102 protein-coding genes, 3 tRNA genes, 3 rRNA genes and 2 pseudogenes (2 of these 110 only partly in view) are annotated in these 114770 nt (G+C 57.1%); 82 read left to right on the forward strand and 28 right to left on the reverse strand.

Annotation, left to right across the window (positions count from 1 at the left end; genetic code table 11):
• Window positions 1–6 (reverse strand): IS3 family transposase gene (locus ARCT_RS0104335; protein WP_154665302.1) (it extends 1166 nt beyond the left edge of the window). Within the gene, window positions 1–6 belong to an annotated coding region that runs on past the window's edge; the region does not span the whole gene.
• Between the two features lie 251 nt (window positions 7–257).
• Between ARCT_RS0104335 and ARCT_RS0104345 the strand changes: the two genes are divergently transcribed.
• The 10 genes and pseudogenes from ARCT_RS0104345 (at window position 258) to ARCT_RS0104380 (ending at window position 5555) form a co-directional block, all read left to right on the forward strand.
• Window positions 258–545, forward strand: a complete 288-nt coding sequence (locus ARCT_RS0104345) for a co-chaperone GroES (RefSeq protein WP_027238970.1) — start codon at window positions 258–260, stop codon at window positions 543–545.
• Window positions 546–589: 44 nt separating this feature from the next.
• Complete coding sequence (gene groL / locus ARCT_RS0104350) at window positions 590–2227, forward strand: chaperonin GroEL (protein WP_027238971.1); 1638 nt, start codon at window positions 590–592, stop codon at window positions 2225–2227.
• Window positions 2228–2335: 108 nt separating this feature from the next.
• Window positions 2336–2470 (forward strand): hypothetical protein, encoded by a 135-nt coding sequence (locus tag ARCT_RS28780; RefSeq protein WP_276202237.1) that lies wholly within the window; start codon window positions 2336–2338, stop codon window positions 2468–2470.
• A gap of 55 nt (window positions 2471–2525) precedes the next feature.
• Window positions 2526–2696, forward strand: a pseudogene (locus tag ARCT_RS0104360) (integrase); the annotation flags it as partial.
• A 13-nt stretch (window positions 2697–2709) separates the two neighbouring features.
• A complete protein-coding gene (locus ARCT_RS27845; protein WP_161631290.1) occupies window positions 2710–2952 on the forward strand; it encodes a hypothetical protein in 243 nt (80 codons plus the stop codon).
• 18 nt (window positions 2953–2970) lie between these two features.
• On the forward strand, window positions 2971–3141 hold the full coding sequence (locus ARCT_RS27850; RefSeq protein WP_154665304.1) for a hypothetical protein: 171 nt from the start codon (window positions 2971–2973) through the stop codon (window positions 3139–3141).
• A gap of 49 nt (window positions 3142–3190) precedes the next feature.
• The gene (locus ARCT_RS27855) at window positions 3191–3424 is read left to right on the forward strand and encodes a hypothetical protein (RefSeq protein ID WP_154665305.1); all 234 of its coding nucleotides are present in this window, start codon (window positions 3191–3193) and stop codon (window positions 3422–3424) included.
• Between the two features lie 130 nt (window positions 3425–3554).
• Window positions 3555–3836, forward strand: a complete 282-nt coding sequence (locus tag ARCT_RS0104370; protein WP_027238973.1) for a hypothetical protein — start codon at window positions 3555–3557, stop codon at window positions 3834–3836.
• A gap of 205 nt (window positions 3837–4041) precedes the next feature.
• Window positions 4042–4749: a hemerythrin domain-containing protein gene (locus tag ARCT_RS0104375; RefSeq protein ID WP_027238974.1), complete on the forward strand. Its 708-nt coding sequence runs from the start codon at window positions 4042–4044 to the stop codon at window positions 4747–4749.
• 566 nt (window positions 4750–5315) lie between these two features.
• The gene (locus tag ARCT_RS0104380) at window positions 5316–5555 is read left to right on the forward strand and encodes an EF-hand domain-containing protein (RefSeq protein ID WP_027238975.1); all 240 of its coding nucleotides are present in this window, start codon (window positions 5316–5318) and stop codon (window positions 5553–5555) included.
• A 154-nt stretch (window positions 5556–5709) separates the two neighbouring features.
• Here ARCT_RS0104380 and ARCT_RS0104385 read toward each other — a convergent pair whose 3' ends face one another.
• Entirely contained in the window at window positions 5710–7785 is a 2076-nt protein-coding gene (locus ARCT_RS0104385) for a tetratricopeptide repeat protein (RefSeq protein WP_240476244.1), read from the reverse strand.
• A 385-nt stretch (window positions 7786–8170) separates the two neighbouring features.
• Here ARCT_RS0104385 and ARCT_RS0104390 point away from each other — a divergent pair, with 385 nt between their 5' ends.
• The 4 genes from ARCT_RS0104390 to nusG all read left to right on the forward strand — a co-directional run bounded on the left by ARCT_RS0104390 (window position 8171) and on the right by nusG (window position 11136).
• On the forward strand, window positions 8171–9253 hold the full coding sequence (locus ARCT_RS0104390) for a GSCFA domain-containing protein (RefSeq protein WP_027238977.1): 1083 nt from the start codon (window positions 8171–8173) through the stop codon (window positions 9251–9253).
• Window positions 9240–10040 (forward strand): hypothetical protein, encoded by an 801-nt coding sequence (locus tag ARCT_RS0104395; RefSeq protein ID WP_027238978.1) that lies wholly within the window; start codon window positions 9240–9242, stop codon window positions 10038–10040. The genes ARCT_RS0104390 and ARCT_RS0104395 overlap by 14 nt, the downstream gene beginning before the upstream one ends.
• A gap of 72 nt (window positions 10041–10112) precedes the next feature.
• On the forward strand, window positions 10113–10310 hold the full coding sequence (gene secE, locus ARCT_RS0104400; RefSeq protein WP_027238979.1) for a preprotein translocase subunit SecE: 198 nt from the start codon (window positions 10113–10115) through the stop codon (window positions 10308–10310).
• A 292-nt stretch (window positions 10311–10602) separates the two neighbouring features.
• Entirely contained in the window at window positions 10603–11136 is a 534-nt protein-coding gene (gene nusG, locus ARCT_RS0104405) for a transcription termination/antitermination protein NusG (RefSeq protein WP_027238980.1), read from the forward strand.
• A 100-nt stretch (window positions 11137–11236) separates the two neighbouring features.
• On the opposite strand, the gene ARCT_RS0104410 is transcribed toward nusG, so the two are convergent.
• Window positions 11237–11668 (reverse strand): hypothetical protein, encoded by a 432-nt coding sequence (locus tag ARCT_RS0104410; RefSeq protein WP_027238981.1) that lies wholly within the window; start codon window positions 11666–11668, stop codon window positions 11237–11239.
• 261 nt (window positions 11669–11929) lie between these two features.
• On the opposite strand from ARCT_RS0104410, the gene rplK reads away from it, so the two are divergent.
• The 8 genes from rplK to ARCT_RS0104450 all read left to right on the forward strand — a co-directional run bounded on the left by rplK (window position 11930) and on the right by ARCT_RS0104450 (window position 24985).
• Window positions 11930–12355, forward strand: coding sequence for a 50S ribosomal protein L11 (rplK, locus tag ARCT_RS0104415; protein WP_027238982.1), 426 nt, complete (start codon window positions 11930–11932; stop codon window positions 12353–12355).
• 1 nt (window position 12356) lies between these two features.
• On the forward strand, window positions 12357–13055 hold the full coding sequence (gene rplA / locus ARCT_RS0104420; RefSeq protein WP_027238983.1) for a 50S ribosomal protein L1: 699 nt from the start codon (window positions 12357–12359) through the stop codon (window positions 13053–13055).
• A 437-nt stretch (window positions 13056–13492) separates the two neighbouring features.
• Window positions 13493–14011, forward strand: coding sequence for a 50S ribosomal protein L10 (rplJ, locus tag ARCT_RS0104425; RefSeq protein ID WP_027238984.1), 519 nt, complete (start codon window positions 13493–13495; stop codon window positions 14009–14011).
• Window positions 14012–14092: 81 nt separating this feature from the next.
• The gene (gene rplL, locus ARCT_RS0104430; protein ID WP_027238985.1) at window positions 14093–14464 is read left to right on the forward strand and encodes a 50S ribosomal protein L7/L12; all 372 of its coding nucleotides are present in this window, start codon (window positions 14093–14095) and stop codon (window positions 14462–14464) included.
• Window positions 14465–14729: 265 nt separating this feature from the next.
• Window positions 14730–18866, forward strand: coding sequence for a DNA-directed RNA polymerase subunit beta (gene rpoB / locus ARCT_RS0104435; RefSeq protein ID WP_027238986.1), 4137 nt, complete (start codon window positions 14730–14732; stop codon window positions 18864–18866).
• Window positions 18867–18921: 55 nt separating this feature from the next.
• Window positions 18922–23163: a DNA-directed RNA polymerase subunit beta' gene (gene rpoC, locus ARCT_RS0104440; RefSeq protein ID WP_027238987.1), complete on the forward strand. Its 4242-nt coding sequence runs from the start codon at window positions 18922–18924 to the stop codon at window positions 23161–23163.
• Window positions 23164–23308: 145 nt separating this feature from the next.
• Window positions 23309–24115 carry a glycosyltransferase gene (locus ARCT_RS0104445; RefSeq protein ID WP_027238988.1) on the forward strand — a complete coding sequence of 269 codons (807 nt, stop codon included), beginning with the start codon at window positions 23309–23311 and terminating at the stop codon, window positions 24113–24115.
• A 3-nt stretch (window positions 24116–24118) separates the two neighbouring features.
• A complete protein-coding gene (locus tag ARCT_RS0104450; protein ID WP_027238989.1) occupies window positions 24119–24985 on the forward strand; it encodes a DMT family transporter in 867 nt (288 codons plus the stop codon).
• On the opposite strand, the gene ARCT_RS25415 is transcribed toward ARCT_RS0104450, so the two are convergent.
• Window positions 24948–25817, reverse strand: a complete 870-nt coding sequence (locus ARCT_RS25415) for a putative rhamnosyl transferase (RefSeq protein WP_240476245.1) — start codon at window positions 25815–25817, stop codon at window positions 24948–24950. The two genes, ARCT_RS0104450 and ARCT_RS25415, sit on opposite strands and share 38 nt — an antisense overlap.
• 365 nt (window positions 25818–26182) lie before the next feature.
• Here ARCT_RS25415 and rpsL point away from each other — a divergent pair, with 365 nt between their 5' ends.
• From rpsL to tuf, 4 genes are all read left to right on the forward strand, one after another.
• A complete protein-coding gene (rpsL, locus tag ARCT_RS0104460; RefSeq protein WP_005621086.1) occupies window positions 26183–26554 on the forward strand; it encodes a 30S ribosomal protein S12 in 372 nt (123 codons plus the stop codon).
• Between the two features lie 15 nt (window positions 26555–26569).
• The gene (gene rpsG / locus ARCT_RS0104465; protein ID WP_009810699.1) at window positions 26570–27040 is read left to right on the forward strand and encodes a 30S ribosomal protein S7; all 471 of its coding nucleotides are present in this window, start codon (window positions 26570–26572) and stop codon (window positions 27038–27040) included.
• A 21-nt stretch (window positions 27041–27061) separates the two neighbouring features.
• The gene (gene fusA / locus ARCT_RS0104470) at window positions 27062–29182 is read left to right on the forward strand and encodes an elongation factor G (protein WP_027238990.1); all 2121 of its coding nucleotides are present in this window, start codon (window positions 27062–27064) and stop codon (window positions 29180–29182) included.
• Window positions 29183–29245: 63 nt separating this feature from the next.
• On the forward strand, window positions 29246–30421 hold the full coding sequence (gene tuf / locus ARCT_RS0104475; RefSeq protein ID WP_027238991.1) for an elongation factor Tu: 1176 nt from the start codon (window positions 29246–29248) through the stop codon (window positions 30419–30421).
• Between the two features lie 176 nt (window positions 30422–30597).
• Here tuf and ARCT_RS0104480 read toward each other — a convergent pair whose 3' ends face one another.
• Entirely contained in the window at window positions 30598–31416 is an 819-nt protein-coding gene (locus tag ARCT_RS0104480) for a hypothetical protein (protein ID WP_027238992.1), read from the reverse strand.
• 271 nt (window positions 31417–31687) lie between these two features.
• Here ARCT_RS0104480 and rpsJ point away from each other — a divergent pair, with 271 nt between their 5' ends.
• The 16 genes from rpsJ to ARCT_RS0104560 all read left to right on the forward strand — a co-directional run bounded on the left by rpsJ (window position 31688) and on the right by ARCT_RS0104560 (window position 43682).
• Window positions 31688–32002, forward strand: a complete 315-nt coding sequence (rpsJ, locus tag ARCT_RS0104485) for a 30S ribosomal protein S10 (RefSeq protein ID WP_008207555.1) — start codon at window positions 31688–31690, stop codon at window positions 32000–32002.
• An 18-nt stretch (window positions 32003–32020) separates the two neighbouring features.
• Window positions 32021–32731, forward strand: coding sequence for a 50S ribosomal protein L3 (gene rplC, locus ARCT_RS0104490; protein WP_027238993.1), 711 nt, complete (start codon window positions 32021–32023; stop codon window positions 32729–32731).
• Window positions 32728–33345, forward strand: a complete 618-nt coding sequence (gene rplD, locus ARCT_RS0104495) for a 50S ribosomal protein L4 (RefSeq protein ID WP_027238994.1) — start codon at window positions 32728–32730, stop codon at window positions 33343–33345. Before rplC ends, rplD begins: the two co-directional genes overlap by 4 nt.
• Window positions 33342–33638, forward strand: coding sequence for a 50S ribosomal protein L23 (locus tag ARCT_RS0104500; protein WP_027238995.1), 297 nt, complete (start codon window positions 33342–33344; stop codon window positions 33636–33638). The genes rplD and ARCT_RS0104500 overlap by 4 nt, the downstream gene beginning before the upstream one ends.
• Window positions 33639–33906: 268 nt before the next feature.
• On the forward strand, window positions 33907–34467 hold the full coding sequence (locus ARCT_RS0104505) for a hypothetical protein (protein WP_027238996.1): 561 nt from the start codon (window positions 33907–33909) through the stop codon (window positions 34465–34467).
• A 324-nt stretch (window positions 34468–34791) separates the two neighbouring features.
• Window positions 34792–35634: a 50S ribosomal protein L2 gene (gene rplB / locus ARCT_RS0104510; RefSeq protein ID WP_027238997.1), complete on the forward strand. Its 843-nt coding sequence runs from the start codon at window positions 34792–34794 to the stop codon at window positions 35632–35634.
• 3 nt (window positions 35635–35637) lie between these two features.
• Window positions 35638–35916: a 30S ribosomal protein S19 gene (gene rpsS / locus ARCT_RS0104515; RefSeq protein WP_009810819.1), complete on the forward strand. Its 279-nt coding sequence runs from the start codon at window positions 35638–35640 to the stop codon at window positions 35914–35916.
• A 3-nt stretch (window positions 35917–35919) separates the two neighbouring features.
• Complete coding sequence (gene rplV, locus ARCT_RS0104520; RefSeq protein WP_009810820.1) at window positions 35920–36300, forward strand: 50S ribosomal protein L22; 381 nt, start codon at window positions 35920–35922, stop codon at window positions 36298–36300.
• The gene (gene rpsC / locus ARCT_RS0104525) at window positions 36300–37010 is read left to right on the forward strand and encodes a 30S ribosomal protein S3 (RefSeq protein ID WP_027238999.1); all 711 of its coding nucleotides are present in this window, start codon (window positions 36300–36302) and stop codon (window positions 37008–37010) included. Before rplV ends, rpsC begins: the two co-directional genes overlap by 1 nt.
• Before the next feature lie 11 nt (window positions 37011–37021).
• Window positions 37022–37435 (forward strand): 50S ribosomal protein L16, encoded by a 414-nt coding sequence (gene rplP / locus ARCT_RS0104530; protein WP_027239000.1) that lies wholly within the window; start codon window positions 37022–37024, stop codon window positions 37433–37435.
• Window positions 37436–37732: 297 nt separating this feature from the next.
• On the forward strand, window positions 37733–38644 hold the full coding sequence (locus tag ARCT_RS25420) for an MBL fold metallo-hydrolase (protein WP_051360542.1): 912 nt from the start codon (window positions 37733–37735) through the stop codon (window positions 38642–38644).
• 198 nt (window positions 38645–38842) lie between these two features.
• Window positions 38843–39214: a glutaredoxin gene (locus ARCT_RS0104540; RefSeq protein WP_027239001.1), complete on the forward strand. Its 372-nt coding sequence runs from the start codon at window positions 38843–38845 to the stop codon at window positions 39212–39214.
• Between the two features lie 191 nt (window positions 39215–39405).
• Window positions 39406–40866: a methyl-accepting chemotaxis protein gene (locus tag ARCT_RS0104545; protein WP_027239002.1), complete on the forward strand. Its 1461-nt coding sequence runs from the start codon at window positions 39406–39408 to the stop codon at window positions 40864–40866.
• Between the two features lie 238 nt (window positions 40867–41104).
• Complete coding sequence (locus ARCT_RS0104550) at window positions 41105–41854, forward strand: 5-oxoprolinase subunit B family protein (RefSeq protein WP_027239003.1); 750 nt, start codon at window positions 41105–41107, stop codon at window positions 41852–41854.
• Complete coding sequence (locus ARCT_RS0104555) at window positions 41851–42882, forward strand: 5-oxoprolinase subunit C family protein (protein ID WP_027239004.1); 1032 nt, start codon at window positions 41851–41853, stop codon at window positions 42880–42882. The genes ARCT_RS0104550 and ARCT_RS0104555 overlap by 4 nt, the downstream gene beginning before the upstream one ends.
• Window positions 42879–43682 carry a LamB/YcsF family protein gene (locus ARCT_RS0104560; RefSeq protein ID WP_036784397.1) on the forward strand — a complete coding sequence of 268 codons (804 nt, stop codon included), beginning with the start codon at window positions 42879–42881 and terminating at the stop codon, window positions 43680–43682. The genes ARCT_RS0104555 and ARCT_RS0104560 overlap by 4 nt, the downstream gene beginning before the upstream one ends.
• Before the next feature lie 60 nt (window positions 43683–43742).
• On the opposite strand, the gene ARCT_RS0104565 is transcribed toward ARCT_RS0104560, so the two are convergent.
• Window positions 43743–44531, reverse strand: coding sequence for a LuxR family transcriptional regulator (locus tag ARCT_RS0104565; RefSeq protein ID WP_027239006.1), 789 nt, complete (start codon window positions 44529–44531; stop codon window positions 43743–43745).
• A gap of 77 nt (window positions 44532–44608) precedes the next feature.
• Between ARCT_RS0104565 and ARCT_RS0104570 the strand changes: the two genes are divergently transcribed.
• Complete coding sequence (locus ARCT_RS0104570) at window positions 44609–47818, forward strand: 2Fe-2S iron-sulfur cluster-binding protein (protein WP_027239007.1); 3210 nt, start codon at window positions 44609–44611, stop codon at window positions 47816–47818.
• Between the two features lie 15 nt (window positions 47819–47833).
• Here the strand turns inward: ARCT_RS0104570 and ARCT_RS0104575 are convergent, their stop codons facing one another.
• The gene (locus ARCT_RS0104575) at window positions 47834–48703 is read right to left on the reverse strand and encodes a glycosyltransferase family 2 protein (RefSeq protein WP_027239008.1); all 870 of its coding nucleotides are present in this window, start codon (window positions 48701–48703) and stop codon (window positions 47834–47836) included.
• A gap of 877 nt (window positions 48704–49580) precedes the next feature.
• On the opposite strand from ARCT_RS0104575, the gene ARCT_RS0104580 reads away from it, so the two are divergent.
• The 6 genes from ARCT_RS0104580 (at window position 49581) to ARCT_RS0104610 (ending at window position 55632) form a co-directional block, all read left to right on the forward strand.
• Window positions 49581–51044, forward strand: a 16S ribosomal RNA gene (locus ARCT_RS0104580).
• 313 nt (window positions 51045–51357) lie between these two features.
• A tRNA-Ile gene (locus ARCT_RS0104585) sits at window positions 51358–51434 on the forward strand.
• A gap of 21 nt (window positions 51435–51455) precedes the next feature.
• A tRNA-Ala gene (locus tag ARCT_RS0104590) sits at window positions 51456–51531 on the forward strand.
• Window positions 51532–52090: 559 nt separating this feature from the next.
• Window positions 52091–54955, forward strand: a 23S ribosomal RNA gene (locus tag ARCT_RS0104600).
• A gap of 275 nt (window positions 54956–55230) precedes the next feature.
• A 5S ribosomal RNA gene (rrf, locus tag ARCT_RS0104605) occupies window positions 55231–55345 on the forward strand.
• The 16S, 23S and 5S rRNA genes sit together here with 3 tRNA genes alongside, the layout of an rRNA operon.
• 210 nt (window positions 55346–55555) lie before the next feature.
• A tRNA-Met gene (locus ARCT_RS0104610) sits at window positions 55556–55632 on the forward strand.
• 85 nt (window positions 55633–55717) lie between these two features.
• On the opposite strand, the gene ARCT_RS0104615 is transcribed toward ARCT_RS0104610, so the two are convergent.
• The 4 genes from ARCT_RS0104615 to ARCT_RS0104630 form a co-directional block, all read right to left on the reverse strand.
• On the reverse strand, window positions 55718–56590 hold the full coding sequence (locus ARCT_RS0104615; protein ID WP_027239009.1) for a hypothetical protein: 873 nt from the start codon (window positions 56588–56590) through the stop codon (window positions 55718–55720).
• The gene (locus ARCT_RS0104620) at window positions 56587–56895 is read right to left on the reverse strand and encodes a hypothetical protein (protein ID WP_027239010.1); all 309 of its coding nucleotides are present in this window, start codon (window positions 56893–56895) and stop codon (window positions 56587–56589) included. Before ARCT_RS0104620 ends, ARCT_RS0104615 begins: the two co-directional genes overlap by 4 nt.
• Entirely contained in the window at window positions 56885–57094 is a 210-nt protein-coding gene (locus ARCT_RS0104625; RefSeq protein WP_027239011.1) for a helix-turn-helix transcriptional regulator, read from the reverse strand. Before ARCT_RS0104625 ends, ARCT_RS0104620 begins: the two co-directional genes overlap by 11 nt.
• 120 nt (window positions 57095–57214) lie before the next feature.
• Window positions 57215–58009: a hypothetical protein gene (locus ARCT_RS0104630; protein WP_161631291.1), complete on the reverse strand. Its 795-nt coding sequence runs from the start codon at window positions 58007–58009 to the stop codon at window positions 57215–57217.
• Between the two features lie 401 nt (window positions 58010–58410).
• Between ARCT_RS0104630 and ARCT_RS0104635 the strand changes: the two genes are divergently transcribed.
• Complete coding sequence (locus ARCT_RS0104635) at window positions 58411–59532, forward strand: hypothetical protein (RefSeq protein WP_027239013.1); 1122 nt, start codon at window positions 58411–58413, stop codon at window positions 59530–59532.
• Here ARCT_RS0104635 and ARCT_RS25425 read toward each other — a convergent pair.
• The 5 genes from ARCT_RS25425 to ARCT_RS0104660 all read right to left on the reverse strand — a co-directional run bounded on the left by ARCT_RS25425 (window position 59529) and on the right by ARCT_RS0104660 (window position 64676).
• On the reverse strand, window positions 59529–59927 hold the full coding sequence (locus ARCT_RS25425) for a hypothetical protein (RefSeq protein WP_154665308.1): 399 nt from the start codon (window positions 59925–59927) through the stop codon (window positions 59529–59531). The two genes, ARCT_RS0104635 and ARCT_RS25425, sit on opposite strands and share 4 nt — an antisense overlap.
• A gap of 113 nt (window positions 59928–60040) precedes the next feature.
• Entirely contained in the window at window positions 60041–61225 is a 1185-nt protein-coding gene (locus tag ARCT_RS27860; RefSeq protein ID WP_154665309.1) for a hypothetical protein, read from the reverse strand.
• Between the two features lie 374 nt (window positions 61226–61599).
• Window positions 61600–61959: a hypothetical protein gene (locus ARCT_RS0104650; RefSeq protein ID WP_036784403.1), complete on the reverse strand. Its 360-nt coding sequence runs from the start codon at window positions 61957–61959 to the stop codon at window positions 61600–61602.
• 371 nt (window positions 61960–62330) lie between these two features.
• A complete protein-coding gene (locus ARCT_RS0104655) occupies window positions 62331–63350 on the reverse strand; it encodes an IS110 family RNA-guided transposase (RefSeq protein ID WP_027239017.1) in 1020 nt (339 codons plus the stop codon).
• A 174-nt stretch (window positions 63351–63524) separates the two neighbouring features.
• Complete coding sequence (locus ARCT_RS0104660) at window positions 63525–64676, reverse strand: tyrosine-type recombinase/integrase (protein ID WP_027239018.1); 1152 nt, start codon at window positions 64674–64676, stop codon at window positions 63525–63527.
• Window positions 64677–65158: 482 nt separating this feature from the next.
• Here ARCT_RS0104660 and ARCT_RS28600 point away from each other — a divergent pair, with 482 nt between their 5' ends.
• From ARCT_RS28600 to ARCT_RS0104675, 3 genes are all read left to right on the forward strand, one after another.
• The gene (locus tag ARCT_RS28600) at window positions 65159–65785 is read left to right on the forward strand and encodes a thermonuclease family protein (RefSeq protein ID WP_240476247.1); all 627 of its coding nucleotides are present in this window, start codon (window positions 65159–65161) and stop codon (window positions 65783–65785) included.
• Window positions 65786–65885: 100 nt separating this feature from the next.
• On the forward strand, window positions 65886–66905 hold the full coding sequence (locus tag ARCT_RS0104670) for an IS110 family RNA-guided transposase (RefSeq protein WP_027239017.1): 1020 nt from the start codon (window positions 65886–65888) through the stop codon (window positions 66903–66905).
• Between the two features lie 561 nt (window positions 66906–67466).
• Window positions 67467–68237: a cephalosporin hydroxylase family protein gene (locus tag ARCT_RS0104675; protein WP_027239020.1), complete on the forward strand. Its 771-nt coding sequence runs from the start codon at window positions 67467–67469 to the stop codon at window positions 68235–68237.
• Between the two features lies 1 nt (window position 68238).
• On the opposite strand, the gene ARCT_RS0104680 is transcribed toward ARCT_RS0104675, so the two are convergent.
• Entirely contained in the window at window positions 68239–69477 is a 1239-nt protein-coding gene (locus tag ARCT_RS0104680; protein ID WP_161631292.1) for a glycosyltransferase family 2 protein, read from the reverse strand.
• Window positions 69478–69992: 515 nt separating this feature from the next.
• Between ARCT_RS0104680 and ARCT_RS27450 the strand changes: the two genes are divergently transcribed.
• A protein-coding gene (locus ARCT_RS27450; protein WP_154665431.1) for an IS5 family transposase occupies window positions 69993–70780 on the forward strand; the annotation gives its coding sequence in 2 pieces (ribosomal slippage) (window positions 69993–70332 and window positions 70332–70780; 789 coding nt in all).
• A gap of 1368 nt (window positions 70781–72148) precedes the next feature.
• Here ARCT_RS27450 and ARCT_RS28925 read toward each other — a convergent pair.
• Both ARCT_RS28925 and ARCT_RS27870 read right to left on the reverse strand, forming a co-directional pair.
• Entirely contained in the window at window positions 72149–72340 is a 192-nt protein-coding gene (locus ARCT_RS28925; protein ID WP_154665310.1) for a transposase, read from the reverse strand.
• A complete protein-coding gene (locus tag ARCT_RS27870) occupies window positions 72258–72479 on the reverse strand; it encodes a transposase (RefSeq protein ID WP_154665432.1) in 222 nt (73 codons plus the stop codon). Before ARCT_RS27870 ends, ARCT_RS28925 begins: the two co-directional genes overlap by 83 nt.
• Window positions 72480–72905: 426 nt before the next feature.
• Here ARCT_RS27870 and ARCT_RS25435 point away from each other — a divergent pair, with 426 nt between their 5' ends.
• The 5 genes from ARCT_RS25435 to ARCT_RS27875 all read left to right on the forward strand — a co-directional run bounded on the left by ARCT_RS25435 (window position 72906) and on the right by ARCT_RS27875 (window position 78043).
• Window positions 72906–73913: a UDP-glucuronic acid decarboxylase family protein gene (locus ARCT_RS25435; RefSeq protein ID WP_205855517.1), complete on the forward strand. Its 1008-nt coding sequence runs from the start codon at window positions 72906–72908 to the stop codon at window positions 73911–73913.
• The gene (gene galE / locus ARCT_RS0104715) at window positions 73910–74905 is read left to right on the forward strand and encodes a UDP-glucose 4-epimerase GalE (RefSeq protein ID WP_027239026.1); all 996 of its coding nucleotides are present in this window, start codon (window positions 73910–73912) and stop codon (window positions 74903–74905) included. Before ARCT_RS25435 ends, galE begins: the two co-directional genes overlap by 4 nt.
• Complete coding sequence (locus ARCT_RS25440; RefSeq protein ID WP_051360545.1) at window positions 74892–76712, forward strand: glycosyltransferase; 1821 nt, start codon at window positions 74892–74894, stop codon at window positions 76710–76712. Before galE ends, ARCT_RS25440 begins: the two co-directional genes overlap by 14 nt.
• Window positions 76713–76735: 23 nt before the next feature.
• Window positions 76736–77641, forward strand: coding sequence for a glycoside hydrolase family 26 protein (locus ARCT_RS0104725; RefSeq protein ID WP_027239027.1), 906 nt, complete (start codon window positions 76736–76738; stop codon window positions 77639–77641).
• A gap of 117 nt (window positions 77642–77758) precedes the next feature.
• The gene (locus tag ARCT_RS27875; RefSeq protein ID WP_154665312.1) at window positions 77759–78043 is read left to right on the forward strand and encodes a hypothetical protein; all 285 of its coding nucleotides are present in this window, start codon (window positions 77759–77761) and stop codon (window positions 78041–78043) included.
• Window positions 78044–78313: 270 nt separating this feature from the next.
• Here the strand turns inward: ARCT_RS27875 and ARCT_RS0104730 are convergent, their stop codons facing one another.
• The 3 genes and pseudogenes from ARCT_RS0104730 to ARCT_RS27880 form a co-directional block, all read right to left on the reverse strand.
• Complete coding sequence (locus tag ARCT_RS0104730; RefSeq protein ID WP_154665313.1) at window positions 78314–79759, reverse strand: tetratricopeptide repeat protein; 1446 nt, start codon at window positions 79757–79759, stop codon at window positions 78314–78316.
• A gap of 302 nt (window positions 79760–80061) precedes the next feature.
• Window positions 80062–80892, reverse strand: a complete 831-nt coding sequence (locus tag ARCT_RS0104735) for a glycosyl hydrolase (RefSeq protein WP_036784411.1) — start codon at window positions 80890–80892, stop codon at window positions 80062–80064.
• Between the two features lie 323 nt (window positions 80893–81215).
• A pseudogene (locus ARCT_RS27880) lies at window positions 81216–81323 on the reverse strand (IS5/IS1182 family transposase); the annotation flags it as partial.
• Here ARCT_RS27880 and ARCT_RS28330 point away from each other — a divergent pair.
• The gene (locus ARCT_RS28330; RefSeq protein WP_027239030.1) at window positions 81300–81512 is read left to right on the forward strand and encodes a hypothetical protein; all 213 of its coding nucleotides are present in this window, start codon (window positions 81300–81302) and stop codon (window positions 81510–81512) included. The pseudogene ARCT_RS27880 and the gene ARCT_RS28330 sit on opposite strands and share 24 nt — an antisense overlap.
• 175 nt (window positions 81513–81687) lie before the next feature.
• Here the strand turns inward: ARCT_RS28330 and ARCT_RS0104745 are convergent, their stop codons facing one another.
• Window positions 81688–82599 carry a LysR family transcriptional regulator gene (locus ARCT_RS0104745; protein ID WP_036784416.1) on the reverse strand — a complete coding sequence of 304 codons (912 nt, stop codon included), beginning with the start codon at window positions 82597–82599 and terminating at the stop codon, window positions 81688–81690.
• 127 nt (window positions 82600–82726) lie between these two features.
• Between ARCT_RS0104745 and ARCT_RS0104750 the strand changes: the two genes are divergently transcribed.
• From ARCT_RS0104750 to argE, 4 genes are all read left to right on the forward strand, one after another.
• A complete protein-coding gene (locus ARCT_RS0104750; RefSeq protein ID WP_027239032.1) occupies window positions 82727–83701 on the forward strand; it encodes a Bug family tripartite tricarboxylate transporter substrate binding protein in 975 nt (324 codons plus the stop codon).
• An 89-nt stretch (window positions 83702–83790) separates the two neighbouring features.
• Window positions 83791–84288: a tripartite tricarboxylate transporter TctB family protein gene (locus ARCT_RS0104755; protein WP_027239033.1), complete on the forward strand. Its 498-nt coding sequence runs from the start codon at window positions 83791–83793 to the stop codon at window positions 84286–84288.
• A 13-nt stretch (window positions 84289–84301) separates the two neighbouring features.
• A complete protein-coding gene (locus ARCT_RS0104760; protein ID WP_027239034.1) occupies window positions 84302–85792 on the forward strand; it encodes a tripartite tricarboxylate transporter permease in 1491 nt (496 codons plus the stop codon).
• Complete coding sequence (gene argE, locus ARCT_RS0104765) at window positions 85789–86982, forward strand: acetylornithine deacetylase (RefSeq protein WP_051360546.1); 1194 nt, start codon at window positions 85789–85791, stop codon at window positions 86980–86982. The genes ARCT_RS0104760 and argE overlap by 4 nt, the downstream gene beginning before the upstream one ends.
• 294 nt (window positions 86983–87276) lie before the next feature.
• Here the strand turns inward: argE and ARCT_RS0104770 are convergent, their stop codons facing one another.
• Entirely contained in the window at window positions 87277–88203 is a 927-nt protein-coding gene (locus ARCT_RS0104770; RefSeq protein WP_240476249.1) for a LysR family transcriptional regulator, read from the reverse strand.
• 136 nt (window positions 88204–88339) lie between these two features.
• On the opposite strand from ARCT_RS0104770, the gene ARCT_RS25445 reads away from it, so the two are divergent.
• The 6 genes from ARCT_RS25445 to ARCT_RS25450 all read left to right on the forward strand — a co-directional run bounded on the left by ARCT_RS25445 (window position 88340) and on the right by ARCT_RS25450 (window position 95389).
• On the forward strand, window positions 88340–89110 hold the full coding sequence (locus ARCT_RS25445; RefSeq protein WP_051360547.1) for an HAD family hydrolase: 771 nt from the start codon (window positions 88340–88342) through the stop codon (window positions 89108–89110).
• Window positions 89104–90033 carry an ABC transporter permease gene (locus ARCT_RS0104780; RefSeq protein WP_027239037.1) on the forward strand — a complete coding sequence of 310 codons (930 nt, stop codon included), beginning with the start codon at window positions 89104–89106 and terminating at the stop codon, window positions 90031–90033. Before ARCT_RS25445 ends, ARCT_RS0104780 begins: the two co-directional genes overlap by 7 nt.
• A gap of 4 nt (window positions 90034–90037) precedes the next feature.
• A complete protein-coding gene (locus ARCT_RS0104785) occupies window positions 90038–90925 on the forward strand; it encodes an ABC transporter permease (RefSeq protein WP_027239038.1) in 888 nt (295 codons plus the stop codon).
• Window positions 90926–91002: 77 nt separating this feature from the next.
• Window positions 91003–92556, forward strand: a complete 1554-nt coding sequence (locus tag ARCT_RS0104790; RefSeq protein ID WP_027239039.1) for an ABC transporter substrate-binding protein — start codon at window positions 91003–91005, stop codon at window positions 92554–92556.
• Window positions 92557–92662: 106 nt separating this feature from the next.
• Window positions 92663–93535 carry a metallophosphoesterase family protein gene (locus ARCT_RS0104795; protein WP_027239040.1) on the forward strand — a complete coding sequence of 291 codons (873 nt, stop codon included), beginning with the start codon at window positions 92663–92665 and terminating at the stop codon, window positions 93533–93535.
• Window positions 93536–93538: 3 nt separating this feature from the next.
• Entirely contained in the window at window positions 93539–95389 is a 1851-nt protein-coding gene (locus ARCT_RS25450; RefSeq protein ID WP_084300735.1) for an ABC transporter ATP-binding protein, read from the forward strand.
• Window positions 95390–95559: 170 nt separating this feature from the next.
• Here the strand turns inward: ARCT_RS25450 and ARCT_RS0104805 are convergent, their stop codons facing one another.
• The 3 genes from ARCT_RS0104805 to ARCT_RS0104815 are packed head-to-tail and all read right to left on the reverse strand — an operon-like array spanning window position 95560 to window position 97150.
• Entirely contained in the window at window positions 95560–95796 is a 237-nt protein-coding gene (locus ARCT_RS0104805) for a thioredoxin family protein (RefSeq protein WP_027239041.1), read from the reverse strand.
• Window positions 95797–95807: 11 nt separating this feature from the next.
• Complete coding sequence (locus ARCT_RS0104810) at window positions 95808–96866, reverse strand: permease (RefSeq protein ID WP_036784422.1); 1059 nt, start codon at window positions 96864–96866, stop codon at window positions 95808–95810.
• Entirely contained in the window at window positions 96863–97150 is a 288-nt protein-coding gene (locus ARCT_RS0104815) for an ArsR/SmtB family transcription factor (RefSeq protein ID WP_027239043.1), read from the reverse strand. Before ARCT_RS0104815 ends, ARCT_RS0104810 begins: the two co-directional genes overlap by 4 nt.
• A 680-nt stretch (window positions 97151–97830) precedes the next feature.
• Between ARCT_RS0104815 and ARCT_RS0104825 the strand changes: the two genes are divergently transcribed.
• From ARCT_RS0104825 to ARCT_RS0104845, 5 genes are all read left to right on the forward strand, one after another.
• Window positions 97831–99072: an extracellular solute-binding protein gene (locus tag ARCT_RS0104825; RefSeq protein ID WP_084300944.1), complete on the forward strand. Its 1242-nt coding sequence runs from the start codon at window positions 97831–97833 to the stop codon at window positions 99070–99072.
• Window positions 99073–99213: 141 nt separating this feature from the next.
• Window positions 99214–101226 (forward strand): ATP-binding protein, encoded by a 2013-nt coding sequence (locus ARCT_RS26970; RefSeq protein WP_154665314.1) that lies wholly within the window; start codon window positions 99214–99216, stop codon window positions 101224–101226.
• A 245-nt stretch (window positions 101227–101471) separates the two neighbouring features.
• Entirely contained in the window at window positions 101472–102269 is a 798-nt protein-coding gene (locus ARCT_RS0104835) for a UDP-2,3-diacylglucosamine diphosphatase (RefSeq protein WP_027239045.1), read from the forward strand.
• 12 nt (window positions 102270–102281) lie between these two features.
• Window positions 102282–103499 (forward strand): DUF3419 family protein, encoded by a 1218-nt coding sequence (locus tag ARCT_RS0104840; protein ID WP_027239046.1) that lies wholly within the window; start codon window positions 102282–102284, stop codon window positions 103497–103499.
• A 4-nt stretch (window positions 103500–103503) separates the two neighbouring features.
• A complete protein-coding gene (locus ARCT_RS0104845) occupies window positions 103504–104151 on the forward strand; it encodes a class I SAM-dependent methyltransferase (protein WP_027239047.1) in 648 nt (215 codons plus the stop codon).
• 91 nt (window positions 104152–104242) lie between these two features.
• On the opposite strand, the gene ARCT_RS27885 is transcribed toward ARCT_RS0104845, so the two are convergent.
• Window positions 104243–104419 carry a hypothetical protein gene (locus tag ARCT_RS27885; protein WP_154665315.1) on the reverse strand — a complete coding sequence of 59 codons (177 nt, stop codon included), beginning with the start codon at window positions 104417–104419 and terminating at the stop codon, window positions 104243–104245.
• A gap of 251 nt (window positions 104420–104670) precedes the next feature.
• Here ARCT_RS27885 and ARCT_RS25460 point away from each other — a divergent pair, with 251 nt between their 5' ends.
• From ARCT_RS25460 to ARCT_RS0104890, 7 genes are all read left to right on the forward strand, one after another.
• Complete coding sequence (locus ARCT_RS25460; protein WP_051360550.1) at window positions 104671–105708, forward strand: AraC family transcriptional regulator; 1038 nt, start codon at window positions 104671–104673, stop codon at window positions 105706–105708.
• A 104-nt stretch (window positions 105709–105812) separates the two neighbouring features.
• Window positions 105813–106322, forward strand: coding sequence for a MarR family winged helix-turn-helix transcriptional regulator (locus tag ARCT_RS26975; protein ID WP_161631294.1), 510 nt, complete (start codon window positions 105813–105815; stop codon window positions 106320–106322).
• The gene (locus ARCT_RS0104870; protein ID WP_027239048.1) at window positions 106319–107971 is read left to right on the forward strand and encodes a sulfatase-like hydrolase/transferase; all 1653 of its coding nucleotides are present in this window, start codon (window positions 106319–106321) and stop codon (window positions 107969–107971) included. Before ARCT_RS26975 ends, ARCT_RS0104870 begins: the two co-directional genes overlap by 4 nt.
• 406 nt (window positions 107972–108377) lie before the next feature.
• On the forward strand, window positions 108378–110003 hold the full coding sequence (gene pgi / locus ARCT_RS0104875) for a glucose-6-phosphate isomerase (RefSeq protein ID WP_027239049.1): 1626 nt from the start codon (window positions 108378–108380) through the stop codon (window positions 110001–110003).
• A 45-nt stretch (window positions 110004–110048) separates the two neighbouring features.
• Window positions 110049–111509 (forward strand): glucose-6-phosphate dehydrogenase, encoded by a 1461-nt coding sequence (gene zwf, locus ARCT_RS0104880; RefSeq protein ID WP_027239050.1) that lies wholly within the window; start codon window positions 110049–110051, stop codon window positions 111507–111509.
• Between the two features lie 82 nt (window positions 111510–111591).
• On the forward strand, window positions 111592–113427 hold the full coding sequence (gene edd, locus ARCT_RS0104885) for a phosphogluconate dehydratase (RefSeq protein ID WP_027239051.1): 1836 nt from the start codon (window positions 111592–111594) through the stop codon (window positions 113425–113427).
• A gap of 229 nt (window positions 113428–113656) precedes the next feature.
• A protein-coding gene (locus ARCT_RS0104890; protein ID WP_027239052.1) for a gamma-glutamyltransferase family protein crosses the window boundary here: on the forward strand, window positions 113657–114770 show its 5' portion. 677 nt of this gene lie beyond the right edge of the window; 1114 of the gene's 1791 nt are visible here — the first part of the coding sequence; the start codon lies at window positions 113657–113659; its stop codon lies off the right edge, out of view.

The raw sequence follows: 114770 nt of genomic DNA on the forward strand, positions 1-114770 counted from the left end.
TCCCATAGTTCATCTCCTTTGTTGCAGTAAATGCTATCAAAGGAGCGGCATCAAACCGCGACAGGTCCACTTCGACGACCTGCGGGAGGATTTATGGATATCTGTTGATTGGAAGCCGGAAGATATTCTTTGAGACGCTATTGTAGAACCCCTGCTGAGCCATCACATAGATGACATTGGCACTCCGGTATGGCGAGTGCCAGTGCACCTTCGAACATCGCCATGCTCCCTTGGACATCCGAAGAAGGAGCACTTAATTGACGTTCACTCCACTCCACGACCGGGTTCTCGTCCGCCGCATTGAAGGCGACGCGAAGACCTCAGGCGGGCTTATCATCCCCGACACCGCAAAAGAGAAGCCGCAGGAAGGCGAGATCGTCGCGACCGGCGCCGGCGCCATGGACGAGGATGGCGAACGCATCGCCATGGACGTCAAGGCGGGCGACCAGATCCTGTTCGGAAAATGGTCGGGAACCGAAATCAAGCTCGACGGCGAAACCCTCATGATCATGAAGGAGAGCGACATTCTCGGCGTCATGACCTGACCCCGACAGCGACGCCGTAATTTCATTCTCAGGAGCACCCAATCATGTCCGCCAAAGACGTCAGATTCAGTACCGATGCCCGCGACCGTATGCTGAAAGGCATCAACACGCTGGCCAATGCCGTGCGGGTCACCCTCGGCCCCAAGGGCCGAAACGTCATCATTGACAAATCCTGGGGTGCGCCGCGCATCACCAAGGACGGTGTGACCGTCGCCAAGGAAATCGAGCTGTCGGACCATTTCGAAAACATGGGCGCGCAGATGGTCAAGGAGGTCGCGCAGCGCACCAATGACGAAGCTGGCGACGGAACCACGACCGCCACCGTACTCGCCCACGCGATTGTCCGGGAGGGCATGAAGTCGGTCGCGGCCGGCATGAACCCGATGGATCTCAAGCGCGGGATCGACAAGGCCGTCGTTGCGGTTGTGACCGAGATCAAGACCATGTCCCGACCCGTCGGCGACAGCGACGAGATCGCGAAGGTCGGCGCCATTTCGGCGAACGGAGAAGTCTCGATCGGTCGTCAGATCGCAGATGCGATGGCCAAGGTCGGCAATGAAGGCGTGATCACCGTCGAGGAAAACAAGGGGTTGGAGACCGAAACCGAAGTGGTCGAGGGCATGCAGTTCGACCGCGGCTATCTGAGCCCCTATTTCATCACGAACGCTCAGAAGATGGTCGTCGAACTGGAAGACTGCGTTATCCTGCTACACGAGAAAAAACTGACCTCGCTGGCCCCGATGGTGCCCTTGCTCGAAGCTGTCATGCAAGCGGACAAGCAGCTCTTGGTTGTCGCCGAAGAAATCAATGGCGAAGCGCTCGCCATGCTCGTGGTGAACAAACTTCGCGGCGGCTTGAAGGTCGCGGCCGTCAAGGCACCTGGCTTTGGTGATCGTCGCAAGGCGATGCTGGAAGACCTTGCAATTCTTACGGGCGGCCAGGTCATTTCAGACGAACTCGGAATTAAGCTCGAGAACGTCACGTTGGACATGCTGGGTGTCGCCAAGAAGATCACCATCACAAAGGACGCAACGATAGTGATCGACGGAGCGGGCGACAAGGCGGCCATCGCTGCGCGCGTGTCTCAGATCCGCACGCAGATCGAAGACACCACGTCGGATTACGACAAGGAGAAGCTGCAGGAACGTCTTGCGAAACTCGCTGGCGGCGTCGCCGTCATCAAAGTGGGCGGGGCGACCGAAATCGAAGTCAAGGAGCGCAAGGACCGCGTGGATGACGCCTTGAACGCAACCCGCGCCGCCGTTCAGGAAGGTGTCGTGCCCGGTGGCGGCGTGGCCCTGATTCATGCCGGCAAGGTGCTGGCGACGCTGAAGGGTGAGAACACTGATCAGGACGCTGGCATCAAGATCGTCCGCCGCGCGATCCAGGCGCCGCTACGCCAGATCGCCGGCAACGCGGGTGTCGACGGATCGGTCGTCGTCGGAAAGGTAGTCGAGAACGAGAGCCCAAGCTTCGGTTTCGACGCGCAGGCCGAAGAGTACGGCGACATGTTGCAGGCCGGTGTCATCGATCCGACGAAAGTCGTCCGGATCGCACTCGAAAACGCCGCATCCATTGCCGGGCTATTGATCACGACCGAAGCGATGGTCGCGCAAAAGCCCGACAAGGCCGGTACCGGAACCGAAATGTCCGACATGGGAGGTATGGGCGGGATGATGTGAGCGCCCACGTCTATTGGGCAGGGCCCTTGGGGCGCCAAATCGCAATCTGACAAAGACCAAAGACGAGAACAGCATCAGAAACAGCAATCTGGATCAGGAGGATCTGACGTGTCAAAAGGTGACAAGAAGCGCGGGAATAAAGAAGCGAAGAAACCCAAAAAGGTGAAGGAAAAGGTCGTTGTGACAGCTGATTTTACCAAGGGTAAAACCTTGACCAATCTGGGCGAGCACAAGAAGAAATAGGTGTGGCCGAAGCCTATTTTGAGACTTGGTAGAAATGACGCCGTGTTCTCGTGCGTACGGGACACACTTGATGCGCCGCACCAAAGCTGCGGAGATTTCCCGCAAGACGGGCAACCTTCGCGCTGTGCAACTTCTGCTTGGCCATGCGAAGGTCGATAGCACCGTGCGTTATTTAGGTGTCGAGCTGGAAGATGCGTTAAGCATTGCTGAAAGAATCGACATTTGAACAAAGTTGGCGGATGCCAACTTTGTTCGCCAATCCAGAACGTGCCTTTGTGCCTGCCAACCTTGATCTCTTTTGGGGCATGGGTGGTCTCAGAAATGAAGCCAGAGTCATCAACGTTGTATTTTCGACGCTAAGTGACTATGTAAAGTATACGAAAGTTGCGGTTCTCTGCGGCATAGGCGTATCAGCCTGCCAGAGCGGACCACAACCCTTCATCATGAAAATTCAGCTGTCACGTCCTGTAGCAGGGATCTGATGTTTGGGAAGCTTGCCGATGTTATCGCGCACGACCACGTCAGTTGTGACATTTCTTCATCCGTTTGTGGTCGCGGGATACACCGATGAACTGGCCGCGCCGGACATCGAAGTGACACTGTTGGGCGATCAATCCATGCGCCCATCAGGGCGCGCCCAAGACAAGGTCACCCACTTGGTCTTGGTGTGAAAGACCTCGCTTGGTCCGGCCGACCTTAAACCACAAAGGAAACTGAAAATTGACGAAACTCACAAAAAACAATCTGTTCAAAGTGTATGACTCCAAACCGGAAACCGCGATGGAAAAGACGACGCGTGTCGTCAGACAAATGGTCGACGAAGAAACGGAACAACGACAAGCTAAAGTTACTCGGCTTCGCAATACCCGCCTTGAAAGAGAAGCGAACACGCCATCCGAAACCACAGCGAAAACAGCGCGCAAAACGCGACCTTCTAGAACCGTTTCAAAGTGATTATAGAGCTTCGACGGCATTGCTTTACGTTGAGCGCTCCGCTGGGCAACAGTCACTTCAATCAGGCTGAAATCGGCCAGAGCTTTTCCCGGATTTTCCAATCGCTCCCGCCGATAACAAGGATCCATCCATGACAAGCGATGAGCGACCCTCAGAAAAAATCCACTATATCTGCCAGACTTATGTTGAAACGAAGGCTGGGCGCAACGGGCAGACCGGGCTGAAGATTGCAAAGCAATTTGAATATTCCACAGCGTCGGAAGCACAGAACAGAGCCGAACGAGAGGCTCTATCCGAAAATTGTTCTGGTGCCGACGCCTACATGGTCACTGAAGATCCAGCCAGTGGAGAAGTTGGCGTCCCAAGCTTCCTTGTAAGGCTAGGCAATGTCCCCGAATTTGACGATTTCTAGAAGCCCGAAAATGACCGCGGCCTGCGCGGAGTCCATGTCCCTCAAACGCGACACTTCACCCGCGTCTGAGTCGTTGTAGCCGCCGGCAGCAAAAGCAGGGTTTGAATTTCGTGTCTCAGCAGGGGCTTTGAACGTTCTGTGTGGATGGCTCCTGCTTAGCAAGACATTTTTTGAGCTGATATGAGCGCCTGTCAGATGCAGCCGTGTGTCCGGCCTGTTTGCGCAGCGCATAGGGCTGCTGGCCCTGATGGTTTCCGCTGACCAGGGCGATTGCCCAATTCGCAAGGTCGACGCTCTTGACTTGGCACAAGCAGAGGCTTTTATGCCAAGCATGAATGACCTCTCAACACAGTCGCTGGATGACCTAACAATTGACGAGTCCTCGCGGCCCAAAGCGCCAAAGGTTCCGGCAGCAACAGACATGCACCGCCGCCAAGGTCGACAGCTGGCGGCCATCCACCGTCACTATCTGATGGAGATGGCCCAAATTGGAGCGGTGTTGGCGCGGATTGAAGCGGGAGAGGCTCCGCCCGAGAACCTGAGGCAGATCGTACTCTCACTCGATATGGCGGAGAATTTCCGGGCGTTCGGAAACCTTTGCGGGCGCGAATGCCAGGTGCTCAAATTCCACCACGACATTGAAGGTTCCGATATGTTCCCCCGGATCGAGGCGGCGGGTGGAGGGATGTTTCGAGAGGTCGTCGCCAAGCTGCTGTCAGAGCACGAGGTGATCCACGAGTTGATCATCCGCCTCGGTCGCGCTGCGGACGCGCTGATGGAAGATCCGGAAGAGGCGAACTTCGTTCATGCCGCCACCACGTACCGAAAACTTGAAGAGGTCGTACGCTCCCATTTTGGCTATGAGGAGACGGAACTGGCGGAGGTGATCGGCTATTACCTCGGATCGATCTGAAGCCGCATCCGGAACAGCTATGCATCGTCTGAAGAAAATGTAGTTGCGGGGCGCGTTCGTCCGCGCTGCCGCCGCTCAACGGTAAAATGCTGCATGCGGTATGAATGGCAGCAATGACGGGCCGCACCGCAGCGCCGGGTGCCAGCGGTGAAAGGCGGCAACGGGCCGATCATGCCCTTTACCTGGGCCGAACCACCCAGACTTTGTAGAGGTCGCTGCCTGCGCGTAGCCGTCGTTGCAGGAGCGGGGCGACTCGCAGTCCATTTGCGAGCGCGCCAATTTGGGTTGCCGCGCCTCTGGTCCGGAGCTGGAGCGAACCTGGAACGGCGCTGGGTCGGCAGGAAGGCGCAGGATTGGGCAGGCGGTGTCGGCGGAAAAATACTCAATCAAAAAGGGTGGCAGTAAAGCGCACACAAGGGATGACTGTTTTGGCGGCACGGCGCCGGAAATGCCGCCTTTGCCATCTTGGGCTGGAGGCGGGCGCATGCCGGGCCTAGCTCTTGTGTACGGCCCGCAGAAATGAAGGCGGGCCGCAAAAACACAGTAGAATGAATGGAGTGTTCAACATGACTAAGATTTCCCTGACAGCCGTTGCTTTCGCAGCTCTGATCGCAGCACCACTTGCAGCCCAGGTCGCTGTGGATGCTGACGGAAATGGCAGCTTCTCCCTTGAAGAACTTCAGGCCGCCTTTCCTGATCTTTCCGCCGAAGCCTTTGCGCAGATCGACACCAATGAAGATGGCTCCGCTGATCTCGTAGAGGTGCAGGCGGCCAAGGAAGCAGGTATTCTGCCGGCCGCAGGTTAACCCGCTGCGGGACTTTCACGTCCCTAACGGTTCACCACCCATGCGACCACCGCACTGGTAGATCCGAACCATCCAGGTGATCGCCCGTTGTGGTCCAGGAACAGTTCTGTCAGGCGCAAAGCAAAGCTCTGTGCCTGACAGGTTTAAGCAGCCTTCAGGGAGCCAAAACCGTCGGCTCGACGGATGGTGTCACAAGGGCGGTGTGAGGCATTTTGGGACCTGTGACAGGGTGGGCTGCGACCTCGAGATGGGTAGGCGGCAACCCTTGCAGATAGCGCCCGTAAGCCATGTCAAAACCCTGCTCCAGCCTCCGCGTGAAGCCCCTGGTGTCAAACAGGGGCGCAGAGCGACGATTGCGCTGCAGTTTGCTGCGCAGAGCGGCAAGCGCGTCCGGGTCATTGGCCAGCTCCAGAGCGCGGGCTTCGTATTCGGCGGCGGATTTGGCGATCATTTCCGGCAGCCCCACGGCGCTGACCAGGCTGGCGCCAACCCGCGAGGCAAACTGACGCCCCGGCAGCGTCAGGACCGGCAGCCCGGCCCAGAGTGCATCGCTGGCTGTTGTATGTGCGTTGACCACAAAAGTGTCGAGAAACAGATCCGCAGCCCGGTGCCGGGCCAGATGCTTTTCCTGGCTGACGCGGGGGGCAAAGATCAGACGGTCAGGATCCTGGCCGCGCTCTGCGGCTTCCCGGCGCAAATTCTCCTTGGAGCTGTCGCTGCACTCCAGCAGCCAAAGAACACTGCCCTCAACCTGGTCAAGCAGACGCATCCAGATGTCAAATTCCGTCGGCGTGATCTTGTAGCTGCTGTTGAAGGAGCAAAAAACAAACCCGGTGCTTGGCAAGCCACAGTCCTTGCGGGTGTACTGCTGGCCTGACAGCGGGCGTTTGTCGTCATTGACCTGATAGCTGTGCGGCAGGCGCATGAGATGTTCTTCGAAATAGCGCTCGCTGCCGGCAGGGCAGGTGACGTGATCCCCAATAAAGTAATCTATGGCGGTACTGCCCAGGGTTCCTGGAAAGCCAAGGTAGGACATGTGCAGTGGGGCCAGGCGATTGGCAAACAGGGTTGTCCGGTTGTTTCCGGTAAAGCCCTTCAGGTCGATGGCGATGTGCAGCCCATCTGCGACCACCTGCTTTGTGGCTTCGGCATCAGAAAGCTGGCTGATGTCCTTAAAGCTGGTGACGGCCTGGCTGACGCGGCGGCGCATGGCATCCTCGGGCGCCGGATCGTAGGAATAGGCTATGATGTTAAAACGATTTTGATCATGGGCTTCAAACAGTCCGGCCATCAGATGCATGGTGGCGTGATCATGATAATCGGACGAGAAATAGCCGATGCGCAGCCGGTCCGGGCGGTCTGTTCCCAACAGGTCATCAGGCAAAGGCTTTGCAGGCGTTACCTTGGGAAGAAGCGTGTTTGCATAGGCCTGGGTCCGCAAACGCAAAAGGTCTGGGTTGTCCTCAAACGTGAGACAGGCAAAGGCGGAGCAGGCCTTGCTTGTCAGCCCAAGCTGCCGGCGAACCTGTTGGTATTCCTCCACCCAAGTCCAGTCATTCAGATGTGCCTGGACGTGCAATTTATCGGCACGGACCCGATCGTCGCCAGGGCTGGCTTCAAGTATTTTCTCGAATCGCTTGATCGCCGCCTGTTTGTTCCCATCCAGAGATTGCAGCTGCGCCAGGTTATATTGGGCGCTGCTCAGCTCTGGGGCAAGTTCGGTGGCCTGCTCCAGCAGGGCCTTTGCCTGCTCCATGCGGCCATCCCTTAGCAATACTGTGCTGTAGTTGAACAGAATTACCGGGCTTTGGGGCGCCAGTTTGGCGGCTTTTTCCAACAGCGGCTCGGCCTCGGTCAGACGGCCCAGATCCGTCAGCGTGTTTGCCATATTGTTCAGGGCGCTCAGATCATTGTCATCCAGCGAAAGGGCCTTGCGGTAGAGCGCCAGGGCATTGTCTGTTTGCCCCTGTGCGCGGTGAACATCCCCCAGCGAGGAAAAGACAGACGGATCCTTCGGGTTCAGCTCGCAGGCCTTGTTCAGACAGGTTGCCGCTTCATCCAGATTTTTTGCCTTGAGATGACATTTGCCAAGGGTGCTCCAAAGAAAACCGGATCTCTTGTGGCTGCTGAGAAGAGCAGCGCAGGCGCTTGCCACCTTGGCGTAATCGCCGCGGTCAAAAGCAGTAGCCAGCTGTTGTTGCTGTTCCAGAGGAGGGTTGAGATCTTGCATTATCTTTTTTTGCAAGCTGGTAAACGCCGCTTGAGCGCGCGCATTTTTTGGAAACTTGGCGAGAATGTCACCATAGATCCTGGCGGCGTCCGCGTGTTTCTTTTTCCGTTCCAGTCGGTTTGCTTTGGTCATGGATACAGCGATATTCATGGAATCCTATCTCATAGTCACGCACAGAGCAGCCGGTCATCGTTCTGAGGACTTTTGGGCCGCGTTCTCTAACGCTATGCCAAGGGAATTAAGATTGAGTTTCGATAAACTGATCCGGCATCTGCGTCCGGTGCGGGATCATTTCTGGGCCGCGGAAAATGGTTTACTGGCGCAAGGGAATTGTTTTCCCGTCCCAGCCCGCCTAGGCTGGCCAAAACGATAGCAGGCAGACACGATGAGCGAGCAATCTCCAAACCCCTATGTGGGCTTGCCGGAAACGGCCTTCTGGAAGCGGGCGGTGGCGGCGCGAAATCCGCTTGAGATTTCGCAGCTGTGGCGTCCCAAATTCCCGGTGGCGCGCAAGCATAAGGTGATCACGGCGGGATCCTGTTTTGCGCAGCACTTCAGTCGTGCGCTGGTTGCGCGCGGCTATGGCTGGCAGGATGCAGAACCGGCGCCAAACCTGCTGAGCGAAGATCAGGCCCGTGCCTATAACTACGGGATCTTTTCGTTTCGCACCGGCAATATCTACACCGCGCGCATGTTGCGGCAATGGCTGGGCTATGCCTTTGAAGGCGAAGAGCCCCCGGTGGAGTGCTGGCAGACGGAAGGGCGGTTTTATGATCCGCTGCGCCCGGGGATTGAGCCAGATGGCTTTGTTGATATGGCCGAGCTGCAGGCCTCCCGCAGTGCAACGCTGGCAGCGATTCGCACGGCGGTCACCGAGGCGGATGTTTTTGTCTTTACCATGGGGCTGACGGAATGCTGGCGCGACCGGGAAAGCGGTCTGGAATATGCCATGTGTCCCGGCACCCTGGCCGGCCGCTTTGATCCTGACCAGCATGAATTTGTGAACCAGAGCTTCATCGGTATTCGGCGCGATATGCGGGCGGCTTTGAAAATCCTGCGCCAGGCCAATCCCAAACTGAAGGTGCTGCTGACCGTCTCGCCGGTGCCGCTGACCGCAACCGCCTCGGGGGAGCATGTGCTGACGGCGACATCACATTCCAAATCGGTTCTGCGGGCCGTAGCGGGTGAGCTGGCGGCAGAGTTCAGCCATGTCGATTATTTCCCGTCCTATGAGATCATAGCCCACCCTGCCTATCGGGGCATGTTTTACGCGCCCAATCAGCGCAGCGTGGTGGCGCAGGGGGTCAACCATGTGATGGAGAGCTTCTTTGCCTGCCAGAGTGAGGCCTTCCCCTGGCTGGCGCGCAAATCCAAACGTGGCGGGCAGCAGCCGGGCGACAGCAAGACCGCAGCTGCCAATGCCCGGGCGGTCAAATGTGACGAGGAGTTCCTGGATGCCTTTGGATAAGCCAAGCGCGGGCAAGACACCCAGCAAAAGCAGCAAGACCACCAAAGCCACACCCGCGCGGGGCCTGCGGTTCTGTGTCTTTGGCGACAGCCATATTGCCTGTGTCAAACATGCTTTGGATGAGGGGCTGCTGGATCTGAAGGGGATCGAGCTGGAGTTCTGGGGTGCACCGGGGCCGCAGTTTCGCGATCTGCACCTGGAAGAGGGGCGCCTGGTCGGGACCAGCGCGGCAGCCCGCGACAGTCTGGCAAGGATCAACCCGGCACGCAGCGCGGCGCTGGACCCGCAGGACTTTGACGGCTTTTTGTTTATTGGCTGCCGACTGCGCAGCTCTGAATTTCTGGTGCCATTGCTGGCCAGCCAGCCTGGATCTTTGGGCTATCTGAGCCAAGCAGTGCGTGATCTGATGCTGCCACGTTGGCTGGAAGGCTGCCGCTGGTACCGCGCGGCGCGCGAATTTGCCAAGCAGCGCCCGGTGTTCTTTTCCCCGGCAGGGTTTCTCAACGATGGGATTGTCAGCGAAGATGAGGTGGCCCGGACAGTCAACATCGAGGCGACACAGGCCGAGCGGGATGTGATCTGGGACCAGATTGCCAAAGCGATGGAAGAGGACAAGATCCAGCTGATCCGCCAACCCGAAGACACGGTGACCCGTGGTGGGTTGACCCGGGCCGCGTTTGCAACCAGCCTTGGTGATCAGGGGGATGACAGCGTACATAAGAACGGTGCCTATGGGGCATTGATCCTGAATCAGGCGCTGGGCGCGTTGCGCGCGATGCAGAAATAACCCTAGGGCTTGAATTCGGGCTCTGTTGGCGTTAAATGCCGCAGACCCTGCTAGCAGAGAGACACAAGGCACATGGCCACACTCAATCCCGTTCAGTTCATCCAGCAAGTCCGTGCCGAGGTGAGCAAGGTCGTTTGGCCTACCCGTCGCGAAGTTCTGCTGACCACAGTCATGGTCTTTATCATGGCGGCTTTGACGGCCGTGTTTTTTGCCCTGGTTGATGTTGTGATCCGCTTTGGCCTGCAAAACCTGCTTGGCATGTTTGGCTAAGCGTTCAAAACTGTGCCAGTTGGGGCGGCCTGAAATGGCGGTCTGTGACCTGTCCCAAATCTCTGGCCAGACCTGCGGGCACCGCGTCCGCACAAAACCGGACCCGGCTCTTGATCTTGCCCCCGTTGGCGGGTAGTTGAGCCAGAACCTCTGACGTGGGCGTGCGGCGAATCGTGTTGCGCGCCGATTTTTGTTAAAACGCTTGATGTGTTTGACGGGATCACGGCAGAAATCATTTTTACTGACGGCGTTGATTTTCTTTCGCGCGGCAAAACTAAGGACGGTCAAGTTCATGGCGAAACGGTGGTATTCGGTCAGCGTTCTTTCGAACTTCGAAAAGAAAATCGCAGAGCAGATTCGCACCTCGGTTGCCGAACAGGGGCTTGAGGATGATATCGACGAGGTCCTGGTTCCCACCGAAGAGGTGATCGAGATCCGTCGCGGCAAAAAAGTCTCGACCGAGCGTCGCTTTATGCCCGGCTATGTGCTGGTGCATATGGAAATGTCCGACCGGGGCTATCACCTGATTTCCTCGATCAACCGGGTTACCGGCTTCCTCGGCCCGCAGGGGCGTCCGATGCCAATGCGCGACGCCGAAGTCCAGGGCATCCTGGGTCGCGTCGAAGAAGGTGTTGAGGCACCCCGCACCCTGATCTCCTTTGAGATCGGTGACCGGGTCAAGGTCAACGACGGTCCGTTTGAAGACTTCGACGGCATGGTCGAAGGCGTTGATGACGAGGCGCAAAAACTCAAGGTTTCGGTCTCCATCTTTGGCCGCGAAACCCCGGTCGAGCTGGACTACACCCAGGTCACCAAACAGAGCTGATCGCTCTCATTTTTCGAATTCAAGAAAGCGCCGCGAAGCCCCAAGCCTCGCGGCGTTTTTTTGTTTGTGGGAACGGCAGCTGAGCGGGACATTGCGGACCTCAGATAATCCCGTGCTGCTTCAGCAGTTCCTGTTCATCGCCAGACACCCAGCCAAAGACTTTCGCGGTGCCGTTCAAGACTTGAACGAGATAGTGGACATCGAAGTCGATGTCCGTCTCGGGCAAATCGTCTCGGGAATAGGTTGCGGTCCAGGAGACGTGGGCCACGCAATGAAGATCGTCTATTGGAGACAGCCGAATATCGCGTTTTCGCATCTGCCGAGTGCCGATTTCTCTATAGTTCTGATAACCTTGAACCATCGCCTGAATGAGTGTTTCGTCATTTTTCCCTGCCATAACACCGGCAGGAGTAGCCGCGATAAATTCAGAAGCGTAGAGTTCTGAGACCTCTTCCTTGTCGAAGTCGTCAGCCAGAGAACGCTTGAAGAATTCCTCGTATCGTTCGAACAGCTTATGCACTTCTTGTTCCACAGACTTGGTCCTCAACGGCAGAATGGTCCGGTGAACATCGCACCGATCGCGCCATCGAACAACGACTTCAAAGGGCTCAGAGCGGGCATTGGCTTTCGTCAGTCGCCCCACTTGCCAGCGGACCCATTCCCCTGTAAGTGCCCCCAATCGTCTTTGGGCGAGATTCTCTCGTGGGAGATTCGGAGATCGCGATCTTCGGTCGGACCACGCAACACCAAACCGGATGGGACGCGTCTCATTCTCCGTTGAAAGGACAACCACATGGCTAAGAAGCTTGTTGGTTCGATGAAACTGCAGGTTGCTGCAGGTCAGGCAAACCCATCTCCACCCGTTGGCCCCGCATTGGGTCAGCGCGGCATCAACATCATGGAATTCTGCAAGGCGTTCAACGCCAAGACCGCAGACATGGAGCCAGGTGCGCCTTGCCCAACCGTGATCACCTATTATCAGGACAAGTCCTTCACCATGGAAATCAAGACGCCACCTGCGTCTTATTACCTGAAGAAGGCTGCCAAAGTTAAATCCGGCGCCAAGACACCTTCGCGTGAAACCGTTGGGACCGTAACCGCTGCTCAGGTGAAAGAAATCGCCGAAGCAAAGATGAAAGATCTGAACGCCAACGATATCGAAGCGGCGATGAAGATCATTCTGGGTTCTGCCCGCTCTATGGGCATCGAGGTGAAGTAAGATGGCAAAGTTCGGAAAACGTACACGCGCCGCGCGCGAAGCAGTCGCTGGCAAAGCCAACCTCACCGTTGCTGAAGCCGTTGCTCTGGTCAAAGCCAATGCAACCTCGAAGTTCGACGAAACCGTTGAGATTGCTCTGAACCTCGGCGTTGACACCCGTCACGCCGACCAGATGGTTCGTGGCGTTGTTGGTCTGCCAAACGGCACCGGCAAAACCATGCGCGTTGCGGTCTTTGCACGTGGCCCCAAGGCAGACGAAGCCAAGGCCGCCGGTGCAGATGTGATCGGCGCAGAAGACCTGATGGAAAGCATCCAGGCCGGTAACCTCGATTTTGATCGTTGCATTGCCACTCCTGACATGATGCCTATCGTTGGTCGTCTGGGTAAGATCCTTGGCCCACGTAACCTGATGCCAAACCCCAAGGTTGGCACCGTGACCATGGACGTCAAGGCAGCTGTTGAAGCGGCCAAAGGCGGCGAAGTTCAGTTCAAAGCTGAAAAAGGTGGCGTTGTACACGCAGGTGTTGGCAAAGCCTCCTTTGACGCGGACAAGCTGGTTGAAAACGTCTCTGCCTTTATCGATGCGGTTGCCAAGGCGCGCCCATCGGGTGCCAAGGGTACCTACATGAAGAAGATCGTTCTGGCCTCGACAATGGGCCCAGGCGTGAGCCTGGACGTGGATGCTGCTGTCTCTGAGTGAGACTGCACATCGGTTGATGTGATTTGAGAATGGGCGGCGTCGCAAGACCCGCCCATTTTTTATCGGGCGCCTCCAAATCCCTGTGGTCTTCCCTGTCATCGGTGGCGGCATGAGGGGGCACTGGCTTTGCGGCTGTCAGGCGCTTGTTGCGGTTTGGGCGATTTACCACTTGGAAATCCCTGGAATTGGCAGTAATACGACCAAGAGGTAAAGCGTGCGATTCGTCGTGCGCTTTATTTCATTTCGTCCAAGATGGTGGGTGACCTGTCGATCGGGTCTTAATTTCCCTCCTGAGACGGGAAAGACAAAAAAGATCGAGGGTTCTTTATACCTTCGGGCGACGTTGGCTATCCCTGTAAAACGGACTTGAACGTCAGGCATTTATGCCTGGCACATCAATGAGCCGGGGTGTTTACACCCCAAATTTGGAGAGAACTGTGGATAGAGCCCAGAAAGAGAAATTGGTCGAGGAACTCGGCCAGATCTTCGAAAGCTCTGGCGTCGTGGTGGTTTCCCACTACGTCGGTCTTACAGTTGCTGAGATGCAGGACCTACGAGCGCGCGCAAGCGAAGCTGGTAGTGCCGTGCGTGTTGCCAAAAACAGGCTCGCCAAAATCGCCCTCGAGGGAAAGTCGTGTGAAAGCATTTCTAACCTGCTGACGGGGATGACCGTTCTAACCTACTCTGAGGACCCTGTGGCAGCTGCCAGAGTGGCCGAAGATTTTGCCAAAGAGAACAAGAAGTTCGAAATTCTTGGCGGCGCAATGGGTGAGAACGTTTTGGACCGGGCTGGTGTTACAGCTGTGTCGAAAATGCCTTCGCGCGACGAGCTTATTGCTCAGATCGCAAGCTGCATCGGCGCACCTGCAAGCAACATCGCTGGGGCCATTGGCGCACCTGCAAGCAATATCGCAAGCATTCTTTCGACCATCGAAGAGAAGGCGGAAGCTGCGTAAGCGGTTAGCACTGAATGACTGGCGTGGGGAAATATCCCATGCGTTGGAACACATACACTGAACACGGAAAGAGCTGATACAATGGCTGATCTGAAAGCACTCGCAGAAAGCATCGTGGGTCTGACCCTGCTGGAAGCACAAGAACTGAAAACCATCCTCAAAGACGAGTATGGCATCGAGCCCGCCGCTGGCGGCGCAGTAGTAATGGCAGCCGGCGACGCCGGTGGCGCTGCTGAAGAAGAAAAAACCGAATTTGACGTCGTTCTGAAAAACGCCGGCGCGTCAAAGATCAACGTGATCAAAGAAGTTCGCGGCATCACCGGTCTTGGCCTGAAAGAAGCCAAAGAGCTGGTCGAAGCTGGCGGCAAGATCAAAGAAGGCGTGTCGAAAGACGAAGCCGAAGAAGTCAAAGGCAAGCTGGAAGCAGCTGGCGCCGAAGTCGAAGTGGCCTAAGCCATTTTGTCAGGGGATTTGGTCAGGTTTTCCTGACCCTTCCTTGTAAATTTAAGGCTGGATCCGAAGAAATTCGGGTCCAGCCGAATCTGTCTTAGCAAGGACCATTGTTTACGGTCTTTTCTCAGGCGCGGTTCAACGGATCGGGAGGCCGCCATTCGGGACGGTGGCCATGAATAGATCCAACCACGCTGTCTCGTATGGGCAAGATGCTGTGGCCCGGCAGCAGTCTTGACCGGTGAGAACTCGAAAGGTGACATCTGACATGGCTCAAACGTTCCTTGGCCAGAAACGTCTACGTAAATATTATGGCAAAATCCGCGAAGTGCTGGATATGCCGAACCTCATTGAGGTTCAAAAATCGTCTTACGACCTGTTTCTCCGTTCCGGAGATTCCCCAGAGCCGCTCGACGGCGAGGGCATCAAGGGCGTATTCCAGTCGGTTTTCCCGATCAAGGATTTCAACGAAACCTCCGTTCTGGAGTTCGTGAAATACGCGTTTGAGAAACCCAAATACGACGTCGAAGAATGTATGCAGCGCGACATGACCTATTCAGCACCGCTGAAGGTTACTCTGCGTCTGATCGTGTTTGATATCGACGAAGATACTGGCGCCAAGTCGGTCAAGGACATCAAAGAGCAGGACGTCTTCATGGGCGACATGCCTCTGATGACCCCCAATGGCACCTTTGTTGTCAATGGCACCGAACGCGTTATCGTCTCCCAGATGCACCGGTCGCCTGGCGTGTTCTTTGACCACGACAAGGGCAAGACGCATTCCTCTGGTAAGCTGCTGTTTGCCTGCCGCATCATCCCGTATCGCGGCTCCTGGCTGGACTTTGAATTCGACGCCAAAGACATCGTCTTTGCCCGGATCGACCGCCGCCGCAAGCTGCCTGTGACCACCCTGCTTTATGCGCTGGGACTGGACCAGGAAGCCATCATGGATGCCTATTACAACACGGTGAACTACTCGCTCGATCCGAGCCGTGGTTGGGTGACCCCCTTCTTCCCCGATCGTGTCCGTGGCACCCGTCCGACCTATGATCTGGTCGATGCAGCCTCGGGTGAGATTTTTGCCGAAGCCGGTAAAAAGGTCACGCCGCGCGCTGTGAAGAAAATGATCGACGAGGGCGCGATCAAAAATCTTCTGGTTCCGTTTGAGAACATCGTCGGCAAGTTTGTCTCCAAGGATATCATCAACGAAGAAAACGGTGCGATCTACGTTGAGGCCGGTGATGAGCTGACGCTGGAATACGATAAAGGCGGCGATATCATTGGCGGTACCGTCAAGGAGCTGATGGATGCCGGTATCACCGACATTCCTGTTCTGGACATCGACAATGTCAATGTTGGCCCCTACATGCGCAATACCATGGCGGCGGATAAAAACATGGGTCGCGACACCGCGCTCATGGATATCTACCGTGTGATGCGCCCAGGCGAGCCCCCCACCGTCGAAGCGGCCTCTTCGCTGTTTGACACATTGTTCTTTGACAGCGAGCGCTATGACCTCTCGGCTGTTGGCCGTGTCAAAATGAACATGCGTCTGGCGCTGGACGCAGAAGACACCCAGCGGACCCTGCGCAAGGAAGACATCGTTTCCTGCATCAAGGCCCTGGTTGATCTGCGTGACGGCCGTGGCGGCATTGATGACATTGACCACCTTGGCAACCGTCGTGTGCGCTCTGTTGGCGAGCTGATGGAAAACCAGTACCGCGTTGGTCTGTTGCGCATGGAGCGCGCGATCAAGGAGCGGATGTCTTCTGTCGAGATCGACACTGTGATGCCGCAGGATCTGATCAACGCCAAACCCGCCGCGGCTGCGGTACGTGAATTCTTTGGCTCCTCGCAGCTGTCGCAGTTCATGGACCAAACCAACCCGCTGTCGGAAGTCACCCACAAACGCCGTCTCTCGGCGCTTGGGCCTGGCGGTCTGACCCGTGAGCGTGCCGGTTTTGAAGTGCGAGATGTTCACCCGACCCACTATGGCCGGATGTGTCCCATTGAAACGCCGGAAGGCCCGAACATTGGTCTGATCAACTCGCTGGCGACCTTTGCCCGTGTCAACAAATATGGCTTCATCGAGACGCCCTATCGTGTTGTGACCGATGGCAAGGTGACCGACGAAGTTCACTACATGTCGGCAACCGAAGAAATGCGCCACACTGTGGCGCAGGCCAACGCCTCGCTGGATGAAAACGGCAAGTTCACCAATGATCTGGTGTCGACCCGTCAGTCCGGTGACTACACGCTGGCGCCAAGCGAAAGCGTTGATCTGATCGACGTGTCGCCCAAGCAGCTGGTCTCGGTTGCGGCCTCGCTTATTCCGTTCCTGGAAAATGACGATGCGAACAGGGCTCTGATGGGCTCGAACATGCAACGTCAGGCGGTTCCGCTGCTGCGTGCCGAGGCGCCCCTGGTTGGCACCGGTATCGAAGAAGTTGTGGCGCGGGATTCCGGCGCGGCGATCATGGCAAAACGCGGTGGTGTCATCGACCAGGTCGATGCCCAGCGTATCGTTATCCGTGCCACCTCTGATCTCGAATTGGGCGACGCAGGCGTAGACATCTACCGCATGCGCAAGTTCCAGCGTTCGAACCAGAACACCTGCATCAACCAGCGTCCGCTGGTGCGTGTGGGTCAGGAAGTCCGCAAGGGCGAAGTGATTGCCGATGGCCCAAGCACCGATATCGGTGAATTGGCGCTGGGTAAAAACGTCGTCGTGGCCTTCATGCCCTGGAACGGCTACAACTACGAAGACTCCATTCTGATCTCCGAGCGTATTGCCCGCGATGACGTCTTTACCTCGATCCACATCGAGGAATTCGAAGTCGCCGCCCGTGATACCAAGCTGGGCCCAGAAGAGATCACCCGTGACATCCCCAACGTTGGTGAAGAAGCGCTGCGCAACCTCGACGAGGCTGGCATCGTTTACATCGGCGCTGATGTTGAACCCGGTGATATCCTGGTCGGCAAGATCACACCAAAGGGTGAAAGCCCGATGACGCCAGAAGAAAAACTGCTGCGCGCCATCTTTGGTGAAAAGGCCTCGGATGTTCGTGACACCTCGCTGCGGGTGAAGCCCGGTGACTACGGCACAATTGTCGAAGTCCGTGTCTTCAACCGTCACGGCGTCGAAAAAGACGAACGTGCGCTGCAGATCGAACGGGAAGAAGTTGAACGTCTGGCCCGTGACCGCGACGATGAGCTCGCGATCCTGGACCGCAACATCTACGCCCGTCTGCGCAGCATGCTGCTGGGTAAGACCGCCGTCAAAGGCCCCAAAGGTGTTCGCACCGGTGCCGCCGTCGACGAAGATACCCTGTCGCAGCTGAGCCGTGGCCAGTGGTGGATGATTGCCCTCGAAGAGGAAAATGACGCCAAGGTTGTTGAGGCCCTGAACGAGCAGTACGAGGCACAGAAACGTGCCCTGGACGCCCGTTTTGAAGACAAGGTCGAAAAAGTCCGCCGTGGTGACGATCTGCCACCCGGTGTGATGAAGATGGTCAAAGTCTTTATCGCCGTGAAGCGTAAGCTTCAGCCAGGGGATAAAATGGCTGGTCGTCACGGCAACAAAGGTGTGATCTCGAAAGTGGTTCCCATGGAGGACATGCCGTTCCTTCAGGATGGTACCCCGGTCGATTTCTGTCTGAACCCGCTGGGTGTTCCGTCGCGGATGAACGTTGGTCAGATTCTTGAAACGCATATGGGCTGGGCCGCGCGTGGCCTGGGCATCCAGGTGGATGATGCGCTGCAGGAATACCGTCGCTCCGGCGATATGACCCCCGTGCATGATGCGATGAAACATGCCTATGGCGAAGACGTCTATGAAGAAGGTCTGGCGGACATGTCCGAAGACGATCTTCTTGAGGCGGCAGGCAATGTGACCCGCGGTGTGCCAATTGCGACACCTGTCTTTGATGGTGCCAAAGAGGCTGACGTGAACGACGCGCTGACGCGTGCCGGGTTCGACACCTCTGGTCAGTCGATCCTGTATGATGGTCGTACCGGTGAGCAGTTTGCCCGCCCCGTGACCGTCGGCATGAAGTATCTGCTGAAACTGCATCACCTGGTTGACGACAAAATCCACGCCCGTTCCACTGGCCCATACTCGCTGGTTACCCAGCAGCCATTGGGTGGTAAGGCGCAGTTTGGTGGTCAGCGTTTTGGGGAAATGGAAGTCTGGGCTCTGGAAGCCTATGGCGCCGCCTATACCCTGCAGGAAATGCTCACCGTTAAGTCGGATGACGTTGCCGGTCGGACCAAGGTCTATGAATCGATCGTCAAGGGCGAGGACAACTTTGAAGCGGGCGTACCCGAAAGCTTCAACGTTCTGGTCAAAGAAGTCCGTGGCCTCGGCCTGAACATGGAACTCCTGGATGCGGAGGAAGAGGAGTAAGGGCGCTCGCCCTTACTTCCACTCCCCCCTTCCGCACAAATTTGAGGAAACACAAATGAACCAGGAAATCACCAACAACCCGTTCAACCCGCTGACGCCCACCAAGGTCTTTGATGAAATCAAAGTCTCCCTGGCGTCGCCGGAACGGATCCTGTCGTGGTCTTATGGCGAAATCAAAAAGCCAGAGACCATCAACTACCGGACCTTCAAGCCCGAGCGCGACGGCCTGTTCTGTGCCCGTATCTTTGGCCCGATCAAAGATTACGAATGCCTGTGTGGTAAATATAAGCGCATGAAGTATCGCGGCGTTGTCTGCGAGAAATGTGGTGTTGAAGTTACCCTGCAAAAAGTGCGCCGCGAGCGCATGGGCCATATCGAACTGGCCGCCCCAGTTGCGCATATCTGGTTCCTGAAATCGCTGCCATCGCGCATTGGTCTCATGCTGGACATGACCCTGCGCGATCTGGAGCGGGTTCTGTACTTTGAAAACTACGTTGTTATCGAGCCAGGTCTGACCGATCTGACCTATGGCCAGATGATGACCGAAGAAGAGTATATGGACGCTCAGGATGCCTATGGCATGGATGCTTTCACCGCCAATATCGGTGCCGAAGCAATCCGAGAAATGCTGGCGGCCATTGATCTGGATTCCGAGGCCGAGCAGCTGCGCGCCGAACTGGCCGAGGCCACCGGTGAGCTGAAGCCCAAAAAGATCATCAAACGTCTGAAAGTTGTGGAATCCTTCCTGGAATCCGGCAACCGTCCAGAATGGATGATCATGACCGTGATCCCGGTTATCCCGCCAGAGCTGCGCCCACTGGTGCCGCTGGACGGGGGGCGTTTTGCGACCTCTGACCTCAACGATCTGTATCGTCGGGTGATCAACCGGAACAACCGTCTGAAGCGTCTGATCGAACTGCGCGCCCCTGATATCATCGTCCGCAACGAAAAGCGGATGTTGCAGGAATCTGTGGATGCGCTGTTTGACAACGGTCGTCGTGGCCGGGTCATCACCGGTGCCAACAAGCGTCCGCTGAAATCGCTCAGTGACATGCTGAAGGGTAAGCAGGGTCGTTTCCGTCAGAACCTTTTGGGCAAACGCGTCGACTTTTCCGGTCGTTCGGTCATTGTGACCGGCCCCGAGCTGAAGCTGCATCAATGTGGCTTGCCGAAAAAGATGGCGCTCGAACTGTTCAAGCCCTTCATCTATTCGCGTCTCGAGGCCAAAGGTCTGTCCTCGACCGTGAAGCAGGCGAAGAAGCTGGTGGAAAAAGAACGTCCCGAAGTCTGGGATATCTTGGACGAAGTCATTCGCGAACACCCTGTCATGCTGAACCGTGCGCCGACGCTGCACCGTCTTGGTATCCAGGCGTTTGAACCCACGCTGATCGAAGGCAAGGCTATCCAGCTGCACCCGCTGGTCTGCTCGGCCTTCAACGCCGACTTTGACGGTGACCAGATGGCTGTTCACGTGCCGCTGAGCCTTGAGGCCCAGCTGGAAGCACGTGTTCTGATGATGTCGACCAACAACGTTCTGTCGCCTGCAAACGGCGCGCCAATCATCGTTCCGTCGCAGGATATGATCCTGGGTCTCTACTATGTGACCCTGGACCGCGAAGGCATGATTGGTGAAGGCAAGATCTTTGGCAGCATCGAAGAAGTGCAGCATGCGCTGGACGCCGGTGAAGTTCACCTGCACTCCCGCGTAACTGCGCGGGTCACCCAGATTGACGACGAAGGCAACGAAGTGTTTGCGCGCTTTGAAACCACGCCGGGTCGCGTCTTGCTGGGCGCATTGCTGCCCAAGAACGCCAAGGCGCCGTTTGCACTGGTGAACCGTCTTCTGCGGAAGAAGGAAGTTCAGCAGGTCATCGATACGGTCTACCGCTATTGTGGTCAGAAAGAGTCGGTTATCTTCTGTGACCAGATCATGACTATGGGGTTCCGCGAGGCCTTCAAGGCAGGCATTTCGTTCGGCAAGGACGACATGGTTGTTCCTGAAACCAAATGGCCCATCGTCAACGAAACCCGCGGTCTGGTGAAGGATTTTGAACAACAGTACATGGACGGCCTGATCACTCAGGGTGAAAAGTACAACAAAGTTGTTGATGCCTGGTCCAAGTGTAACGACCGCGTCACCGAAGCCATGATGACCACGATTTCGACCTCTAAGCGCCACGAAGACGGCTCGGAAGCGGAACCAAACTCGGTCTATATGATGGCGCACTCCGGTGCCCGTGGTTCGGTGACCCAGATGAAACAGCTGGGTGGGATGCGGGGCCTGATGGCCAAGCCAAACGGCGACATCATCGAGACACCTATCATCTCGAACTTTAAAGAAGGCCTGTCGGTTCTGGAGTACTTCAACTCCACCCACGGTGCCCGTAAAGGTCTGTCGGATACGGCTCTGAAAACAGCGAACTCGGGTTATCTGACCCGTCGTCTGGTTGACGTGGCGCAGGATTGCATTGTGCGCGATCGTGACTGTGGCACCGAAAACTCGATCACGGCTTCTGCTGCGGTCAATGACGGTGAAGTGGTTGCCAGCCTTGGTGAGCGCATCCTGGGTCGTGTCACTGCCGAAGACGTCAAACGTCCCGGCACCGAAGAGATCCTTGCGGCTTCGGGTCAACTGATCGACGAACGTCTGGCCGACACCATCGAAGACGCTGGTGTGCAGACCATGCGCATTCGCTCGCCGCTGACCTGTGAGGCCGAAGAAGGCGTCTGCGCCATGTGCTATGGTCGTGACCTTGCACGCGGTACCATGGTCAACACCGGTGAAGCTGTCGGCATTATCGCCGCGCAGTCGATTGGTGAACCCGGCACCCAGCTGACGATGCGGACATTCCACATCGGCGGCGTTGCCCAGGGTGGTCAGCAGTCCTTCCAGGAAGCCAGCCATGACGGTAAAATCGTCTACGAAAACGAAAACACTCTGAAAAACTCCGACGGAGATACTCTGATTGTTGGTCGTAACATGAAGATGATCATCCAGGACGAACACGGTGAAGAACGTGCCAGCCACAAGCTGAGCTACGGTTCCAAACTCTTCGTCAAGGCTGGTCAGCAGATTGCGCGTGGCGACAAACTGTTCGAATGGGATCCCTATACTCTGCCAATCATCGCCGAAAAATCCGGTACGACAAAATATGTCGACTTGGTTTCGGGTATCGCGGTACGCGATGAAACCGATGAAGCAACAGGTATGACCCAGAAGATCGTGATCGACTGGCGCGCCGCCCCCAAAGGCAGCGAGCTCAAGCCTGAGATCATTCTGGTGGACGCCAACGGCGAGCCTATGCGTCTCGACAATGGCAACCCTGTGACCTACCCGATGTCCGTGGATGCGGTTCTTTCGGTTGAGGATGGCGATGAGATCCAGGCTGGTGACGTTGTTGCGCGTATCCCGCGTGAAGGCGCCAAGACCAAGGACATTACCGGTGGTCTGCCACGGGTTGCGGAACTGTTCGAAGCCCGTCGTCCCAAGGATCACGCAATCATCGCCGAACTCGATGGCTACGTGCGCTTTGGTCGCGACTACAAGAACAAGCGCCGTATCGCCATTGATCCTGCGGATGAGTCGCTGGATGCCGTTGAATACATGGTGCCCAAGGGTAAGCACATTCCTGTTCAGGAAGGTGACTTTGTCCAGAAGGGTGACTACATCATGGACGGTAACCCAGCGCCGCATGACATCCTTGGCATCATGGGTGTCGAAGCCCTGGCGAACTACATGATTGACGAAGTGCAGGACGTGTATCGCCTGCAGGGTGTGAAGATCAACGATAAGCACATCGAAGTCATCGTGCGTCAGATGCTGCAGAAATGGGAGATCTCGGACTCGGGTGAAACCACACTGCTCAAAGGCGAACATGTGGATAAGGCAGAGTTCGTTGCAGCCAATGAAAAAGCGCTGTCGCGCAACAAACGCCCTGCCAAGGGCGCGCCGATCCTGCTTGGGATCACCAAGGCATCGTTGCAGACCCGCTCCTTCATCTCGGCGGCCTCCTTCCAGGAGACCACCCGTGTTCTGACCGAAGCATCGGTTCAGGGTAAGCGGGATAAGCTGGTTGGCCTGAAAGAGAACGTCATCGTTGGCCGCTTGATCCCAGCCGGGACCGGTGGGGCAACCCAGCGCGTTCGGTCGATCGCTCAGGGGCGCGACAATGTGGTTCTTGAGGCCCGTCGCGAAGAAGCCGAAGCCGCCGCCGCACTGGCTGCGCCTGTGGTGGAAAGTGACCTCGCCAGCGAGACCTTCGACAATCTGGTGGATACACCAGAAAGCCGCGATTGATCTTTGACGCCTCACGGCTCTGACTGACAAGTTTGAAACCCCCGCACCCCGGTGCGGGGGTTTCTTTTTGTGCTAGCCAGGCCCATAGGCTATCTAGGCGCTGCAGGGGCACCAAAAGACATTTTTGCTTTGGGCAGGGGAAACGATGACGCAGAGCATGAACATGGTGGGATTGGTGCGCTTTTCGGTGCTGACGCCGACCTATTACTCTGAACGGTTTTCCAACCTGAAACAGACAGCCCGGCATCTGTTCAACCCGGACCGCATGGAGCTGCGCTTTAGCGTCTTTGAAAATCTCTGCCTGCCATCCCTGGTACAACAGACCGATCCAAACTTTGATCTGGTGGTGCTGACCGCCCAGTCAATGCCAGAGCTCTACCTCAACCGGCTGGGTGATCTGTTGGGCCCCCATGCCAATATTCACCTGCGCCCTGTGGGCACGCGCAACCACTACCGGCTGTTGAAGCAGGGGTATGACTCGGTGCCGTCAAATGACGCCAGCCACCGCATTTTGTTTCGGCTGGATGATGATGACGCGGTGGACCTGGATTTTGTCCGCCGCACCCGCCGTTTGGCCACTGGGCTTTTGCCTCTGCAGCCCGCCGACAGCTCCTTTGTGATTGCCCATAACCGTGGTTTCTATTTGCAGGCCACCCCAGAGGGCCCCGAGGTGTTTGATGCAATTGAGCAGGCGCCTTTGTCGGCGGGAACCGCGCTGGTGACCCCGGTGGGGAGCGGCGCCAACCCGTATAAATTCAACCACCGTAAACTGGCGCGGCATTTCAACCTCTATTCGGATATGCAGGTGCCAGCCTATATCCGCACGATCCATGGCGACAACAAATCCGAACCGGCGCAAACGGGACTTACCCGCAGGATGGAACCAGAGGACATCGACGCCAGTCTGCAGGCTCATTTTGGCCAAAGCCTCGCGGCATTAAAGGGGCTTTGAGCCATGACACCCAATCACAAGGGCGCGCTGTTCATGATGGGGGCGATGGCGGCCTTTACCTTTAACGACACATTGGTCAAGGCGGTGGGGGATGAGTTGCCGCTGTCGCAGATCCTGGTTCTGCGCGGCGCCATGGCCTCGCTGTTGATCTATGCTTTTGCCCGCTATCAGGGCAGCCTGCGTTTGCGTCTGAGCCGCCGGGACTGGGGCCTGGTAGGCCTGCGCTGTCTGGCCGAGGGCGGCGCTACCTTCCTGTTCCTGACCGCGCTGATGCGGATGCCAATTGCCAATATCACGGCGGTTTTGCAGATGTTGCCCCTGAGTGTCACCCTGGGCGCGGCCCTGTTGTTCAAAGAGCCTGTGGGCTGGCGGCGCATGATGGCGATCCTGGTTGGCTTTTGCGGCATGTTGATGATCGTAAGGCCGGGGCCAGGCGGGTTTGAACCGGCTTCGGTCTATGCGCTGGGGGCGGTGGCCTGTGTGACCCTGCGGGATCTGTCAACGCGGCGGATGTCTGCAAATGTGCCCTCGATGACGGTGACGGTTCTGGCCTCCTTTTCGGTTCTGGGGTTTGGCATAGGCTATAGCTTTTTTCAGGACTGGGTGCCTGTTTCCACTGGCCAGGTGGGGCTCTTGGCCGGAGCGGCCTGCATCATTCTGTTGGGCTACCTTGGCTCGGTGATGGCGATGCGGGTTGGCGATATCGCTGTGGTCTCGCCCTTTCGCTACACCGGGCTTTTGTGGGCGCTGATCCTGGGCTGGCTGGTGTTTGGCGATTGGCCGGACAGGCTGACCCTGATGGGCGGAGCCCTGGTGGTGGCGGCAGGTCTGTTCACCCTGTACCGTGAACGACAGCAGGCCCAGGGCTAGGGGGAGGAGCCTCGCCGCCGCAGCTCCCCTTGGGCGCAAAGATCCGGCGAACATCATCCTGGCGCAGGGCAAACCGGGCGGCAAAATCAGCCGCCAGGGCGTCATCTATCGGGGTGACGGGAACGGGCCTTACCTTTTTTTGTCGCGAGTCATTGTAGCCATTATGGCTGCGCACAAACATCGGCGCATCGCTGATGGTGATCGTGGGCATGAAGCGCAGGATCTTTTCATGGGCAAAGTTCATGATGGTCAGCGGACAGTTCCCCTGCACATACATCCCCAACGAGGCGACATAATAGGGCCGGTGAATTTCCGTTGCAGAAATCCCGGATGCCCCCAGTTCGGCGACATAGCCGCGATTGAAATCAACGGCCAGGGTTTTGCTTTTGGCAACCAGTCCGGGGCAGTCCTGTAATGTTTGGCGCAGCCGCGCGATAAAATCCACCGAGATCGCATCATCGTCATCATGGCGAAATTGCAGGCAGGCAGCTTTGGGGTCGCGGCGCGCCGCGTTCAGGATCTCTTTCATCACCTGGCGTTGTTTGCGCGGCGGTTCGGCATGGATGGTGATCTGGGGAATGTCAGCACAAAGATCGCGCAGCCGCGCGACATGATGCGCGGGCAGGCTGTCTCCAATCACGATGATCAGCTCAAAATCCTGATCGGTCTGCGCCCGCAGGCAGGGCAGGGCGATGGCCTCCATCAGCTGAAACCGCTCTTCCAGCCGTTCTTTGGCGTACAGAAAGGCAATGCGTTCTTCGATTGAGCCATGTTCCACCTGAAAACCGCCGATGGCGGGGTAGGAAAAACGGCAAAGTCCAATAACCTGCATGTGCGATGTCCTGAAAAGCTGTATTAGGCGGCAATCTGCACAACTATGCATGGCAAAGACAGGCGCGCAAGCGGCGCGCGCGTGGGGCTGGTGCCGCGCCGCAGTTGACAAGCCCCGCGACTCCCCATATACGCGCGCCTATCCGGCAACTCGGGGGTCGCCCCTATAGCCGAAATCTATATTGTTGTGGACCAAGGTTCGGGAACTTTTATCACCCGGGCCCTCTGAAAAACCACCGCGTCGCTTACCTCGGAATGGAAGCGATTGCGGTTTTTGCGCTTGCGGACGCGCCTGCGCATGGAAGACCTAGCCGTATGCTTTTTTAGCGTACATGACCAAAGTTGCGAAACGGGGAAAAAACCGGAATGCCAACGATCCAACAGCTGATCCGCAAGCCGCGTCAGCCTAAAGTAAAGCGCTCTAAGTCGATGCACCTGGAGCAGTGCCCACAAAAACGCGGTGTATGTACTCGTGTATATACCACCACACCTAAGAAGCCGAACTCCGCTATGCGGAAAGTTGCGAAGGTTCGCCTGACCAACGGTTTCGAAGTGATCTCCTACATCCCAGGGGAAAGCCACAACCTTCAGGAACACTCCGTGGTTCTGATCCGCGGCGGTCGTGTAAAAGACCTTCCCGGTGTCCGTTACCACATCCTGCGCGGTGTTCTGGATACCCAAGGCGTCAAAGACCGTAAACAACGTCGTTCGAAGTACGGCGCCAAGCGTCCTAAATAAGAAGGAGAGGCTGATATGTCACGTCGTCACGCCGCTGAAAAACGCGAAGTCCTGCCAGACGCCAAGTTTGGTGACCGCGTTCTGACCAAGTTCATGAACAACCTGATGATCGACGGTAAAAAGTCGGTTGCAGAGAAAATTGTCTACAACGCATTTGACCGCGTCGAAGGCAAGATCAAGCGCGCTCCTGTGGAAGTTTTCCACGAAGCTCTTGATAACATCAAACCTTCGGTTGAAGTTCGCTCCCGCCGTGTGGGTGGTGCAACCTACCAGGTTCCCGTCGAAGTTCGCCCTGAGCGTCGCGAAGCACTGGCCATCCGCTGGTTGATCACTGCAGCACGCAAGCGCAATGAAAACACCATGGAAGAGCGCCTTGCCGGCGAGCTGATGGATGCTGTTCAATCGCGTGGTACTGCTGTTAAAAAGCGCGAAGACACCCACAAGATGGCCGAAGCGAACAAAGCGTTCAGCCACTATCGTTGGTAATTTCCAAAGGACATTAGACCAATGGCACGCGAGTATACACTCAACCATTACCGCAACTTCGGCATCATGGCGCATATCGATGCAGGTAAAACCACCTGTTCCGAGCGCATCCTGTATTACACAGGCAAGTCCCACAACATTGGTGAGGTGCACGACGGTGCAGCCACCATGGACTGGATGGAGCAGGAGCAGGAACGCGGTATTACCATTACTTCGGCGGCGACCACCACATTCTGGGAACGCACCGAAGATGGCGTCACGGCTGACACGCCCAAGCACCGTCTGAACATCATCGACACCCCTGGCCACGTTGACTTCACCATTGAAGTTGAGCGTTCGCTGGCGGTTCTCGATGGTGCTGTCTGTGTTCTGGACGCCAACGCAGGTGTTGAACCTCAGACCGAAACCGTGTGGCGTCAGGCTGACCGCTACAAGGTTCCGCGTATGGTTTTTGTCAACAAAATGGACAAAATCGGCGCGGACTTCTTCAACTGCGTTCGCATGATTGAAGACCGCACCGGCGCGCGCGCTGTGCCCGTTGGTATTCCGATCGGTGCAGAAACCGAGCTGGAAGGTCTGATCGACCTCGTGACCATGGAAGAATGGCTGTGGCAGGGCGAAGATCTGGGTGCGTCCTGGGTCAAGGCTCCGATCCGCGACAGCCTGAAAGACATGGCTGACGAATGGCGCGCCAAGATGATCGAAGCGGCCGTCGAAATGGACGACGACGCGATGGAAAACTACCTGATGGACGGCGCAGAGCCCGACGTCGCGACCCTGCGCAGCCTGCTGCGTAAAGGCACGCTGTCGCTCTCCTTCGTTCCGGTTCTGGGTGGTTCCGCGTTCAAGAACAAAGGTGTTCAGCCGCTGCTCAACGCTGTGATCGACTATCTGCCCAGCCCGCTGGACGTTGTTGATTACATGGGCTTCAAACCCGGCGACGAGACAGAAACCCGTGATATTCCGCGTCGTGCGGATGACAACATGGCGTTCTCGGGCCTGGCGTTCAAAATCATGAACGACCCCTTTGTTGGCTCCTTGACCTTCACCCGGATCTATTCCGGTGTGCTGAACAAGGGCGACACCCTGCTGAACTCGACCAAAGGTCGTAAAGAGCGTGTTGGCCGGATGATGATGATGCACTCGAATGACCGTGAGGAAATCACGGAAGCATTCGCAGGCGACATCATCGCGCTGGCAGGTCTGAAAGACACCACCACAGGTGACACGCTCTGCGCCGTCAACGATCCGGTGGTTCTGGAAACCATGACCTTCCCCGATCCGGTTATCGAGATCGCGGTTGAGCCCAAGACCAAAGCCGACCAGGAGAAAATGTCTCAGGGTCTGGGTCGTCTGGCTGCTGAAGATCCATCCTTCCGTGTGGAGACCGACATCGAGTCCGGTCAGACCATCATGAAGGGCATGGGCGAACTGCACCTGGACATCCTGGTTGACCGTCTCAAGCGGGAATTCAAGGTTGAAGCCAACATTGGTGCGCCTCAGGTTGCCTACCGTGAGACCATCGGTCACGAAGTTGAACATACCTACACCCACAAGAAACAGTCGGGTGGTTCGGGTCAGTTTGGCGAAGTGAAGATGATCATCTCCCCCACCGAACCGGGCGAAGGCTATTCCTTCGAATCCCGCATCGTTGGTGGCTCGGTGCCAAAAGAATACATCCCAGGTGTCGAAAAAGGCATCAACTCGGTGATGGATTCTGGCCCCTTGGCTGGCTTCCCCGTGATCGACTTCAAGGTTGCTCTGATCGACGGTAAGTTCCACGACGTGGACTCCTCGGTTCTGGCCTTTGAAATCGCCGCACGGATGTGTATGCGTGAAGGCATGCGCAAAGCTGGCGCCAAGCTGCTTGAGCCAATCATGAAAGTGGAAGTGATCACGCCGGAAGAATATACCGGTGGTATCATTGGCGATCTGACCTCCCGTCGTGGTCAGGTTTCCGGCCAGGAGGCCCGTGGCAATGCGATTGCGATCGACGCAAACGTGCCGCTGGCAAACATGTTTGGCTACATCAACACCCTTCGTTCGATGAGCTCGGGCCGCGCCCAGTTCACCATGCAGTTCTCGCATTACGACCCCGTACCGCAGAACATCTCGGACGAGATCCAGGCAAAATTCGCGTAAGCGAACAGAAATTGGAAGGTTCGCAGTTTTTGCGGGCCTTCCTCAATAACAAAGGAGGCCATCATGGCTAAGGAAAAGTTTGAACGTAATAAGCCGCACGTCAACATCGGCACCATCGGCCACGTTGACCACGGTAAAACCACTCTGACCGCAGCGATCACCAAATATTTTGGTGACTTCAAAGCCTACGACCAGATCGACGGCGCACCAGAAGAAAAAGCGCGCGGCATCACCATCTCGACCGCACATGTTGAGTATGAAACCGAGACCCGCCACTACGCGCACGTCGACTGCCCCGGCCACGCTGACTATGTGAAAAACATGATCACCGGTGCGGCACAGATGGATGGCGCCATCCTGGTTGTGAACGCGGCTGATGGCCCGATGCCTCAGACCCGCGAGCACATCCTGCTGGGCCGCCAGGTTGGCATCCCTTACATGGTTGTCTTCATGAACAAAGTTGACCAGGTCGACGATGAAGAGCTGCTCGAGCTGGTTGAAATGGAAATCCGTGAGCTGCTGTCCAGCTACGAATATCCTGGCGACGATATTCCTATCATCGCGGGCTCGGCTCTGGCGGCGATGGAAGGCCGTGATCCTGAAATCGGCGAAGAGAAAATCAAAGAGCTGATGAAAGCGGTTGACGAGTATATCCCTACTCCTGCCCGTGCCGTTGACCAGCCCTTCCTGATGCCTGTTGAAGACGTGTTCTCGATCTCTGGTCGTGGGACCGTTGTGACCGGCCGTGTTGAGCGTGGCGTGATCAATGTTGGCGACAGCATTGAAATCGTTGGCCTGAAGGACACTCAGACCACCACCTGTACCGGTGTTGAAATGTTCCGCAAGCTGCTGGATCGCGGTGAAGCAGGCGACAACATCGGCGCCCTGCTGCGCGGTATCGACCGTGAAGCTGTTGAGCGTGGCCAGGTTCTCTGTGCGCCCAAGTCGGTGAACCCACACACCAAATTCGAAGCCGAAGCCTATATCCTGACCAAGGATGAAGGTGGTCGTCACACGCCGTTCTTCGCCAACTACCGTCCTCAGTTCTACTTCCGGACCACAGACGTCACCGGCACCGTTACTCTGCCCGAGGGCACCGAAATGGTTATGCCTGGCGACAACCTGAAGTTCGACGTTGAACTGATCGCCCCCATCGCGATGGAAGCCGGCCTGCGCTTCGCCATCCGCGAAGGCGGCCGCACCGTTGGTGCCGGCGTTGTGTCCAAAATCACCGAGTAAGGTCGAAGCCCAGCTTGCTGGGGTTCTGGCCGGTGGTGACAGGGTATTCGCGCCAAGGCGCGAATGTCCCGAAAACCACACAGGTGAAGTCTACAAAAGGGCGCCCCCAGGGGCGCCCTTTTGCATTGCTACCGCAGCAGGTGGTAGGCACTCGAGTTTGGAGCTTAGGCCTTTGACTAGCAAAGCTGTGTTTTGAATGATTGATCAACTGTGAAAGGGGGAACAGGAGGATGTCTTTTAGACAGTTGTTCCAAAATGCGCTTTTGCCCTTCTACAAAGAAGTTTTCAGAGATTTTTACAGTGCTGAATGGAATGGTCTTAAGGTACCTGTAGATCTCCCAGCGCAAAGTGTTGAGTTGCTCTGAAATATGACTGGATTGGTAGATGAATGCGTGATCGTGAAACCAATCTTGAAACTCTCCAAGGATTAGGTATTCCTGACCGCCTACTAGTTGGATGCCATGTTTTCCCATAATCGTTTTTATCTTGTTAGCATCCACTGCCAATCTGGTGAAATTGTGCTTTCCTATATTTCCAGTGATCTTAAGCGCTTCATGTCGCGGGATTCTAAGACTGACTTCTTTCTGTATCGTGGGAAACCAAGCACTTTTTATGGTGGTTTCTCCATCTAACCAGCTTGCAAGTGCCTGAACAGCCATCTCAAGATCCGCACTGTAGGACGCCAAGGTGGGTGTCTTGGATACCGATTTGAGGTAGAAAAGAAACGAGCCATCCGATCCAGAAACTTGTGGTTTCGCCGGATCCAAGCCAAACGGCATCTGCCGTTCTGTCGCTTTTGATGGCTGTGGAGCGGAAAGAAAGTCAGACAGTCTAATGTTGAATAGTACCGCATGCTCTGCTGTCCGAAATAGAACGTTTGACCACGTTGGTTCCCAATCTTCAGAAAACATCGAGTAGTTGACCATCTCATCAATGAGGTCACATGCCGCAGTTAGTATGATAATCTCTTTGTCGGCGTCGGTTAGTTCGTGCATGGTGCTTCTCTGTATCAGTTGCCTAAAATGTGATCCGCTTCGCTAGTGTCCCCTGTTCGCGCCGATTAACAAACCCCAAACCCACCGTCCGCCCCTTAGGCAACTGTTTCGCGCGCGAAACGTCTTGCCAGGTTGGCGTATCCCGCGTATAGGGCGCTAGTTCCCTGGTGGAACAACAAGGCGGGGTGATTCCCGCCTTTTGGGTTCGATGAGGGTAAGCGGTGGTCGCTGCCCCTCCTCTCAACCTTCACGCCTAGATAAAGGCTGACTAATGCAAAGCCAAAATATCCGTATTCGGCTCAAGGCATTTGACTATCGTGTACTGGACGCCAGCACACAAGAGATCGTCAACACTGCCAAGCGGACCGGCGCGACTGTTCGCGGCCCGATCCCACTGCCAAACAAAATCGAGAAATTCACCGTTCTGCGTGGTCCCCACGTTGACAAGAAATCTCGTGACCAGTTCGAGATCCGTACGCACAAGCGTATGCTCGACATCGTTGATCCGACCCCCCAGACCGTGGACGCGCTGATGAAGCTCGACCTGGCCGCTGGTGTGGACGTCGAGATCAAACTGCAATCTTAAGAACGGAGGGTATAAATAATGCGCTCTGGTATTATTGCAAAAAAAGTCGGCATGACACGTTTGTTCATGGAAGATGGTCAGCAGATCCCTGTGACCGTTCTTCACCTGGACGGGCTGCAGGTTGTGTCTCAGCGTACCGAAGATAAAGACGGCTACACAGCTGTTCAGCTCGGTGCGGGTTCCGCCAAGGTCAAGCGCGTCTCCAAGGCGATGCGTGGTCACTTTGCGGCCTCCAAGGTAGAGCCCAAGCGTAAGCTCGTGGAATTCCGCGTGCCTGCTGATGCTCTCATCGAAGTTGGCGCCGAAATCTCGGCCGAGCACTTCCTGGCTGGTCAAAAAGTTGACGTGACCGGTACATCCATCGGTAAAGGTTTTGCCGGTGCGATGAAGCGCTGGAACTTTGGTGGTCTGCGCGCGACACACGGTGTTTCGATTTCGCACCGTTCGCACGGTTCCACCGGCCAGTGTCAGGATCCCGGTAAGGTTTTCAAAGGCAAGAAGATGGCTGGTCACATGGGCGCTGCCCGCGTAACCACACAGAACCTGGAAGTCGTCAAAACTGACGCCGACCGTGGTCTGGTCTTCATCAAGGGCGCCGTACCTGGTCCAAAGTCTGGCTGGGTCACCGTCAAGGATGCCGTGAAGAAGAAAGCTCCTGAAGGTCTTCCCTTCCCAGCTGGTATCAAAGCCGCTGCGAGCGAAGCCCCTGCGGAAGGTGGTGAAGCATGAAACTTGATGTGATGAATCTCGACGGCAGCAAAGCTGGCGACATCGAGCTGAACGCCGACCTCTTTGGTCTGGAGCCCCGTGCGGATATTCTGCACCGTGTGGTCCGCTGGCAGCGTAACAACGCGCAGGCCGGTACCCACAAGGTAAAGACCCGTTCGGAAGTCAAATACTCGACCAAGAAGATCTATCGCCAAAAAGGCACCGGTGGCGCACGCCACGGCGCGCGCTCGGCACCGATCTTCCGCGGTGGTGGTATCTACAAAGGCCCCGTTGTGCGTTCGCACGGCCACGAGCTGACCAAAAAGTTCCGCAAGCTGGGTCTGCGTCACGCACTCTCTGCCAAGGCGAAAGCCGGTGAACTGGTTGTGATCTCTGACGCTGCTGCCGAAGGCAAAACCGGTGCTCTGGCCAAACAGGTTGCAAACCTCGGCTGGAAGCGCGCGCTGGTCATCGACGGTGCCGAAGTGAACGCAGGCTTCCTGAAAGCCTCGCGCAACATTGAAGGTCTGGATATCCTGCCAACAATGGGTGCGAACGTTTACGACATCCTGAAGCGTGACACCCTGGTTATCACCAAGGCTGGTCTCGAAGCACTGGAGGCTCGTTTGAAATGAACGCTAAAGCAGAACACTACGACGTGATCCGCAAGCCGATCATCACCGAGAAAACCACCATGGCATCCGAAAACGGTGCGGTTGTTTTTGAAGTTGCGATCGGCAGCAACAAACCCCAGATCAAAGAAGCTGTTGAAAGCCTCTTTGGTGTGAAGGTGAAGGCGGTCAACACCACCATCACCAAGGGTAAAGCCAAGCGGTTCCGCGGCCAGATCGGCCGTCGCAAAGACGTGAAAAAAGCCTATGTGACGCTCGAAGAGGGCAACACAATCGACGTGTCCACCGGACTCTGAGATCAGGTTCTTTTGAACTAATAGAGAGGCCCTCGCTGCGAAGCGGGGGCCTTTTTTGTTGAGGCGTTGCGCTATCGAGAGAGCGGCGCCTGACCTAGAGTGGGTGCGAAGGGCCCTCCCGTTCTGCTGGAGGCAAACCTTCGGTTTACCGGGAGGGTCGGGCGCACCCGGCTTGATAGCCGAAGAATGGAAATAGGGCTGCTACGAGCTGGCATTGATTGCAACTTTGAGCTGAATTAGAGGTGTAAGTGGAAGCAAGAATTTGCATATGCCAGATTTAGAGGTGTTTGGTTTGAATAGATTGAATGTGTTTGTAGTCATCGCTTTATGCCTTGTAGTCCAAGGGTGTTCGCAAAGTAGCACCGGCGGCGAAAATTTCTCGGTGAATTTTGGGCAAACCAAAGTGTACTGGAAGGATTTCCTTGAAGTCAGCGAAATGCACCGTGGGGCTGTTCAGGTAGCTCCCGGGGAAAGCATCTATATGTTTGGCGCAGTGACTGCCGCGAGCGTCAAGATGCCTGATGGCGCAGTCGTCACTTCCGAGCAGGGGTGTATTCAGCGAGCGTCAGACTATTCCGGGACCGTACCGGTTCTTGACAGCTCAAAATACTATGACTGTAAGAGACGTCTCGACGCCGCCAAAACTGCCGCAAATCAACGGAGCTTTTCTCAGTTGCTGTCAATGGCTGAGCGGGCGGTGCAGGAAGAGGGAAGCTGTAGCTGGAAAGGCTATGATCGGCAGTTAGATCAAGAAATGCGTGCAATAGGGCGCTTGGCGAGGGCTGATGATCAAAGGATCTTTTTTGCAAAAATGACTTGTAACAACTGATCGGAGCAGTTCAGGTTTCCATAAGGAATAAATGGCGAGGCTTTAGGTGATCAACCTATTGTACAGGAAACCGAAGACTTCCGTTCTTCCCCCCATTGCCAGCCACCCGCAACCCTGCTACATCCGCACGATCCTACTGGCCTCAGATTCGTTCTGGGGCCGTATTCTTTGTGGGATGATTTGAGCTGGGGACCTTCGGGGCCCTAAAGACTGGCCACCTTAGTAGTCATTGTCCCATGGGGGCTCGGCGGACGGGGGGCTTACACATAGCGGGTCCAAAGACAATAACCTAAGGGTCCGCACGCTAAACGGAAGACAGAAAGCATGGCACTTAAGTCGTATAAGCCGACGACGCCGGGCCAGCGTGGGCTGGTTCTGATCGACCGTTCGGAGCTTTGGAAAGGGCGTCCGGTTAAATCTCTCACTGAGGGTTTGACCAAAAAGGGCGGCCGGAACAACACCGGACGGATTACGATGCGCCGCAAAGGTGGCGGGGCAAAACGCCTCTATCGTATCGTCGATTTCAAACGTAACAAATTCGACATCGCGGCAACCGTTGAACGGATCGAATATGACCCGAACCGGACCGCGTTTATCGCTCTGATCAAATACGAAGATGGTGAACAGGCCTATATCCTGGCACCTCAGCGTCTTGGCATTGGCGACAAGGTCATTGCTTCGGCAAAGGCAGACATCAAGCCCGGCAACACAATGCCCTTCTCTGGCATGCCGATTGGTACCATCATTCACAACATCGAAATGAAGCCCGGCAAAGGCGGCCAGATCGCCCGTGCAGCCGGTACCTATGCTCAGTTCGTTGGTCGTGACGGTGGCTACGCTCAGATCCGCCTGTCCTCGGGCGAGCTGCGCATGGTCCGTCAGGAATGCCTGGCCACAGTTGGTGCTGTGTCGAACCCCGACAACTCGAACCAGAACTTTGGTAAAGCGGGCCGCATGCGTCACAAGGGCATCCGCCCTTCGGTACGTGGTGTTGTCATGAACCCAATCGATCACCCACACGGTGGTGGTGAAGGTCGTACCTCTGGTGGTCGTCACCCGGTAACCCCATGGGGCAAACCGACCAAAGGTAAGCGCACCCGTAACAAAAACAAAGCGTCGCAAAAGCTGATTATCCGCTCGCGTCACGCCAAGAAGAAGGGGCGTTAATTTATGTCTCGCTCTGTATGGAAAGGTCCTTTTGTCGACAGCTACGTGCTTAAAAAAGCCGAAGCTGCGCGCGAGTCGGGCCGCAATGATGTCATCAAAATCTGGTCTCGTCGTTCCACCATTCTGCCCCAGTTCGTGGGTCTGACATTTGGTGTGTACAACGGTCAGAAACACATTCCTGTCAACGTCTCGGAAGACATGATTGGTCAGAAGTTTGGTGAGTATTCGCCAACTCGTACCTATTATGGCCACGCCGCTGACAAAAAAGCGAAGCGGAAGTAAGTCATGGGTAAGGTACAAAATCCCCGCCGCGTGGCAGACAACGAAGCAATGGCGAAAACGCGCATGCTCCGCACCTCCCCGCAAAAGCTGAACCTGGTTGCGCAAATGATCCGCGGCAAGAAAGTCGACAAGGCTCTGACCGACCTGACTTTCTCGAACAAGCGCGTGGCGCAGGACGTGAAGAAATGCCTTCAGTCCGCGATTGCCAATGCTGAGAACAACCATAACCTGGACGTTGACGAGCTGATCGTCGCCGAAGCCTGGGTTGGGAAGAACATGACCCTCAAGCGTGGTCGTCCACGGGCGCGTGGTCGTTTCGGCAAGATCTTGAAACCGTTCGCTGAGATCACCATCAAGGTGCGTCAAGTTGAGGAGCAAGCCTAATGGGACATAAAGTCAATCCGGTTGGCATGCGCCTGCAGATCAACCGCACCTGGGACAGCCGCTGGTACGCCGACACCAAAGACTTTGGTGATCTGCTGCTGGAAGACATCAAGCTGCGCGATTTCATCAAGGATGAGTGCAAGCAGGCTGGCATCGCCCGCGTGATCATTGAACGCCCTCACAAGAAATGCCGTGTGACAATCCACACAGCACGTCCTGGCGTGATCATCGGTAAAAAAGGCGCTGACATCGAAGTGCTTCGCAAGAAGCTGGCCTCGATGACTGCCTCGGAACTGCACCTCAACATCGTTGAAGTTCGCAAGCCCGAGCTGGACGCGCAGCTGGTTGGTGAGTCGATTGCTCAGCAGCTGGAACGTCGTGTATCTTTCCGTCGCGCGATGAAGCGTGCCGTACAGTCTGCCATGCGTATGGGCGCCCTGGGTATCCGGGTGAACGTTGCTGGCCGTCTGGGTGGCGCTGAAATCGCCCGTACCGAATGGTACCGCGAAGGTCGTGTGCCGCTGCACACTCTGCGCGCCGACATCGATTACGCTCACAACGAAGCCATGACACCTTACGGTATCATCGGGATCAAAACCTGGATCTTCAAAGGCGAGATCATGGAACACGATCCTCAGGCACGTGACCGTAAAGCACAGGAACTCCAGGACGGCCCTGCACCTCGTGGTGCTGGTGGCGGTCGTCGCTAAGGAGAGAATAGATGCTTCAACCAAAGCGTACAAAATTCCGTAAAATGCACAAAGGCCGGATCAAAGGCGACGCCAAAGGCGGCTCCGATCTGAACTTTGGCACCTACGGCCTCAAGGCAACCACACCTGAGCGCGTCACCGCGCGTCAGATCGAAGCTGCCCGTCGTGCCATGACCCGTCACATGAAACGTCAGGGTCGTGTCTGGATCCGTATCTTCCCAGATACCCCAGTGACCTCCAAGCCCGTCGAAGTTCGTATGGGTAAGGGTAAAGGTTCCGTGGATTATTGGGCATGCAAGGTCAAACCTGGCCGCGTGATGTTCGAAATCGACGGCGTCAACGACGATGTCGCCCGCGAGGCCCTGCGCCTGGCCGCGATGAAACTGCCGGTCAAGACCCGCATCGTGGTTCGCGAAGACTGGTAACCCCGGTCATCTAACCCCGATCATCGGAAAAATTAAAAACCCCCGCTGAGAAATCGGCGGGGGTTTTTCTGTTGCAGGCTGTCGACCCGCTGCGCGTTCAGGCCTTTGTCGCTGCTGGCGGTGCGGATGCTTGCTGGTATCTCCCCTCGTCTGAGAGCCTTAAAGGCCGCTAGCCATCTGCGCAGCTCTCGCAGGGGCCACAAGGGGCAGGGTAGAATGTCGCATTTGTATTTTGGAATGTGAGCGCTAGGATGCTGGGCAGATGCACCTTTGCGTAATAGTGAAAGACGCCCTGCCATGATCCGCACCATTGTGACTGTCGCCATGCTTGTTCTCCCTGGTCTTGCCTTTGCGCAGGGGCTTGATGTGCAGCCGGTGATGCCGGGGATCTGGGCCATCGTTGGCCCCACCGAGCAACGCAGCCCGGACAATCATGCCAACAATGCAACCTTTGGTCTGGTCGAAACGGATGCCGGCGCAGTTCTGGTAGATCCGGGCGGGTCCTGGGCGGGAGCCGAGGCCCTGCACGGGGTTGTGCGCGGGCTCACCGATCAGCCAGTGAAATACGTGATCAACACGGGCGGGCAGGATCACCGCTGGCTTGGCAATGGCTATTGGCAGGCCCAGGGCGCAACTGTCATCGCCTCAGAGGCGGCGGTCAGGGATCACAAAGACCGTGCCTCGTTGCAGATGTCGGCCCTGGCACAATTGCTGGGGGACGACCTTGAGGGGACTGAGCCGTCCTTTGCCGATATCACCTTTGAAAGGGATTATCGGTTGGATGTCGGCCAGATGCGTTTTGACATCATGCACCGGGGCTCAGCCCATACTCTGGGTGACAGCTTTGTCTGGCTGCAAGCGCAGGAGGTGATGTTCACGGGCGATATTGTCTATGTCGATCGCATGTTGGGGATTGGTCCGGCAGGGGATAGCGTCAGCTGGCTGGAGGTGTTTGATGCCATGGCGGCTTTTGGCGCCAAACATATTGTGCCGGGCCATGGCAGAGCGACGGATATTGCCCAGGCGAGGGCGGAAACCCGTGATTACTTGTCCTATCTGCGCAGCGAGATCGCCAAGGTGATCGAGGCCGGCGGATCCATCGAGGACGGGACCCATATTGATCAGTCCCAATTCAGCTACCTGGCTGTCTTTGATCAGATTGCCCGGAAAAACGCGCAAAGTGTCTATATGCAGATGGAATGGGAGTAGGCCTGCGGATTTCACGCTGAGCGGCACATTTCTACCCCAGGTGGCCGCAGCGACTGGCGGATTGTGGCCTGTCTCAGAATGTGTTTGGGTCGTTCCTGTGCTTCCTCAGCGAAGCCGGGTACCAGAGATAAACTGTAAGCCGGGGCACAAGCCGTACCTGGCCCAAGTCCCCACTGAAATCATCTGAGAGACTGTGACATGCGCCAATTGCTAAGCCCTGATGCCGTTCATCCGGCCATCAAAGAAACGATCCGCAGCTACCACCAGGACATTGTGCAAGAGGTCATGGAGGCGGTTGCTGACAATGGGGTTGTTGTGATCGGTATGAAACATAATCCGGTGGTGTCAAAGGCGCGTAAGTCGCTGCAAGAGGCAGGTATCCCCTTCACCTATCTGGAATATGGAAGCTACACCTCGCAGTGGCACAGGCGGCTGGCGCTCAAGATGTGGTCGGGCTGGGCGACCTTTCCGATGATTTTTGTTGACCAGGTGCTTGTTGGTGGCAATTCGGAACTGCAGCGATTGCTGCGTGATCCCAACCCTGACATGCCGTCTTTGCAGCGCCGCTGATACCCTGGCCACTGTGCTGTGGTGATCGGACTTTGCCGCTGTCCTGTAGCCTATAAGGGCTGCTTTTTATGCAAATAGGATCACTTAGCCCTCGCTCCGCTGGGTTTTCCCAGTTGAAATTAAGGAAAAAAAAGCACTTGGAAGGGTAGATACTCTGCAAGTAGTGAATAGGTTGGGCGCAGAGTATGGCATTGTTATTTAAAAGAAAGTCTCAAAAAGAGATTTCCGAGATTGAGACGAACAAGGTTATTGCGGGTCTGATTGACCGGACTCAGGCGACTATTCAGTTCGATCCTCAGGGAAAAATTTTAACCGCGAACAAGAATTTTCTTGCGGCTGTTGGCTATGACCTGGAGGAAATTGTCGGCAGGCAGCACTCGATGTTTGTGCCAGAGGAGTTTGTCCAAAGCCCCGAATATGCCGCCTTCTGGGAAAGGCTGACCAGGGGTGAGGATATTACCGACCAGTTCCCCCGCGTGACCAAGGATGGATCGACAATCTGGATCCAGGCCACCTATGCCTCCTGCCTGGGGGCTGACGGAAAATTGGAGCGGGTGGTGAAAGTGGCCAGCGACGTGACCGCGCGGCGTCGCGGTCTTGAGGAGGTCGCCGAAGGGCTGGAGGCCCTGCGCCATGGCAATTTGGTGCACCGGGTTGAGGTGTCGGAGATTGCGGACATTGGCAATCTGGGCAAGGCCTTTAATGACTCTGTTGAACAGCTGGAATTGACAGTGACCAACGCCAAAACGGTCTCTGTTGGGGTGGGGCGTACTGCGGGGGAGATCAGCCAGTCCTCCAGTGACCTGTCAGAGCGCACCGAAAGCCAGGCCGCAACACTGGAACAAACTGCAGCAGCGCTAGAGCAGCTGACCGCGACCGTGCAGTCCTCTGCCGAGGGGGCCAAAAAGGTTGAAGAAATTGTCAGTGAGGCGCAAACTGTTGCCATGCAGAGCGGAGATGTGGTTGGCAAGGCAATAGAGGCCATGTCCAAGATCGAAGGCTCTTCTGATGAAATTGCCAAGATCATCACCGTCATTGACGACATTGCCTTTCAGACCAATCTGCTGTCGCTGAACGCGGGGGTCGAAGCCGCGCGCGCCGGTGAGGCCGGGCGTGGCTTTGCCGTTGTTGCCTCAGAGGTGCGCGGCCTGGCGCAGCGCTCTGCCCATGCCGCCGGGGAAATCAAGGACCTGATCGCCCAGAGCCAGCATCATGTGGGCAGCGGTGTTGACCTGGTTGGACAAACGGGTGCAGAGCTGGAGCGGATCATCGAAAGCGTGGGCACCATTACGGTGCATATCAGTGAGATTGCACGCGGCGCAGCCGAACAATCCTCGGCTTTGTCGGAAATCAATACAGGTGTTGTGCAGCTGGACCGGGTGACACAGCAAAACGCCGCCATGGTTGAAGAAACCACGGCCGTCAGCCTGACCCTGTCCAACGATGCAGGTCAATTGACCCAGCAATTGGGCGCCTTCAAGGTAACGGCTGAAAGCGGCGCAACCGTGGTGCCTTTGCCTGCGGCATCACCAATGCAAGAGCGCAACGCAACGCCCGCCCTGTTGCAGACCGGCACTGGCGCAGCTGGGGCACAGTTTGTGCCATCTGCGGTATCCGCACATGGGACACCGCCGGGCTGGGATGATTTTTAACGGCCCTCTCGCACTGTTGTGCGGGGGATGGGGGGCGGGGTATTCCCTCTGAAAATCCAATAAACGCAACGGTCCGGATTTCTGGGCCGTTTGTGTGTCCACCCTTTGCTTCATCCCCTTTTGCTGGCCGTTTGGAAAATCCCTGGCGATTCAGAGGGGTCAACCGGATGCAAAAGCAATATTGACACCAGCCAGGCCTGCCGCGACGGTGGCGCCACACTTTTCTGGGGGCATCAGGGTGACACAAAGCACGTCGCGTTTTCCGATAATTCGCACCGCCGGGCTGGACGGTATGCTGGTGACCTTTTCAGATGCGCTGAGCGAGTCCTCAAACCGCGCTACTCTGGCTTTTGGCGCGGCGGTGAAGGCCAGCGGCTGGTCAGGGGTTGCGGAGGTCTCGACCTCGCTGGCCTCTGTCTTTTTGCGTTTTGACAGGACTGTGCTGCGCCATGAGGCGCTCGAGACCCTGCTTTGGGAGTTATTGGAGCAACAGGACTGGCAGCAGGCGGCCTTGCCGGGCGGGCGGCGCTTGTGGCGGGTGCCGACGGTGTTTGGCACCGATCTGGCGCCGCAACTGTCCGAGGCCGCCGATGCCGCCGGAATGAGCGAAACCCAGGCCATCGAGAGCCTGGGCAGCGCGCGGGTGCGGGTTTTGACCATTGGATTTGCACCGGGGCAGCCCTATCTGGGACCTCTCGGCGCGGAATGGAACCTGCCCCGCCAAACCGAGCTGACCCCACAGGTGCCAACCGGAGCACTGGTGCTGGCGATCAGCCAGTTTGTGCTTTTTGCCACCACCGCGCCCACAGGCTGGCGTCACGTCGGCCAAACCGGGTTTCGCGGATTTCAACTGGGCAGACCGGAACCCATCGCCCTGCGGCCCGGGGACGAGATGATTTTTACGCCGGTCAGCAGATCCGACTATGATCGCTTCTGCCTGGAGGACAGCCATTTTGGCGGTGCCAGCCACGAGGAGATCCCAGCATGAGCGGGCTCAAGGTACTTCGCATTGGTCCGCTTGCCTCGATCCAGGATCAGGGGCGCCCGGGACAATTGCAACAAGGGGTCTCTTGTGGTGGCGCTGCTGATCTTTTGGCCCTGGCCGAGGGCGCGGCGCTGTTGCGGCAAGATGCACATCTGGCCGCGCTGGAGATGGCCGGGATCGGCGGGCTGTTTGAGGCAACCGGCCCCCTGCGTATTGCCCTGACGGGGGCACCGATGCAGGCGAGCCTTGATGGCGAAAGCCTCGCCTGGAACGCCTCGCATCAGGTCCAGGCGGGGCAGAAACTGGAGATCGGCGCCGCGCGCAAGGGGCTATATGGCTATTTGCACCTGGGCGGTGGCATCGCCAGCGAGGTGCTGCTTGGCGCCCGTGCCGTGCATGTGATGTCTGGTCTGGGCAGCCCTGTCGCGGTGGGGGATCTGCTGCCCTGCGGTGCGGACCGTGGTCGCGAAGTTGGACTTGGGCTGGTGGCTGAGGACCGGTTTCAGGGCGGAGCCTTGCGGATCGTTGAGGGCTTTCAGTCTGATTTATTTACCGCCGAGGTGCGGGCGCGGTTTGCCGATACAGCCTTTAAACGGGGCAGTCGGGCCAACCGGATGGGGGTTGAGATGATCTCTGACGGGGCGGGGTTCTCGGCGGCAGGGCAGCTCAACATCCTGTCCGAGGTGATCCTGCCGGGGGATGTGCAGATGACCGGCGACGGCAAACCCTTTGTGCTGCTGCGCGAGGCGCAAACCACCGGGGGCTATCCGCGGATCGGCACGGTTTTGCCCTGTGATCTGAGCAAGGTGGCGCAGGCACAGGCCGGGATGGATCTGCAGTTTGTTTGGGTTACTCTGGACGAGGGGCTGGCGATCCAGGCCAGACACGATGCTATGGTGAAAGCGCTGCCTTCGGCCTGCAAGCCCCTATTGCGTGATCCGGCGATGATGCAGGATCTGCTTTCTTTTCAACTGGTCAGCGGGGTGGTCTCGGCAGAGGCGGACCCTTTTGAATCTGGAGACATCACATGAGCAACACTGACGCGGTAAAAACGAGCACGGCAAAAACTGTCGATCTCAACGCGGATATGGGCGAAAGCTTTGGCCCCTGGACCATGGGCGACGACACCGCTTTGCTGGATATTGTGACCTCGGCCAATATCGCCTGTGGTTTCCATGCGGGCGATGCGGATGTGATGGCCGCGACCATGGCGTTGGCGCGGGACAACGGCGTGGGCATCGGGGCGCATCCCGGTTTCCCGGATCTGCAGGGCTTTGGCCGTCGCAAGATGCAGATGACCCCGGCCAGCCTGGGCAATATGGTGCGCTACCAGCTGGGCGCGGCACGCGGCATGGCGGCAGCGCAGGGCGCCGAGGTGCGGCATTTGAAATTGCACGGGGCGCTGTCCAATATGGCCTGTGTTGATCACGCCATGGCGCGCGCCTGCTATGAGGCGGCACTGGAGGTGGACCCGGATATCATCATCATGGTTCTGGCCGCCACCGCAATGGAAGAGGTGGTGCGTGATCTGGGCTGCAACTGGTGTGGCGAGATCTTTGCCGATCGGGCCTATAATGATGATGGCACCCTGGTGGATCGCTCGTTGCCGGGGGCGGTGATCCATGATGCGGATCTGGCCGGGCCGCGCATCCTGCAGATGGTGCAGGAAGGCGCGATCATTACCGAAAGCGGCAAGCGCATTGCCACCTCGATTGATACCATCTGCCTGCATGGGGATACGGCCGAGGCGGTGCAGCTGGCGCAATCCGTGCGCAACAGTCTGCAGGCCGGTGGCGTTGAGCTGGCGCAGTTCAAAGGCCGCAGAGGCTAGCGGATCCTTGATCCTCAGCCCTGTTCCTCAATGCCCAGGCCCTCAGCTCAGCTCAGGCCCTCAGTCCATGGCATTGAGGATCAGGGTGGCAATCTGGGTTGAGGAATGAACGCCCAGCTTGCCATAGGCGCGGCGGCGCAGGGTGCGAATGGTGTTCTCAGAGACCCCCAGCTCCAGCGCGGTGCCTGCCACGCTGAGCCCCTGCACCCCCAGATCACAGACCTCGGCCTCGCGCGGGGTGAGGGCGCCAAAGGGACCGGCATCCCGGTCGCGTAGGGCGGACGCCCGTCCACTGGCCACCTGTCCAATGGCGGCGGCCCCGGCGATCCGGTGGCGCAGCCCGATCAGCTCATGCGCCAGTGGCAGAACCTGTTGCAGGCGCTGCATATCCTGGTCAGAGAGCCAGCCGGATTTTTCGCCTCGCAAGAAGAAGGATTGAAAGCCAACCCGCTCATTCAGGGAGGAGACCGTGACCCGTTCGATGACCTGATCGCGGGCGTAGATCGGGCTGATCGGATCTTCGGGGCTCGGGCGCCAGCGCTCGATCATCAGCCCGCCGGTTTGGGCGGCACGGATCCGTTGCAGGATGCTCTGCATCAGGCGCTCGTTCTTCAGGATCGTGCTGGCATTCCGGTTGAACCAATAGCCGCTCATCTCGCCCGCCCAGATCGACAGGACGGGCGTCGGGCGGGCCATGTCCGGGACATAGAAGGTGCCAAAATTGGCAATCTCAGCCGCGGTGCGAATGTAGCGCAGCAGATGGCGGGCAAAATCCGGCCGCACAACGGCGGCTGCAAGCTCGGCAACACCGTCACGGGGGAGGGGCCTGGGCGGAAAGATGTCACTCATTCGGGTGACAGACTGGCGCGGTCACTGTGGAATAGTCAAGCCACTTCCACAGATCCCAGCTGCGAGGCCCGGCCATCATGACCAAAGTCTTTTCAACCCGGCAGCGCCCGATCCATCTGGGCCCCTTTCCGTTGGAGCGACTGGTGCGCGGGCCGATGCCGGATCTTGGTGCCGTGCCTGCCGCGCAGCCGCTGGAGTTCCGCCGTCCCACGGCGCCTGCCTCGATCATCAATGCGATGGGGGAGTATCAGGCGATGATGGATGCGGTGCGCGATGGGCTGGTGAACAAGGCACAGGCCAGCTGTCCCGGTGATCCACAGGAGCGCGCCGATCATATCAAGGCCTTTGGCTATTTCGCGGATGCGGCCATGGTGGGGATCGGCCCGGTGCCAGCCTCAGCCCGGCTGGCGCAGCCCTATCGCAACCCGGATATTGACCGGCTGTCGGAGGATCTGAAAACCCGCCAGACAAAGACGCTGGCGGCGGGCATTGATCACATCATGGCCGACCTCAAAGAGGCGATGCAGGCGCCGCCGACCACCATTGGCGATCATAAGCACGCCATTGTCTTTCTCTATGACATGCCGCGTGATCCGCGCGTCGATGAAGAGGGCGCCGAGTGGATCCAGGGGGCTGCCCGCCACCGGGCCTGCCTGCGTGCCAGCGAAACCGCCGTGGTGCTGGCCAATTATATCCGGCTGTTGGGCTGGGATGCCAAGGCCCATACCGGCACCTCGTCCGATGTGGACCTCAACCAGTTGGCGGTGGCCGCTGGGCTGGTCACGGTGCAGGAGGGGCATCTGGTTTGCCCCTATCTGGGGGACCGCTTTGGTCTGGCGGTGGTGACCACCGATTTTGACCTCGCCATGGACCGGCCGCTGCTGCCGCTGGATCAGCAGCCGATGGTGCAGCTCAAGGGGCCAAAATGGTGGTTGGGGCTGGGCTCGCAGCGCTCTGCCCTGAATGGCGATCCCTTCAAGGCGCGCGATTTCAAGGATGGCCCGCACCCCTTTGAAACGCTGAAACGGGTGGCGGATCCCACTACCTATATAGATGAGCCCAATGTGGCACGGGTGCCAAAACGTGCCGATATGTTTGCCCGCAGCCAGTTTGGGGACATGGGAAAGGGCAATCAGACGGCAGCCACGGGTGGCTTTTATGTGCGCAAAGCAGCGCCGTCGATGGCGCAGCGCCGGATGCTGGGCGCCTTTGTGCTGTTGCAGGATGGCACGCCCGCCAGGGGCCCGCGCCCCAGCGATGCGGCGCGCAATGCTGCCAATATCAAAGCGGCCAGCTATTGGCTGGGCATTGATGCGGTTGGTATCAGCCGCTGCCCGGACTGGACCTGGTACAGCCATGACGCCACCGGCGCCGAGATCCACCCCGAACATGATCAGGCGATCAGCATGATTGTCGATCAGGGCTTTGACACCACCGAGGGCACCTCGGGGGATGACTGGATCGCGGTGGCCCAGTCGATGCGGGCCTATCTGCGGTTCTCGCTGCTGGGCGGTGTCATTGCCCGCCAGATCCGCAACTTGGGCTACAAGGCCAAGGCCCATACGGTGATGGATGGCGAGGTGTTGCAGCCGCCCTTGCTGCTGCTCTCGGGCCTGGGAGAGGTCAGCCGGATTGGTGAAGTCATCCTCAACCCCTTTCTGGGGCCAAGGTTGAAATCCGGCGTGGTGAGTACCGATATGCCGATGACCCATGATGCACCGATCGACTTTGGCCTGCAGAAATTCTGCGAGGCCTGCAATAAATGCGCCCGTGAATGCCCCTCGGGGGCGATCACTGCCGGACCCAAGCTGATGTTCAACGGCTATGAGATCTGGAAAAGCGACAGTCAGAAATGCACCACCTACCGGATTACCACGCCGGGCGGCGCCATGTGTGGGCGCTGCATGAAAACCTGCCCCTGGAACCTGGAGGGCATCTTTGCCGAGCGCCCGTTCCGTTGGGCGGCGATGAATATTCCCCAGGCCGCGCCGGTGCTGGCCAAACTGGACGATGCGCTGGGCAATGGCGAGATGAACCCGGCCAAGAAATGGTGGTGGGACCTGGAGATGCAAGAGGACGGAGGCTACCGCCCGACACGCCATCCGGTAAATGCCCGTGCCCTGCAAAAGGATCTGGATCTGAAGTATGAGGACCAGACACTGGCGGTCTACCCGGCGCATCTGGCGCCGCATCCCTGGCCCTACCCCTTCCCGATGGACCGCGAGGCCGGGATCGAAGCCTACCAGCAGATGATCACAGCCGAGGACTACAAGGCGCGCCGCGCCAAAGGAGAGACCGGCACCTGGGATCACCGCTATAGCAGTGATGTGGACAGCCCGGTGCTTGGCGTGCGGGTGTCGCGGGTCGACGCCATGAGCCCGGAGGTGACCAAATACGAATTTCAAAGCCTGGACGGCTCCCCCTTGCCGGAATGGACGGCGGGCGCCCATCTCGACATCGTGGTGGCGCCGGAATACCTGCGCCAGTATTCCATGTCCGGTGACCCGGCGGATCGCTCCAAATACCAGATCGGGGTGCTGCGCGAGGACGCCGGGCGCGGCGGCTCGCTGCTGTTGCACCGGATCTTTGCCGAGGGGCGCAAGATTTTTATCTCCAAACCGATCAACCATTTCCCGCTCAGAGAGGAGGCTGCAAAATCCTACCTCATGGGCGGTGGCATCGGGGTGACGCCAATGATCGCCATGGCGCATCGGCTGCATGCGCTGGGCCAGGAATTTGAGCTGCATTACTCGATCTCCAACCGGGCGGCGGCGGGCTATCTGCAGGATCTTGCGCAGATGCCCTGGTCCGACAGGGTGCATATCCATGTCTCGGCTGAGGGTACGCGGGCTGATCTGGATCTGCTGCTGGCAGGCTACGCGCCGGGGCAGCATGTCTACACCTGCGGGCCGGATCGCTACATGGAGGCGGTGATGCAGGCGGCAGAGCGGCAGGGCTTCCCCGAAGAGGCGCGCCATCTTGAGTATTTCTCGGTGCCAGAGCTGCCAGAGTATGAAAACCATACCTTTACCCTCAAACTGGCCCGGTCGGGCAGGGTGCTTGAGGTGCCTGCGGACAAGACCGCAACCGATGTCTTGCTGGAAAACGGCGTTCATATCGACGTGAAATGTTCGGACGGTATTTGCGGCGTGTGCAAATGTGGCCTGTTGTCCGGTGAGGTCGAGCACCGCGACTTTGTGCTGTCCAAAGCGCAGCGCAAGGATGCAGTGATCCTGTGCCAGTCGCGGGCCGCCCACAAGGATGGCACCATCGAGGTGGACCTGTAAGCGGCAGGGGCTGCCCTAGTGGCCGAACCAATTGGGAAGTGTGGTTCGAAACTGAAACCGCAGGCTCTTGCAGCGCAGGACAGAGCTGGCCTCGTCCCGCACCGGGGATTGCAGGCTGCTCCAGGCGGTTTCTTCGGCCTCCTGCCAGGGCAGATGCGGCAGCGCCTCTGCCTCTGCAAGCTTGTCCACCGCTTCCTTTGCCGCCTGCTGCCAGGCCTTTCCGGGGCTGCCTGGGCCTTTGGTATTGGCCACCTCATGGCGTACCTCGGTCATGGCCGACAGGGCAGCGACATCCGCATATTTCAAATGGGCAAGGTAGACCCCCCGTGGCATGGCAAAGGGAAACTGTGCCAGCCGTGCCGGGCGCAGCTGAATCCCATGACGGCGCAGCCCGATGGGCCTGCGGACCGCCCAGGCCTTGCTATAATGGCCGGTAAAAACGGCGGCGCGGGTCCTGGCAAAGACAGGTGCTTTGGGGGCCTCGGCTGCGTCAGCTTCTGCGTCTGAGAAATCAAACAGATTAAACCCAAGCGCAAAAAGCGCAGGCGCCTGTTGCTGGGCCAGCATGTCGGCAAGCGATCCCCAGCGGGCGGGATCCAGGCAAATCAGCTCATCCGCATCTGTTCGAATGACCCAGTCATAGATCTCCAGCAGGCCCTGTTGAAACCCATTCAGCATCCGTCCCCGCCAATGGTCAAACCCCTGCAGGCGATCCCGCGGGATGGTCAGCACCGAAGCGCCGGGGCAAATCTCCTGAATGCAAGGATCCGCGCCGTGGGACACAACATACAGATTCTCGGGGCCAAGCAGCCGGCTGTAGTGGCGAAACCATTGGGCCAAAGCCCAGTGGTCCTTATAGACCATGGTGAGTGCACAGATTTTCATGCCCGCACTATGCGAGCACCGCAGTCGCTCGCCAAGAGCGTTTCATCAGAAAGCAGGACGACCTGAACGCGGATCTGGCGTCCTGGACCGGTTTCTGAACCGCTTCTGACCGACTCGACATCCCCCACCAGCGACTCACAGGAGGGGGAACAGCAGGCGAGTCGCCGGGTTGTCTTGTAGGTGGCGGTTGCCAAATAACTACATGTTGAGAGTAGCCCTTTGGTCCGGCTGCAAACGCTGCAGTGCCTGTGGGGGCAGGTCGTATGGAGCGAGAATTTTCTGCCAGATTGAATCGGCTTAAGGCATTGAAAATATTAAATAATAGTTCTCTTCTGAAAAAAGGCACTGATTTTGTAATTTAGGTCTTGCGGGTTTGTTGAGTTAACACTAGAACCCCCTCTACCGGCAGCGGCGACGCGGTTTGGTGGGTTGCTTCGGCGGCCGGACGGGCCGGAGAGACGGTTGTGACGCTCGGGAGAGACCGGGGCATCTGGGGGGTGTGATGAGGCGGTTGCGCTAAGGAATTGGCGCGGTGGTCTTGTTTTTGGCCTTTGGGTGTTGCTCTTTGACATTGATGATAACTGAAGAGATATGTGGGCGGTTTGGTTCGTTTCGATGGATCAACGTCTGTATATCAACGCTCTTAGTAATATTGCGGCGCTCAAGTAGCGCAGCGGTAGCGCGATGATAGAGTGTCAGCTTCACTGTTTGAACGGTTCACTGTTTTCTTATGAAAACTGTGTACATCAAACAGATGACTTCCAATGCGTGTTCAATCCTTAGCCGGGTGAACATATGGGCCTGCCCCCAANGGTGGCCCTGAGTATTGGAGATGTGCAGAGGTTCGAACGTCAAGGATAAGCAAGCGATTGCTTTTCAACTTGAGAGTTTGATCCTGGCTCAGAACGAACGCTGGCGGCAGGCTTAACACATGCAAGTCGAGCGCACTCTTCGGAGTGAGCGGCGGACGGGTTAGTAACGCGTGGGAACGTGCCCTTCTCTAAGGAATAGCCACTGGAAACGGTGAGTAATACCTTATACGCCCTTCGGGGGAAAGATTTATCGGAGAAGGATCGGCCCGCGTTAGATTAGATAGTTGGTGGGGTAATGGCCTACCAAGTCTACGATCTATAGCTGGTTTTAGAGGATGATCAGCAACACTGGGACTGAGACACGGCCCAGACTCCTACGGGAGGCAGCAGTGGGGAATCTTGGACAATGGGCGCAAGCCTGATCCAGCCATGCCGCGTGAGTGATGAAGGCCTTAGGGTCGTAAAGCTCTTTCGCCAGAGATGATAATGACAGTATCTGGTAAAGAAACCCCGGCTAACTCCGTGCCAGCAGCCGCGGTAATACGGAGGGGGTTAGCGTTGTTCGGAATTACTGGGCGTAAAGCGCACGTAGGCGGATCAGAAAGTATAGGGTGAAATCCCAGGGCTCAACCCTGGAACTGCCTTGTAAACTCCTGATCTTGAGTTCGAGAGAGGTAAGTGGAATTCCGAGTGTAGAGGTGAAATTCGTAGATATTCGGAGGAACACCAGTGGCGAAGGCGGCTTACTGGCTCGATACTGACGCTGAGGTGCGAAAGTGTGGGGAGCAAACAGGATTAGATACCCTGGTAGTCCACACCGTAAACGATGAATGCCAGACGTCAGCAAGCATGCTTGTTGGTGTCACACCTAACGGATTAAGCATTCCGCCTGGGGAGTACGGTCGCAAGATTAAAACTCAAAGGAATTGACGGGGGCCCGCACAAGCGGTGGAGCATGTGGTTTAATTCGAAGCAACGCGCAGAACCTTACCAACCCTTGACATCCTTGGCCCGCCAGAGAGATCTGGTTTTCTCGCAAGAGACCAAGTGACAGGTGCTGCATGGCTGTCGTCAGCTCGTGTCGTGAGATGTTCGGTTAAGTCCGGCAACGAGCGCAACCCACATCCTTAGTTGCCAGCAGTTCGGCTGGGCACTCTAGGGAAACTGCCCGTGATAAGCGGGAGGAAGGTGTGGATGACGTCAAGTCCTCATGGCCCTTACGGGTTGGGCTACACACGTGCTACAATGGCATCAACAATGGGTTAATCCCAAAAAGATGTCTCAGTTCGGATTGGGGTCTGCAACTCGACCCCATGAAGTCGGAATCGCTAGTAATCGCGTAACAGCATGACGCGGTGAATACGTTCCCGGGCCTTGTACACACCGCCCGTCACACCATGGGAGTTGGATCTACCCGAAGGCCGTGCGCCAACCTTTCGAGGGGGCAGCGGACCACGGTGGGTTCAGCGACTGGGGTGAAGTCGTAACAAGGTAGCCGTAGGGGAACCTGCGGCTGGATCACCTCCTTTCTAAGGATGTATCTAGATACTTGGTTGAGTTACCAACGCGCTCAAGTAGCGAAGCGGTAGCGCATAAAAGTCGTGATACACTTAGCAATGAACAGTAATCAAAACTGTTCAACATCAGTTAGGTCCTTACGTCGCCGCAAGGCGGTAGGACACTAACATGGACCGAGCCGTCCTCATATCTCTTCAGACAAGTCGCGGCAGCAGCCGTTATCTGGCGCTGCCTGGTGACATAACCACTGAGTGCTGCTCTCGGGCATTGCTTTGCAATACCCTGTCGCACACGGGTTTTGATTTGCTTTGCAAATCGAAAACCGGGTCGGTAGCTCAGGTGGTTAGAGCGCACGCCTGATAAGCGTGAGGTCGGAGGTTCAAGTCCTCCTCGACCCACCACTCATCCTTCGGGATTAAGATGGGGCCTTAGCTCAGCTGGGAGAGCGCCTGATTTGCATTCAGGAGGTCAGGAGTTCGATCCTCCTAGGCTCCACCATTACAGACAATTAGATCGTTAAGCACTGTGCGCAGTTCTTAACCGTCCAATTGGACGAATTGATATCGTAAAGAGAGAAACAATCAACAACACTGTTGATCGCCCCGAGTGTGGGGATGATCTCAGATTGGTGCTGGGTGAGATCTTCGGGTTTTACACAGCGAGCTTATGAACACGTCTGTTTCCTCGGACGTCCATGAGTATGCCGGTTTGAAACGACAGAGTTGTCCAAGTCAAGTACACTAACCCGGTTCCAATTCCGCATAGGTTTTGGAACCACATATGTTTGACGCCAGTGTGGATAACGGGGCTGACCGACATCAGGCCCTCAAGTAGCGAAGCGATAGGGCATCAAACATGGGAAAGTATGCTTTTTGGTTCAGAGATTGTGGTCCGGCTACTTACCAGCGGCTGGATCCTGATTGCCATTGATGTTTTGGCGCTCGGTGTTTGAGACTTAATCAAGTCCTCAAGTAGCGAAGCGGCAGGAGATCATATCTGCGCTCAAGTAGCCGAATAGGCGGTAGCGCAAATAACGTGGCTCTCTATTTCTGGATCAGATCAAGCGCGAGAAGGGCGTTTGGTGAATGCCTTGGCAGTAAGAGGCGATGAAAGACGTGATACTCTGCGATAAGTCATGGGGAGCTGAGAATAAGCTTTGATCCATGAATTTCTGAATGGGGCAACCCACCTGAAAGTTCATTATAATTGCTTCGGTAATTTATAATGTTCTTAACCAGGTACTTATGAACTGAATACATAGGTTTATAAGAGCAAACCCGGGGAACTGAAACATCTAAGTACCCGGAGGAAAGGAAATCAATTGATACTCCCCTAGTAGCGGCGAGCGAACGGGGACCAGCCGAGCCTTGAGTGTGAGAAGAACCTGTTGGGAAGCAGGACCATAGCGGGTGATAGTCCCGTATTCGAAGCATGAGAGGACGTATTAAGTAGGGCGGAACACGTGAAATTCTGTCTGAAGATCGGAGGACCACCTTCGAAGGCTAAGTACTCCTTACTGACCGATAGTGAACCAGTACNGTGAGGGAAAGGTGAAAAGCACCCCGACGAGGGGAGTGAAACAGTACCTGAAACCGAACGCCTACAATCAGTTGGAGGGCCCTTGCGGCCTGACAGCGTACCTTTTGTATAATGGGTCATCGACTTGGTCTCACGAGCAAGCTTAAACCGTTAGGTGTAGGCGCAGCGAAAGCGAGTCTTAATAGGGCGAATGAGTTCGTGGGATCAGACCCGAAACCGAGTGATCTAGGCATGGCCAGGTTGAAGGTGCAGTAACATGCACTGGAGGACCGAACCCACATCTGTTGAAAAAGATCGGGATGAGCTGTGCCTAGGGGTGAAAGGCCAATCAAACTCGGAGATAGCTGGTTCTCTGCGAAATCTATTTAGGTAGAGCGTCGTACGAATACCCCGGGGGGTAGAGCACTGGATGGGTAATGGGGACTCACCGTCTTACTGATCCTAACCAAACTCCGAATACCCGGGAGTACTATACGGCAGACACACTGCGGATGCTAACGTCCGTAGTGGAGAGGGAAACAACCCTGACCTCCAGCTAAGGCCCCTAATTCATGGCTAAGTGGGAAAGCAGGTGGGATGTCCAAAACAACCAGGAAGTTGGCTTAGAAGCAGCCATCTTTTAAAGATAGCGTAACAGCTCACTGGTCTAATTAAGACGTCCTGCGGCGAAGATGTAACGGGGCTCAAGCCATGAGCCGAAGCTGAGGATGCACATAGTGCATGGTAGCAGAGCGTAGTGTGACACAGGATTTTGTCTGCTTTATCGCTGAGATATGAGGGCGCGGTCAAACGTGCTCAAGTAGCGAAGCGGTAGCACAGACATAAATCCTTTCGATGAAGCGGGCGCGTGAGCGATCCCGTGGAGAGATCACTAGCGAGAATGATGACATGAGTAGCGACAAAGAGTGTGAGAGACACTCTCGCCGAAAGTCCAAGGGTTCCTGCTTAAAGCTAATCTGAGCAGGGTAAGCCGACCCCTAAGGCGAGGCCGAAAGGCGTAGTCGATGGGAACCAGGTTAATATTCCTGGGCCATGAGGTGGTGACGGATCGCGGGTGTTGTTCATCCTTATTGGATTGAATGAGCAGCTGAGCGGTTCCTGGAAATAGCCCCTCTATAAGATCGTACCCTAAACCGACACAGGTGGACTGGTAGAGAATACCAAGGCGCTTGAGAGAACGATGTTGAAGGAACTCGGCAAAATACCTCCGTAAGTTCGCGAGAAGGAGGCCCGGGTCCTACGCAAGTGGAATCCGGGGGCACAAACCAGGGGGTGGCGACTGTTTATTAAAAACACAGGGCTCTGCGAAGTCGCAAGACGACGTATAGGGTCTGACGCCTGCCCGGTGCCTGAAGGTTAAAAGGAGGGGTGAGAGCTCTGAATTGAAGCCCAGGTAAACGGCGGCCGTAACTATAACGGTCCTAAGGTAGCGAAATTCCTTGTCGGGTAAGTTCCGACCTGCACGAATGGCGTAACGACTTCCCCGCTGTCTCCAACATCGACTCAGCGAAATTGAATTGCCTGTCAAGATGCAGGCTTCCCGCGGTTAGACGGAAAGACCCCGTGCACCTTTACTACAGCTTCGCACTGGCATCAGGATTGTGACGTGCAGGATAGGTGGTAGGCATCGAAACCGAGACGCTAGTCTCGGTGGAGCCTCCCTTGAGATACCACCCTTCGCACTCTTGATGTCTAACCGCGGTCCGTTATCCGGATCCGGGACCCTGCGTGGCGGGTAGTTTGACTGGGGCGGTCGCCTCCTAAAGCGTAACGGAGGCGCGCGAAGGTTGGCTCAGAGCGGTCGGAAATCGCTCGTTGAGTGCAATGGCAAAAGCCAGCCTGACTGCGAGACTGACAAGTCGAGCAGAGACGAAAGTCGGCCATAGTGATCCGGTGGTCCCGAGTGGAAGGGCCATCGCTCAACGGATAAAAGGTACGCCGGGGATAACAGGCTGATACTGCCCAAGAGTCCATATCGACGGCAGTGTTTGGCACCTCGATGTCGGCTCATCTCATCCTGGGGCTGGAGCAGGTCCCAAGGGTACGGCTGTTCGCCGTTTAAAGAGGTACGTGAGCTGGGTTTAGAACGTCGTGAGACAGTTCGGTCCCTATCTGCCGTGGGTGTAGGATACTTGAGAGGAGTTGCCCCTAGTACGAGAGGACCGGGGTGAACGAACCACTGGTGGACCAGTTGTCGTGCCAACGGCAGTGCTGGGTAGCTATGTTCGGACAGGATAACCGCTGAAGGCATCTAAGCGGGAAGCCCCCCTCAAAACAAGGTATCCCTGAGGGCCGAGGTAGACCACCTCGTCAATAGGCCAGAGATGTAAGCGTGGTAACACGTTCAGTTGACTGGTACTAATCGCCCGATTGGCTTGATCTGATCTAGTAATAGACAGCCAAGAACCAAATAAGCACCAATTGACTTGTGACATAACAAAGGTGCAGCAACGTGCATTTGCAATGCAAATACTCTGCCTGCTGCCTGACAGACTTTACTTGCGTAACGTCGTCAGTGTTGATTGTTTCCCTGCGATCTTGGAAATGTCCTCGTGACATAACTGGGGCGCGGTCTCTCGGGCATTTGCTAAAGCAAATACCCTGCCGACCGCCAACCAAAAAAAATCCAAGAACCGCAGGTTCTTGGATTTTTCTTGGTTTGGTGGCGATAGCGAGAGCAAAACACCCGGTCCCATCCCGAACCCGGAAGTTAAGTGCCTTTGCGCCAATGGTACTGCGTCTTAAGGCGTGGGAGAGTAGGTCACTGCCAAACCTAGTAAAATCCAAAAACTCTAAACGATAAAATANCCTTCAGATACCAAATCACTGAAGGAACAATCGTCTCTAAACCTAACGGTAAAGACAACAAAGGGCTTAACTAGCGAAAGCGATAGCCCAAACATAAGGTCCTCAAGTAGCCGATAGGCGATAGGACAAACATATGTCCTCAAGTAGCCAATAGGCGATAGGACAAGAATACTGTCGCGGGATGGAGCAGCCCGGTAGCTCGTCAGGCTCATAACCTGAAGGTCGTAGGTTCAAATCCTACTCCCGCAACCAAAATTTACATATCAATAACAGATACTTGCAGCCACCTACGGGTGGCTTTACGCGTTGCTGCTATATGCGCAGTGCTACAACGGTGCTAGGCCAGGTAATCGCGAAACACCTTGGAGCCGGTGGCCCAGTTCTCAAGATGCCCCTGGCGGGGAAGGGTTACGTAAGGTTCGCCCTGTGGTGTCTTCCACAGCTCCAGGTCATCAACCCGTGCCCGGTCCTGGTCCGTATCGTTACCTATACGTAGGGCGGCTTCCTCGGCGCTGTCCCCCCTATACCTATACGTAGGGGCGAGCGGCGCATTTGCCGCTGTTCCAGCCTGTATCGTAACGTACGGGATCGTTGCATCGGGAAGGTCGCAGAACACCCCGTTGATCAGGCTGTCAATCTCGCCACAGCCCCAGCCCGCCGTGATAGCATCGGCAACGTCCCACCCCTTGGGCAGCGGTTGGGGGAGGACCCCGGTCCGATCATGGGATTTAATCAGGGCGTCGGTGATCGGCAGCAAGAGCGGCGTCGCTTTATGTAACGTAACGAGATCTTGTGCGAGCTGTTTGGCATAATCCTGCCCTGGCGCGTCAAGATCAGGCCAGATGATGACCCTGCGCCCTGCCAGTGGCGACAGGTCGGTTTTTGCCAGGGCCTTGCTGCCGCCAAAGCTGGTGGAGGCCAGGTATCCGAGATCTGTGAGCGCATCGGCGCAGGTCTCACCTTCCACCCAAAAGATCGGCTGGTCTGGCGCGGCCTGGGCGATTTTGTCCAGGTTGTAGATGGGGCGTGATTGCGGTGCTTTCCATGCAGCTTTGGCCACATCATAGGGCAGGAAGAACTTGCGCTGTCCCGTGCCGTTTCCTTCATAGCGATTGGCGACCAGAAGGGGTGTTCCTGTTTGGTCGGTGTAGATATGCTGTTTGTCAGCCAGACCCGCAGAGGGGTGGCGCAGATCTTGCAGCGCGCTCATGGCTGCACCCCAAAGCGCTGCGCCAGTGCGCGTGCGGCCTGTCCCTGCTGTAGCCCATTCAGGTAGGCAAAGAGGCTGATGGCATCGCCGCCCCTGTCGTCGGTGGCAAAGTCCGCCCAAAGACAATTATCCATGTTGATCCGGAACGACCCTGGCGAGCGATCCGCGCGGGTGGGGTTTAACGCCACCCAATCGCGCCCCATACGCCGCCCATCGGGCAGCCATTCCGCCAGAAGGCTGTGCAGGTTGACCCGGCACAGTTCTGCGATGGCGGCAAACTCAATTGGCTTCCAGTTACCAGTCATTTGCAACCACCTCCCGCAGGCGAGAAATCTCAAAGGCTTCGACGTCGCCAGCACGGTAGCGCACCAGGCGACCAACTTTGACATAAGCCAGCGGGTAGCGCTTGGTGCAGCGCCAGGTCGCAAGCGTGGTCGGCGAAACCCCAAGCCGATCTGCGACTTCCTGCGGGGTCAGCAGCGCGTTTTGTTTTGGATTGCTCATAGTTCATCACTCCCTTTCAATGTGTGAGTGATGAGAGAAGTAGCCAGAAACATTGGGCAAATGCCAACAAACTGAATCGTAAGAATGGGGCGGAAATCCTTCCCCATTCTTACGATGAGCTTAGAGCTTACCGTCTTCGCGCAGCTTGCGGATGGTGCTCGCCACCCGTTGCGGCGTTATCTCGGTGTCGATCCGTTCGACAATCGGATGAAGTGTTGCAATGGTTGCCGACAGGTTCTCTTGCAGTTCCTTGAAATACATTCCTTCAGTGAAGGGGAGGTTTGAGTTGGATTGCCAATGTGGCAAGACCGAACGCAGAAAGCACTGCAGCGGGTGGTCTCTGCCCAGCTTGCGGGCCTGACTGCGTCGCTTCCAGGCCTCAGTGTCCAGTTCATATTGTTCTTGAGCGTTCGGCCGGTCGCCAAAGAGGTACTCGTTTGAATAGTCTTCCTTCTTTGGCTGGTGGTTGCGAGTTGCTTCCGCACAAGCCTGTAAATCCACCAGCATGTCCTGCAAGTGGTGAAATATTTTCCGGCGTGTGCCGATCAAGTCGGGCAGGGATAGGCCATTAGGGGTCTCGGCCAGCGCGTGAAACCCTCGAATGCGGTCCTCCAGCTGGGTCTCCAAGTTAGGGTGATCGACAAGCTCCAGTAAGGCACTTTCAAGCTGTTCAGCTTTGGCTGCGACTTTGGAGAGCGCTGCATTGTCCTGCTTTGCTGAACGTTGCTCAAAGCGCTCTATTATACCGGAGAAATAGGTGTTCGCCGCGTCTAGCAGAATTGCCCGCCCGCTTTCCGGTGGAAGGCCCAGGCAATTGGAAAAGCTATCGATAGCTTCTTGGGGAACGATCTGATCAAACTGCCCTTTGGTGTCCTCTGTAAGGTCGAATGTAAGAGAGGGGTAGAAAGCGGCCAAGCGCTCGGATTGGGTTAAAACGTCTGGATGGGACAAAGCAAGCCTCAACATTCAACGGAAAGCTCTGTCGTTGTCGGGCATTCAAGATAAAAATACCAGAGGCTGACAGTGCTGACAGCAAAGACAGTGATGCAGCGGCTAATTTACAAAGAAACCAGAAGAAGCTCTAAGGGCCGCAGTCAGCCTAAAGCGGACATGCCCCGCGCCCCTGATCCGAGGCCTGTATTCAGTCACGTAGGGCGGAAACTGGTCATTGGCTGCGCTTGCAAAATGGCTCCTTCGAAACTCGAAAAGCTGCCGTTGAGTTGGGTTCCACAAACTTTCACCCTCAATGCTAGTATACGCCAACGGCAGGCACTATATTATGCAGAAAGCGGCGAGGCGACGACAAGGTGTAGACGATGAGTGATGAAGACACCGGCAATGAGAAACCCAAAATTTTCGACATTTCCAAGTTAAACATGGAAATGAGCGATGAAGACCGGGCGGCTGCGGATGAACGCCTGAGGGAACAGTTCAAGGAAATGACGGAAGGAAGCGCTGTTATGAAGGACGCATTGCGCGGTATCGGCGGCGTCAGCGCGCTACAGGAAGCCATGGGTTCCGTGACCAGTTTGCAAGATGCGATCAACGCGAGCGGGATTGGCAGCATACAAGACGCAATCAATGCCAGCGGCATACACAGCATGCAGGATCAAGTGCGCGACGCTATGAGCGGCTTGGCGACAAGCGGTATCCAAGACCATATGTCCGCCCTGACGGGTGCAGGTATAATGGATCATCTCAGCGCCGAACGCTCAGCGATAGAAGAAGCCCGTAAAGCGGCCTTAGGCGGCTTGCCAGAAGGATATTTGGATAACCTGACCGGGGCTACCGGTGCAGCCGCGTTAGCAGCGTCAGGGCTACAAGATCGGATGCGCGGTCTTGGCTTGGGCGAAGAGTCATCTTTCTCACGCATAGCCGCCGGGATTGCAGAGCAACAAAGTGTCTTGGACCAGATGAATCAAGAGCGGCTTGAAGTAATGCCCCCGGTCATCGATCTGCCAAGAATTGAAAACCCGCTTATCGAGACAAACAAGCGCCTTGAGCGCATTGAACATCGCTTTGATCAAATCTCGCACGTTGCCGAAACGTCCGCGCAGACAGCGACAGAGCTTCAATTGGCGGCGGCGGAATTTCTGAGAGACTTCAAAGAAGCTGCATCGAAGAACGATGAAGCGGCGGCAGACGCCATCCGGCTTGGCAAGCGTGCCATGTGGGCCGCGATAGTCATTCCGTTCCTTGTGTTTGGTGCGCAGTACGCTGCAAATACCTATTTGCCAAATCAGCAAACGGAAGCGCTTCAACAGACGATTACTGGGCTACAGACTGAGATTGATGCGATGCAGGCCGCTGACGCGGCGCAGACGGAACGCTTGATAGATGGTATCGCAGCGTCCAATGAAGCCACGGCGGCGGCAGTCTTGGAAGGTCTGAGGGCGTTGCAGCCGCCTGCCGCTGGCGCGGCTGAGACAGCCGACTAAAGGTAGAATTTGCCTTCTGCGCCGAAACCATTAGGGGCTTCCCACGGCAGAGCTTCCACATCTGCGCGTCTATCCTTAGCGCATGAGGCCGTCAGGCCGTTCGATGTTTGCAGCCACGCGCCGTCTTTACGTTCGAGCCACGCGGACGTGTAGAAACCGCCCATCTTCCTGCGCATCGCTGATCCCGATACGGCGGCGGCGATAAATCTCTTTCCCTGATCCGTGGGCCAAAGCGCGACCTTAATAGAAATTTCGCCATGCCCAGCGTCATGTGCGTGTCCGATTCCCGGAATTCCATCCATCTCAAATTCAATCGTTGGAGATTCCGCAAAGTTATTTGCGTCGGGCGTCAGCCCGAATTTGTCGCGCCGTAGAAATTCATTGATTGTGCGCACAAGCACCTTTTGTCGAGTTTGTCTTTTGCGCTTAGTTTAGGCATTCTCGATTTCTCCGTTCACATGCTAATTTATCGTTAACTCAGATTTTTTCTTTCTTTACCGGCGCGCGGCTACCGGGACGCCCTTTCTTGCGTCTCTTTGAAATATTTGATTGGCCACTCAGTTGGTGTGAAAATCTCATGGAAGTCACTGTCAACATTGCTTGCGATACGTGCAAGCAAACCAATTAGGCGATGCGCGTTTTCGCGGGTCTCACGTAATAGGGTTCCCTCTACCGCAACATCATCGCCGCTGCGTTCGACGTATCTACTGTCGATGACACCCGCATTGTGTTCAAAGACGTGCCTGCGCTCCATCATCAACCTGATAAAGCGAGTATCTTTATCCGCTATTCCTTTAAACGGGTTCAGGTCGAAAAAGTCTTTCAAACGCTTGAATGTTTCCGACTCAATGTCATGAAAGACTAATCTAGAAAGCGCTTCTTTCCGCGCGGCCTTCATCGGAGTCCGGCGCATAAGTTGTTTGGCAAAGTCACGGCAAGCTGCATCGAATGCAGAAACGCTTTGGCCTACGGCTGCCTCTGATTGCGCTTGTCCCCTATTTAGAGATTGCCTGATTTCCTCAAGCCGACCGGAAAGCATCTGTATGTTATTCCGCCACCCGCAAGCGGCGCAGTAGCCATAGAGTCCCCTGATATCGTTGAACTCGCCGCAGTGATCACACTTGTATCGCGTCTGTTGGGTCTGTGACGCGTAGTAGAAATCGGGCTTGGGTTCATCTGCGGCCTGTTTGACGATGCTTTCCATGTCGATTTCTACTTGTCGCTCTGTCCCCTTTTCATCGGGGGCAGCTAATTCTTCCTCCAAAGTCTCCGCAAGGTGAGCTAAGAACCGTCGCTGTGCTGGTGTGAGAAATTGAAATGCTGCCGTTCTCAGGCCGCAATAAGGACAAGTTTGCGGATAAATCGCAGCATGGTTTCCATTGCGAAAGTACCCATTGCACTGCGGACACTGGTGGCCCCAGCATCCAAGCGAGTCGGACCCTATGATTGCTGGAACACATCCCTCTGGTGGTGGCGGGTCAAACGATTGCCCAATTCCACCCAATTTGAAATCAGACACTGGAATTCCATGTGGAAGTAAGATGTAGACGCCAACGGCAGTCATCGGCCCCGGACTACGCCCGACAATTCCAAACGCCGCGCCCTTTCGCCCTTCGGCATCGCATGCGATATTTATCGTGGTATTGGCACCGCAGTGGGCAACCTCTTTGAAATCTTGGTCGTAATACGCCATTGCCTGCATCGGTCCACTTACTGAATCTGGTATTGATCTTTCGAGATTGTAGCTTGCCCGCAACGCATGGACCATCGCTGACGTGGTGAAAACAACGAAAGGCTTTCACCCAATCATGGCATCAAGGAAATGTGAAACAAGCAAAGCCATGCACCTGCAGTTAGAATACAGGTCGATTGGCTGAGCCGCAGCCTTCGAAGTGCAAGCTGGGTGTCCGTTAGAGGGATGTGCCGACCTCTTAACCCTTTAGGCTGGGTTTTCTCTATTTTTACGAATTCAGCACAAAGATGCGTTGCTGTCTCGCCAAATGTCTCCTATTGCGGGCCGCACCGCAGCATGTCGATCAGTGGGTGAAAGGCCGCTCTGGGCCGCGACTACTTGGTGCCCTTGTCGGGCCTCTGCCCGCCATACGCGTCCAGCACCATCTTGAAGTAGGTCGTCGTTTTGTCGGAGTGCGCGCCAAGACCGGGCCAGGCGAACGGAAAGGTTCCATCGGTCACCGACCAGTCAATTTCTAACCACAGCATTTTTGCAATAGCCTCAGCCTCAGGCGACTCCTTGTCTTCAGGCCAGAGGTCCATGTCCAACGTTATCCACGCGTCGCCGTCATCATCGACCTTGATGTCAGCGCTCAAAGCAGCCAGCCTTTCTCCCACGTTGCTTGCGTCATCCAGTAATGCTGCTCGCAACAACAACTCGGCCTTCCTAGCGTCCATGTCCATTGTTAGTGCCATGTCTGTCCTCTCCCTTTGGATGAGAGATATGCATTACTTAGCTCGATTAAAGGGCGTATTGTTCCGAGGTACGCTTCGGCGAAGCCGCACTGCGGCGACAGTTTCCCCAACGAGTGGCATCTGTGGGTGGCTCCTGCATTGCAAGCGTTTTCTGTCGGTATTTGCGGTCATTTTCGTCAGTACTGTCGTCTGTCCGGCCTGTTTATGTTTTGGCATTGCCTCCACTGGCCCTAATGAATTCCGCGAGCGAGGTTCCAATCGGCTTATCGACCTCAGAGGGCCGCAGCCATTCCCGGAGTGTCCTTGCTCTTGGTTGACTTAAGTCCGCATCATTACTTCAACGTCTTGCATCTGGTAGGCAGTCGGCGCGGTTAGAACGCGGGCTGCCTGTATTCCTGTTTCTTTGTGAGCATCGCCCAGATGGAACGCGCTGCCTTGTTCGCCATCGCGACGGTTGCCAGCCGGAACGGTTTCTCCGCGATGATCTTCGCCGTCCACAGATCGACTTTTTCAGGTGAGCGCTTCGCCATTACGGCGCGAGACGTCATGCCCACGACCAGAAGCTTGCGAATGTAGCGGTCGCCAGCCTTTGTGATCTTGCCCAATCGCTCCTTGCCGCCGCTGGATTTGTTGAGCGGGGTCAGCCCCAGCCAAGCCGCTAGATCGCGCCCGGTGCGGAATTGTTTTGCGTCCCCGATCGTAGCGACAATGGCCGATGCTGTTATTGGCCCAATTCCTGGCATGCGCATCAATCTGCGCGCATTAGCATTTAGCAGAGCATGTTGCTCGATCATCTTGGAATAGCCAGAGATGCGTTCGTTCAGGCCGATGAATTGGTAGCACTGTATCCCGAGCATCCCGTTCGCGATCTCAGGCATGTCCGGGTGATCACCGTCAAGGTGGCGCTTCGCAAAGGCCGTTACCGCTTCGATCCCGATAGGCAAGATATGCCCGAACTCGCGCAACAGGCTGCGGATCATATTGGCCAGCTGGGTGCGCTGCCGGACTGCCAGATCCCGCGTGCGGTGGATCGATAGAATAGCCTGTTGATCCTCGGTCTTGATCTCGACAAAGCGCATCGTCGGGCGCCTGACGGCTTCGCAAATTGCCTCCGCGTCCACCGCATCTGTCTTTCCGCGTTTGACATAAGGCTTTACATAGTTCGCAGGCATCAACCTGACATCGTGACCAAGTTTGCGCAGTGTGCGCCCCCAATGGTGCGCTGATCCACAGGCCTCCATTCCGACCATACAAGGCGGCAGCGTCTCGAAGAACGCCAATAGCTTCGCACGCTTGATCGCCTTGTTGAAGATCACGCGACCATTCTCGGAAATACCGTGAACTTGAAAAACATCCTTGGCCAAATCTAGGCCGACTGTCTTAACTGTCATTGGGTGGCTCCTTTCCTAGCAGTTGATGATAATTGCACTTTGGCACATTCGATGCCGGTGGAGCAGGAGCCACCCACCTCATCCGCTCCGGGCCGGTCGCGCCCTGCCACTATGCGCGGCGGCTTGGACTTTGCAAAGTCAGCTTCCTGCGCAGAACTGCCATTGGGGGATATGCTACCGCGTCTTCGAGAACATCAGCTCAGTTGCCTTGTCTACGCTTTCACGGACCGGGTCCAGGTTTAGCCTGGCATAGATTGCGGTCGATTGCTGCGAACGGTGGCCCAGCGATTTTTCGATGATATAGCCATTGGCCCCCGTCGCTGCCTGATAGCTGCCAAGGGTGCGGCGCAGGTCGTGTATGCGCAGGTTTTCAATGCCTGCCTCTGCCAAAATGCGCGTCCAGGCTTTCTTGGGGTCGGCCAGGTGGCCGCTCTTGCCGGAGCCAGCAAATACATAGGGGCTGTCTGATTTCAGCTTGCGCTCAATTAGCAATTCAACGGCTTGCTGGGGCAGGTGGACTGTCAGCGGGTCAGCGTTTTTGGTTTCCTCAATGCGCCAGGTTGCGGCTTCAAAACTGATATCTTTCCACATCATCGCCAGGGTGTTTGATTTGCGCGCCCCGGTCAGCAGGGAGATCATAAAGAAATCCCGCGCGGCCTCATTTGGTTCATTCGCCAGGGCTTCAAAAAAGCGGGGCAGCTCGTCCGGTTGCAGGAACCTGTCGCGGCTCTGTTCGCGGAATTTCTTGATCCCGGTTGCCGGGTTTACGCCCTTCCAACCCCATTCGATCCCTTTGTTGAAAATGGAACGAATGCGTTCAAGCAGGCGATTGGCCTGATAGATGCCGTTTTCCTTGCCGGTCTTGGCATGCAGCCGTTCGACCTCGGCCCGGTCAATGCTGGAGATTTTACGGCGGAACCAGTGCGACAGATACTTGTTCACTTCGCGCTCATCGTATTTCCACGATTTTTTGTGAACCTTGGAGTATTTGTCCATGTATTCGCCGAAGAGCGCGCCAAACGTCATCTCGTCTCGAATGGCCTTCTTGTCTTTTTGCGGGTTCGCTCCGGCGGCGATGCCGCCTTTGGCCTTGGCGGCAGCTTTGCGGGCTTGCTCTACGGTCATGTCGGGGAACTTGCCCAAGAGCAGGCGTTCCGGGCGGCCCTCAATTCGTTTGTAGAGGTAAAAGCTCTTTGATCCCGCAGCGGTTACGGCCATCATTAGCCCCGCTTCACGTTCATCATAGTAATAGTCCCGCGCGCCCTTCCTGGCGGCTGCGGCCTTTAAGAGTGCGGCTTTGGTAAAGTTCAAACGATGGCTGGCCACGCTGTTCCCCTGAAATGTCTTGGTGCTACGAAATACTATTGGTGCTACACCAGTGCTACACTGACGAGCAAATTTGAACAATATACGGGTGTGAGTGGTTTAGTTTGTATGGGTGTAATATATTGATAAATATACAAAGAAATATGTTCAGTAAACTATAGCAATATCACGCCTGTGAGGCTCATAACCTGAAGGTCGTAGGTTCAAATCCTACTCCCGCAACCAATATTACCAAATAATCTCAGTAGCATAGCGCCCAATCGGGCGCTTCTTGCGTTTCGACTCCCTATCCCGTGGAAGCACTGTGGAAGCAAACGGAACGCGTTTGGAGCTGTGGTGAATACGCAACACTGCCGTAGGGCATAGGAGTGGCATGCTCACTCAGGGAGACGAGCGCAGGGGCTGACAAAGCGGGTCGAAGTGTCCCTGCGCGCTCCTGTAATCCGTTTGCTTTCAGTGGCGCTACTTCATACAATTTAGAGATGTTCAGATTTCTTTTCAGATCGCTTTGTAAGCCGAGCTATCGGCCTCGGGCTAAGCCACACAAGAAACCGGTTAGAGAAACGCTTGCCTATAAGGCAGGCCGCAGTATTGCCGCTTCTTCGGCGCAACCAAAAACGCCGCAGTCTCGTGCGCCCAAAAGGGTCGATGCGTTCGATGCAACGACCTCTCACTCAGTCACGCTGCCGCGCGTACTGGAAGGGCGAGCTTACGTTACGGACGGTGACACAATTACGATCCAAAAGACCCAAGTACGGCTTTACGGAATAGACGCACCGGAACTGCATCATCCCTACGGCAAGAAGGCCAAGTGGGCCATGGTGCATCTGTGTAAAGGTCATCGTATACGCGCGGAGATCACTGATGAAGACGAATATGGCCGTACAGTTGCAAAGTGCTTCCTGCCTGATGGTCGTGATCTATCCGAGGAACTAGTAAAACAGGGCCTCGCTATCGACTGGCCAAAGTTCTCAGGTGGTAATTACAGTAATCTTGAGGTCGCTGGCATCCGTAAGAAGCTTTGGCTTGCCGACGCTCGCCAAAAAGGCCGCATAGATGTTTTGGAAAAATTTGACGCGCGAAAGAATGGTGAAAGCAAAGAAAAATGAAAAACCGGCCCAATGCGGATGAGGTGGGTGGCTCCTGCTCCACCGGCATCGAATGTGCCAAAGTGCAATTATCATCAACTGCTAGGAAAGGAGCCACCCAATGACAGTTAAGACAGTCGGCCTAGATTTGGCCAAGGATGTTTTTCAAGTTCACGGTATTTCCGAGAATGGTCGCGTGATCTTCAACAAGGCGATCAAGCGTGCGAAGCTATTGGCGTTCTTCGAGACGCTGCCGCCTTGTATGGTCGGAATGGAGGCCTGTGGATCAGCGCACCATTGGGGGCGCACACTGCGCAAACTTGGTCACGATGTCAGGTTGATGCCTGCGAACTATGTAAAGCCTTATGTCAAACGCGGAAAGACAGATGCGGTGGACGCGGAGGCAATTTGCGAAGCCGTCAGGCGCCCGACGATGCGCTTTGTCGAGATCAAGACCGAGGATCAACAGGCTATTCTATCGATCCACCGCACGCGGGATCTGGCAGTCCGGCAGCGCACCCAGCTGGCCAATATGATCCGCAGCCTGTTGCGCGAGTTCGGGCATATCTTGCCTATCGGGATCGAAGCGGTAACGGCCTTTGCGAAGCGCCACCTTGACGGTGATCACCCGGACATGCCTGAGATCGCGAACGGGATGCTCGGGATACAGTGCTACCAATTCATCGGCCTGAACGAACGCATCTCTGGCTATTCCAAGATGATCGAGCAACATGCTCTGCTAAATGCTAATGCGCGCAGATTGATGCGCATGCCAGGAATTGGGCCAATAACAGCATCGGCCATTGTCGCTACGATCGGGGACGCAAAACAATTCCGCACCGGGCGCGATCTAGCGGCTTGGCTGGGGCTGACCCCGCTCAACAAATCCAGCGGCGGCAAGGAGCGATTGGGCAAGATCACAAAGGCTGGCGACCGCTACATTCGCAAGCTTCTGGTCGTGGGCATGACGTCTCGCGCCGTAATGGCGAAGCGCTCACCTGAAAAAGTCGATCTGTGGACGGCGAAGATCATCGCGGAGAAACCGTTCCGGCTGGCAACCGTCGCGATGGCGAACAAGGCAGCGCGTTCCATCTGGGCGATGCTCACAAAGAAACAGGAATACAGGCAGCCCGCGTTCTAACCGCGCCGACTGCCTACCAGATGCAAGACGTTGAAGTAATGATGCGGACTTAAGTCAACCAAGAGCAAGGACACTCCGGGAATGGCTGCGGCCCTCTGAGGTCGATAAGCCGATTGGAACCTCGCTCGCGGAATTCATTAGGGCCAGTGGAGGCAATGCCAAAACATAAACAGGCCGGACAGACGACAGTACTGACGAAAATGACCGCAAATACCGACAGAAAACGCTTGCAATGCAGGAGCCACCCACAGATGCCTTTCACACGGACCAGGGTCGCTGCAACGCAGCTTCTCCAAAGCGGACCTCCTCTGTCTGGGGAGGCGCTTCCATAGGGGGTGATCTATGCCCTGCTACGCGAACGCGCTCCGGTTGAAGCCGTGAGCGACATCAACCAGAGCAAGCTAGGGCGTTTCCTCGCAGGAACCCGGCTGCGTGTCTGCGCGCCCGAGGAGGTTTTGCCAAACCTGCCCCGGTCTGCAAGAATCCTTGATATGAACCCGAATTACTGCGAGGAAATCCGGAATATGTCGAACGACGCATTTACATATGTTGAGGTGGGAAATGACTGAATTTAAGCAAGAGATCGCAGGCCGCATCGCGGAAATGATGAACAACAAGCCGTTGAACGACTTGGCTATGACATTTCTGCAAGCCACGACCCAGCCAAAGTATTCGTATAACTACCACTGGCAAGATCGCCCGATCATTCAATACCCGCAAGATATCGTAGCGATGCAAGAACTCATCTGGAGCATCAAGCCCGATCTGATCATCGAGACGGGTATTGCGCATGGTGGGTCGCTGGTCTTCAGTGCGTCCATGCTTGCGTTACTGGACATGTGCGATGCCATTGAGGCGGGCACTGTCATTGACCCATCGAACTCGTCCCGCAAAGTTCTGGGTATCGACATCGACATCCGCGCGCACAACCTTACCGCTATTCAGAAGCATCCAATGGCCTCTCGCATTGAGATGATCGAGGGGTCCAGCATTGACCCAGACATCTTCGCCAAGGTTAATAAGGCTGCTGAAGGATACGAGCGCGTCCTTGTCTGTCTAGATTCAAACCACACTCATGATCATGTCCGGAGCGAACTGGAGCTTTATGCGCCGCTCACGTCGGTCGGAAGTTATTGCGTCGTCTTCGACACGCTAATCGAGGACATGCCTGCAGACGAGTATCCCGATCGCTCCTGGGGACCGGGCAACAATCCAAAAACTGCGGTTTGGGACTATCTCAAGACCCACTCCGAGTTCGAGATTGACAAGAGCATCCCCGCGAAACTGCTGATCACGGTCGCTCATGATGGTTTTCTCAAACGGGTCCGGTAGATCAAAGCTGGCGCTGAAAACCCTTGGACCGACGCTTGGCCGCCTTCCAGGCCAAGCGAGGCGTCATATCGCCTGACAGAACCGCGCCAAAATCTTGCCCCAAGATCGCATCTATCATATGGGCTGCCGTAAGAATGGTGTTTTCGCCTCCCTCGGTTGCGGACACCCTGAAACTCGATAGTTGCCCCTGCGCACGGGCGAAGCGCTCTTTCAGGCTTCGTTTGGCCTGAGGCGGGCCTTGCAGAGCGGCGTCCAGGAGGGATTGTGTGCCCTTCGCTGCGGCGTGGTCCCCCAGAATGCCACGCATTTGCTCTGCTAGCGCTGGGTTCTTTCTGGTCGATCCACGAACATACTTATACCAGCTGAGGTAGTCGGGTTGAAATGCCTCAAGGGCATGGTTGCGCCGCAAGGTCTCCAGGGTCGAGAAAAACGCCAATGGGACTGATCCGGCATGGGGAAACACATCGCTCATCGGGTCGGTAATGTTCTCTTTTGCAAAAAGCTTGCTGCTGCTGGTCCCAGAACAATTGTTTTGTTCGGCTCCGTGGCCACCGCCGGTGCTGGCCGGGCTGTATCCGTTGATCGAGAACGGGTGGTCAACTCCGATGAAATGGCCGTCTTTCAAGATGGATCTATAGGATAGGTTGACGTCAGGAATGGCGCTGTCGAAAACCGTTCTCCCGTCCATCGAAGTCTTGAGCATGTAGGCGCGCGAAAGGCAGCCGTGATATATATCTGGAACCGGACGCAGGTTGGATACGTCTGCCGTCATGAGTTTCTGTAGGTTTTCCGCGCCGTGAAAAGCCTTCGGAGAGCCGAAGCAATTGCTGCGGTAGAATCTGACACCGCCGGTCTTCCTTCCATACCCTTCAATGGGCCAGCCATAGGTTGCCTTGATCCAACTCAGACCATCAGGTCTGTTGGCCTCCAAAAGCTGCCGCAAGTAGGGGAACTGTTTTGGTAGCATCCCATCGTCATCGCCGAAGTAGATCAGATAATCACCTGTCGATGCTTTGAAAGCCGTTTCAAAGTTCTGCCGCATTGACAACCGCGCCCCCGTATTCACGTAGACCAGTCGGCTGTCATCAAACTCTTGCATGAGTTCCTTGGTCCCGTCGGAGCTGGCATTGTCGCTTACAATGATCTCAATGTTGTCATCGTCGATCTCGAGAGCAGTCTGAACGGAATGCCGCAAATACTGGCCTCGTTCTCGGGTTGGAATGGCAATGCTGACTTTCAATTTGAAGAGCTCCTTTTGCATTATCTAACGTAGGGAAAATCTTTAATCTTATGCGATTTTTCTGGGTCGAAGTGAAGCCGGCTTCCCAAGTCTACCCGCATTCCAAGAAATACAAATCTCAGAGCTACGATGAATTTATAATGGATGGCCGAAGTCCAGACAACAAAGAACTATTTAGGGTCTTCGTTTCTCTTCGCAGCTTCAGTCACGATCAGTTTGATGGACTTGTTGTGAAGGACATCTCTGAGCTGTAAGCTAATGTGCTGTGCTAACCCAGCTTTAGGCTAGAAATCTGGAAGGTCTGCTTCCGCTTGTTGTAACGGAGATTTCGTGCCCGCAGCGAGGGTTCGCTCCCCGCCCGTTTTACTTAAACCGATACCGCGCGGCTGCCTTGCTGAGGCGTTCTGGCAGGGGCGTAGGGTGTTCTGCGGATAGTCTTCGATATGGCTATCTAGGCCGTGTTGACAAAAGGGATTCACAACGCTCTGTTGGCGTGCTTCAAGCTGGTATCTGCTCTGGAGGCCAGCTTGGCACGAGACTTGATGACCGACGATGAGTGGGCGTTTTTCGAAGATTTCATCCTCGCTACCCGCGCACCGAACGGGCGCAAACCGGCCAACCATCGCCTTGTTCTGGATGGGATTTTCTGGATCGCCCGGACAGGATCTCCTTGGCGTGACCTGCCGGAGGAGTTCGGAAAGTGGTCAAGTGTTTACCGCCAGTTTCGCCGATGGACCTTGACTGGGCTTTGGGAGGGCATTCTTGATACCCTCAACCAGAGCGGGGCCGTCCCAGAGGCCCTGCAAATGGTCGATAGCACCGTCATTCGCGCCCATCATCAGGCAGCGGGCGCTAAAGGGGGACTCCTCGACAGGGTTTTGGCCGTTCAAGAGGTGGGTTCACGACCAAGATCCGCCTCCGTGTCAACGCGCATGGCCTGCCAATGAGAACGCAAATCACACCGGGCCAAACGTCGGATTATCTCGGTTTCGACCTGGTCATGGCCGACAACCTGCCGGGGCCCAAGGTGCTGCTGGCAGATCGGGGTTATGATGCTGACCGCATTCGGAAAACCATGGATGAGCGCGATATCCTCACTCAAATTCCAATGCGCAAGACCCGCAAGATGCGCGTGGGGGTAGATCACAGACTTTACCGGCGGCGCAACATGGTTGAGCGATGCTTCAACAAACTAAAGAATGCCCGGCGCGTCGCAACCCGCTATGACAAGACTGCTGAAAGCTTCCTGGGCTTCATCGACATCCCATCAATCCGCCTTTGGCTCCGGCATTTGCCAACATGACCTAATGATTGTCCGCTTCGGGAGTACTTCAGCGCAGCGTTGCGACACCGTGTGAATGTCCGGTCTGGGCCGGTCGCTTCGGTCCACTAGGTTGCCGGTAAACCATGCTTCGCTGCACCCTGGTCGGATGTCAGCGAAGCGCAGGTAGCGAGCTTTGCAAAGTCATGGTGGCACACCAGAGCGTCAGGCGCGACTGGCCCAAAGCTACCGCTCAATCGAGTTGTAAGAAACCGCAGTTAACGCCGCAAATGCGGACATTTGAATGAAGCGCCAACCAATTTAATCTCGGCACTTCGCAGGCGGCTTTGATCTGTGGCAACGTTTACAACCCGGGTTTGGAGAGCGCTTGGCGACAGCGCGGCCTGGTGCGGGACGCTGCGGGAGGTGTGTTGCGTGACCACACGCAAACAGGGAGTCTTGAGCTGACGCCTCAGATTTAAGCGGATTCTTCGTTGTTTACCTGCTAGCCAATCGCATTGAAAGCAATGAAACACGTGGGGAAGGTGATGCCGTTCAATCCTTGGCATACTGTTGTGCTGGCCTAGCACAAATCTCTTTACACTTAAGTACTAGTCCAAAATTTTGAGGACAGAAATCAAGTTTAGGAAACCGACAGTGACAAAGTTTTACAAAGATATGCTTAGAAGGCACCCTGGAATCACCATAATCTTGTCGGTTGCTTCTTACTTTTCTTCCATCCTCATACTGAAATTTTTTGACCTAATGCTCGGACCCATAGGCGGCATAATAGCTGTTCTGCTGTGCGGATTTTGGATGATTTTTTCCGCCATTCAAATCTTCCTTAAATTGCGCAGTATTTTTTAGAAAAAATTCTAAATCCACCCAAAATTCAAATAAACAAGAAAATTAAATGGAGTTGTCCATGGCTGGTCCGCGTTCGGGAAGCTCAGGTTCATCGGTTAATATGCATTGCTTGAACACATGGATGCAATGTCCGGTTTGGGCTGATTTCGGACCTCGCTGGACTTAGAGCAAGTGAGGTCTGGCACTCTTCTCCCGGTTGGAATGAAACAGGGACCAATGCGAGTTCCCGCAACCATAAACCATAATAATATAAACACCTTAGCGCCCCATCGGGCGCTTCTTGCGTTTCGACTCCCTATCCCGTGGAAGCACTGTGGAAGTGACCTGCCCCTATTTTCAGGGCCACCCATAAATCGAGTTTGCTCAACATTCGTGTGCCATCATTCGGCGGCGTGAGCAATGGGCGTGGGCGCGCCAGATACGTCAGGCTTGATCTGGATATCCCAACAAGCCTGCATGCCCGCCGCTCGGTGAATTGGTGATCGCGCACCAGAGTTCTCACGGCATCCCGGCGGGCAGCAGGCGTCAGGAGGGTCCGCAGGCTCACTCGAACGCATGGCGTTTGCCTGCTTCCATTGCCAACAGCCCCTTGAGACCGGCGTTATCAAGCATGGCGTCGGCCAGGAGGCGCTTCCGTTCCGTGTTCTCTGCCTCAAGATTCTTCAACCGCCGCAGCTCGGATACTGTCATGCCGCCATACTTGGCTTTCCACTTGCACAAGGTGGCGTCCGACATTCCGTTCGGCGCGACAAACGATCCCCCGGATCGTTTGCTTTACGCTTGAACTGCGGCAAAGCTCCGAGACTTTGGCTCCCGCCGCATACTCCTGCAAAATCCCGACAATTTGTTCCTCTGTGAACCGTGACTTGCGCAGTCTTCGTTCTCCTCGTTGCTTTGAACGTTACGAGAACAAACTCTCAATTTGAATGGCCCAAAATCTTGGGGACACGTCAGAATCGCCAATCCAGGTCATTGTGAGGGCGCTGCCATTTGTTCAATTTCCCTGCCGAATTCAAATAAAATGGCGACACTCAGAGTTGAGGTCAAAACTACCTGGGCGAGAATGTTTTTGCCATAAATTACAATCCTATACCATATGCAGTATGTAGTGGGGGCTGATAACACAATTATCTAAACTTTATTGAAAGTTTTATTATATTGTGACAGGATGGTGTTCTGGAAGCCGTAGTAACATTAGAACTGACGAGTTCGAAATTGTCGGAAATATCACGCACTTCCAAATCGCATATATGCCAATAGCTGCCTTGTTTTCTCGGACGTTTCCTGGGGGGGACTGCATTTGCGTACCAATGTATTGCCGCGTGTCGTTACACGAAATCACAAAGTTATCCTTATTGCCGGTGGAGCCGGCTTTGTGGGATCGAACCTAAGCAGTCGATTGTTGGATGACGGACACGAAGTTATCTGCGTCGATAATTTTCAAACCGGTTGTAGGCGCAACATCGCGCCATTTTTACAGAGACGCAATTATCGCCTGATCCAGCACGACATTTGTAATCCGATTGATATATCGGGACCTGTCCATGAGATTTATAACATGGCCTGTGCTGCCTCACCCGATCGGTATCAGGAAGGTCCGATCCACACCTCCAAGACCTGTTTTCTAGGCGCGCTCAATTTGCTTGAGTTGGCCCGCAGCAAAAAAGCCCGGATTTTGCAATCCTCCACCTCGGAGGTCTATGGCGACCCGGAAATTTCGTTGCAGGATGAAAGCTACCGCGGCTGCGTCAATACCTGCGGCCCCCGCGCCTGCTATGATGAAGGCAAGCGCGTAGCGGAAACTTTGTTCTGGGAATATGGCGCGCACAAGGGGGTTGAAACGCGGATTGCCCGGATATTCAACACCTACGGTCCCAACATGGATCCAGAAGACGGACGCGTTGTGTCAAACTTCATCGTGCAGGCCCTAAAAGGAGAGGATCTGACCCTTTACGGCACCGGCACGCAGACCCGCTCTTTTTGCTATGTGAGTGATCTTGTTGACGGGTTGATCCAGCTAATGGCATCGGATGAGAAGATGCCGGTTAACCTGGGTAACCCCTGCGAATTTACCATGCTGGAACTTGCCGAAAAGGTCGTCAAAATGGTGCGGTCGCGGGCAGGCGTCACGTTCCGACCGCTGCCGCAGGACGATCCCAGACAACGCAAACCCAATATTGAGCGCGCCAAGAGGATTTTGGGATGGGTGCCGAAAGTGAGCCTGAACGAGGGGCTGAGCACCACAATTGAGTGGTACCGTGAACGATTGGCGGTGGATAAGGAAGCGGAGGCACCAGTAGGACAATGAGCCAGGCCTCCTCAATCCTTGTTACGGGCGGCGCTGGGTTTATCGGCTCGCATAGCTGCAAGGCCTTGAAAATGGCCGGGTATCTTCCCGTTGTTTTTGATAATTTGTCTACCGGACATGCAGAGGCCGTCCGTTTTGGCCCCTTCGTGCGGGGCGACATACGCGACTGCGATGCGGTTGTGGCCGCGATCTCAAAGCATAAGATCACTGCCATTTTGCATTTTGCAGCCTCCGCCTATGTCGGAGAAAGCGTGCAGCAGCCCAATGCCTATTACGACAATAACGTCGGCGGCATGATTTCATTGCTAAAAGCCGCAAGCGCAACCGGCATCAAGCGGATAGTCTTTTCATCAAGCTGTGCCACCTATGGTGTGCCCGAAACCTTGCCAATTGACGAGGCCACGCCACAGCTGCCGATCAATCCCTATGGTCGGACCAAGCTGATTGGCGAGCAGATGCTGGAAGATCTTGCCCGTGTGACAGATCTGACATTTGCCTGTTTGCGGTACTTTAATGCCGCAGGGGCGGACCCCGAAGGCCAGCTGGGCGAGCAACATGATCCCGAAACCCACCTTGTTCCACTTGCCCTGATGGTCGCGTCGGGGCAGCGGGATGTCTTGTCGATCTTTGGTGATGATTACCCAACGCCGGATGGAACCTGCATTCGCGATTATATTCACGTGGCTGATCTGGCCAGAGCGCATGTTCTGGCGCTGCAGCACCTGATGCGCGGAAAGCCGTCGATCAAGCTGAACCTGGGCAGTGGGAGGGGCCATTCGATCCTTGAAATCGTGCGCGCCATCGAGGCGAAGACCGGCCGGAAATTGCCTGTCCGGATTGAACCCCGTCGCGCTGGTGATCCACCCTCGCTGACAGCAGATCCTTCGCGCGCTGCCGAGGTACTGGGGTTTCGCGCCGAGCTGTCCTCGCTTGACCGGATTATTGAAGATGCAGCTCCCTGGTTCGGGCTGAAATGCAATGTCGCGGCCTGACCCCGGATATCACAACCTGTCCCGCATCATCGTGGGACGTAAACGGGTGCTGTTCTGGGCCCTGCTGGGGATATGGGCGGCGGCGACGCTCTGGTTCTGGACCTGGTGGTTTGCACCTGAACATATCGCGTCGCCCTGGCGGTTTGCACTGGTGACCGGGCTATTGGGGTGGCTGAGTTTCCTGCAATGCTATTTCATCTATTTTGCGATGCGCGCCGTTCGCTCCAGCGCGCCCGATCCCGTACCGGGGCAGTTCCGCGTGGCGATGATCGTGACCAAGACGCCCTCAGAGCCGTTTGAGGTTGTTCAGACCACCCTTGAGGCGATGCTGGCACAGGACTATCCCCATGATACCTGGCTGGCAGATGAAGATCCCAGCGCAGATACCATAGATTGGTGCAACCGCCACGGTGTCAGGATTTCCAGTCGCAAGGGGGTTGAAGACTATCACCAGGCGGTCTGGCCAAGGCGAACACGCTGCAAGGAAGGCAATCTTGCCTATTTCTACGATCACTGGGGCTATGCGAAATACGATATCGTAAGCCAGCTAGATTCCGATCACGTGCCGCAGCCGGGATACCTGCGCGAAATGTTGCGCCCCTTTGCGGAGGCGGACGTGGGCTATGTAAGTGCGCCATCAATCTGTGCCTCGAATGCTTCCCGGAACTGGGCGGCGCGTACGCGACTGCACACCGAGGGGGCGTTTCACGGGGTGCTGCAGGCGGGTTATACCGCCGGGTTTGCGCCGATGTGCATCGGATCCCACTATGCCGTGCGGACCTGCGCCTTGCAGGAGGCTGGCGGCTTGGGCCCTGAACTGGCCGAGGATCATTCCACAACAATGCTGATCAATGCGGCAGGCTGGCGGGGGGTGCATGCGCTGGATGCGATTGCCATTGGCGACGGCCCGACAACGGTGGCCGATCTTGCTATTCAGGAATTCCAGTGGTCCCGCAGCCTGGTGACCCTGTTGTTGGTACATACGCCGCGCTATCTGCAACAAATGCCAATGCGGCTGAAATGGCAGTTCCTGTTTTGTCAGCTGCTTTATCCGATATTCGGTGTGACTTTTGTGCTGATGTATCTATTGCCGATCCTGGCGGTTGTGTTCGATTTCCGTTATGCGGAAATTACTTTCCCACAGTATGTGTTGCACGCGATGCCACAGATCGCGGCCTTGCTGCTGCTGGCAAGTGCGCTGCGGCGGCTCAAGGTCTTCCGGCCGGTGGATGCCCCCCTTATCAGCTGGGAACGGACCTTGTTCCTGATGCTGCAATGGCCCTGGGTTTTGTGGGGCTGCATTTCGGCCGTGCGGGACAGTTTGACAGGGCGCTTTGTCGATTTCCGGATCACCCCCAAGGGCGACACCGGGCCAACCCGTTTGCCGGTCAAGGTCTGGGCAGTCTATGCGATTCTGGCTTTGGGGTGTATCCTGCCCGTATTGCTGGCCGGAAACCTGGAACAGGCGCAGGGGTTTTATCTTCTGACGTTATTTTCCGGGAGCCTTTATACCGCGACGCTCTCCGTGACGGTGTTGAGACATTTTCACGAGAACGGATGGCCCGTGAAACTGCAGTGGCGCGATGTTGTGGTGCAGGCAGGTGTTGTCGCCACCACAGCGGCTTTGCTGTTTAGCGCCTTTACGATCCGCGCAGCAGAAAGCGTCTATGCGCTGTCGATTGGCCTTGAACCGGTGACGATCGTTGAGGTGCAGGTCAACGTCGCGGGAGCGGGTAGCGCAAGTCGTGATCCGTTTGGATATAGATTTAATTTTGACTGGGGTGATGAAAGCGCCCCAGTGTGGTGACCAAAAAACAGGAGGACCGGGTCATGGAGCGTTTCAAACCAGTCTCTCGCGCTAGGCGCATGCTTGCGGTGGGGGCAATCGCGGGGGCTCCCTTCATTCTGGCCGCGGCGGCTATTCCGCCAGGCAGCATGCCCTATGGCGCATTTGATCCTGTAGGGGATTACAGCGAGGAAACCGATGTGATGATCGAGCATGTCTTCCTGCCGTGGGAGGACGTGTCGCTGATTTCCCTGCTGGATGCCGATGAATATGCGCTGGAGCGCGGGCGTGCCCTGATGGTCACGGTGGAACCCTGGACCTGGACGGTGGACGAGCGCAACACACCGGAATTTCTGCGCAATGGCATCCTGAATGGCTATTATGATGCAAATATGCGCGGCATCTGCCAGGTGCTCAAGGATCTGCAAAGCCCGATCTCTGTGCGGTGGGGGCAGGAAATGGAGCGCGATGAAGGCCAGTTCATCTGGTCAGGCTGGGAACCGGAGGACTATATCACCTCGTTCCAGCGGATGATTGATATCTGCCGGGACCAGGCCCCCGAAATCAGCGTTGTCTGGTCACCTGCAGGGGATGACGGGCTGGAGAAATATTATCCGGGTGACGACTACGTCGACCTTGTAGGCCTGTCGATTTTTGGGCTCGAGCAATGGGAGACCGACATTCTAGGCGGGGCGCGCAAGTATCAGCAGTGGCTGGACGAAACCTATGCCCGCGTAGCCGTCTTTGATAAGCCGGTCATCGTTGCGGAGCTTGGCTATGCCGGCAGTGCCGCCTATGTGACGCAATGGGAAGGTGAAGTCCGACAGCCCCAGCCCGAAAAACCGCTGTTGTCTGGTGTTGTCTACTTCAACCAAAAAGAGGTCTATCCTTGGCCAGATGGCTATGGTTTGCCAGATTGGCGCCTGGAAAACCGGGTGATCAGCAATTAGCGAGAATTCGCCACTCATAGAGTCGCCACAAATCAACCGTTGCTTAACCATATATATGCCCTAATTTAGCGCAACAAAGGTGGGGAGCCACCGAAACAAAGCTAGAGGCAGCGAGCAATGTTTATCAAGACGGCGACGGATTGGGTGTCAGTGACACTCAGTGTTGGACTTATTGTGGCGATTTCTGCGGTGCCGATCACTGCAGTTGCCGAGCCAGAGACACCGCGCATTCAGACTGTTTCTGGTTTCGACTGGATGGCCAACGGCAAGAACGCGAGCACGCGCGAAGCACGTGCACGTCGGGCTGCACGTCGGGCCTCATTGATGAGCACGCGTGGCGGCGCCACGTGGATTTGTTCTCCGGCGGGGTTTGGTCAACCTTCACGCTGCTATCGCAGCTAGGCTTTGACCGCCGCGATACTGGGTCCAATCTGAACGACACTCCCAACAAGATCTAACCTATCCGTTGTGCGCTGCGAGGCTGCAGGCAATCGGGTTGCCCTGCGGCTAGGTACGCCGCGAATGTGGGGGCGATGTATGGAAACGGCGTTCTGCCAAAAGACGCCATAGCTCAGGACAACTCCCCATAACCGCGCCGACACCCCGGATTGGACTGCTGGGTGTCGTACGGGTCGGCAGCCCGCTGTGAATCCGGTGTCAGGGCGGGGGGTCTTACCGCTGAGCCAGCAACTCTCCAATGATTTTGGGTTGCATAACGGTATCACGACAGGGGTGTGCATAGGGCAGTGTCCGGCAGGCTCTTGATAGGGCTTTCAGGGTGCGCCTACCTGCATATCCGTCCGGAGGGCCAACAGCCTTGCCTTGTTGTTTGAGCCTTGATTGCAGTACGTAAATTGCAAAATTCGGGTTGCTTGCAAAGATATCCATGCCAAAGTCGGGGGTCTTCAGGTCTGGTCGGCTTTCAAATTCCGTGGTGAATTCATCAAACTGGTCAAAACGCCGCGTGCCCGCCAGCTTTAGGGTAAAGCCCAGCCGCTCCCGATCCGCCGGGTCAAGAAGGTGGGAATATTGCTCTAGGTAAATTGCAGCCTGTTCCGGTGCCTTTCTGACATTGAGCCGGTTGCCATCGCGGACCAGCTGGATCAGGAATTTGGCGGCGTCGGCGTTGCCATCCGCTGATGCCTGCTCCAGCATGTGGATCGCATCCGGGCCGCTTGCGCGCATATTGATGCCGTATAGCTGGCGCAGAGCCTCCAGCTTGGCGACACTGGTTTCCCCCGCCGCACGTGCCTTTTCGGCAAAGGTTTCAAATTGTCCGCGCCGGTCCTTTCCAAGGAAGCCGAACATCGCACCTTCAGCCAGGGTTGCCCAGGCGGCGCCGGTCCCCAGCTCACCACTTTGGATCAGCAGGGCTTTTGCAGCCTTGGGATCAACCCGGCGCCACATCATATCCGCGCCGAGGTGGTGGAGCCCCTCGCCATTGCCCGCCTTTGCGGCTTCTATGAAAAGTGCGCTGGCGCGGGGCCGGTCTTTTGGCAGGCTGCCGCCGTAAAGCAACAGTGAGCCAAGAGCAATCTGGGCCTTTGCATCGCCCGCGTCCACGGCACGTTCCAGTAGCAGGACTCCGGCTGCAATGTCTTGGTCCATGATCCGGCCATCAATAAGTTGTTCACCCAGGATGCGCATCGCATCCGGGCTTCCCTTCATCGCTGCTGAATTCAGATAGGTCTGCGCCTTGATCGGGTCGGCCGGTGTGCCTTCCCCCCACAAGAACGCCCGTCCCAGGGTTTCCTCTGCCAGCCGATTGCCTTTGCCGGCGGCCGCCTGCAAGAGACGCAGCCCCGTTTCCGGGTCAGCCTCGACATAAAACCCATCCAGCAAAACTTTGCCCAACACCGCTTGCGCTGCCGTGTGTTCCGCATTTGCCGCTTGTGAAATCAGCGCCATCCCCCGGGCCTTGTCTTGGGGCAGACCCCTGTTGCCATAAAGCAGGATCTCGCCAAGCTGAAGTTGCGCCTCAACGGCCCCCGCATCTGCGGCAGCATTCTGCAAGGCTTCAAACTCAAGTGTTTGGGCGTGGAGGGCAGGCCCGGTTGTACTGATAAATACAACAAGACTGATGCCAATCATTTTTAAGTGAGAAGGGCGTGTAGACATTTTATTCCCCCCAATATTTGCCCAACTATTAGACGCCTTTGGGGGTGTATTTGTCAAATGAATACGGCAGGCATAAATTTATGATCATAAAATGCCATGAGGGGGAGAATTGTGATTGTTGGTTTTCTAATTTTGCCGAAATTACTATAGCGTGTAAATCTGCAGTGAAATTCTAATTCAAGTCGTTCCCAATAGGGTTGACCTGAAGGATTCATGAATATTCCAGCGTATATGTACCTGAATACAGGAATAGGCAGGCAGAGATCATCTGGCGGAGATCATAAAGTGAAAATAATAGTCCGCTAATTTTCCCGGCTGGAAACTTGAAGGGCCTCCATTCTACTTAGAATTCTGTCAAATGCCCGACCCGTTGCGGTCAGGGTCAGATCATCATTGACCAGGTTCAGCTGCGGATTGTGACCATGCCAAGTATAGGGATTGGCCGCAAACCAGGCATGTCTTTCCACGAATGACAGACCCTCCATCATGTGGATTGCCTCTTCAACAAATTTGGCATTCTTCTGATAGGTTGTGGTTCCGGGGCGGTGCCAGTCAACATAGGCAAATTCAGTAACCCAGATGGGGCGATTGTATTCCGCGTGTACGGCTTTCAGCCAGTCGCGAAACTCTGTCACGCTTCCGTTTTCAGAGTAGTAATGTACCGCCATGAAATCAACGCGCAGCCCGCGCGCTTCCACTTCGTTCATGAAGCGGCGTTGCCAGGAATTTTTCCCCAGGGTTCCGCCCTGTTTGGTGGCAGGGCTGCCAAGGCGAAGGCCGCGCCGTTCCAGCTTGGGCCACAGTTTGATCGCACGCGCAACAGACAGCCTGCGTTCGCCGTCTGGTTCGTTGAAACCCAGAAGATGCCGCAGGGGGAGGTCAGATTGTATCGGCTTGTCCACATCCGACACATTGTGGATCATGGGGACGAATTCCACACTGCGCTGATGGCGGGATCTGGAATACATCTGATCGGGGCGCCAGTTGTAATACCAGCCAAGTGCCGGCGTATCTTCCAGCCAGTTCAACATGGTGTAACTGGAGTTTTCCCAGGCGCCGACGCCGGCCTTCTGAGCGTCTGCTGGTCCAACCATCATCATGGCCAAAAGTGTCGCAAACACATAGCGCAGCATGGGCCAGCCTCTCCAAGTTGTTGTCAACTCAAGCCACCTGACACGGCTTGGGGTGCAGGTGGTCTAACGTGTTAGAGTGGCCATTCTGGGGCGAGAAATAGGTGGAAATCGTTAATTCTGGCGCTTGGTTTTGGTCCTGCAGTCCGATTTTATGCTTAAGTATTGAGGCAACTTTTGAAGAGTTGACTGCTGAGGTGGAAATCTCGATCACGTTTCAAAACCCTTTGGAACCGTTTGGGCCTGTCTTCTCGGCGCCACTATCACTGCCAGGCTCTGTTGCACAAATCGGGGTCTGATCGTAGTTCCGGTTTTCTCGGACGGGTTTATTCCGCGCGCTCTGTGACATGTATGCCAAGCGCGGTGGAACCGTTCCGCACGGCAATACGGACTTGTAATTCGGCCACCAGTTGATCGAAATTGCGGACCAGCAATGCCTACCCAGCAGTGCTTCAACGCTGGCAGGTGAGGATGGCGGCCCCTCTGAACCGCAGCTAAAGCAGCTATTTGCCGCGATCTTGGAAGCGGAAAATCTGGCTGCCTGGTCTGGCCGACTGGTCTGGCGGACTGGTCTGGCCGATTGGTCTGGCGGACTGGTCTGGCCGATTGGTCTGGCGACCTGATCTGACGGACGGGCTGGAAGTACAGTTTCTGATCACCGGCCGGGGACTTCGGGGTCCCTGGTTCCCTGGTTCACGGGCAAAGCTGCGATGACCGCTTTGTGTGTCCCAAGCCTGGTCATGCGCCTACATTTGAGCTGAGCAACTCAGGCAGTGCAGACCGCGACCTGGCCTGTGCTCAGACCACCAGGCCCTGGCTGCGCAATTGCGCGATTTCGGTGGCGATCACGTCCGAGAATGCCTTCCCCACCGCGCTGAGGGGGCGGTCCCGGGGGGTGAATTGAGCGATGTCCCAACTGATAGTTGGAAGGAGCGGCCGATCCACCACCCGGGCCGGATCCAGCAGGCGACAGGCCACTGGATCGATGATGGCCAGCCCCAACCCCATTTCTACCAGTTTGACCACACCGCGTAGATTGCGCATCTCGGCGGTGATGTTTCGCTGCACGTCGATGGTCTGCATCAGGTAATCCACCCGGGTGCGCAGCGGGCTGCCCGGAGCCAGATCGACAAAGCTCTCGCGGCGCAGGCGGGGCAGGGGGATTTCGCCGGGTTGATTCAACGGATGATCCACCGGCAGGATGCAACGCGCTTCGCAGCGGGCCAGAGTGCGGGCAGTGGCACCAAAGGACTCGGCCTCCAGGGTGATGCCAAGGGCGAGATCGCAGCTGCGTTCGGCGATCATGCGCATCATTTCCTCCATGCCGACATCGACCAGACGGATGCTGACGCCCGGGTGGCTGCGGCGGAATACGGCAATGGCATCCAGAAGAAAGGTGTCGCAGAACACCGGCTGGGCTGCGATCACCAGATGGCCGAGCTGCTTGTTGGCGATGGCGGTGGCTTCCTCTTGGATGTCGCGCATGGCGGCCAGGGCGCGTTGCACCGTCAGGTGATATTGAAAGGCCTCGGGGGTTGGGGCCAAACGGTTGCGTTTCCTCAGGAAAAGAGAAAATCCCACGTGTTCTTCAAGCGCGCTGAGCAGGCGGCTGACGGCAGGTTGGCCCAGCCCCATGACTTCACCGGCAGTCTGGACGCTGCCCAGGCGCATGAAGGCATCAAAGGCCTCGAGTTCCCGTAACTTGATCATCTTGATGCTCCCTCAGTATTCGTTTTTAACATACTGAAAGCGTTGCTTGTCAATATAGGAATACTGTGGAAGAGGAAGCGCATCGTGAATTCCGGTCGGGCTCCCGGCCGCATTGTGGGAGGATACCATGAAAAAACTCATCTCTGGCCTTGCTCTGGCCGTCTCGATGGCCGCTGGCGCTGCCGTGGCCGCCGACTACCCTGAAAAGGCTGTTACCCTGGTGGTACCCTATGGCCCCGGCGGTGCCTCCGATCTGGCAGGGCGCGCCCTCTCCGAAAGCGCAAAGCCCTATCTGGGCCAGCCAGTGACCGTGGTGAACAAGCCCGGCGCAGGCGGTATGAACGGCGCGCGTTTCGTTTCCGACGCGGATGCGGATGGCTACACGATGCTGCTGGCCCGTGTTGGCATGGCGCTGACCCCGGCAGTGAACCCGCAGGCGACGGTTGACTGGGACGACTACACCTTTGTTGGCGGCCTGGAAGCCACCCCGATGATCCTCGCGGTGAAGGGCGATGCGTCCTATGACAGCGTGCAGGATCTGGTCGCCGCAGTGAAAGCAGCCGAGGGCCGCATGGCCTATGCGGCCTCCGGTGCCACCGCGATCGACGGGTTTACCGTGCAGTCGCTGCTGTCCGACGCCGGTCTGGACCCGCTGACCGCCGCGACCCTGGTGCCCTACAAGGGCGGTGGCGCATTGGCGACCGCGCTTCTGGGTGGCCATGTGGATTTCCTGGCGATCTCGGCGGGCTCGCTGATGCCGCATATCGAGAGCGGCAGCATGAAGCCGCTGATGGTCTTTGCCCCCGAGCGCATGGACAAGCTGCCCGATGTTCCGACAGCTGCCGAGCTGGGGTTTGAGCAGGCCGGTCAGGTCACCGGCTGGAGCGCGCTTTATGCGCCCAAGGGTCTGCCTGAGGACGTGATCGCCAAGTGGCAGGACGTGCTGGGCCAGATGGCCACCGACGAAACCTGGCTGACCCTGGCGGAACGCCGCGGTTCCATCTCGACCGTGGGCGCCGTGGATATGCCTGCCTATGCCAAGGCGCAGTACGAACTGTTCAACGGCCTGGCAAAGAAGTTCGGCTACCTACCGGCTGAATAAGTCCATAGCGCCTTTACTCACAAGACTGGAGCGGCCCCGCCCCCTACCGGGCTGGCGGGGCTGCGCCTCCTTCAGCGAAAGATCGAGCGATGACCAAACCTCTCTTTCGCGGCCTTTTGATCGCAGCCGTTTTTGCCCTAGTGGCCGCCGTGCTGATCCCGGTCTATGTGCCGCGCCCTGCATTCATTCCCGGATTTGCCCCGCCGCCCGACATGTGGCCGCGCACGGTGGCGCTGATCGGAACTGGCCTGGGCCTGCTGGCCATTTTCCAGGCGGTACTGGGCCGCGGCCTGCCTGACGAAGCTCCAGTCAAAACCGATGGCGCCCCTGTGGCGACCATGGTGCTGCGGGCTCTTGGCGCCATGGCTGCCTTTACCGGCTTTGTTCTGATGGTGCCATTGGCGGGCTTTCCGATTGCGGCGATGGCTCTGACTGGGCTTTGCATCCTGCTGACCGGCGAGCGCGGCCACGTCCTGTGGGCGCTGGCAATTTCCATCCTGGGACCGCTCATCCTGCTGGCCTTTTTCCAGCAGGCGCTTGGCACGCAATTTCCCAAAGGGTTGCTGACGACGGCGATCGGGATCTGAAGGGACTGACAACATGATGAATGACATTCTGATCGCCTTGCAGGCGGTCGCCACACTTGAAAACCTGCTGATCATGGCTGCCGGTATCTGGGGCGGTGTGATCATTGGCGCCATTCCCGGCATGACCGGAACCATGGCGGTGACGCTGGCGCTGCCTTTTACCTTTTACATGGCACCGGTGCCCTCGATCCTGCTGCTGGTCGCGCTCTACAAGGGATCGACCTATGGTGGCTCGGTTTCAGCCATCCTGATCAAGACGCCGGGCACCGCCTCGGCCGCCTGCACCGCACTGGACGGCTATCCGCTGGCGCAGCAGGGCAAGGCGGGCAAGGCGCTGAATATGGCGCTCTATTCCTCGGTCACCGGCGATTTCATCTCGAACCTGTCGCTGATCTTCCTCGCCGCGCCGCTGGCGCTGCTGGCGCTGCGCGTTGGTCCCCCGGAGTATTTCATGCTGATGCTCTTTGCCCTGACCACAGTTGCCGGGGTGTCCGGAAACTCGCTGCTGCTGGGGCTGGTATCGGCCGCCATGGGCCTGCTTTTGACCACCGCCGGAGAAGACATGTACGGCTCGTTCCGCTTTGCCTTTACCGATGACATGCAGGCGGGACTGTCGGTGGCGCCTGTGCTGATCGGTCTGTTTGCGCTGCCGGAACTGATCAAGATGATCGTCATGCGGGCGGCGCCTGACAAGGAAACCGCCAAGCTGGGCGATCAGAGCGTCAGCCGCGCCGAATTCCTTGGATCGCTGAAATCAATCCTGCGCGGCAGTTCCATCGGTGTGATTTTGGGCGCGATCCCGGGCATTGGTCCCTCGGCGGCGGCCTTCTTCTCTTACGGCGAAGCGCAGCGGAGCTCGAAGAACGGCAAGAACTTTGGCAAGGGAGAGCTGGAAGGTATTGCCGCCTCAGAAAGCGCCAACAACGGGGCCTGCGGGGCGACGATGATCCCGCTTCTGGCGCTGGGCGTGCCCGGTGATGTGATCACCGGGGTGATGTTGGGCGCCTTCATGATCCAGGGCCTGACCCCCGGTCCGCTGCTGTTCCAGACCAACATGCACGAGATCTACATGCTGTTCATCGGTATGCTGTTCTCCTCGGTGCTGCTGTTTGGTGCGGGCAAGCTGACGATGCGGATGTTCTCTTATGTGGCGCATATTCCGCAGACCCTGCTGACGCCGACGGTGCTTCTTTTGTGCCTGTTCGGGATCTATTCGATCTCATCCAGTATGTTTGACGTGACGGTGCTTTTGGTGATGGGCTGCGTAGGCTTTGCCATGTTCCTGCTGAATATCCCGGCAGCCCCCTTCCTTATCGCCTTTATTCTGGGGCCGATGATCGAAGAGAACCTGCGCCGGGCGCTGGCCCTGTCGCGCGGCGAGCCGGGCATTCTCCTGTCCTCCCCGATCACCTGGGTGTTTGCTGCCCTGATCGTTTTTGTGGTGGGCCTGACCGTGCGCCGCGAAATCCACAAATCCAAAGACCGAAAGGCCCTGATCTCATGAGCCAGCCTGCGCGCGCCATCACCCCCAGCCATCCGCAACTGGAAACGGCCAAACAGCACCTGGGTGAGCTGATCAGCTTTGACACCGTGTCGAAGAATTCGAACCGGGCCTTGATCGACCATATGGCGGTCCAGTTCGGCAGGTTGGGGGCCGAGATCACCTTCTTGCCCGACGCGACCGGGGAGAAGGTGAATCTGGTGGCGCGGTTTGGCCCCGAAGGCCAGCCGGGGGTGGTCCTGTCGGGGCATACCGATGTGGTTCCCGCCGAGGAAGACAGCTGGCTCACGCCGCCCTTTGCCATGCAAGAGCGCGACGGCCGCCTCTACGGGCGCGGGGCCTGTGACATGAAGGGTTTCGCGGCCTGTGTCATGGCTGCAGCACCAGCCATTGCCGCCGCAGATCTACAGCGTCCGCTGTACCTCTGCTTTTCCTATGACGAAGAGGTCGGCTGCCTTGGCGCACCGGATATCGCCCGCCATCTGGCGGCGTTGCCGGTGCCCCCTGAGTTCGCCATTATCGGCGAACCCTCTGAGATGAAGCTGGTTACCGGCCAGAAGGGCAAGATCGCCATGCGCGCAACTGTCACCGGCACCTCGGGGCATTCGTCCTTTTCGCCGCGCCATGTGAACGCAGTGGAATACGCCGGCCGGGTGCTGCAACTGATTACCAAACGGGCGGCAGAGTATGAGACCGCGGGACCGTTTGACCGGGAATTCACCGTGCCTCATGCGACCTTGCTGGCGACCATGATTTCGGGCGGAGTGGCCACCAACGTGACCCCGGATCATTGCAGTTTTACCTTCGAATTGCGTTCGATAGGGGAGAATGACCCCGAGGGAGAGATGGCGGCCCTGATCGAAAGCGCCGGTGAAATCAACGCCGAAATGCAGCAGCGAGCGCCCGGATGCGGCATCGCATTTAGTCGCATCTTCGCCTATCCGGCGATGAACGACGCTCGCAACAGCGCTGGTTTTCGCACACTGGCGGATCTGATGCCCGAATATGGCGGTAAGGTTTCCTACGGCTCCGAAGGGGGCGTGTTCGAACAAATCGGTGGTATCCCCTCTGTCATCGTGGGCCCGGGTTCGATTGAACAGGCACATAAGCCCAATGAATTTGTCGAGATCAACCAGATTGAGAACTGCCTGGAGTTCCTGGACGGGCTCACCGCGCGCCTGAGTGGGGTTTGAAACTGACCTGAACCGTCGCAAGACACGCAAACGGATGGGCCGGGGTGAATACTCCGGCCTTTTGCCTGCGAGCCTTGCCTTGCCCTTGTGGGATGCCGCAGAAATATAGCGGCGCACCGCAGCAAGACTGTGCGTCCGACAAAGAAGCCCGCGATGAAAAGTCGCCAGCTTTGCAAGGCCAGCGCTGTTTGGTCTGTTGCACAGTCAACGTCTGGTCGCTGCGTGTTTTTGTGCCCGCCATTTGTGCCCGCCATATGGGGCTAGATGGCGTGGAAACAGGCCCCGTTGAAATCGTCAGATCGGTGTCAACGCATCCGGCAGGACCTGGCCTGCCGTGTTGAAGAAGAAATCGATCAGAGCGTTTTTTTCATCGGCAAGGGCAAAGACGACCTCGTCCACGCGAGAGCGGAATTCCGGGACACTGATCCGGCGCACGGTGTCTGCTCTGTAGGTTCCATAGCGCCACATGAAACCGACACCGATCCCAAGCGCCACTGCTTCGTAGACCGCATCGCGGGTGTCCGCAGTCAATCGCGGTTCCGGGACCAGGCCCGCTTGCCGGAAGCCACGGTCGACCACCTTCTGAGTGGAGGACCCCGGAGACCGGAACACCAGCGGGCTGGCTGCAAGCTGCGTCAGCGACACCTCACTTTTCTGCGCCATCGGGCTATCTGGTGACACGATTGCCACGACTTCCTGCGAAAGGACTGGAAGGCGGCGGAAGCGCGGATCAGCGGGCAGGTCGGGCAGGAGGGCAACGTCGACCTCGCGGCGGGACACGGCAGCCATGATCTCTTGATGTGATCCGCTTTCGACTGTCACCGTCAGCGATGGGTTCAGATCAAGCACGCGGCTGACAATGGCGATACCGGGCATCGAGTTCCCGAGCCCGATCCGCAGGCGGTGTTTGCCCGAGGGGCCGCGCCGCGCCAGGACACGTTCGGCGTCCCCCTGAGCCCGCTGCATGCGATGCGCGATGTCGCAGAGTTCCAGGCAAGCGGGGGTAGGGGTCATCACCCCACGCAGCCTGTCGAACAGGTGGATGTCATAGGCGCGTTCCAGATCGCGGACCTGCTGCGCGACAGCGCTGTGGGAAATGCCGATTCTCCGTGCGGCGGCGGAGTAGGACCCCTCTTCGGCAACCGCCGTGAGGGCCCGCAAACGCGAAAGCGACAGGCCCGAGGCCGTTTCTGAAACCGATACCTTCATGACCTGCAACATAAGCTTTCATCCGTAACACCCCGGTTACAGTTGGGCGACAGAAAGCGAACAACAGCCGCACAACCGGTCCAACAAAAACAGCAACACCGTGCCAGCTGGCGCAAACGGGGATTTCCCCGAACAGAGAGATATTGGCATGGCACAACCGATCCGATTGCAGCAGTTTCTTGACAGCCCCTGGCCCGACCGAGCGGCCATTCTGGCCGATCTGGACGGCTGCCTGGTGTCCGGTGATACGGTGCTGCCGCAGGTTCCAGAACTGTTCGCACGCTGTGATGATCGGTTGTGGATCGTGTCCAATAATTCCACCGACACTGCGCAGACTCTGGCGACACGGCTGGACAGGCTGGGGATTGGTCTGTCGCAAAACCGACTGCTTCTGGCCGGGGAAATGACCCTGCGCGCCCTGCAGCGGAACTGCCCCGGTGCCCGGATCGCGCTTTATGCCAGTGATCCCCTGCAGGATCTGGCGCGCCAGCTGGGGCTGGTGCCCGACCGCAGCGCGCCCCAACGGGTGGTGCTGGCGCGCGACACTGCGCTCAGCTTCTCCGATATCGCCCGTATCGCCGAATACGCCCATGCAGGCATCCCGGTCACCCTCGCCAATCCGGATAGGAGCCACCCCGCTGCTGACGGCACCCCGGTGCCCGAAACCGGTGCGCTTTGGGCGGCGGTGTCGGCCATTGTACCGCAGGCGCGGGTGACCAGCCTTGGCAAGCCCGCGCCCGATATGCCGCGCGAGGCGCTGCGTCGTGCGGGCGTTGCAGCCGGGGCCGCCGTCTTTATCGGAGACACCGCCGAAACCGACGGCATGGCGGCAGCCGCTGCCGGTGTCGAATTTGTCCATCTGGCGCGTCCGGGCGGCGTCTCTGTCTGCCCTGCCATACCCGGAGCCAAAACATGCTGAGCTATGCCCTGCGCACCCTGATCCGGATGGCGCTGACCTTCTTTGTGATCGTCACCATCGTGTTCTTCGCCACCCGCCTGTCGGGCAATGCGATCGACTTTGTCATCGGCGAAGGCATGACGAGCGAAGATCGCGACTTGTTGATCACATACTACGAACTCGACCGCCCGGTTCTGTCGCAGTATTTTGCCTTCCTGCGCTCTTTCACCGACGGCCAGTTTGGCCTGTCCTTTATCGAACGTCGCCCCGTTGCGGAAATTGTGATGGAGCGCATCTGGCCGTCGACCCAGCTTTTGCTCTCGGCGGTCGGGCTGACCCTGCTGGTGTCGATGCCGCTGGGCATCGCCGCCGCGATCTGGCGCAAGAGCTGGATCGGCAGCGCGGTCATGGTCATGGCCTTCCTCGGCTACGCAGTGCCCAACTTTGTGCTCGCGACCCTTATGGTGCTGGTCTTTTCCTACTGGCTCAACTGGTTGCCGGTGGTGGGTAACGGCACCGCCCTACATTTCATCATGCCCACTGTGGCCCTGTCGGGGGGGCTGATCGCGGCGCTGACCCGTTTCACCCGCAACGCCATGCTGGACGTGCTGGGACAGGATTTCATGCGCACCGCACGCGCCAAAGGGCTGCCGGAACACATGGTGATCGTCAAACACGGGCTGCGCAACGCGGGCATCACCATCCTGTCGGTGATCGGGCTGCAGGTGGCCGGGCTGGCGGCATCCGGATCGGTGGTGATCGAGGCGATTTTTGCCTGGCCTGGCATCGGCGATCTGCTGGTCACCTCGGCCCTGCGCCGCGACTATCCGGTGCTGCAATTCGGCGTGCTCACCGTCGCCTTGGCAGTGATCGTGATCAACGCGGTCATTGATCTTGCCTATGCCTGGGCAGATCCGCGCCTGCGCCACACCCTGAAAGGCTGATCCCATGACCCATCCCGCCGTTCCCTCGACCTCGGCCCCAGCCGCCGCATTGCAGCTTTGGCGCGGCGCTGACGTGATCCAAAAGACCGCAATCGTGATCGGACTGTTGCTGGTGTTTCTCGCCATCTTTGCGCCGCTGATCGCGCCCTTCGATCCCAGTTCGCAAAGCCTGATTTCACGTCTGCGCCCGCCACTGGGGTTCGAGCGCGCCAAGGCAGGCTATCTTCTGGGCACTGACGAGCTGGGCCGTGACGTGTTTTCGCGCAGCCTTTATGGGCTTAGGCTGACGCTGATGCTGGCGGGTCTGGGCGCAACGCTGGGACTGCTGATCGGCGGCGCGCTGGGCCTGCTGGCGGGCATCGTCGGCGGTCGCACCGAGGCCGGTATCATGGCCGCAGTCGACACTCAGATCGCGGTTCCCTTCACCCTGGTTGCCCTATTCCTGCTGGCGATCCTGGGGTCGTCGATCGAGGTGATCGTGCTGGTACTCGGCCTGGCCGGCTGGGAGCAATACGCCCGCATCGTGCGCGGTGAGGTGCAGCGGCTGATGAACATGCCCTTCATCGAGGCTGCCCGCGCCGCCGGGGCCGGTTCGCTGCGCATCGCCCGGCATCACCTGCTGCCCAATATCGTATCGCCCATCGTGGTGCAGTTCACCCTGTCCCTGTCCAACATCGTGCTGCTGGAAAGCACCCTGTCCTTCCTTGGTCTTGGCGTACAGCCGCCCACCGCGACGCTGGGATCAATGGTTGGGATCGGTCGCGACTACATGCCCACCGCGCCGTGGATCGTGGCCGCCCCGGCGATGATGATCCTGCTGATCACCTTCGCGGTGCAGATCCTTGGCGACTGGCTGCGCGACGGCGCCGATGTGCGGCTGCGCAAAAGGTAACCCCGAACATACCAACAACAGAGGCGCAAACGCCCGCTTCCTTCAAACGTCTATTCAATCCTTACGGAGACAAGACAATGCTGAGACTGCTGCTTTCCACCGCCCTCGCCGCAGGGGTCGCCTCGGGCGCCTGCGCCCAGGAAATCACCGTTGGCGCCGCCAATGTGTCGAGCTATCTCGACCCCGGCCGCGATCATTCCAACGTCGGGTCGCAATTCTACTACAACAGTTTTGACACGCTGATCGGCAAGAACCACGACACGCTGGACACCAAATGGGTTCCGGCCCTGGCCACCAATTGGGAGCTGGTCGACCCCAAGACCATGGAACTGAAGCTGCGCGACGGCGTGACCTTCCACAACGGTGAAGTGATGAACGCCGACGACGTGGTGTTTTCGCTCAACCGTATGTACCAGGCCGATTTTCCGCCCTACGTGGTGCGCTCGCGCGACCGGCTGTCCAACTTCGTCAAGGTCGAGAAGGTCGACGATCTGACCGTGCGCATCATGGTCGAAAGAGAAGAACCCCTGTGGGAAACCTTGCTGAACCTGCAGCAGGTCATGATCCTCCCCGAGGACTATACCAAAGGCCTGACTGGCGATCCCATGGTTGCCGAGCATGACGATTTCGAAGCCTTTTCGCTGGCGCCCGTCGGCACCGGTCCTTACCGCATTTCCGAATTCGTGCCGGGCGAACGTGTCGTCTATGAACGGTTCGACGATTTCTGGGGCGACAAGGCGCCGCTGGCCAAGGCCACCGTACAGCATATCCCCGAAACCGCATCCCGGGTGACGGCGCTGAAAACCGGTGAGGCGCAGATCGTCACCAATATCGCCCCCGATCAGCTGTCGCTGATCGAAAGCGACCAGAACCTGCGCACGGTAGGCAGTGCTACGCCGCTGTTCCACGTCATGATCATGAACGTGAACCACCCCAAGCTGCGCGACCCGCGCATCCGTCAGGCGCTGAGCCTGGCCATCGACCGCGACACGCTGAACGAGGCGCTGTGGCTGGGCAAGGCGGTGGTTCCCTCCACCCACACCCTGAAGGAATACGGCGATCTCTACATGCCGGAGCTGAAGACCTTCGAATACAATCCCGAAAAGGCCAGGGCGCTGTTGAAGGAAGCCGGGTACGACGGCTCTGAGATCACTTTTGACACCCATCCGACCTATTACACCAACGGCATGCTGGCAGCTCAGGCCATTGCCGAGATGTGGAAAGAGGTCGGTGTCAACGGTCGTGTCAACATCGCCGAGAAATGGACGGGCCGCGCGCCCGAGATGATGACCCGCAACTGGTCGAACCCGATGTATTTCGCCGACCCCTTTGGATCCTTCGGCGTGATGTGGGCCCCCAATGGCCCATCCGAGGGTGAAGGCCGCTTCAATACCGATGCAGGCTATGCCGAAATCTGGGAACGCTTCCGCTTCTCCAAAGACGTCGCAGCCCGCAAGCTTGCCTATGGCGAGCTGATGGAGCGCATCAAGCAGGACCCACCAGTGCTGCCTCTGTACCGCCCGTTTGAAAGCTGGGCGATGCGCAAGGACGTGATCTGGGCGCCAAAGCCAGGCCACATTCCCTATGTGCTCGACTTCCGCGCAGGCTCTATCTCTTTCGCATCGAACTGATCATGACATGGCCCGCCGTCCAGGTGGCGGGCCTCCGTCCTCTAAATTCTGGCCTCTAAATTCTGACCCTCAAATTCTGGTCCCCAAATTCTGGAAAGTCCCCACTATGAGTGTTCGCCTTGCCATCGTTGCCGATATCCACCACGGAACCCCTTCTGCCACCAAGCGCGGCGATACCGCCATGGGGCTGATGGATGAATTTTCCCATTATGTGCGCGACGCCAATGTCGATCAGGTACTGGACCTGGGCGACCGGATTTCCGATGTCGACCACGACACTGACCTGCGGCTTGAAGCAGAGGTGGCCGAGGCCTTTCGCGCCGTCGAGAAACCGATCTGGCATCTCAATGGCAACCACGACCGCGACCACCTGAGTGTCGCGGAAAACGAACAGATCCTTGGCCAGTCGCTGGGCCATGAAACCCGGGATATCGGCGGTTGGCGTATCGCGCTGTGGCGGGCAGACACCCGTATTCTGCGCAGGCCGGAACACAGCGGTTTTGTGCTGCACGAAGCCGACCTGTTGTGGCTGTCACGCACGGTGCAAGCCGCAGACTGTCCCCTTCTTGTGGTTAGTCACGTGCCGCTGTCGGGCCATTCCCAGATCGGCAACTACTACTTTCAGAACAATCCGGGCCTTTCCACTTATCCGATGGCCGATCGCGCCCGTGCTGCCCTGGCGCAGGCCAGGGTGCCGGTGGTCTGCCTGTCGGGGCACGTGCATTGGAACACCGTCACTACCGTCGACGGCATCCCGCATCTGACCCAGCAATCGCTGACCGAAAGCTTCACCACCCAAGGCTCTCCCGCTGGTGCGATGGGGGTGATCGACCTGGGCGAAACCGTGCGGTGGGACGTGGTCGGCAAAGATCCTTATCGCGCCGAAATCACCCCGTCCGTCCGGCGCTGGACCCCGGTCATGCCCGATTTCCGTGACCATCCCGAACAGCGCACCCGCATCCCAAAGACCGAGAGCTGAGCCATGACCCGCATCCCGCTTCTGAGTGTCGACAATCTTTGCCTGAACTTCGGATCACATGAGGCTGTCAAAGGCATCTCCTTTGACATCGCCAAGGGGGAAACGGTGGCCCTGGTGGGGGAATCCGGGTCCGGAAAATCTGCAACGGCGCTGGCGCTGCTGCGGCTGATCGAACGCGAAGGCGGCCGGATTGCGGGCGGCACCGTCACCCTGCACGGCACACCGGACCTGCAACTCTCCGCGCTCAGCGACCGTCAGATGCAGCAGGTGCGCGGCAACCGGGTGTCGATGATTTTTCAGGAGCCGATGACGGCGTTGAACCCGGTGATGACCCTGGGTGATCAGGTGGCCGAGGTGCTGCGGCTGCATCAGGGGCTGGATGCGGCGCAGGCCCGTGCCGCAGCGCGCGAGGCATTTGAGCGGGTGAAGATCCCCGAAGCGGACCGCCGTCTGAACCAGTTCCCGCATGAATTGTCGGGCGGGTTGCGGCAGCGGGTGATGATCGCCATGGCGCTGGCCTGCCGCCCTGATCTGTTGATCGCGGACGAACCGACAACGGCGCTCGACGTGACGACCCAGGCTGAAATTCTGACCCTGATCCGGCAGTTGCAGGAGGAGATCGGCACCGCCGTTCTGTTCATCACCCATGATATGGGCGTGGTCGCCAATATCGCCGACCGCGTGGTGGTGCTGAAACAGGGCGACAAGGTCGAGGAAGCTCCGGTCACCGACATCTTCACCCGGCCGCAGGCTGCCTATACACAGCACCTGATGGCTGCCACCCCAAAACTTGGCAGTGGCGCGCCCAGGCCTTTGCTGCGCCCCGCCGCTCCGGTGCTTGCGGTTGAAAACCTCGCGGTGCGTTTTCCGGTGCAACGTGGACTGCTGCCTGGTGGACATCTTGACTATCACGCAGTGAACGGTGTCTCGCTCTCCATCGCGCCGGGGGAAACCCTGGGGCTGGTGGGCGAATCCGGCTGCGGAAAATCTACTCTGGCCCGCGCCGTGTTGCGGCTGATTGATCCCAGCCAGGGCCGCATCCGGTTGGAGGGGCGCGACATTACCGGGCTGGATGCTGCCGGCATGCGTCCCCTCCGTCAGCGGGTCCAGATGGTTTTTCAGGACCCGTTCGCCAGCCTTAACCCGCGCATGCCCGTGTGCGACCTGATCACCGAACCGGCCCATATCCACCACCGCCTGTCGCACCGCACCCGCAAGGCACTGGCAGCGGACCTTTTGCAAAAGGTCGGGCTGGAACCGGCTGCCGCGGACAGGTTCCCACATCAGTTTTCCGGCGGCCAGCGACAGCGGCTGTGTATTGCCCGCGCACTGTCGGTCCGCCCAGCCCTGATCGTCGCCGATGAAGCGGTGTCGGCGCTGGACGTGTCGGTTGCGCGCCAAGTCACCGATTTGATGGCGCGGTTGCAGGCCGAGGACGGGGTGTCCTTCCTGTTTATTTCACATGACATCGCCGTGGTCGAACGGGTCAGCCACCGGGTCGCCGTGATGTGGGCTGGTCGAATTGTCGAAACCGGCCCCACCGAAGCGGTGCTGCATAATCCGCAGCATTCCTACACACAGCGTCTCCTTGCAGCGGTGCCGGTCCCCGATCCATCGCTCCGTCACGCGCGGCGCCCGACCCTGTCGGCCGTGCAGCCGCCAAAACTGGTGCTTCCGGTGGGACAAACGCCGGAACCTTCAGTGATGAGAGAGGTGAGCCCCAGCCACTATGTCGCGGTTCAGCCCCCTGTCGATGCGCTTATTTTTGGGACCCCAAAGCAGATGCCGGGAGAGAATGCGACAGAGCCCGCAGGCACGCCATTTGTACCGGAAAGCCAGCACGAACAGGTCTGAGGCCGGAATTCTGCGCGCGGCAGATATGGTGCGAGTAGCGACTAAAACATGCGGGCAGCGGGGCAGGGGGCTGTTGCCGTTTGGGAGCTCTTTTTGCTGTATCACCAGCCCCCAATCTGTGGGCAACCGGAGGCCCAGCCTCGCGCCTGGATTGGGTGGTCTCCGACACCTCAGACGGTCAGCCATTGTTCCAGCTTGGCCGCATCAGGAAGCCCGCCAGCGTGGACAAGCGTGCCATCAACCGCAACCCCGGGTGTCGACATGACACCCGCCAGTGCGATGGATTTTGCATCGCTTACCTTTTCGATGGTGACTTCGATTCCCAGTGTCGCCGCGACGTCGCGTACCATCTTTTCGGTTGTGTCGCACCGCTGGCAGCCAGGGCCGTAGATTTTGACAGATTTCACAGAATGTCCTTTCACAGGATAGCGTTAAAAAGATAGCCGGTGGCGAGGATGCCAGCCGAAACCACGGCGAGGAAGATCGCGATCAGGCGTAATTTGAGCACCTGTTTGAGGATAATCATTTCCGGCAGTGACAAGGCGATCACCGACATCATAAAGGCCAATGTGGTGCCAAGAGCGGCGCCCTTGCCGAGCAGTGCCTCGACGATGGGGATGACGCCCGCAGCATTGGTGTACATCGGCACGCCAACAACGACCGCAGCAGGCACCGACCACCAAGCCTCGCCCCCCATGATTTTCAGCATCACCGCTTCGGGGACATACCCATGGATCAATGCACCAATACCAATCCCGATCAACACCCATATCCAGACCTTGCCGACAATTTCACGGACTTGCCCGGTGCCGATCTTGAGGCGGTCGACGAAGGAGAGTGTTTCCTCGGGTAGATTGCCAACAGGCCCGGTGTTCAACTCGCGTACCCAGTCTTGCAGATGGCGTTCCAACCCCATCTTCCCCATCACATATCCAGCGAGAGTGGCAATCGAGAAGCCGAAGACAAGGTAGATCGTGGCAATTTCCCAGCCAACCAATCCATATAGCAGCCCAAGCCCGACAGGGCCGACCATTGGACCCGCGATCAGGAAGGAAAACGTCACTCCAAGCGGAACCCCGGCGGAGACAAAGCCGATAAAAAGCGGCACCGACGAGCAGGAGCAGAACGGTGTCAACACCCCCAGCATTGCGGCCAGCGGGTAGCCAACAATCTGGCGCTTGCCAGCCAGGATTGCGCGGGTTTTCTCAGGGCTGAACCAGCTTCGCAGAACGCCGGTCACAAAGACGATACCAGTCAGCAGCAAAAGCACCTTTGGCACATCATAGACAAAGAACGCGATCGCTTCGCCGCTGTGGCTGTCGCGAGGGACTGGGAACCAGGCGGTGACCCAGTTCGCGAACGGGATCAACTGACCGTAGGCGAGCCAGCCAAGACCAGCAAGGACAGCGATACCCGCACCCCAAACCCAGTCTGGTGCGCCGTGCTTTTGCATGGTTTCATGAGTTTCTATTGTCATGGCATTTCCAGTCCAAGGGCTTGTTCTGCATCCAACACGGCGCGGATCACCGCAATGACTTCGGGAGCAATATCCGGATTGCGCCGATATCGAACCCACTGGGCATCGCGCCGGTCAGTCACGAGGCCTGCCTCGCGCAACACCTTCATATGGCGCGACATGCGGCTTTGGCCTGTATCAAGCCGGTCCATCAACTCGCAGACGCAATGTTCCCCTCCAGACCAGAGGATGGAGAGAGCCGCACGGCGTGTCGAATCGCAAAGGGCGTTGAGGATCTCTTGCATAGGTTATCAATATGCGCATTGGCGCATATGCGTCTTGACCCATATCAATTTACCCTTTGGTCGTGCCGCGTCAAAGAATGGCGCCATTGACAGGGACGCATTGCTCCTGCGCATCGCGGTATGCCGCCTTTCATTTGCTGCAGGATCCCCATGATCTGGGCTTCGGTGAAACATGCCCAGCCCATCGAAACCTCATCACTGATGAGGCCGATAAAATTCCACCTCGGCATCCCGCTAAGATCGGGGTGGATTGCCCAGGGATCAGGTGCGACGGCAGACGGACGCCCCGAAATGGTCTCTAGCCAAACAGCACCTGCGCGCGCCGTTCCTCGGCTTTGGCCGACATCCGGACAAATTTGGTCACTTTGGCGGGACAGAACCGCGCAGGCGGGGCGTCCGCGCGAAACGTTGTTGCAAGGGCCGCGCCCAAGTCACGTGAAGCATTGCATTAAACCGGCCCAAGATCGAGGTGACCCAATGGAATTCCGGTCAGGATATTGGCCGCCAGCCTGTGGCACGGTGATCCGGATGGATCAAAAGACGAGAATGTACTAACACTTGTTCAGGATCAGTCAGGCAAGGCTCGAAAGTGGAGCCCCTGTCTCGGCTGCGTCCATGTATTCGTTATGGAAAGAAGATTACCAGTGGTTTCCCGGTTTGGACGTATCATACCCGTGCTTGTGTCCCTGACTGTTGGGACGGTTGTCTCGGCGCAAACAGAGCTGAGCATGTGGTATCATGGCTCTCAGAATGAATTTGAACGGGAGATCATTGTTGAGATTGTCGAGGATTTTAATGCCAGCCAGCCGGATTGGAAGGTCATCCTCAAGAGTTTCCCTGAAGGCAGCTACAATGACTCGGTGGTCCAGGCGGCGCAGACCGGAAACCTGCCTGATATAATCGACGTAGATGCGCCCGTGGTCGCAAATTGGGCGTGGCTGGGATATCTGCAGCCTCTGAACTTAACGGAAGCCGAGGTCGCGGCCTTCCTGCCATCCGCCGTCGGGCGCTGGAATGGTCATATCTATTCGGTTGGCCTGTGGGAGGCTGCTCTGGCGATCCTGACACGCAAATCAACCCTGGAAAAATATGACATCCGGCTGCCAAGTCTTGCTGCCCCCTGGAGCGCTGATGAATTTGAAACAGCCTTGGTCAAAATCAAGCAGTCCGGGGATTTTGAGTACCCTCTGGACCTGGGGCTGGCCAGAGAGGGCGAGTGGTTTCCATATGCGATAAGCCCATTTTTGCAAAGCTTCGGCGGCGATCTGATCGACCGATCTGCCTATGACACGGCACAGGGCGTGTTAAATGGTGAGGCCGCGTTGAAATTTGGCAGATGGTGGCAGTCTTTGTTTACACGCGGTCTGGTTCCTGGCCCAAGAGAGCCTCAATCAGACCGCACGGCCGCGTTGATCGAGGGAAGATATGCCATGGCCTGGGACGGCAATTGGAGCGTCCTGGATTTTATCGAAGCCTTCGGGGAGGATGCGGTGTTTTTGCCCGCCCCCAATTTTGGCAATGGAAGCGTCATCGGTGCAGGCAGTTGGCAGTTTGGGGTTTCAGCCACCTCAAAGCATGTTGACGGAGCCAGTGCCTTTGTTGAGTTCGCGATCCAGGACAGATACCTTTCCACCATTGCAGATGAGCTGGGGTTAATTCCACCCACGCCTGCAGCGGCAAGCGCCTCTGTAAACTATGGCCCAGAGGGGCGGTTGTCGGGCTTTGTCGATTTGTCGCGCCAACAGGCTTTGCTCCGTCCGGTATCCCCCAGCTATGTTGTGATTGCAAAGGTGTTTGAAAGAGCACTGGTTGAGATCGCCGAGGGGGGCGATGTGAAAACAGTGCTTGATGAAGCAACCGATGATATCAATCGAGATATCAAGCGAAATGCAGGGTATGTAAACCAATTGGGCGTTGAGTAGATGAAGCCATCCTGTCTGGTGAAGGCTTGGGGAGGCGTTGAGAACAGACCGGGTGGGATACCTTAGAGGGTGGATTGAGTGATAGAGGGCATTCTATACAGACTTTACTTCACCACTAAGCTATTGCGTGCCTTCCTGGGCATGATGGTTCTTGCTGCCCTGCCAGGGCAATTGAACGCAGAGCCGCTGCGTGTCGGCTTTTATGAAAACCCCCCCAAGATTTTTCGAGATGCAGATGGTCAGCCTGCTGGGTTCTGGCCGGAGGTGACCGAAGCCATACTCTCTGGGTTGGGCTATGAATTTGAATACATCGACTGTGAATGGGAAGCCTGCCTGGAAATGGTGAGGCAAGGTCGGCTCGACCTGATGCCGGATGTGGCCTTTTCCGAAGAGCGCGCAGAGCAGTTCCAGTACATCAACGAGGCGCTGATTTATTCATGGTCTACAATTGTCACCTCCCAAGAGGTTGAGATTGCATCTCTGGCGGATTTTGAGGGCAAGAGAATTGCCGTTCTCGCAAACAGTATTCAGGAGCGTGACCTGAGGCGGGTTTTGCGTAAAGAGGGGATGAAGAGCAAGCTGATCTGGACCTCATCAGTGCAGGGTGCGATTGATGCGATCATGGTTGGTGATGCGGATATGGCAATTACCAATACGTTTTTTGCGGTGCAAATGGCCGAAGAGAACAGTTTGCGGATCCCTGAACTGCCCTTCCAGGTCAATTCGTACCATTATGTCGTCCCGCCAGATGCCCCCAGAAGCTTTGTTCAGGCGATGAACCTGGCCAGCTACCGGCAGCAAATGACCTTTGGTTCGGAATTCCATTCCGCTGAATATGAATGGATTTCCTTCCACAAAGCACCGCCGCCGCGCTGGCTGGTGACCGTGCTCATCGTGGCATTTTCTGTCCTGCTGTTGTCTGGGGGGCTAATTCTCATCCTGCGCCGTGTTGTTCGGGCGCGAACCTCGGATCTTGCAACCACGGTTGATGCGCTGAGTGCAGAAATGGATCTTCGCAAAAAGGCAGAGAAATTTGCCCTGGAGACCCAGAAATTTGACGCGATAGGGCGGCTTGTCGGTGGAGTTGCCCATGATTTCAACAATCTGCTGTCCGTGATCATGGGCAATCTGGAATTGGTAAAAGACCAGGGCGGACTTGATGCCGCATCCTTGAAGTTTACCGATCAAGCGCTGTCAGCGACCAAACGGGGGGCCAAGCTTTCCTATGATCTGCTGTCTTTTGGGCGACGCGCTCAGCTTGTGCCCCAAGTGTTGAGGATCGACCTGGTTTTGCGTGGTGTTGAGGAAATGCTGCGCCGGACCCTGCCAGAAAACATATTTGTGGAATTCACATATGGCTCTCATGTGAAGGCCGTTCTGCTGGATCAGGGACAGCTGGAGAATGCGATTTTGAACCTGGTGCTGAACGCACGTGATGCGATGCCAGACGGGGGGAAACTGACGCTTTCTGTCTCGAACCTGCGTTCGGATCAGATCGATGATGGTGAGCTCTCAACCGACGAGGTAGTGGTCTCGGTGACGGACACCGGAGTGGGGATCAAAGAAGATGCTTTGAGCAAGGTGTTTGAACCATTTTTCACAACAAAAGAATTCAACAAGGGGTCGGGTATGGGCCTGGCGATGGTCCATGGCTTTGTCACCCAGTCGGGGGGAAAGATCCGTCTGCGCAGTGTCTGGGGGCAGGGGACAACGGTGGAGCTGAGGTTCCCTGCAACACTTGAGATCGCGGATCAGGCTGCGGGAGCCGACATTTCCGCAGGTCTTTTGGGTGATGAACGGGTCTTATTGGTCGAAGATGACGCAGATGTCCGAACGGCGCTGAGCCAACGGCTTTCGACCTCTGGATTTCGCGTGACGGAAGCCCGCGATGGCACAGAGGCCCTGGAACTGATCAAAGTTGCGCCTGAATTTGACTTGCTGGTGACTGACCAGACCATGCCTGGGCCCATACAGGGGATGGATTTGGCACATCAGGTCAGAGAGGCGCTTGGTGAAATTCCTATTGTGATACTCACAGGTTATGGCACTGATGCTCTTGATAGTTTTGCGGGTCTTTCAAAATTCACTCTGCTGAACAAACCGGTTATAGGACCTGTTCTGATCTCTAAAATCCGCTCTCTTCTGGACAGTTGAACCTGTGTAAATGGCGCGACTCGCAGGAGAAACATGGAGACTGTTCTGTCTTTCCCTTGTGATTTTGTTGCACCTTTGGGCGTTGCCCTGATGCCGTGATGTCGCCGTAACTGACTGATCCCAATTTCGTTTCCCCCTTCGACAGCCTCACTTTGCGGCGGGGGCGAATGGATTGAGACTGTCACGGTTCTGTTAAAACGATGCGTTACCTCAAGATGCGACGCAAGTGACAGCGGGCGACGCGCATGAAATACCGAACCATATTCCTGTCCGATATCCACTTAGGCACACCGGGATGTCAGGCTGAATTATTGCTGGATTTCCTCAACTGCCACGAAGCAGACACCTACTATTTGGTTGGTGATATTGTGGATGCCTGGCGCATTCGGCGAAAAGGTTTCCTATGGCCGCAGGCGCATAATGACGTGGTGCAAACGCTCCTGGCCAAGGCCCATGGCGGCGCCCGGATTTATCTTATCCCCGGCAACCATGACGAGTTCCTGCGCTCCTACTTTGGCACTCATTTTGGCGGTATTGAGGTGGTTGGATCTGCGGAGTTCACCGCACGCGATGACAAATGTTATCTGGTTACCCATGGTGATCAATTTGATGCCGTGGTGACCAACGCCAAATGGCTGGCGCATCTTGGGGACCAAGCCTATGAGTTCATGCTGTGGCTGAACACCCGCATAAACCGGCTTCGGCATCTCTGGGGCGGGCAGTACTGGTCGTTGTCAAAATGGGCAAAGCACCAGGTTAAGCAGGCTGTCAATTTTATCAGCGAGTATGAAACCGTGCTGACCGCCGAGGCGCGGCGCGGCGGCTATGACGGGGTGATCTGCGGCCATATCCATAGCGCTGCCATCCGAGACATGGATGGGGTGATTTACGTGAACACCGGCGATTGGGTCGAAAGCTGCACCGCTGTTGTTGAGACAGCGGATGGCAGCCTTATGCTCATTGATTGGGAGCGTTCCGCTCGACGGTCCCGTCACCGGGCACGCAGGGCCCAGCACAAAGAAAAAATTCTCGAAAACGTTTAGGGGACACACCCGATGAATACTTCCGCCCAGGCTCAATTGGACGCGGCTGTTTTACAGGAAAGCGATGCCGCAACCGGATGGCTTGAACGTCTGTTCTCGCGTCTGTTTCTGGGGTTGGTCTATCCGCAGATCTGGGAGGATCCGGTGGTCGACATGGCGGCTCTGGAGATTACGTCAGAGGATAATCTGGTCTGCATCGCCTCTGGCAGCTGCAATCTAATGTCCTATTTGACCGCAGGTCCGGCTTCGGTCACTGCGGTTGATCTGTCGCCTGCCCATGTGGCCTTGGGGAAACTGAAGCTGACCGCCGCCCGTGTTTTGCCGGACTATGCCGCCTTTTATCAGTTCTTTGGCCGGGCAGACCTAGCGAGCAACGCCGTTCTGTATGAGCGCTATATCCAACCCAATCTGGACCCCAGCGCACGGGCGTTTTGGGAGGGGCGGCAGCTGATAAACCGCCGCATCTCGTTGTTTCAAAAGGGGCTATATAAACACGGGGTGCTTGGCCGCTTTCTGGGGGCGGTGCATTTGGTCGCGGGTCTGGGCCGGGTTAGTTTTGCGCCTTTGCTGGCCGCGCGCAGCCTACAGGAACAGCAGGCGTTTTTTGATCAGAAGATCACGCCCTTGTTTGACATGTGGTTGGTGCGCAAGCTGGCTGGGTTTCGCGCCGCACTTTTTGGCCTGGGTATTCCCCCGGCGCAGTATGACAAATTGGCCGCTGATGGCGGTGGCGACGTGTTGCCGGTGCTGCGTGAACGGGTCCGCAAGCTGATGTGTGATACCCCGATCCGGGACAATTATTTTGCCTGGCAGGCCTTTGCGCGCTGCTATGACCCGGCCCCGGATGGATCTCTGCCGCCCTATCTGCAACAGCGCAATTTTCAGGCGCTGCGGGACTTTGCCGACCGAGGCCGTATCGTGAACCGCTCCCTCACCGACCAGTTGGCGCTGGAGCCGGGTGGTTCGAAACAGGGCTATATCCTGCTGGATGCCCAGGACTGGATGAACGACAGTCAGCTGAATGCGCTCTGGCAGCAAATCACCCGCACGGCAACACCTGGCGCAAAGGTGATTTTCCGCACTGGTGGCGCCGAGGACATCCTGCCGGGCCGGGTGTCGCCTGACATCCTGGGGCGCTGGGTCTACGACACAGAGGTCTCCAAGCAGGGAACCAAACAGGATCGCTCAGCGATCTACGGCGCCTTCCACCTCTATCGTTTTCAGGGCTGATCAGATGAGCGATGCGACCCCCAATGCCCATGCTGCGCTGATGGATCAAACCTATCGCCGTCAACGCATGTTTTATGATCTGACCCGCAAGTACTATCTGTTTGGACGTGATGCGCTGATTGCTGACCTCGCGCCTGGTGTCGGCGCGCATATTCTCGAATTGGCCTGCGGCACGGGGCGGAATTTGCATCTGGCCAGGGGGAGATACCCTGATTGTAGCTTTTACGGGCTTGATATCTCGTCAGAGATGCTGATGTCCGCCGGGAAAAAACTGGGCAATGCGGTTACCCTGGCACAGGCTGATGCCTGTCGTTTTGAGGGCGCAGAGGTATTCGGTCGCGCAGAATTTGACCGCATCTTTATCTCATATGGGGTTTCTATGATCCCGGATTGGGAACAGGCCCTGCGCCAGGCCTTTTCACATCTTGCCCCGGGTGGTGTTCTGCATGTTGTGGATTTTTCCAATCTGGAAGGATGGCCCGGCTGGTGCCGGGGGCTGCTTCACCGTTGGCTGGACAAATTCCATGTGACCCCACGGCTAAAGCTGGAAAGCGTGCTTGACCAGATCGCCGGTGAACTGGGCGGGAGGGCGCAGTGCCGTCAGCTTTATCGGGGGTATGCGCAATACGGGATTTTGCGCAAGCCGGGTTGATTGCTTTCTCTTGGGACAGTTTGCCGAGGCAAATCCGGGCCTAAGATCCAAAACCCAGGTTGGATAAAATTCCGCTCAAGTAGAACCCAAGTCAAGAATGGCCGTGCTGCGCCTCGCGGATCAGCGCCACAGCCGTGACACCCTGATTATCGGCCCTTGCCTGCGGCGTACCCAGGCCCAGAACCAGCGTTGCAGCTGTCAGCGTTGCACTGCCACCCAGCAAGGTCACTGCGATGAATTTGAGGAGAGGCACGAGAGAGCGGTTCATTGATCTAATCCTTGTGTCAAAATGATGCGCAACATGGCCGTGCGCTTGGCTCCGCAGAGAAAAGACAGGCCCAAACCCCTTGGATGTGGGGATGAATAAGTGATTTCTGGTGCCAAAATATTGACCGGATGTGCCAAAGACTTGACAGTAAATGCCAAAGGCTGAACCTTTGATAACGTATGTGTTACTGCGCTTTGATCGCAGCTCGGGCGCTTGGTTGTCAGTTGCGCGCATCAATTTGGAGCCGGGACTTGACCATCGTTTCGACAATCTACGCCAGAAAACAGATCGAACATGCCGAACGGATACCTGACAAAGGTAAGCTGTTTGATCTTGTCGGGCTGACGCCAGAAACGGCAGCGGACCCTGCGGTCATGGTGCCGGTTGAGGCCTATCATGATCTGATGGAGGTGATTGCCGAAAGCGAGTTCCCAGACCTGAGGTTTCACATGAAAACCTGTCGGAGCATGCGCTGCGATGAGTTTGGTGCCTTTGGGCTTGCGCTTAAATCGGCACCCACCTTGCGTCATGGGTTTCAACGTATTTGGCGCTACATACGATTGCACAACCGGGTCGCGACCTTTTCAGCCGAGCAAGAGGGCGATCGCTTTTGTTGGTCCATGCAGGCCCCCAAGATAGACCGGCTTGGTGACTTTTTGTCGAGGGAGGCCGCCATGGGGACGACGCTGACCCTCTGTCGTGAAACGACCACCCAGGATTTACGTCCCTGTCATGTGCAATTTGTCCATGAAAGGGAGGGCTCTATTGATGCCTTGGTAGAGCATTTTGGCTGCGTGCCTGAATTTGGAGCGCAATCTGATGCTTTGCATTTTGACCTTCATCAGGTTGATCAGCCCTGTACCATCGGCGATGCAGGGGTCTGGAATTTCCTGATCTCTCATCTGGATCAGATGCTGGAAAAAGAGCGCGACCAGGAGCAGAGCTTTGAAGTTCGGGTGATTGAGGAAATTGCAAAACTGCTGAGTGGCGGGGTGCCTCAGCTGTCCGAGGTCTCCAAAAACATGGGGCTGGGCGGGCGTACCTTTCAGCGCCGGCTGAGCGAGAGAGGTCACAGTTTTCAGTCCCTCACCGACGCGGCACGCCGAAAGCTGGCCCAGCAGCTTATTCGGTCGTCGACCTATTCCTTCTCGGAGATAGCATTTTTGACAGGGTTTTCAGAGCAAAGCGCCTTTTCGCGGGCTTTTAAGCGATGGTCTGGCCAGACGCCCAAGGCCTATCGCAGCGACCTGCGCGAAAGTGGCGCCACCGGATCCAGACCCGCAGAATAGGGTCTCTGTTTGGCATTTTGCCTGTCTGCGGGTTTTGGTTGCGTGAAAATGCATGACTTGTCATGTATAAATTTTTCAGGCTTTACTGGGGCGCGGAGGGAATCATGTCAAAGCCAGCCAAGACAAAGACCGAGAAAATCAGGGCCAGGCAGAAGCGGGAAGAGATGAACATCTTTTCCCGAATGCCTGCGGCCTATGCGGCGTCCCGCAGTCAGGCGGTGAAACTTCTGCAACGGGCGGGCGGGCTTTCGGTGGTGGAATGGCGGGTGCTTTGGGATCTCAGCGAGGCTGGCCCCCTGTCGATCCGCGAAATGGCGGCCCTTCAGCGTGTGGATCATTCACAGCTGAGCCGGGCCCTGCCGGGTCTGCAGAACAAGGGGCTGGTGATCCTGCAGCGGGACGCAACAGACGGTCGCCAGATGAATGTTACCCTGACGGAGGCGGGGCAGGCGGCCTATGCAAAGGCCGCTCCTGTCATGAAACAGCGGCGGGATGGGCTGCGACGTGTCTTTTCCCAACAAGAGCTGGAACAATTTGCAGGCTTTTTTGACCGGCTCGAAGCGTTTCTTCGTATGCCTGTGGATGAGCTGCTGGAGGAGGAGAAAACACCATGACGACACGCCCCAATGTTTTGTGGATTATGGCCGATCAACTGCGGTTTGATTACCTGAGCTGCTATGGCCATCCGCATTTGCATACACCGCATATTGATGCTCTGGCAAACCGCGGGGTGCAGTTTAACAAGGCCTATATCCAATCTCCGGTCTGTGGCCCGTCGCGGATGTCGGCCTATACGGGTCGCTATGTGCGCAGCCATGGGTCAACCTGGAACGGTATGCCGCTGCGGGTTGGCGAGCCCACTTTGGGCGATCACTTGCGCGCGGCAGGCGCGCGGGCGGTTCTGGTTGGAAAAACTCATATGACCGCAGATATGGAGGGCATGGCCTGGCTTGGCATTGACCCCAACAGTACGATTGGCGTCAGCCGGTCTGAATGCGGCTTTGACCCCTATGAGCGCGACGATGGGCTGCACCCTGATAGTGCCCGCCAGAAATGGTCCGCCTATGACGACTATCTGGTGGAAAACGGCTTTAAATCAGAAAACCCCTGGGGTGATTTTGCCAATTCAGGTCTGGATGAGAATGGCGAGCGGCTGTCAGCCTGGCTGCTGAAAAACTCGCGCTTGCCAGCCGATGTTCCGGAGGAGCACTCCGAGACCGCCTACATGACAAATCGCGCCATTGATTTTATGACCGAGGCCACAGCCGATGGACGTCCCTGGATGTGCCACCTGTCCTATATCAAGCCTCATTGGCCCTATATCGTGCCCAAGCCCTATCATGACATGTATGGGCCTGAGCACGTCATGGATCCGGTCCGCTCTGACGCGGAGCGCGACACCGATCATCCCCTGATGAAGGCCTATCTGAACGCCCGCGTGTGTCGCAGCTTTGCGCGTGATCATGTCCGTGAACATGTGATCCCAGCCTATATGGGGCTGATCAAGCAGCTGGATGATAACCTTGGCCGGCTCTTTGCCTGGATGGACAAGGCAGGCTTGAGCGAGAATACCATCATTGCCTTCACCTCGGATCATGGCGATTACATGGGGGATCACTGGATGGGCGACAAGGATTTCTACCACGATGTTGCCGCCAAAGTGCCGCTGATCATTGCTGATCCCCGCGCCGAGGCAGATGTCTCGCGTGGGTCTGTCTGTGAAGAACTGGTCGAGATGATTGATCTGGCACCAACATTCATGAATGCGCTTGGTTGCGAGGCAAAGCCACATATCATTGAAGGGCGCGATTTGACCCCGATCCTGAATCGGACCGATGGCTTCTCCAGGCGCTATGCGATCAGCGAACATGACTATCACTGGTCCGACATGGCCCGCGAGTTGGGCGTGGCGCAGGAACATGCTCATACGGTGATGATTTTTGATGGACGGTGGAAATTCATCCGCTGCGAAGGCTTCCGCCCGGTGTTGTTTGACCTTGAAACCGACCCGCAGGAAGTGATTGATCTGGGCGCTTCGGATCAGGCGGACCACAGGGCGGTGCGCGCCCGGATGGAAGCGGCGCTGCTGGATTGGGCGCGAAGGCACCATACACGGATAACCGCGACACCTGCGGTGCTCGCCAGCCAGAAAGTCGCGGCAGAGGGCGGTATTCTGATCGGGTTCTGGGATGAGCAGGAATACGAAGCGGCCACCGGAAAACCCTTTAGCAGTCTGGTTCCGGCAGGGCGCCCAGAGAGCTGACTCTTTTCCTGGCCGATGTGAAGCGATAGCATATCGGCTAAGGCACCTTTGGGCAGGGGTAATCCTGGTTTGGATCATGCTTTGCGGCACTACAGCTGGCCCCGCATCTATGGTAAGCTCTGTTCTACAAGCTACTGGCAGGCGGTTTTGATCTGAAACCTATGGAACAGAAATCCACCCATTGTCTGATTGAGGGCGAGAGTCTGATTGAGGGCGAGACCGGACAACCGGACATAAGGCTCGCGTCTGCGAGCTGCACATTGTTTGACCCGCCACATTCTACCCTGCTGCGGATGCAAAAACATTAACGCTTGGGGGCTTCTCTTACTCTACCGTTAGCGCTAACTGTGTTGCATAAGAGCAGGAGGTATGATTCGGCTAAGTGGGTTCGTAAAGGTATTCGAAAATGGACAAAATCTGGTCAGAACTGATTGAACACCGCAGGCGAACCTGCGAAATGCCGATCGCCAAACTGTTCGAGATGGATCACAACAGGTTTCAGACCTTCTCTTCCCAATTTGACGGGTTGTTGCTGGATTTTTCCAAAACCGCCTTGGATGAAACCGGGCTGAATGCATTGGTTGAGCTGGCCGAAAAGGCTGATCTGGGTGGCCGGATACAGGAAATGTTCCGGGGGGATCCGATCAATGTGACGGAAAACCGGGCCGTGTTGCACACCGCCCTGCGGGCACAAAGCGGCGCTGCTGTGATGGTTGACGGTCAGGATGTCATGCCTGAGATCCACCACACCCTGCAGCGCATGGAAAGCTTTGCCGGCGCCCTGCGCAGCGGTGCGTACAAAAGCGCCACGGGGGCGCGGTTCACCGATGTTGTGAATATTGGCATTGGCGGCTCAGACCTTGGCCCTGTCATGGCGACCCGGGCTCTTGCCCCCTATCACGATGGGCCGCGCAGCCACTATGTTTCCAATGTCGACGGTGCCGATATCACCGATAGCCTGGCTGGGCTGGACCCTCAAACCACGCTGATTATCATTGCCTCCAAATCCTTTACCACCATTGAAACAATGACCAATGCGGCAACCGCGATCTCCTGGCTGCGTGCAGCACTTGGCGATCAGGCCAGTCGGCATTTGGCGGCTGTTTCAACGGCTTTGGACAAGACCGCCGAAATGGGCATTCCCCCGGAACGGGTCTTTGGCTTTGCGGATTGGGTTGGCGGGCGGTATTCGCTTTGGGGTCCTGTGGGCCTGCCAATTCTGATTGCGGTTGGCCGCGACAATTTTCGCGCCATGCTCAGCGGAGCGGCGGCCATGGATCGGCATTTCCAAAGTGCTGATTTTCGCCACAACCTGCCGGTTCTGCTGGGGCTTGTTGGCATCTGGCACAGCAATATCTGTGGCTATACCACGCGTGCAGTACTGCCCTATGAGCAACGGTTGGCGCGCCTGCCGGCCTATCTTCAGCAGCTGGATATGGAGAGCAACGGCAAAGGTGTCACCCTGGAGGGCACCCCGGTAAGCCGGACCACCGGTCCGATTGTCTGGGGCGAGCCTGGGACAAATGGCCAGCATGCCTTTTATCAGCTGCTCCACCAGGGCACCCATGTGGTTCCTGCCGAATTCCTTATTGCCGCAGAGGGCCACGAAGCGGACCTGTCGCATCAGCATGATCTTCTCAAGGCCAATTGCCTGGCGCAATCCGAAGCCCTGATGCTGGGGCGCTCAGCACAGCAGGCCCGCGCAGTGGCCCAAAGCCGTGGCATCCCCGAGGCAGATCTGGACCGCATGGCAGCGCATCTGACCTTCCCGGGCAACCGTCCGTCGATCACACTGGCCTATCCCCGTCTTACCCCCTTTGCGCTTGGCCAGATCATTGCTCTTTATGAACACCGTGTCTTCACCGAGGGTGTTTTCTGGGGCATCAACTCCTTTGATCAATGGGGGGTAGAGCTTGGAAAAGAACTCGCCGTTGATTTGCTGCCGCTTGTTCAGGGTGTCACGGACACCAGCAAGGATGGCTCCACCCTTGGGTTGGTGGCCAAACTGACAATGCCGAAGTCCGCAACCTGAGGTGCGCCCACAGGGGCGCCATTTGAATCTGGATCTGATATCACCATGGTTTCTCGCGTTATTCCCGTCGACCCCTTTGATTTGGTTCTCTTTGGAGCCACTGGCGATCTGGCGCGACGCAAGATCCTGCCAAGCCTGTTCCACCGGTTTCAGATTGCCCAGTTCTGCTCCGAAAGCCGGATCATCGGCACATCGCGCAGCAAGCTGGACCAGGCAGGATTTCAGGATTTTGTGGCCGAGGCCATCCGCGAGTTCGGGCAGGACGGGGAAACCGGAGACGAGGATATTGCCGCCTTCGTGCAACTGCTGGACTATGTGCCGCTGGATGCCAAGGGCGACACTGGCTGGCAGGCGCTGAAGAGCCATCTGCGCGATGATGTGATCCGGGTGTTCTACCTGTCAGTTGGCCCCAGCCTGTTCCCAGAGATTGCCAGCCGGCTTAGCTCCTGTGGCATTGCCACGCCTGAGAGCAGGATTGTTCTGGAAAAACCTTTTGGCCATGATCTGGCCTCGGCGCAGGCTCTGAACGCAGCGCTGCGCGATCATTTTGATGAAAGCCAGATCTACCGGATTGACCATTATCTGGGCAAAGAAACGGTGCAGAACCTGATGGCGCTGCGCTTTGCCAATTCCCTGTTTGAGCCCCTGTGGAACTCCACCCATATTGATCATGTGCAGATCACCGTTGCCGAAAGCATCGGAGTGGAGGGGCGGGGGGAATATTATGACCGTTCTGGCGCCATGCGGGATATGGTGCAGAACCATTTGATGCAGCTGCTCTGCCTGACTGCAATGGAGCCGCCCTCGCGGTTCACTTCCAATGCGGTGCGTGATGAAAAGGTCAAAGTGATCGAAGCGCTGGAGCCGGTGATGCAGGGCGATCTGGCACGGGGGCAGTATCGCGCTACTCCCTCCAGCTCTGAGCCAGACAGTTATCTGGACCATGCCGGGGATCCCAACAGTCACACCGAGAGCTTTATCGCGCTGAAGGTACGGGTGGCAAACTGGCGCTGGGCCGGGACGCCCTTTTATCTGCGGACAGGCAAATGCCTGCGGGCCCGCGAAAGTGAAATTGCAGTCTATTTCCGCGATCCGCCGCATAACATTTTTGAAGGTGCTGAGGGGGTGCATGGCAATGTACTGGTGATCCGTCTGCAACCTGACGAAGGCATTATTCTACGCACCACAATCAAGGATCCGGGCCCGGGCGGCATGCGCCTCACCGGGGCCAATCTGGATATGACCTTTGCCGACTCCCTGCCCGAAGCAGGACGCCCCCAGGATGCCTATGAGCGGCTCATCATGGATGTCATTCGCGGCAATCAGACGTTGTTCATGCGGGGTGACGAAGTCGAGGCCGCATGGGCCTGGGCGGATCCCATCATTGCCGGCTGGAGCCAGTCCGGCGCCGCGCCCCAGCCCTATGATCGGGGCGGTTCGGGGCCGGAAGATTCACTTTTGTTGATGCACCGCGACAACCGGCGTTGGCGCAGCATCGGCAGCTGATAAGATCCACCTAAAAGGATCTGTTGCCGCGCCCTGCCAGCTTTCTGCTCGCCCTCTACCAGACACCCGAAAGGCCTCTCACATGGGACTGAATAAAACTCTCGCCGAGGTAACCAACCGGATTATCGCCCGCAGCGCCGCCAGCCGCAAAGCCTATCTGGACCGTATGGAGGCGGCGGCAGGCAAGGGACCGGCGCGTGCGCATCTCAGCTGTTCGGGGCAGGCCCATGCCTATGCCGCCACCGGAGTGGATCAAGCGACACTGGCCGAGGCCAACACGGGTCATCTGGGAATTGTGACCGCATATAATGACATGCTGTCGGCGCATCAGCCTTTTGAAACCTACCCGGCCCTGATCCGCGATGCCCTGCGCCAGGTGGGTGGCACGGCTCAGGTGGCGGGCGGGGTGCCTGCAATGTGTGACGGCGTCACCCAGGGAGAGGCCGGCATGGAGCTGAGCCTGTTTTCCCGTGATACCATCGCCATGGCGACGGGAATTGCGCTGAGCCACAATGTCTTTGATGCGGCGGTCTATCTGGGGGTCTGTGACAAGATCGTGCCGGGGCTGGTGATCGGGGCGCAGGCCTTTGGTCATATTCCGGCGGTTTTCCTGCCCGCGGGCCCCATGACCAGCGGGCTGGCCAATGACGAAAAGGCGCAGATCCGCCAGAAGTTTGCCGCCGGAGAGATCGACCGGGCGGAATTGCTGAAAGCAGAGATGGCGGCCTATCATGGCCCCGGCACCTGCACCTTTTATGGGACGGCCAATTCCAATCAGATGTTGATGGAATTCATGGGGTTGCACCTGCCTGGCTCCAGCTTTGTCAATCCCGGCACCGCCCTGCGCGAGGCGCTGACGGTTGCGGGCTCAAAACGGGCGCTGGGGCTCTCGGCGCTGGGCAATGACTATACGCCTGTCTGCCAGGTCCTGGATGAAAAGACCTATGCCAATGGCATTGTCGGGCTGATGGCCACTGGCGGCTCCACCAATCTTTTGATCCACCTCATCGCTATGGCGCGCGCCGGGGGGATCATTCTGGACTGGCAGGACTTTGCGGACCTGTCGGAAGTGGTGCCGCTGCTGGCGCGGGTCTATCCCAACGGCCTGGCTGACGTGAACCACTTCCACGCCGCTGGCGGTTTGGGCTTTATGATCGGCGAACTGCTCGCGGCAGGCTTCCTGCATGGGGACACCAAAACAGTGGCAGGCGTTGGGCTGGCGAATTATGCGCAAGAGCCCTTTCTGTCAGAGGAGGGGCTGACCTTCCGACCTGGCCCCAAGGAGACGTTGAATGCCGCGATTGTGCGCCCGGCTTCGGACCCGTTTCAGGCAACGGGCGGGTTGAAACGGTTGACGGGCTCATTGGGCACTGCGGTTATCAAGGTCTCGGCGGTGGATGAAAAGCACCATGTAATCGAGGCGCCAGCGCGGGTGTTCCACGACCAGGAGGACGCCAAGGCGGCCTTTAAGGCGGGGGAATTCACCGGCGACGTTATTGTTGTGGTCCGTTTTCAGGGCCCCAAAGCCAATGGCATGCCAGAGCTGCACAGCCTGACCCCGATGCTGGCGATCCTGCAGGGGCGGGGGCACAAGGTGGCGCTGGTCACCGATGGGCGCATGTCTGGGGCTTCGGGCAAGGTGCCAGCTGCCATTCATGTGGTCCCCGAGGCCTTGGATGGTGGACCTATTTCCAAGGTTCGCGATGGCGATGTGATCCGGTTGGACGCCACAAGCGGCGCGCTGGAGATCCTCACGGAAGGGGTGCTGGACCGCGCCTGCGCCTCTGCCGATCTGAGCGCTTATCAGCAGGGTATGGGGCGTGAAATGTTTGCTATGTTCCGACGCACTGTGACCTCAGCAGACACCGGTGCCACTGTGTTTGACCTGCTCACCGAGACGCCGACCTCCAAAGGCTGACCCACAGCACTGTAGGTTATTGCTCGTATTTTTCGGCGTTGTGGCACCCCGCGTACAGTCTGTGCGCGGGGTGCCGAGTTCTGTGTGATGTGCAGGGCTTGACTCTTGGGGCCCTTTGCGTGTTTTTGAACCAATGTTGAATTGGTTCAACGGTTCTGAATGGGTCTGTTTAAGTCTGGACAGACCTGGATAGGCCTAAACAGGTCTCAATGGGTCGCAGGGGGCGAAGATGCAGGGGTTTACCACAAGGCCAGAAATTCGCGGCTCCTTTGGTGTTGCAACCTCAACCCATTGGATCGCCTCCGCAGTGGGCTTTGGCATTCTGGAGCGTGGTGGCAATGCCTTTGATGCGGCCGTTGCCGCTGGGCTGGTGCTGCAGGTGGTTGAACCTCATCTGAATGGCCCTGCGGGTGATCTACCAGCCATTTTCCATTCTGCCCAATCCGGCAAGACCGCTGTTCTTGCCGCCCAAGGCCCGGCGCCGGCCGGGGCAACAATAGATCACTACCGGGCCCAGGGGCTGGAGCTCATCCCCGGGTCGGGATTGCTGGCCACGGTCATTCCCGGTGCCTTTGATGGCTGGATGCTGATGCTGCGCGATCACGGCATCCTGTCGCTGGCACAGGTGATGGAGCCTGCAATCTCTTACGCGCGCGATGGCCACCCGGTTTTGCCAAGGGTCGCCCATACGATTGCAGGGCTTGCAGATTATTTTGCCGCTGAGTGGCCGACGTCTGCGGCGACCTGGTGCCCGGATGGCGTGGCGCCCGCGCCAAATGGCATGTTCAGGAACCCGGATCTCGCCCGGACCTACCAGCATCTGGTGGATCTGGGAGAGGCCAGCGGCGAGGATCGCGTGGCGCAGATTGATGCGGCCCGCAACGCCTGGGCTGAAGGGTTTGTCGCCGAGGCAATCACGGATTATTTAAAAACCGCAAAGGTGCATGACGTCTCGGAGCAAAAGAACAGCGCCGTGCTGGCGGCAACGGATCTGGCCCAGTGGCGGGCGCAGTATGAAGAGACGCTGAGCTATGAATATCACGGCTGGACCGTGCATAAGACCCAGGCCTGGTCGCAGGGGCCTGTCTTATTGCAAAGCCTTGCGATCCTGAAACATTTTGACCTCGCTGCGATGGATCCGATGGGCGCGGAATTCACCCATACGGTGATTGAGGCGATGAAGCTCGCCTATGCTGACCGCGAGGCCTATTATGGCGACCCGGATCACAGTGCGGTGCCGATGGATGTGCTGTTGTCGGATGAGTATAACGCCGGGCGCGCCGCTCTGATTACCGATCAAGCCTCACTGCAGCAGCGCCCTGGACGGGTGCCAGGGTTTGAAC

The sequence above is a fragment of the Pseudophaeobacter arcticus DSM 23566 genome (assembly GCF_000473205.1).
In the GTDB taxonomy this organism is placed as follows: domain Bacteria; phylum Pseudomonadota; class Alphaproteobacteria; order Rhodobacterales; family Rhodobacteraceae; genus Pseudophaeobacter; species Pseudophaeobacter arcticus.

What these genes read in the sequence shown, in the direction of transcription:
- ARCT_RS0104370 (WP_027238973.1), top strand. Translation starts at nt 3,555, where the DNA reads ATGACAAGCGATGAGCGACCCTCAGAAAAAATCCACTATATCTGCCAG.
- tuf (WP_027238991.1), top strand. Translation starts at nt 29,246, where the DNA reads ATGGCTAAGGAAAAGTTTGAACGTAATAAGCCGCACGTCAACATCGGC.
- ARCT_RS0104385 (WP_240476244.1), bottom strand. Translation starts at nt 7,785, where the DNA reads ATGCAAGATCTCAACCCTCCTCTGGAACAGCAACAACAGCTGGCTACT.
- rplD (WP_027238994.1), top strand. Translation starts at nt 32,728, where the DNA reads ATGAAACTTGATGTGATGAATCTCGACGGCAGCAAAGCTGGCGACATC.
- rpsG (WP_009810699.1), top strand. Translation starts at nt 26,570, where the DNA reads ATGTCACGTCGTCACGCCGCTGAAAAACGCGAAGTCCTGCCAGACGCC.
- ARCT_RS0104565 (WP_027239006.1), bottom strand. Translation starts at nt 44,531, where the DNA reads ATGAGTGACATCTTTCCGCCCAGGCCCCTCCCCCGTGACGGTGTTGCC.
- ARCT_RS0104750 (WP_027239032.1), top strand. Translation starts at nt 82,727, where the DNA reads ATGAAAAAACTCATCTCTGGCCTTGCTCTGGCCGTCTCGATGGCCGCT.
- ARCT_RS27845 (WP_161631290.1), top strand. Translation starts at nt 2,710, where the DNA reads ATGCCAACTTTGTTCGCCAATCCAGAACGTGCCTTTGTGCCTGCCAAC.
- ARCT_RS0104760 (WP_027239034.1), top strand. Translation starts at nt 84,302, where the DNA reads ATGATGAATGACATTCTGATCGCCTTGCAGGCGGTCGCCACACTTGAA.
- ARCT_RS25420 (WP_051360542.1), top strand. Translation starts at nt 37,733, where the DNA reads ATGATCCGCACCATTGTGACTGTCGCCATGCTTGTTCTCCCTGGTCTT.
- ARCT_RS26970 (WP_154665314.1), top strand. Translation starts at nt 99,214, where the DNA reads ATGATGGTTCTTGCTGCCCTGCCAGGGCAATTGAACGCAGAGCCGCTG.
- rpoB (WP_027238986.1), top strand. Translation starts at nt 14,730, where the DNA reads ATGGCTCAAACGTTCCTTGGCCAGAAACGTCTACGTAAATATTATGGC.
- fusA (WP_027238990.1), top strand. Translation starts at nt 27,062, where the DNA reads ATGGCACGCGAGTATACACTCAACCATTACCGCAACTTCGGCATCATG.
- ARCT_RS0104480 (WP_027238992.1), bottom strand. Translation starts at nt 31,416, where the DNA reads ATGCACGAACTAACCGACGCCGACAAAGAGATTATCATACTAACTGCG.
- rpsJ (WP_008207555.1), top strand. Translation starts at nt 31,688, where the DNA reads ATGCAAAGCCAAAATATCCGTATTCGGCTCAAGGCATTTGACTATCGT.
- ARCT_RS27885 (WP_154665315.1), bottom strand. Translation starts at nt 104,419, where the DNA reads ATGAACCGCTCTCTCGTGCCTCTCCTCAAATTCATCGCAGTGACCTTG.
- rplA (WP_027238983.1), top strand. Translation starts at nt 12,357, where the DNA reads ATGGCAAAGTTCGGAAAACGTACACGCGCCGCGCGCGAAGCAGTCGCT.
- ARCT_RS0104770 (WP_240476249.1), bottom strand. Translation starts at nt 88,203, where the DNA reads ATGTTGCAGGTCATGAAGGTATCGGTTTCAGAAACGGCCTCGGGCCTG.
- nusG (WP_027238980.1), top strand. Translation starts at nt 10,603, where the DNA reads ATGGCGAAACGGTGGTATTCGGTCAGCGTTCTTTCGAACTTCGAAAAG.
- rplV (WP_009810820.1), top strand. Translation starts at nt 35,920, where the DNA reads ATGGGTAAGGTACAAAATCCCCGCCGCGTGGCAGACAACGAAGCAATG.
- rplC (WP_027238993.1), top strand. Translation starts at nt 32,021, where the DNA reads ATGCGCTCTGGTATTATTGCAAAAAAAGTCGGCATGACACGTTTGTTC.
- ARCT_RS0104845 (WP_027239047.1), top strand. Translation starts at nt 103,504, where the DNA reads ATGAGCGATGCGACCCCCAATGCCCATGCTGCGCTGATGGATCAAACC.
- ARCT_RS0104730 (WP_154665313.1), bottom strand. Translation starts at nt 79,759, where the DNA reads ATGTCTACACGCCCTTCTCACTTAAAAATGATTGGCATCAGTCTTGTT.
- ARCT_RS0104635 (WP_027239013.1), top strand. Translation starts at nt 58,411, where the DNA reads ATGAGTGATGAAGACACCGGCAATGAGAAACCCAAAATTTTCGACATT.
- ARCT_RS27875 (WP_154665312.1), top strand. Translation starts at nt 77,759, where the DNA reads ATGTTTATCAAGACGGCGACGGATTGGGTGTCAGTGACACTCAGTGTT.
- rpoC (WP_027238987.1), top strand. Translation starts at nt 18,922, where the DNA reads ATGAACCAGGAAATCACCAACAACCCGTTCAACCCGCTGACGCCCACC.
- ARCT_RS0104810 (WP_036784422.1), bottom strand. Translation starts at nt 96,866, where the DNA reads ATGACAATAGAAACTCATGAAACCATGCAAAAGCACGGCGCACCAGAC.
- ARCT_RS0104815 (WP_027239043.1), bottom strand. Translation starts at nt 97,150, where the DNA reads ATGCAAGAGATCCTCAACGCCCTTTGCGATTCGACACGCCGTGCGGCT.
- groL (WP_027238971.1), top strand. Translation starts at nt 590, where the DNA reads ATGTCCGCCAAAGACGTCAGATTCAGTACCGATGCCCGCGACCGTATG.
- ARCT_RS0104560 (WP_036784397.1), top strand. Translation starts at nt 42,879, where the DNA reads ATGAGCAACACTGACGCGGTAAAAACGAGCACGGCAAAAACTGTCGAT.
- zwf (WP_027239050.1), top strand. Translation starts at nt 110,049, where the DNA reads ATGGTTTCTCGCGTTATTCCCGTCGACCCCTTTGATTTGGTTCTCTTT.
- ARCT_RS0104620 (WP_027239010.1), bottom strand. Translation starts at nt 56,895, where the DNA reads ATGACTGGTAACTGGAAGCCAATTGAGTTTGCCGCCATCGCAGAACTG.
- ARCT_RS0104390 (WP_027238977.1), top strand. Translation starts at nt 8,171, where the DNA reads ATGAGCGAGCAATCTCCAAACCCCTATGTGGGCTTGCCGGAAACGGCC.
- ARCT_RS25445 (WP_051360547.1), top strand. Translation starts at nt 88,340, where the DNA reads ATGGCACAACCGATCCGATTGCAGCAGTTTCTTGACAGCCCCTGGCCC.
- rplB (WP_027238997.1), top strand. Translation starts at nt 34,792, where the DNA reads ATGGCACTTAAGTCGTATAAGCCGACGACGCCGGGCCAGCGTGGGCTG.
- ARCT_RS0104380 (WP_027238975.1), top strand. Translation starts at nt 5,316, where the DNA reads ATGACTAAGATTTCCCTGACAGCCGTTGCTTTCGCAGCTCTGATCGCA.
- rplL (WP_027238985.1), top strand. Translation starts at nt 14,093, where the DNA reads ATGGCTGATCTGAAAGCACTCGCAGAAAGCATCGTGGGTCTGACCCTG.
- ARCT_RS25440 (WP_051360545.1), top strand. Translation starts at nt 74,892, where the DNA reads ATGTCGCGGCCTGACCCCGGATATCACAACCTGTCCCGCATCATCGTG.
- ARCT_RS0104745 (WP_036784416.1), bottom strand. Translation starts at nt 82,599, where the DNA reads ATGATCAAGTTACGGGAACTCGAGGCCTTTGATGCCTTCATGCGCCTG.
- ARCT_RS0104625 (WP_027239011.1), bottom strand. Translation starts at nt 57,094, where the DNA reads ATGAGCAATCCAAAACAAAACGCGCTGCTGACCCCGCAGGAAGTCGCA.
- secE (WP_027238979.1), top strand. Translation starts at nt 10,113, where the DNA reads ATGGCCACACTCAATCCCGTTCAGTTCATCCAGCAAGTCCGTGCCGAG.
- ARCT_RS0104790 (WP_027239039.1), top strand. Translation starts at nt 91,003, where the DNA reads ATGCTGAGACTGCTGCTTTCCACCGCCCTCGCCGCAGGGGTCGCCTCG.
- ARCT_RS27850 (WP_154665304.1), top strand. Translation starts at nt 2,971, where the DNA reads ATGTTATCGCGCACGACCACGTCAGTTGTGACATTTCTTCATCCGTTT.
- ARCT_RS0104500 (WP_027238995.1), top strand. Translation starts at nt 33,342, where the DNA reads ATGAACGCTAAAGCAGAACACTACGACGTGATCCGCAAGCCGATCATC.
- ARCT_RS28600 (WP_240476247.1), top strand. Translation starts at nt 65,159, where the DNA reads ATGTTCAGATTTCTTTTCAGATCGCTTTGTAAGCCGAGCTATCGGCCT.
- ARCT_RS0104870 (WP_027239048.1), top strand. Translation starts at nt 106,319, where the DNA reads ATGACGACACGCCCCAATGTTTTGTGGATTATGGCCGATCAACTGCGG.
- ARCT_RS0104450 (WP_027238989.1), top strand. Translation starts at nt 24,119, where the DNA reads ATGACACCCAATCACAAGGGCGCGCTGTTCATGATGGGGGCGATGGCG.
- ARCT_RS0104735 (WP_036784411.1), bottom strand. Translation starts at nt 80,892, where the DNA reads ATGCTGCGCTATGTGTTTGCGACACTTTTGGCCATGATGATGGTTGGA.
- ARCT_RS0104615 (WP_027239009.1), bottom strand. Translation starts at nt 56,590, where the DNA reads ATGAGCGCGCTGCAAGATCTGCGCCACCCCTCTGCGGGTCTGGCTGAC.
- ARCT_RS0104755 (WP_027239033.1), top strand. Translation starts at nt 83,791, where the DNA reads ATGACCAAACCTCTCTTTCGCGGCCTTTTGATCGCAGCCGTTTTTGCC.
- ARCT_RS25415 (WP_240476245.1), bottom strand. Translation starts at nt 25,817, where the DNA reads ATGCAGGTTATTGGACTTTGCCGTTTTTCCTACCCCGCCATCGGCGGT.
- ARCT_RS26975 (WP_161631294.1), top strand. Translation starts at nt 105,813, where the DNA reads ATGTCAAAGCCAGCCAAGACAAAGACCGAGAAAATCAGGGCCAGGCAG.
- ARCT_RS27860 (WP_154665309.1), bottom strand. Translation starts at nt 61,225, where the DNA reads ATGGCGTATTACGACCAAGATTTCAAAGAGGTTGCCCACTGCGGTGCC.
- ARCT_RS0104725 (WP_027239027.1), top strand. Translation starts at nt 76,736, where the DNA reads ATGGAGCGTTTCAAACCAGTCTCTCGCGCTAGGCGCATGCTTGCGGTG.
- pgi (WP_027239049.1), top strand. Translation starts at nt 108,378, where the DNA reads ATGGACAAAATCTGGTCAGAACTGATTGAACACCGCAGGCGAACCTGC.
- edd (WP_027239051.1), top strand. Translation starts at nt 111,592, where the DNA reads ATGGGACTGAATAAAACTCTCGCCGAGGTAACCAACCGGATTATCGCC.
- ARCT_RS0104540 (WP_027239001.1), top strand. Translation starts at nt 38,843, where the DNA reads ATGCGCCAATTGCTAAGCCCTGATGCCGTTCATCCGGCCATCAAAGAA.
- ARCT_RS0104575 (WP_027239008.1), bottom strand. Translation starts at nt 48,703, where the DNA reads ATGAAAATCTGTGCACTCACCATGGTCTATAAGGACCACTGGGCTTTG.
- rpsC (WP_027238999.1), top strand. Translation starts at nt 36,300, where the DNA reads ATGGGACATAAAGTCAATCCGGTTGGCATGCGCCTGCAGATCAACCGC.
- ARCT_RS0104655 (WP_027239017.1), bottom strand. Translation starts at nt 63,350, where the DNA reads ATGACAGTTAAGACAGTCGGCCTAGATTTGGCCAAGGATGTTTTTCAA.
- ARCT_RS0104840 (WP_027239046.1), top strand. Translation starts at nt 102,282, where the DNA reads ATGAATACTTCCGCCCAGGCTCAATTGGACGCGGCTGTTTTACAGGAA.
- ARCT_RS0104395 (WP_027238978.1), top strand. Translation starts at nt 9,240, where the DNA reads ATGCCTTTGGATAAGCCAAGCGCGGGCAAGACACCCAGCAAAAGCAGC.
- ARCT_RS0104650 (WP_036784403.1), bottom strand. Translation starts at nt 61,959, where the DNA reads ATGGCACTAACAATGGACATGGACGCTAGGAAGGCCGAGTTGTTGTTG.
- ARCT_RS0104505 (WP_027238996.1), top strand. Translation starts at nt 33,907, where the DNA reads ATGCCAGATTTAGAGGTGTTTGGTTTGAATAGATTGAATGTGTTTGTA.
- rplP (WP_027239000.1), top strand. Translation starts at nt 37,022, where the DNA reads ATGCTTCAACCAAAGCGTACAAAATTCCGTAAAATGCACAAAGGCCGG.
- galE (WP_027239026.1), top strand. Translation starts at nt 73,910, where the DNA reads ATGAGCCAGGCCTCCTCAATCCTTGTTACGGGCGGCGCTGGGTTTATC.
- rpsL (WP_005621086.1), top strand. Translation starts at nt 26,183, where the DNA reads ATGCCAACGATCCAACAGCTGATCCGCAAGCCGCGTCAGCCTAAAGTA.
- ARCT_RS0104570 (WP_027239007.1), top strand. Translation starts at nt 44,609, where the DNA reads ATGACCAAAGTCTTTTCAACCCGGCAGCGCCCGATCCATCTGGGCCCC.
- ARCT_RS28925 (WP_154665310.1), bottom strand. Translation starts at nt 72,340, where the DNA reads ATGTCGGACGCCACCTTGTGCAAGTGGAAAGCCAAGTATGGCGGCATG.
- ARCT_RS25450 (WP_084300735.1), top strand. Translation starts at nt 93,539, where the DNA reads ATGACCCGCATCCCGCTTCTGAGTGTCGACAATCTTTGCCTGAACTTC.
- ARCT_RS0104780 (WP_027239037.1), top strand. Translation starts at nt 89,104, where the DNA reads ATGCTGAGCTATGCCCTGCGCACCCTGATCCGGATGGCGCTGACCTTC.
- rpsS (WP_009810819.1), top strand. Translation starts at nt 35,638, where the DNA reads ATGTCTCGCTCTGTATGGAAAGGTCCTTTTGTCGACAGCTACGTGCTT.
- ARCT_RS0104795 (WP_027239040.1), top strand. Translation starts at nt 92,663, where the DNA reads ATGAGTGTTCGCCTTGCCATCGTTGCCGATATCCACCACGGAACCCCT.
- ARCT_RS0104555 (WP_027239004.1), top strand. Translation starts at nt 41,851, where the DNA reads ATGAGCGGGCTCAAGGTACTTCGCATTGGTCCGCTTGCCTCGATCCAG.
- rplK (WP_027238982.1), top strand. Translation starts at nt 11,930, where the DNA reads ATGGCTAAGAAGCTTGTTGGTTCGATGAAACTGCAGGTTGCTGCAGGT.
- argE (WP_051360546.1), top strand. Translation starts at nt 85,789, where the DNA reads ATGAGCCAGCCTGCGCGCGCCATCACCCCCAGCCATCCGCAACTGGAA.
- ARCT_RS0104835 (WP_027239045.1), top strand. Translation starts at nt 101,472, where the DNA reads ATGAAATACCGAACCATATTCCTGTCCGATATCCACTTAGGCACACCG.
- ARCT_RS0104675 (WP_027239020.1), top strand. Translation starts at nt 67,467, where the DNA reads ATGACTGAATTTAAGCAAGAGATCGCAGGCCGCATCGCGGAAATGATG.
- ARCT_RS0104670 (WP_027239017.1), top strand. Translation starts at nt 65,886, where the DNA reads ATGACAGTTAAGACAGTCGGCCTAGATTTGGCCAAGGATGTTTTTCAA.
- ARCT_RS0104785 (WP_027239038.1), top strand. Translation starts at nt 90,038, where the DNA reads ATGACCCATCCCGCCGTTCCCTCGACCTCGGCCCCAGCCGCCGCATTG.
- ARCT_RS0104445 (WP_027238988.1), top strand. Translation starts at nt 23,309, where the DNA reads ATGACGCAGAGCATGAACATGGTGGGATTGGTGCGCTTTTCGGTGCTG.